Here is a 115,343-nt window from a genome sequence, read left to right as displayed (position 1 = left end):
ACTTATGAGAGTTTGGGCAAGAAGGCGATTATTCGCTTATTCAATACGATTATGATGCGAGCGGGTGTCACCTTAGTGATTACGACTGCATTTAGTATTTCCACGATGTTTTTCAATATTTCGGCCACTTATCCCTTCTTTATGGTAGCTTTTCTACAAATTGTGACCTTTGCCGGTATCTATTTCAAATTGGGGGACATTATGAGCATGTTCAATCTTCAAAGTAATGATAGTCAGTCAATGGGAAGACGGGTCATGCGGAAACCACAAATGTTAATGAACCGTAAATTGCGGCAACTCAATCGAAATGTGGGACGAACTTTGGCTTTTGGTGGTGGTGCAGCAGTCGGAAATAAGTTGGCAAAGGAACAATCAAAATCCAAATTTAAGCCATTCGGTTCTTCTCTACGAAAGAATTCACGATTACCTAACGATCAGGAGGCATCATCTGACTCGAATAAGGAAAAGTCAATCTCAAATAATAAGAAACAATCCCGAATGAACTTGGCCGGGAGAAAAGTCGGCAAGGTTCTGGATACCCAAGCCTTGGTAAAAGATAAGACCAAACAAGTAAAGGATGGAGTACGGAATACACCAACCAACTTGAAGTACAATTTCCATAAAGGAATCGAAAAGACGAAAAAAGCACCGGAAGAATTCAAGCGCGGACTGGTTCAAGAAAAAGCAAATCGAGCGGAGTTACGAGAAAAACAACGACAACGAAGAAATGCGAAAATGGACGAAAAACGCAAGATACTGAGTGAAGCAACAAATCGTCAGGGAAAAAGAAGGGCGAATGTTCAGATAGACAAAGTAACTCAGCCTCAAAAAGATAGGACGCAGAAAAAAGAAGCATCAAAGCGGATTGTGAGAGTAAATTCGAATCCTGAAATCAAAAGAAAACTCGCTAGTCAAGAAATCATTTCAAAAGGGAAAAGCCAATCATCAAGTAAGAAAAATTCTTTCCAACAAGTGAAACAGCGGTCTACTCTGTCCAAGCGAACTAATCAAAAAGTACAAAAAAGAATGAACCCTCGTCCAAAATCAAGGTCAGGTGAGAAAAAATGAATGTAAAGAAATTAAGTATCATTTCGTTAACCTTTCTGACCATCTCCTTTATGGGAATCTTGATGTGTGTGGGTTTGTTATTTGGGGAAGACAGTGAAGGAAGTAGTAGTTCTGGGACATCTTCAGGAGGAAGCAGTGTCTCAGAAGAAGTTTTGAAACACCGTGCAATGGTGGAAAAGTATGCCAAAGAATCGGATATAACAGAGTATATCCCAATTCTTTTGGCGATTATTCAAGTGGAATCTGGTGGCACAATGGAAGACGTTATGCAAAGTTCTGAGTCGGCCGGCTTACCACCGAATTCATTAAGTACCGAGGCATCCATTAAACAAGGGTGTCTCTATTTTGCGTCTTTAGTTAAGCGTTCCAAAGAGTTAGGGTGTGATCGAGATAGTATCATTCAGGCTTATAACTATGGTGGTGGGTATTTGTATCATGTCGCGAAAAACGGGAAGAAGCATAGTTTTGCTTTAGCTGAATCTTTTTCAAAGGAAAAATCGGGCGGCCAAAAAGTAGACTACCCCAACCCAATAGCGATTAAGGAAAATGGTGGGTGGCGGTATAACTATGGCAATATGTTTTATTGCTTATTAGTGAAGCAATACCTAACTACAACACAGTTTGATGATAAAACCGTCCAAGGAATTTTTGACGAGGCGTTTAAGTATGAAGGAACAGCCTATGTATTTGGTGGATCAAGTCCCGAAACGGGGTTTGATTGTAGTGGATTGACCCAATGGTGTTATGCCAAAGTTGGTTTGAAACTCCCACGGGTGGCTCAGGATCAATATGATGCCATGACCCATATTGATTTAAAGGATGCCAAACCAGGTGATTTAGTTTTCTTTCATTCAACCTATGATGCCGGTACTTATGTAACCCATGTCGGTATTTATGCAGGGGAGAATCGCATGTTTCATGCAGGAGATCCAGTGGGGTGGACGAATCTAACGGAAAACTATTGGCAGCAGCATCTTATCGGGGCCGGTCGATACAAATAAAAGAAAAGAGGAATAAAGATGAAGATAAAAATTGAACGAAATCAAAAGGAAAAGACCAAAAAAAAGAAGAAAGAACGAGTCGTATCCGTGGGCAAGCATCGAAAAATGGTGCTTGCCCTTTGGCTTTTATTGTCTTGTAGTCTTGCTTTTGGCATCTACAAAAATTTCACCGCCATTGATCAACACACGACTCATGAAAAAGTGGTTGTGAAGGAAAAGGTAGTGAATACTTCTGGCGTTGAAAGTTTTACGAAGAATTTTGCGAAAGAATATTTTTCATGGGAGAATAATAAGGAAGTAATTGAAAAGAGAATGAATACTCTTGAGCAGTACCTTACAGAAGAAGGTCTTACTTTGAGCCAAGATATGGTTCGAGTAGATATTCCTACTAGTTCTGAAGTTCAGTCAGTAAAAGTATTAGGTGTCGAAAAGGGCGCGGAAGATTTTACCGTTTCATTTTTAGTGGATCAAAAGATTACAGAAGGGAAAAAGGCACAATCGATTTCATCTGCATATAGAGTGACAATCTTTGAAGATGAAAAAGGGAATCATATAGTTACGAGTTTACCTACAATGATTGCAAAACCAGAAAAAGCGGAGTATGAAGTAAAACAAGTAGAAAGTGACTCAGAAATTGATGCCAAAACAACGGAAGAAATCACTGAATTTCTAGAGACATTTTTCAAGCTTTATCCGACCGCATCAGAAAATGAACTCGATTATTACGTAAAATCTGATGCAATGCAACCAATCAACTCTAACTTAAAATTTGTGGAAATATTTAACACTGTTTTTCAAGGAATTGGCGAAGATATTCAAGTCAATGTTGATGTGAAATACTGCGATGTTTTTTCAAAAGCAATTAATTATTTTCAATATAGATTGAAAATACAAAAATACGGAACCTGGATGATTATTGAATCAAAAAAAAGATTTATAACTAAGAGATGACTAACCTAGTTTTTTGAGTATTGTAAATTAGTCATGGGAAACCGTATCGTAAATGATGCGGTTCCTTGTAATTTATATTTCATATATCAGAATCGATATAGTTTTTTAGAAATGAAATGATGAGGTAATAATTCAGATAGTGTGGCTAATACTCATATACAAGTAATTTTGAACGAATATAGTTTTGTAAAAAAACTGTGGAAGGTATTGATTACGCTTGGATATAGGTCTTCTTGTACGTCTTTTTTCAATCGTTGAGATATTTTACTATTGAAAGTATACTGGAGTGGCAGAAAGAAACTTTTTATGAAAGTGTGGTTGGTACAATGAAAAGAGAAGTCATTTTAAGCAAATTAAAAAGGCAGATTTATGGTGGCAAGTTTCTTTTAGGTATTGCTACGGCAACTGGGATGAGTGCAGTTAACGCTAAACAAGGTGGAGCAGATTTAATACTAGCCTTAAATTCGGGCAAATTCAGACAAATGGGGAGGAGTTCACTGGGAGGTTATTTACCATTTGCTAACAGTAATGACCTAGTAAAGGAATTTTCTACAAAAGAATTGTTGCCTGTGTTGGATGATTTCCCTGTATTATTTGGAGTAAATGCAACGGATCCCTTAATAAAATCAGATGAATTGATTCGTTATATCAAAGAATACAATTTTGCAGGGGTTGTAAATTATCCGACGGTTAGTTTGATTGATGGCAAGTTTAGAGAGGCTCTAGAAGAAGAGGAAATTACCTTTTTTCAAGAGGTAGAGTTTATAGAGCTTGCCAAAAATAATGGGTTATTTACTATGGGGTTTGTAACAAATAAGAAGGAAGCTGAACAAATGGATAAGGTTGGACCAGATATTGTGTGTATACACTTAGGTCTTACTGAAGGAGGAAATTTAGGTGCAAAAAAAATGCACTCCTTTGAAAATATGCTCAGTACTATTCAAGAAATTTGTGCAAAGTTGATTGAGCGGAAATCGAAGAGCATCATCATGGTTTACGGCGGTCCAATAAATGACTTAACAGAAGTGCGCTACATTTATAATAAATTTCCTGAAATAAAGGGATATATTGGTGGATCAACCTTTGAAAGAATTAATTCAGAACAAATCCTTTCTTCTCAGATTAAATCATTCAAAGATGCTACGCACACACAACACGATAACTTAACTATCCAGATTTTAGAAGGTATTGAAAAATATTATGATTATGTTGACTTTGTAAAAAAATACATAAGTGAAAATTATTCGACAACCATTTATATTAGTGATTTAGCAGATTTTACCAATTTATCTTCAAGCTATCTAAGTGATCTTTTTAAACGAAAAGTAGGTGTAAGTTTTACTGAGTACCTAATCAAGTTTCGGCTAAATAAGGCTATTGAATTAATGAACTCAACGAACTTAAGATTGGTAGAAATTGCAAGTAGCGTCGGTTATTCTGATTACGCACAATTTAATAAGATTTTCAAAAAATATATGAAACAATCACCAAAAAAGTACAGAGAATCTAATATATAAACTATTTTATCACGATGTGAAACGTTTTCAATCGGTCCTGATATACCTATAATCAACTTGTAAGCAGTTAACTGTGACTAAATAAGGAGGTAAAAACGATTGAAAACTGTTGCTTTAGTAGGAACTTTTGATTCAAAAGGGACAGAGTACCAGTACATTAAACAGCTTTTAGAAAAACTTGATTTGAATGTATTTACCATTCATACAGGGGTATTTGAACCATTTTTTACTCCAGATGTTGATGTTTCTGAAATTGCTGCCGAGGTTCAAGAAAATATTGAGACAATCCGTAAGCGCAATGATCGAGCTTATGCCACGGATGTTTTGTCTAAAGGGTTAGAACAGTTGCTTCCTAAACTATTTAAAAAAGGGCTTTTTGATGGGGTTCTATCCTTTGGGGGAACTGGCGGGACTTCGCTTGTGGCACCTGGCATGAGAAAATTACCGATTGGTATTCCCAAAATGATTGTTTCAACAGTCGCTTCAGGAGATACTAGTGTTTATGTTGGGACCAGTGACATCATCATGATGCCTTCAATTGTAGATGTATCAGGATTAAATAAGATATCAAAACGAATTTTTGGGAATGCTGTTTCAGCGATAGCTGGATTGCTAAATTATCGTATTGAAAATGAAGTGGATGAACATCCTCTAGTGGCCGCTACTATGTTTGGTGTGACAACGCCTGCTGTAAATTTTGCTCGAGAATATCTTGAGCAAAATGGTTACGAAGTATTGGTATTTCATGCAACTGGGATTGGCGGTCAGACCATGGAATCTCTAGTTTCGGATGGGTATTTTGCAGGAGTACTTGATTTGACGACGACTGAATGGGCCGACGAGTTGGTCGGTGGAGTTTTAAAGGCAGGTGAAAATAGGTTAGAAGCTGCAGCTTTAGCAAAAGTTCCTCAAGTTGTATCTTTAGGTGCAATGGATATGGTAAATTTTGGACCATTTGATACAGTTCCAGAGAAGTTCAAAAATAGGAACTTCTATAAGCATAACCCAACAGTAACTCTGATGAGAACTTCTGTTGAAGAAAGTCGAGAATTGGGCAAAATCGTAGCAAAAAAATTGAATATGGCACAGATAGAGACAGTACTGCTTATCCCAAACGGTGGTTTTTCTTCTATTGATGTTGTAGATGGCCCATTCTATTATCCAGAAGCTGATAAAGCGCTAATTGAATCAATTAAGGAAAATCTTGACAATGACAATGTAAGAATAATTGAAAAAGAACAAGCAATAAATAATAAGGAATTTGCAGAACTTTCTGCGCAACAATTAATTAATTTAATGAATAAAGAAGGAGACATAATCAATGAATAGTCAAACACGAAAAGAAGTCATTACGAATTTTAAAGAGAAAGTTAATAAGGGAGAGATTCTTGTTGGCGTAGGCGCTGGAACAGGGATTACTGCAAAAAGTAGTGAAGCTGGCGGAGCTGATATGTTGATTGTTTACAACTCTGGTCGTTACAGAATGGCAGGGAGAGGTTCATTAGCAGGCCTTCTTTCCTATGGAGATGCAAATCAAATTGTTGTTGAGATGGGACAAGAAGTTTTGCCCGTTGTGAATGAAACGCCTGTATTGGCCGGTGTTTGCGGAACGGATCCTTTCCGAGTAATGGAGATCTATTTGAAACAGTTGAAAGAACAAGGATTTAATGGAGTTCAAAATTTTCCTACAGTTGGTTTAATCGATGGTGTATTTAGACAAAACTTGGAAGAAACTGGGATGGGGTACGATTTAGAAGTTGATATGATTAAAAAAGCACATGAATTAGACATGTTAACAACACCGTATGTCTTTGATCCTGAACAAGCCCGAAAAATGGCAGAAGCTGGAGCGGATATTCTAGTTGCACATATGGGATTAACCACTAAAGGTACAATTGGTGCCAAAACAGCATTGACCCTTGACGATTGTGTAGAAAAAATTGAAGCAATTATTGATGCCGGTAGAAAAGTGAACCCTGAAATCATGGTAATTTGCCATGGTGGCCCAATTGCTGAACCCGAAGATGCTAAATATATTATTGAAAAAACAAAGGGAATTGATGGTTTCTTTGGTGCTTCCAGTATTGAGCGCTTTGCAGCTGAAAAAGGTATCAGAGAACAAACAGCTGCATTTAAAAAGATTAAGAATTAATAGAGTTTGTTTTTTATATCAAAATCGTTAATAAAAATTTTCTTGGTTTTTCTAATTGGGACATCTAATGAAATTTGTTTCTAGCATATATTGACGATTTTGTAAGAAATCAGTATATATAACATACTAGATACTTTTTTTGAAAAATATAGTTAAGTTGTTTATAGTTTTAAGCAAAGACTAACTTCAAGAGAGAGAGAAAAGATAGTATGAGGTTTTTATGTGAACTGATGAAACAAAACTACAGTCCAGCACTCTTTTGAGTGCTGGACTTATTTTAATACTTATAAATACTGTTCTGCTTTTGTACTATGGACAGATCAAAGTCTTGTTTATTATTCACGATTTCATTGTAGACAGTGAGTATGTTCTCAAAATCTTTTGGAGTAGGATTTGAATGGATAGATACTACGGTACACTCTGGTACGAACAGTGAGGGAAGATTAGTTATCAAAAGATCGTACTTGCACATTCTCTCTCTAACTGAGGTAAGGCTAGTAGCATCAATCAAATCCACATTCACTCGCGTTTTTAAATGATATATAATATCTTCTTTCAAAAAATTACAGTGTTCGTAGCTCGTATTGAAAAAGAGTCCAGTCTTAATAGTTGGTGATTTTTGTTCCAATTGATCAGATAATGAGTCCCATGAAGTGACCACCATAAATAGTAGTCGATTAATAACGGAATCATCTACGTAAATTGGTAAATCATTATTTAAAAAATAACGATTTATGATTTCTTTGACTCTTTGTGTAAATCCTTCGTAATAATTATTGAGATTGGTAAAAAATTCTTCATTAGGATTATAAAGGATTTTTGCAGGTCCCCAAATATAAGTGGTTGCGTTGTATAGATAAAGCATAAGTTCTTCTTTATTAGAAAGGATTAGATTTTCCTTTTCAATAATTGAATTTAGTGTATTTTCTATCGCGACACGAAGATGATTAATTTTTGGATTTAAGGAGCATTTTTGTTTTAAATCTGTCATTGACCATGCATATTTGTCGTTGAAAAATATATAAAATAATCGATATATGCTCTTTGAGGTTATCTCAGTGTGATAGTGTTGAAAAAGTTTTTGAGTTAACTCTTCTGAAAAAGTAAACCCATGTTTTTGGTCATTTTGTGATTGGCTTGGAAGTAAATGACCTCTACGAATTCGTATAAAATTAATAAATAACATAGTTCTAAATTTATTTACATAAGAATAGGTTTGGCGTGCAGGAGTTTGTAAAAATGGGTAGCAATTCATAAACTCTTGCATGACCTCATCCATCAATTCAACATCTCTCTCAGTAATTACTTTTTCAATGAGTCCATATTTTTCGATTAAGTAGCAAAAATAGAACCAGCATATTTTTCTCTCATCACCGATTATGTCCATATAGGTACAGTCAATGTGAAAGTCGAAAGGAGCTAAAAGTTCATTGATTGTTCCTATCTTTCTTTTCAATGTAGAAATGCTGAGGAAAAGATGATCAGCTAAAGAGGTCAAGTTGGTATGTCTACTTAAAAAGATTTCTTCAAGTATGGAGAATCTTGCAGACTGATTGTAAAGTGCAGAAAAAATAAAAAAAGGATTTTGATCAGGCATGAGAATTAGCCGTACACCAAGTTGTTTACTACTTTCCAGTTTAGCTGGGTTGATGTATCGGTTGATATCTCCAATGCTTTTACGAACTGTGCTTTCAGAGATTTGGGTAAATTTCGAAATAGTACTTATTTTTTCCCAGTCTCTATAAATGAGAAATTTAATGATTTGATAGTGTCGTTGTAAGTTTTTTTCTAATAATGTTTCCATATGGAGCCTCCAATAGTTAGCGAACGTTAGATTAAAAATGAACTTTCTCAATAAGAAGTATTGTTCTATAGTTATCACCGTTGTTGGAAACATAGATAAGCTGACAAGCTACAATTATTATAACAACATTAGAGTAAGAAAAACAATGGAAGGTAAGGAGAATGGAAAGAAAAAAACGATTAAGAATTGTTATCCTTTTAATTTTGTTGATAGCTCTCTTAGTGGGAAGTGTGTACTACTATTTTTTAACTCATCAAACTGCTCCCAATGTAGTTGCTGGCGAAACTGATGGAAAATCAGGTGAGTTTGTTAAGGATATGAGCGAAAAAGAGTTTGAAGAGCTCCTTCAATCAAAGGCGGATAAAAGCGAAGTACGTTTGAAAATGAATTCTGATATGGTTTTTGAATCATCATCAGAGGTTGGCGAGGTCAGTATATTAAATCCGGCAAGTAATCAATATGCCATACGCGTTCAGACTACAATTGATGGAGAGAAAAAAGTTGTTTATGATTCAGGTCTCATTAAGCCAAAACAATATGTATCCCAAGGTAAATTAAGCACTACCATCAAAAAAGGTGTTTATAAAACACAAAATTTAGTCACTTATTATGAGAACGATAAGGCACAAAAAAAGGTTGGAGAAACCCTAGTAGTAGGGCAATTATCTGTGAATAACTAGAATATCTAGTTATAAATAATAGAAACAATGGAGGAACAAAAATGAAAAAAACGCAATTTGTAGCACTTTTCGGTGTAGTCGCATTTGGAGGAGCAGCATTATTAGGTCCATCAGCTGCGTTTGCCTATGAAGATGGTCAACCAGATCCGAATACCCAACCACAGGAAGTCAAAAAACAAGATTCTGCTACTATTCCGGCAGAAGGAACATTTAAAGAATTTGACCCAACAGACCCAACAGACCCGACTCAACCAGATCCAGATCCAACAGATCCAGCATGGGTTGATGTTAAAATTCCAACAAAAATCTTATTTGGTCAAACAGATGTAAGTACGGGTATTATTTCTCCACTTTATGAAATTGAAAATCTTTCCTCAAAAGGAGTTAAGATTTCTGTTAACGATTTTAAGGATAGTGGTACACCGGGAGGATCTGGGAGTCAAACGGATGCTGAAAAAATCAGTGATAAGTTGACTTTGAATTTAACCAATAAAACTGCAAGTAAAGACATCGCCTTGCACACGACAGACCCGCAAAATCCAGCTCAATTCCCGGCGGAAATTGGCACTTTGAATCCAACTGGAGACAAGCTTGAATTTAAATTAAGTGGTGGGGTAGCAACAGGGTTTAATTTTGAAAAGAATGCTTTAAATCCACAATATGATTTAGTTCTTAAGTTTGAAGTTCAATAGGAATTGATATGAAAAAATACTATGGTTTTATATTGCTATCGTTAGTAACCATTCTAACTTTTATTTGTCCAATCGAGACTTTCGCTGAGTCATCAAGTATTCAGTTTAATCATATTCCAATTGAGGGAATCATTGGCAAAGGAAACGACCAACATTCTGATGTAGTTGATGAAAACCAAAGTGATAAGATGGATAAATTACCACAATTAGGCAATGAAGGAGATAATAGTAATTTTCTCTCCTTCATTGGAGTGGTTCTTATGCTTATCGCTTTAGAGCTGAGATTTCTATTGGGAGGCGCTTATGAGAAAAAGTAGCATTTCTTTGATTATGGCTTTCGTTTGCATTATTGGGAGTTTGTCATTTCCCACATGTAGCTTTGCAAGTGATTCAGGAGCTACCGCAGCAGGAGTTGCACAAGATGCTACTGAGGCCGAGTGGAATAAACTCGATACTTTTATGACTCAGACTTTAATTCCAAGTGATGAAGGATTATCCGTAAGTTATAGTTATCCTCAAAATTTTGAAACTTATTGCACGAATTGGGAAATGAATGAGTATAACTTTACCGGTCCTGCCAAACGAGTAATAACAAAAGTCACTAGTTCAGATCCAAGCACAGTAATTCCAACGTATAATGATCATTCGATTACTTTAAAACGGGGAAAACGAAACGCCAACATAGTTCAAATTGATATTGAATATGATTTAGAATGGAATTTCCATGTTGAAGAAAAAGTGGGCGGAATTTGGTACACAGTTAATGATCGTAGTGGTAGCACTCATCAGACTGAATCATTTCTAGTAAATGTAGCACGTAGTAAATTAACCGTAATTCCCAATCAAAATAATACGATTGAACTAAATTTATTCAGTCCTAATGATAAAAATATTTTCAGTTATGTAAATATTTTAAACAATGATGGGCCAGTTGGATGGTATATGAAGAACAAGCCTGATGATAGCAAGTTAGGTAATACGAATGGAAAATTTATTTTCTCAGATAATCGAGACACTGTAGCAGTTGATATTCCCTTTACGGTTATCGATACAACCCCACCAAATGGTAAATTAATTGATCCTATTATTATTGAACTAGGATCACGAGTTGAAATTAAAGACTTTCTTGAGTATGAACCTTGGGATAATGATACAAAGCCAGTGACAGTTGACTCTATTACTGATCCAGACAATCTAGGTTTGGGGAATCATCCATTTGAAATGAGTTTAACAGATAGTTCAGGAAACATATCTTTATTAAAGTCAACAATTACTGTAAAAGATACTACACCACCGGTAGTTGTTCCAAAAGATCAAGCTATTGACTACGGGGGAATAGTGGATGCAAAAGATTTTGTTAGCTCAATCACTGATAATGATAAAAATGGGAAAATGACTGTCTTTTTTGATTTTTCGAAGCCAGTTCCAGATAATAAAAAAGTTGGTGCTCAAGATGTTTATCTAGAAGTAAGTGATCCATCTGGAAATATTACCAAAGTACAAGCAAAGTTAACTGTTAATCCTGACAATATTGCACCTACTGGGGATGGTATTTTACAAATGATTCCAGTCAACGACAGTATATCAGCCAACCCCTTTGATGTGGTAACAAATTTGCAAGATAACGATGATATTTCAAAAATAACTGCAAAGTATATAAAAATACCTGATACATCTAAAATTGGTTTGACGGATGCAAAAGTTGAATTATCCGATCAAAATGGGAATAAGGCAGAAGTGACTGTGCCTGTTTTTGTACATGATCATCATAGTATCTTTGATAATCAATATGTATTGAGTTCGCAAAATTTCACTGCCTATTCTAACCACGTTCCTGCTTCAAAAATTGAAGAATGGATTTTGCAAGAAAGCCAATCTAAAGCGTGGGAACTTTCAAGTGGAAATGAAATATCTAAGCAAATTAAAGTGATTAAGCATGATGTCAAGCCTCAGTTTGGCTCCTATACTGCTACGATCCAACTTGGCAATCTTACGAAAGATATCACGATTAATGTTTTAGATGCCAAAGATTTGATTGATGTTACTATCCCGCAAAAAGTAATCTTTGGATCAACAGATGTTCAAAACGGTAAGGTATCATCACTAAGTTACGAAGTGAAAAATAATTCAACTGCTAAGCTCAAAGTATCTTTAGCCAAAATGCAAGTGGATTCTAGTTCAACGATTGATGTCATTCGAGCTAATGATATCGAACCTAGTGGGAAAGATGAAAAAGTGAAATTAAGTTTGAGTTCATTGGAAGAATTTCAGTTTCCGATGATTGAGTTACATCCATCAGTTGCAAATCAAGAATTGGGAATTTTAAATTCTCAAGCAGTTGGTGGATTTCAAATTAAAGGAGCATATTACGGAAAATATCAAAATACAAAATGTAACATCCAAATGACCTTCAAATTTGAAGTGATTTAGTAGAGATAACTAGGGTGATCCCCTGGTTATCTCAGTACATAGATTTCATGAGTAATGAGGCGATGGGTTATGCAAAAAAGATATGGTCATCTGATTATTTTAGATGAATTAATTCAAAATGGTTATAAAAAGTATCACTGCCTTTGTGATTGTGGACAAGAAACAATTGTTTATCATTCCAATTTAGTCTCGGGTCGAACAAAAAGCTGCGGGTGTGGAAATGTTAAAAATCGGCATAGATATAAGGATTTATCTAATAAAAAATTTGGTGAACTAATTGCCCTTACTCCAACAGAAGAACGTAGCGAAGGAACCGTTGTATGGAAATGCCTATGTTCGTGTGGCAATGAAATAATGGCATCGGCAAAACGATTGCAACGAGGAGAAATCCGGAGTTGTGGATGTCTTAAGGAAAAACAGTTTCATATCGAAAAACAGGTATACGGTAACCTGACTGTCATTGAACCATTAAATAAGAAAATAGATTGGAAGACAAAATGGAAGTGTAGGTGTAGCTGTGGTCGATTATGTGAAGTAAGCTATGGCAACTTATCATCTGGTCACACAAAAAGTTGTGGTTGTTTGAAAAGAGTTGAAAGTAGAACTTGTGTAAACGGAACAATTGTCGAATGTTTGAAAACAAAATTGGCTAAAAATAATACTAGTGGTGTAAAAGGGGTTTATCGTTATAGGGGAATGTGGGTAGCCTATATTACTTTTCGTGGAAAACGATACTATCTGGGGACGTATGATGATTTAAGTGAAGCAGCGCGAGCGAGAAAAAGAGCTGAAGATAAATATTTTTTGCCATTATTAAAACAATTTTCGATTTAATGTCCACTTTCGTGTTCCCTTTTTGTTTTTAGTAGTGAAAGGGGAAGAAAGAATATGGATATTCGTGATGAAAAATGTCGAGTGTATGATCAACTGAGACTATTGATGGAGGAAAGAAGGGAGCTTTCAAAACAGTATTTTGATCTAAAAGAATACTTAATTCATTTAGAAGATAATCAAGACACGACAAATTCTGATAAAGCAATATGTCGTGAAGTGGAGCCGATGAATTTAGAAAATGAAAAGGAGCTCCAAGATTACTTTACTCAGCGAAAAGCAATCGATAACCATCATCGATCTTACAAAGATTACGGGTTTATTATTGCATCAATCTTGAAAGAGTCAGGAAAACCATTATCCGCCAAGCAAATATATCATGAGTGGACAAAATCGTATGAAATTTTTCCTGATTATCGCAATTTTGTAAATAATATTCTTCCAAAAATAAATCGAGATGAATCAATCCCTGTTGAACGTGCTATGAGAGGATATTGGCAATATAGACTTAAAACCTAATTTGTCCGTATATCTTTTTCCTTTCGAATTTTCAAAGGAAGAAGTGACAGTGATGAATCAGAATTTTGATTTTGGAAATGATGATGCACAAATTATTAGTTATATTCAAAAAACAGTTCATAATACGGCAATTAATTATTTTGCTAAAAATAGTAGACTAAAAGATATTGAATTTGTTCCTGGACAAAAGACACTAGATTATTTTATCGAGGAGCAAGCTATGTATCCACAAGAAACTGTTACGGTGGTATCTGAAAATTTTCCGCTAGATTTCTCTAATTGTGCCTTAGCCACTGAATTTCAAAAACTATCTGAAAAAGATCAATCCCTACTAATTCAAAAATATATTTTTGGATATTCAGACTATGAGATTTCTATTCAACTATCAATGACACGACAAGGTGCAACAAAAAAGCGTCAACGCATTCTAGGAAAGATTCGAAAACATCTCCTTCATTAATTTTAAAAAACTATATGATTCGTGCCCCTCCTAAAGCAGTCACTATGGAAAATGAGTGCAAAAAAACGGAGGATGCGTGAAATGAAGTCATTGGCAGAACTCGTTATTCTTGTTCAAAAGAATGATGAAGAGGCGTTTTCTCAAATTGTGAACAGCTTTAAACCATTGCTGGTTAAAGAATCTTGTCGTAATGGGAGCTTTGATGAAGATTGCTACCAAGAGTGTATGATCAGATTATATTTAGCTCTAAAAAAATTTGATATTCCAGAATAATCACTTTTAAAGATAACCGTGTAGTCAGTTTCTGTTAGCATTCCCGAAAGGTAGGTACAAAGCTTTGGACCTACCTTTCTTTGATTTTGAATGATATAAAAAAATTTAGGGAGGTTTTATTATGCTTCTGTTTTTATTAGGCTTATTTATAGGATGTATGCTGGGAGCAATTATAATGAGTTGCTTAGCCGCGGGAAAAAATGACGATGTAACTTCTGGAAGAGAGTAGATTTTACAGGGATATAAGTAAGGATGGCAGTCGCATTTTGCAGAGGTGGGAGTAAAAATGAAACGAAAATATATTGTGCTGGCTTTGTGTGTGTTATTTTTATTGGTAGTATATTCTCTTTTGACGCCCTTTTCTAAGGATGTTGTAAACATGGTGATAGTCATAATAGGAACCGTTTTGATACTTGTAACATTTTGCTATGTTGCGATCAAAAAAACAACTAAATAAGTAATGCTAGGATTTAGCATAATAAACTTTATTACATTCATTTATAGTGCTATTTAGTAGTGCTATTTAGTCGATTGATAATACTAACTTGTAAAGAATAGAATTTTAAAGTGAAAAAGAAAATTTGGAGGAAATATCTATGAAGCATAAAAGAAATAGTAAATTGAAATTCAAAAGACTTCAGCTTATATTCGTGTTATGGAAGACAAGTTTGTGTTTGTCATAATAAATTAAAAAAAGGAGTAACGAAGTCGGTTTTGCAAGGTAACGTTTCGTTTGTCCTTTTTTTATTTGTTCATTATGAAATTAAACTTTATGAATTTTAGAGGAGTATCATTCTACCTATATAATTATGATCCATCATATTTAAATATAATTCCATCGAGTTAATCTTTTCTGAAAGCGATATGAAGCGTATAATTAAGTATATATATTTTTAGAGAGGAGCAGTTTTGATGGGTTGCTTGCTTAATGGCGAAATATCGAAGTTAGCACGTTTATCTTGTGAAGAATTAGTAGAGAACATGCTTCAAGTCGATATTGATCATTCAATTCAAGAACAATTATCCTGGAAAAATTCCTTATACTTACTGATTCAACTTCTTAATGAACAAAGTTTTGGCAATTTGTGGCTAGCAGCTGAATATTCACTAACTGCAGATAGAAGAATTGACGCTATTATCTTTGGTTATTCTAGTCAGCATCAACCTACTGCAATTATTGTTGAGTTAAAACAGTGGGAAAAACTTGCTCCTAATATCGAGAAACAAAAAACGAATGTAAATGTTTGTATCGGAAATAGAAATGAGTATAGGTTACATCCGATTTACCAGACAGTGAACTATGCACGAGATTTAAAAGCCCATCATGAAATTGTTGCCAATAAAAAAATCGATTTATATGCAATTCAATATTTACATAATTTTATTGGAGACAAAAATGCCTTTTTCTCTGAAATGTATGAAGACTATCAAAAATTATCTGTCGGTTTTTTTGTTAAAGGGGAAGAGCGACTTTTAGTTAATCACCTAAAAAAACATTTCGATGTAACGATAAACGGAGAGCAAGTCGCTACAGAGTTTCTTGAGGGAAAATACATTATTGGGCAAGTTGGCTTTAACGGTTTGCGGAGTGTCCTCAATCAAAAAGATAATGCGATTATGTTGGCAGATCAAATTGAAATTTCAGCACAAATAAGCCGGTTATTTAAAAAATTCACTCAAAACCATAGAAATACGGCAATTATTATAAGAGGTGCTGCGGGCACTGGAAAAACAATTATAGGTATTCACTTACTTTTTCTTGCTCAGCAACATGGTCTTAAAATCAATGATATGGTTTTTACTTTCGCTAAAAGTAGAATGTTACGAGAAGTAGTTAAAAATGAAGCAGGTTTGATGCAACATATTCCCTATTTGAATGGTATTGCGTTGAAGGACTATTCATTAGTTGTAGTTGACGAAGCGCATAGAGATACTGATATCAATAAGACTATTAAGAGTTTGTTTAGCTACAGTAAAAGACCCAAAATTGTAGTATTTCTACAAGATGATCATCAACGGGTTTTATTAGAGGAAGTCGGGACGCTTTCAAATTATCAAAAGGCACTATATAAGTTAGGAATTGAACCAGATATTTTCGATTTAATCGTTCAAAAGAGATCAGGAAATCAGGGTGATTATGTAAATAGAATTCATAAATTACTCTTTGATTGTAAAAAAGCAACCTCAAGCAATAATACCTTTGATATTGTGTTATCACACTCTTTGAAAGTAATCGATGAGCAATTATTAAAGATGAAAGAATTAGGTGAAACTGCAAAATGGTTTGCGCCTTATGATTGGCCTTGGAAATCTAAAAATAATCTTACTATTAGGAATGATATTGAGATTCGAGATAAAGATGGAACGAAATTTCAAAAACAGTGGAACCCCATGAGGAATCAGTACGATTGGTATAAAGATACTGATGAAATATCTTTTAATCAAGTTGGATCCGTCTATACAGCACAAGGATTGGATTATGATTACACGGAATTCATTTGGTATGACGATTTACGGTGGGATAAAAGCCTCAGCAAGTGGGTTTTTGATCTTGCAAAAGTTAAAGATCAAACTTTTGTTAAGCAGGTTGAACGTTTTTTAAGTTCCCATAATTACTCTGAAGCAGCTTGTGATGAAGTTTTGGAGATTTTTTTAAACCAATACTATGTCTTGTTAACAAGAGCAAGAAAAGGGATTTTCTTGTGGTTTAATGATAAGGATACCGAAGACTATGTTATGAGTGTTATAAAAAGATAGGTGGGTTCAATTATGTCAGAGATTCAAGAATTAACCGAATTAATTAATAAATTTCGTGATGAGAGAGACTGGCGGCAATTTCATAATGAAAAGGATTTAGCTATTTCGATTTCTTTGGAAGCTAGTGAACTGTTAGAGCTATTCCAATGGAAAACAGCAGAAGAGGGAACTGAGAATCTGCTTGCCCTAAAGGATGAGTTAGCCGATGTTTTAATTTATTCTTTTATGTTGGCAGATAATTTAAATTTGGACATCGAGCAAGTAGTAAAAGAAAAATTAAACAAAAATCAGCAGAAATATCCAATCAATAAGAGTAAAGGATCAAAAACGAAATATACTAACTTCTAATTATTTGGTTTAGAGTAGAGAAAATTTGATTATATTAAGGTGGGTAACGGATGGCGAAATATGCCTATATTATGTTGGATGTGGAAGGAACGACGCTTGTTGGATTTAATCAATTACGGAAAGTACAACAAGAAAAATTAAAAAAAGGGGATATTATTTATATTTATAGAAGTACGAAGTCCAATAAAGTGTATATCGGTCAATCAAAACATTTTAAAACTAGACATGAGCAACATTATAACGGGGCTGAAGAAAAATTTAATGAAGCAAACTTTGATCAAGTTATTGTACTTTTTTCTGCGCTGTTCAATGGCTCTGCTTTAAATGATGTTGAGAATCAGCTTATCACTTATTTTTTTGCTGATAATTCTAAATCACGAAGAAATTTAGTTGAGTATGAAACCAGTGAAGTAATCAATCTTACTAAGGGGAACTACACGAATAGTTATAAAGAACGTGAGGCTATTGCTACTGAAGTGGTTCTACCTTTTTGGGAGGAGCTATATAGCAAAGGTTGGGTAAAAACACCTACTATTGGTGAACTTAGAAATCAAGCTTTGGTTAAATATAGTCCAATAAAAGAATTGACCCAACAACAAATGGATCTTATCAATGAAATACTTTCAAATCCAGAAAAAAATTTTGTAATCAATGGAGATGCAGGAACGGGAAAAACAGTTCTATTAACGCATTTGGTTGCAAAATTTTTGGATGAGCAATCTGATAAAACAATTGCTGTAGTTGTACAACCAAATTGGATTAAGACAGCTCAAGAAATTTTCAAAGTGTATGGTATGAATGGAAAAAATCTTACTGTAGCAACTTCTACTCAACTGATTAATCAGGATAAGGACTTTGATGTAGTGATTGTTGATGAGTCTCATAAGCTATCACGAAAATATGCTAAACAAATGGCTTCGTTCAATAATGTATACAAAGGTAGATTCAACTTAGATGATAATCACCTAGAGCCTTTGAAAGAGATTGGGAAGCAACTTATTCTGATGTACGACGTTTTACAAGCAATTCGACCAGCGAATATGACTCGAGAGCAGTTTAGTAGAGCTACAGAAAAATTCGAAAAGAAATATCTGACTACACAATTTCGAATTCAAGCTCCTGAAGGTAAATCGTATACTTCAGATGACTATATAAATGGTATCAAATACTTACTATATAAAGATACCGACTTATTATCAGAAACAAATTATAATCCAAATTTTAACCGGTCAGTATTTTGCGATAGGGATATCGATGCTTATTACGGATTTTTTGAAGATAACCCTTTAGCTAATTTGTTTGATTGGATAGAAGAAGATAGAAATTATCATAGTGATCATGTTAATAGAGTCTTGGGAGGATTGGTTGAACCTTGGAAACAATCAGATGGTAAGGATCCAGAGATTACCCATTGGCACGAAGGGAGTCTTCACAAACGATGGAATTCTACACAAGAAAATTGGATTAATTCGAAAGATCCCGATGCAGAGGACCAGGTCGGATCGGTTTTTGCTGTTCAAGGAATTGACTTGAATAAGGTCGGGGTATTGATTGGAAATGATTTACAAGTCGATGAGTCAGGACGTCTTTTTGGTAATCCCGATAATTTTCACAATGTAAATGGTAAATTTTCAAAGAATGATGCTAATCCGGAGAACAAAAATGAATTTACACTGTTTGTATTGAACATCTATTATATTTTGCTAACTAGGGGAATTGATGGCGTGCGAATTGGTTTTTGGAAGAATGAATCATTTAAGAAATATATGAGAGATACACTTCAAATTGAATAAGAGGATATAATACATCATTTTTAAATAAAATTAGAGTTGTTGATTAAGTGATTCAAGGTATCAGTAGGACTAAAATCAAAATGTATGACGGAGGGAAATAACATGGGAAATTTAGGTTGGTATCAATTAATGACAACTTTAGCAAAAAAAGTTGGTGGACCAAAAATTTTATTAGTACTTGTGGCTACAGGTGGTTACGCAATAATTAGAACTGTAGAAGCAGGGGGGAAGAAAGTAGTTAAATTGGTTAAAAAAAAGAGTGCATCAAAAATAGAAGAAGCCAGTTTGACAACTTTCATTTTTACAGAGACCGGAGTTGGCGATGGTGGGCTTAAATATTCCAAAGGAGAATCTTTTTTTGTAGCAGCAACTCATGATGATGTGATCTTAATTGAAAAAGAAAACGATAAAGATAATCCGTATTTTGTTAGTGGGGATTGGTTGAAAAAAGTTAGCACATATGTGTAAATGAGATAATCAAGCTTTCATAATAGAAATTATAAAGTAAATAATTATTATTTTGATCAACTACAGAACTAGTAAGTTTAGATAATTAAAATGGAGTTGGTATCTTTGAAGATAAGTGAAAAATTGAAATTAGAACGTAATCAGAGTGAATTGGATTTTGTAGATATTGATTTGGATAATGACACAGCTTTATTTTTAGATCCGTACTTTTTATCGATAAGAGAAGACAAGTGGTCAAAAAAGGCTCATAGAACATTGGAAAATTATTTTCAATTTGTTTTGAATCTTTTGGAAAAAGGAGAAGAAAATAAGGCAAAAGAATATTTTAGATTTAATGAACCTGAAGAAGTTTGTTTTGGACTGTCCAAATCGGGGACACATGGTAAAGGATTAGGAAAAGATGAATCTAGCAAACTTTTCAATTATATTATGGAAAGTAAAGCAGTAGAAGACGGTGTAATCAATACGTCAAGTGATATAAAAATATTTGTCCCAAATATTGGTCATGATAAACTATCTGATTTGACGATTAATGTTATTAGAAAACATTTAATTGAATATACAAAAGACCAAATGTACTTACATGGTATATCGTTAACCAATGCTCCGTCTGGAATTTATTGGGACACGGAATTACACTCTTGGAATAATAGTTATGAAGATATGTTAGTAATTGAGGGGAAGCCTGTAATTTTGGTTCCCAAAGCAATAGTATGTAAAATTGAGAACTATTTCTATGATTATAACGTGTATGCTAATAACCCTGTTTACTTTTACCTGAAAGAAAGAGAACTAAGAATTGGTTCAAGTCTAGTCAAGGAAAGAAAAAATGGAGAAAAATACGTTACAAAAAAAGATTTAAAAGAGGAGTATGGATTTGATAAAAAAGTTTTTTTGCAAAAGTTTACTAAGGAGCACCCAGAAATATATGACCACTTTAAAGTTCAAGCAAAAGATAAGGTTAAATCAATCGATGATTCTGAACTAATCGAAAATCATTATGATGAAGTTTACATTGGATTAATTGATAGCTTAATTAGCAAATTTAAAACTATACCTTCTGGGAAAAAAGATGCCAACGATTATCATAACCTCATTATTGGTACAATGACATTTCTGTTTTATCCAGACTTAATTAATCCAGTAAAGGAGCAGCCTCTTCACGATGGTAGAAAAAGAATTGATATCACATACGATAATGCATCCAAAGAGGGGTTCTTTTATACATTGTCGAATAATAAAAAAATTCCTTGTTCATATGTATTTATTGAATGCAAAAACTATACAGGCGAAGTATTAAATCCAGAATTTGATCAATTAAATGGACGTTTTTCTGTAAACAATGGACAATTTGGTTTCTTGGTATTTAGAAAAACTGAAAATGAAGAGGCTATAATAAAACGTTGTCAAGATTTTTATACAGATATGAGAAGTTTGATTATTCCAATTATGGATAAAGATTTTATTAAAATGTTAGAGGGAAAGAAAGTGTCTCAAACTAATGCTCCGCAACAAAATTTTCTGAATGAAATTACAAGAAAAATAATGCTTGGCTAATAAAATGGATAGCTAATAGCTTCTACTAAAGATTAAGTAACTAAGTCAGACGATCAGGTTAAAAAGAAAGAAAACAAATGAGAATTAGGAACCATGGGGGGATATCTGAAAACTTAAATAACTCTGAAGTACTTTTTTAGAAAGGGTGAATATCTGTGGAAGTGACTGTTTTAGCAATAAATGCTATGAATAATTATTATCGTATTGCTGATCAAAGGAAGAAACATAACTTGAGTATAAAAGAAAAGATTGCTTCTAAAGACCCAACACTCTTTTTCATAACTGAAGTTTCACAAGATTGTGAAGTTGAAGAGTTTGATTTGCCAGAGTATAAAATCTTTGGATTACCAGCTAGCAGAGAAAAAACATTGGGAAGTGTAGTAGGGATTAAAATAGATACTCTCAAGGATGATTGTTCTTTTGAAGACTATAGTGCAAAATGGTTTATTCATCGTGGGGTGCAAGTTGATTTTGTCCTGAAAAATGATATGTTCTTAAGTGTTCTTGGAATATATCCTGCTAGTTTTGGTTCTAATTTTTGCCCTGAAATCTTTACTAGAATGATTGATTGGATTGATTCACAAGTAAAAAAAAGAACGAATTTTATCGTAGCTGGGGATATAAATTGTGATACAGATTCTAAGGGTGTAAATTTTCCTCAGTATGATTTCACACATCTAAAAATACTTGCTAATCAATATGATGCTTGGCTTGATGGAAATGCAATTAAAAAAGGAGAATCCACAACCAACCCGTCTCAAAAAACAAGAATTGATAGAATTTTTACCAATCTGACTATTAAATATATAGAACACTCTTGGAACGAATTTGAAAGTTTAAGTGATCATGCTGTGATTTTTTCTGAATTGCAACTCAAAGATGTAGCTGACAATTAGCTTATCAGATTTTTTTTGTTATTTTTTTGAAACTCAAATAAGACAAGCCGACTTTGAAAATAAAATTCCTATCAAAAGTACGCCACGCAACTTGAATACGACCAGAAAACTAATTATGATGCTTCATTATTAATAGAGCAACTATCTCCATTTTAATACCATTGAAATATCAACTATCTTCAATCAACATCAATGAACTTAAATTTCTAAAGAAAGCAACTTTCTTTCAAAGAGAGTTGCTTTTTTGCATTCTCAATTGTCTTTATTAGTGTAAAGAAAAAATGACCTTTGAAAATTGAATACAAAAATCTATCAGTACTTTCCATTTGCGGGGAGCATTTCCTAATTACGCCATGATGAGTAATCGGAGCGATAAATAATTCAGAAAAGAATTGTCGAATTAGAGCCATAATCTGCAAATGTAATAATGATACTTCCGTAACCAAATCGGCTCGCCATCACTGGGGAGAGGTGAAAATCCTATGTGCTTTTGACATGAGCAGCTGGTAGATGAATAAATTTTTTTATAATTTGTAACTTATGTTTTTTCGTGAGGCGCTGACATAGGAAAGAGAAGGCGATAGAATGAAAACAGCCACTCGGCAAGATATTATCAAGTTGGGATTTTCGCGGTATTACGCTGACAAGATCTTCAGGGAATGCAAAGCTCTTTTGGTCACTAATGGGTATTCTTTTTATCGAAATAGCAAGATTAAAAGGATACCCGTGAGTGTCATTGAAGAGGTCTTACACATTTCTTGGGAGGATGAATACTGATGAGAAGAGTTGCAAATGTGTACAAAGACGAGAAGAGAGGAACGTGGTATTTTTCATTAACTTTGGGTTATGATCGTTTCGGAAAGAGAATTCAACCCACTAGAAGAGGATTTAAATCGCAAAAAGAAGCAAAAGATGCGATGGAGGAATTGAAAAAGAATTATTCTGATTCTCAAGAAGTTTATTTACAAGGGATTACTTTTCGTGAGTTTTATAAGAAGTATTTTTTTCCGTGGTATAAACTTGGGACGGTTGAGAAAACCTATGTAAAAACCGATAAGACTTTAAAACGTGCTTTAGCTTATTTTGGAAAAATGCAAATGGAAAAAATTCGACCGATTCATATTCAAGAGTTTCAACAATTTCTTGTTCAAGAATGTTCTGTCACGAATAAAGAAGGAAAAATACGTCCGCTTTCGAACAATTATATTAAACAGATTTTTAATAAGTTACGGATTATTTTTAAGCGTGCGGTAGTTTTGGAAGTCATTGAGGAGAATCCGGTAGACACTATTGGGAAAATCAGAACCCAGCGATCGGTTGTGGCATTTTGGACTGTTGATGAATTTAAGAAAGTATACAATTGTTCATATCGATGTGATTTCCAAGAAGAATTTTATAAACGAATGATGCGCTTTTTATTCGTGACTGGACTAAGAAGTGAAGAACTTTTTGCGCTACAATGGCCAGATATTGATTTTCGCAAAGGAACTTGTAGTGTGAGTAAGTCACTTTATATTCGAACAAGAACGGATTATGATTTCTCAGATACTAAGAATACTTCAAGTATCCGAACGATTACTCTAGACAAGCAAACGATGGAAGACTTGAGGGAATGGAAAGAGTCTCAAAAAACAATTGGGGATGACTTGGGTTTTATTTTTACCTTTGATGGTTTACCGCCATCCCCAAAGACATTTTTAGGTCGAGTAAAAAAATTAGCTGAAGTAGCTGGTGTCAAACCGATTCACTTACATGGTTTACGACATTCTCATGTGGCATTTTTGATTGAACATAATAACAATATCTATGCTGTATCAAAGCGTTTGGGGCATTCTTCTGTTAAGACAACTTTAGATAAGTATGGGCATCTTTATCCCGATACCAATCAAACTTTAGCAGATGAGTTTACCAAATTTGAAGTGTAATTTTTTTTGCGATTTACTGCTGTCAAATTACTGTCACGAGCCGTTTTTAGCCGATTTTTGAATTTTCGATGTTGATATACCGGGTTTTATAAGCTAGTTGTCGGAATCGAAGATGGATGAGGATGAACCGAAGAAATAGTAAAGGATCTAGCCATTGAGCTAGACCTTTTTTATCTGTTTTTCCCACGGTTTTCCCAGGCTCTTTGTCAAATGATGTTGGTAAAGAGAAATCTTAGAATAATTTGGGGCAGAAAGAAGAAAAACTTCTTTCTGTTCTTTTTATTTGGTTAAAATAGTTTTACCGTGTCGATTCATGATCCGTCGTTTGAAATGATAAAAATTTCGAAACCCATAAGCATTGCTTTTAATACTTTAATATGGTTGTTTAAACATTCGAGTGGTCCGTTTGAATAACTGTAGCGGAGGGCGTTTTGGATCTGCGGCAGAAACTTTTTAAATGTTCGCAAAGTTGTCGCATAAGTTTCAGGTAGCTGGCTGACTTCTCTGGATAAACAGTCCTCAAATAGTGAATGATCTCTTTTCTTTTTAAGATTGATGACATCTATTTAGAGCTACTTGAAAGAGTAGCTCTTTTTAGTTGCTTTTGATTAATCTATTTTATAAAAAATAGATTGTATTTCTATTCTGCCATTTTTGGTTAAATATAATGTTTTTATTATTAGGTAATATTTTTTATATTAGATATAACAAAAAAAAATAAAAAAACTTAATTTAATAGATTATAATTATAGTGTGCTACAAGATATTTCATGTTGTATTCGCATTACTCAGGTTAAACTATGTAGCACAAAATAAATTTTGTAGTAACTACGATCAACCTCACAAAGATCTCCTGTATTTTACTGCGATTTATTATCTATGAGACTACTCATAAGAGTAGTCTTTACATAAAAAACTAATAAAGAAGGTATCACTATGTATTATGTAGAAGTACAAACACGAGAAGTAAAAAACAAACAATATGTCAAAAGTGTAATCAATAATTATCCACTATTAGGATCATGGAAAGAGGCTGAACCATTTTCAAAAGAATGTGCATTGCAAATAAAATCAGTTTTAGAACAAGAACTAATTTGTGGAAAAGCAATAGTCAATATAGTAGAAAAATAATATTTATTAAAGTTTTAAGTAAATGATGTAATATTGTAATTAGTGGCGTTAGTTGTTTATTTTCAATTTCAATTTTTTCATCCTTTAATTAATCATTCTAAATATTTACTCCAAATTTTGTATTAAAAAGTGTATCAAGCAGTTATCCTTGTGTTACCATTGCATCCGTGTTATAGTAATTAAGTAATCTAATTTGAAACGTAATCTGAGCGATATATTCACACTATAAAAACTCCTTTTACCAAGTAATATTAATTGCAACAAAACACGTATTATATACGTATTAGGAGGAAATATATATGAATAACGGTACAGTAAAATGGTTTAACTCAGATAAAGGTTTTGGATTTATCACTGGTGAAGATGGAAATGACGTATTTGCACACTTCTCAGCTATTCAAGGCGATGGATTTAAAACATTAGATGAAGGTCAAGCTGTTTCTTATGATATTGAAGAAGGACAACGTGGTCCTCAAGCGGTAAATATCGTAAAATAATATTGAACTTTAACCATCTCAATCGAGATGGTTTTTTTATATAATGGCTCATAAGCATCCGGTCGTATCATCGAGTCTTACAAGGAAGATTGTATGTACCTAACCAAAGAAGCGTAAAGTAGGTAAGACAGCTGAATAAAGTGGATGTCGCACTTTAGAGGAAACGTCCAAGATCGTCTTCTAGACGATGAGACGATAGAGAAGCTCGAATGACTTTATGAACAGGATAAAAAAACTAAATAAGCGTATCTATTCTTCTGATACATTAACGAAAATTATTAATGATGTGATATGAAGTAAGAAAAGCGTTTGAAAATTGAAAACAGCAGTAAGGGGAGGAGACACAACAGGCATTTATTTAGAAAAAAGATAATCAACTAGTGATTATCTTTTAGAAAGTTACCAATTAATTTGATGACACTGCTTGAAAATAAGATAAGAGCAAATCCCAAAATATTTATGAAAAGGTTGAAATCAAAAAAAATAGCATTAAGTATAACAAGAATCATTCCGGTGTATACCAATATATTAGTGTTAAGTTTGCTGAGAAGTGTCATGTTTTTCCTCCCTATCACTTTAAAAAAAGTGTATCTCTTATTAAATTTATAGTCAATGCTCAGTGAGTAATGTAATTAAATAATCGATAGAAATAAGGGAATAAGAATCAAAATTGAAAGACGGATTTTATAAAAGTGCATACAGAATTGGAGGATTGGTAGCAGATCTTCCAACTAAAAATTCTAAACAACACAAGAAAGTAAAAGTTGGTGATAAGCGTCGCTGTATTCCAAGAAAAGATTTCCCTTGGATTTTCTCATTTGTTGGTGAAGTAAAAAAAATAGATGCCTATTCTGTAATGGTAAAAATCATATCTACTCATGTAGAAGACGTTCATTTAGTTAATGTTTACAGAGGAAGAACGATTGTTCCTATGGAAATAATCGGAGTGTTAAAGACCTGAAAAAAATCAAAAGTTCGTTTGATATTATAAGAGATTTATTAGGAGGGTATGATCAGTCCTCTTGCAGATATAGTGACGTAGACTAGCAAAAAAATTATAAAAAAGCACTCATCCTTTATTTGGTTGAGTGCTTTTTTTGTTCATTAAGATATCTAACTAGACCATCAAGATTCTTTTCCACCGCTTCTGCCAATAAAAGCATCGTGCCAATTTTGACATTTTTCCAATCATCGGAATTGTTCAAACGGGTTAGACTACTCGCTGTGATACCTGTTTTTTTACTCACTTGATAGTTGCTTTTGAAACCAAAATCTTTTTTGTACTGATCAAACCAATTCATATTATCACCTACTTAATTTTATAATATAGATATCTTAACCTACTCATCACTAGCGTTGCTATCGAATGAAATAAGAACAGGTTCACTATAATTTTCATAAATATTATAACAGATTGAGGAATAGTTATTCTCTTTTTCGAAAGAACTGATAGCCATTTAACGATTTCATGCTTCCCCTAATCCTTGAACTGAGCGATTACTACTATTATCACTACTCAATAAGAATAATAGACACGATTGCGCTGATATTTATATGGGGTTATGCCTACGATCTTTTTGAATACGGTTGAGAAATGGCTCTGGGTGCTAAATGATAGTTCTTCGGCAATTTGATTGATGGACTTGTTAGAAAATAATAAAAAGTACTTGGCCTTTTCAATTTTCTTCAAATGCATGAAATCTTTAAAATGCATCCCAACTTCTTTATAAAATAACCTTCCCACGTATTTTGAATCCCGATTTAAAACATCGCAGATATTTTTTAAAGAAATAGCTTCATACAGATGATTTTCTACATAGTTAAGAACACATACAGTAACAGGGCTATAGGTTTTTTTAGGAATATTGGTTGGATGAGCCAAAAAGTCATGAATGGCTTGCTTAGCTAATGTTTCAAACTTATTGATATCACGAATTTCCTGTAAATATTCATAGTACTGAAACTGTCTATTAAAAACTTTGCTTACCGGTACACCTTTTTCAACTTCCACTCGTGTAAGTAATGTAATGAGCGCACAATAAAAACATTTAAGTTGATCGCTTGTAAGGCTCTTATAGTAATATTTGATAAATAATTCAAGTGTTTTTATTGCAGCTAATTTATTGCGATCTTTTACATGAGAAAAGAGCAGCAACTCTAACTTATAGTATTCTTCAATATCGTAAAAAGTATTATAAGAGAATGTTTGTGATTGGTAAAATTCTTCTAGATTTAATTGCTTATCGTCGATTTTTTTGGTGAATGATGATTTGCTAATATAAATAGATTTGTAAGGATTTGTCTGAATTCTTGTGTGGTATCCTCGGCTTCTTTTAAACCAAAATTTACCTCAGCCATGAGTAATGGGCCACAGGTAATCTGCATATAACCTGTCTCCGATGAACTGTCACTATATAAAAAAGTTCCATAGATTTCTCGTTTTATATTATACATTTGAATAGCAGAAAGCTGATTTTCTTCTGTTTTTAGTGTTTTTTCAACCACACTGACGGGAATGCCTAGTTTTTCTGTTATGGATATTAATGAAATAAGGATTGGCGACATACTAACACCTCCATTCAAAATATAAAACACTTTCTTAATAAAAGAAACACTTTTTTGGTATATCTATTCATAATCATTGTTTATACTATGGATGATTAAAGTACTTGATCAAAAAAACATTTATTTAAACATAGTAGAATGGAGTATTGAGTAATGAAAAAATTCGAAGCGTTTTTAAACAATAATTTGTTGCCGCTTTCAGCAAAGATGCAAAACAATAATATCTTAGGAGCACTATCTGAAGGATTTATTCGAACAAGTCCAGCGACGATTGGATCTGCGTTCATTTTAATTTTGGCAAATTTCCCGATTCCTGCTTGGCTTAAATGGTTACAGGACATGAACTTAGCACCTGGTCTAGCCGCTGTTAGTAATGCCTCTATTGGTCTAATGGGTTTGTTTGCAGTTTATAATATTGCGTATGCATATGCGAATCGCTTAGGTGTCCATTCACAAAATGCAGGTCTAATTTCTCTCGCTTCATATTTTATTTTAATCCCTCAACAAGTTGTTACGCATGTCAACGATGGGGGAAAATGGGTGGAATCAACAGTCAATGCTGTGAAATTTGATTATTTAGGAGGACAAGGTATTTTCGTAGGAATGATCGTTGCAATTGGAATTACCAAATTGTATTCTATCTTGTCAAAGAAAAATTTTACGATCAAATTACCAGCATCAGTGCCACCAATGGTTTCTGATTCCTTAGCACCGACGTTTATTGTGACCACGATTTTCTTATTTGTATGTGCCATTCGGATTGCTTTTTCGTTTACTGATTTTGGAGATATCTTTACTTTTATTACAGAAATGATTAGTGCACCGTTGAATAGTTTGATGGCTAATCCAGTATCAATGATTTTTATTCAAGTATTGATTGCTTTCTTGTGGTTCTTTGGTATCCATAATGCTGTGTTATCTGGACCACTTTCAGCTGTAACCTTAACAATGATGACTGCTAATATCGATGCTTATACCAATGGCAGCACGTTGCCTTTTGCCATGGCTTCTCTCGTGTATGGTGTTTGTGGAGCTGCAGGAAATGCGCTTGGTCTGGTTATTTGTTTATTCTTCTCTAAGTCAGCTCGCTATAATGAAATGTTTAAGTTAGGTGCGTTGCCAACGATTTTTAATATTACCGAGCCGCTAAACTTTGGGATTCCGACAGTAATGAATCCAATCTTTTTCTTACCATTAGTTTTAAGCCCACTTGTTGCAGGTTTTGTTTCTTGGGGATTAATGAGTACGATTTTGCCAATTCCCTATAATCCTACGGCAGAAGCGATTCCTTGGACAACACCAGGATTTGTTAAGTTTTCATTGATTAGTAACTGGCAATTCCTGTTGATTTACATTATTATCACGGCAATTGTGGCATTGATTTGGTTCCCATTCGTTAAAGTCGCTGATATGAAAGAGCTACAGGAAGAAATGAAAAATAAATAATTGTTAGGAGTAAATCCAGTGTTAGGAATTTCCTTATATCCAGAAAAAGCTTCATTTAATGAAATGAAAAACTATTTAGCTTTAGCAAAATCGTATGGCTTTCAACGTGTATTCTTGAGCTTGCTTCAAATTGATCGGAACAATGTCAGTGAGTCCATGGAAAAATATTTAAAAATAATCAAAGAAGCAAGAGAGCAAGAATTTGAAGTAGCCATTGATTTTATCCCACCAATATTTGATCTTTTAGGAGAGTCTTATAAAGACTTAACATTTTTAGCTGATTGGGGAATTAATTGTATTCGCTTAGATGCTGGTATGACAGGGAAAGAAGAAGCTGAAATGACTAAAAATCCTTATGGTATCAAGATTGAATTAAATATGAGCAATTATTCTCATTATCTTGATCAAATTTTGGGTTATGGTCCGAATCGAAAGCAGCTTACTGGTTGCCATAATTTTTTCCCACAGCAATATACAGGGCTATCCAGAAAGCAGTTTAAGCAGTATTCAATAAAATTCTGTCAAAGTTATTTAACGACAGCAGCATTTGTTACTTCTCAGTCCGGGGAACATGGTCCTTGGCCATTACAAGAGGGGCTTTGTACCTTAGAGGAACATCGTCACCTACCAATAGGAATACAAGTGAGGGATCTTTTACAAAGTGGTCTAATAGATGATGTCCTGATTGGTACGATGTTTGCCTCAGAAGAAGAATTACGTCAAGTCAGTGAAGCTGCCAAAGATTCAATGAAAAAAATAGATATCACCTTAGTGGAAGATATTACTGCATTCGAACGACAGCTCTTATTTGACTACACGCATAACTATCGAGGAGACTCTTCGGATTATATGATTCGTTCAACTAGGCTTCGCGCTAAGATTGTAGATAAACCATTGCCTAGCAATCACCCAGTTCAGATGATCAAAAAAGGGGATATTCTCATTTTAAATGAGGCTTATGGGCAATATAAAGGTGAAGTTCAAATTGCTTTGAAAGATCGCCCTGGTGATAAAAAAATCAATCTTGTGGGGCATATTCCGGAAGATCGGTTATTTGAGATGAAAAACATACAACGCTTTGAAGATTTTAGATTTTGTGAGGTGAACAAACAGTATGACTAGCTATTACTTAGGTGTCGATATCGGGGGGACCTTTATTAAATTAGGGATAGTTGATTCTACAGGACAGATAATAAAAAAAGAAAAAATCACTAGTACAAATGATATGACACAAATTTTGACCGATTTGAAAAATTATTTAAACGAGCAACAACAGTATTTAGATATTTCTGGTGTAGGAATTAGTTTACCAGGAGTGATAAATCATGATGGAACGATGCAAACAGCAGGCTCCATAAAAAAATTGATTGGCTTGAACGTTAAAGAAATTGCTCAAGACCATTTACAACTACCAGTGGAAATCATTACTGATAGTAAAGCGGTTGCCTTAGCTGAAGGTTGGCTTGGAAATGGGGCGAACTATAGTAATTATGTCTGCGTGACTTTAGGCTCCGCTATTGGAGGGGCGATCGTGATTGATCGTAAGCTTTATTGGGGGCAAGGTGGTTTAGCTGGTGAGTTCGGTGTTTCTTTAATGGGTAGAGAAAATCAGGAATATAAACTGGATTCTACTTCATTACATGCGGGTGTTGTCGGCGGTTTATGTCGCAAATACAGCTTAGCGATTGGGAAAGAAGTGAAGGATGCCAAGTATATCTTTGATTTGGCCGCACAAAAAGATGCATTAGCTAAATAATATGTAGATGAATTTTTAGATGATGTTGCCCGACTTCTAACCAACATTAGTGTGTATATAGCACCCGAAGCTATTTTGATAGGAGGAGGGGTTAGTGGAAATTCTCAGATTATGGCGGAGATACAAGCAGCTTATACAAGAATTATTCATGAGTACCGAGTATTATCCAGCGTTCAAATGCCCCAAGTCATTCCTTGCAAATTGGCAAATGATGCCGGTGTAATTGGTTCAGTAAAACAAATCATAGATATGCAACAGATAGGTGATAATCAATGACAGCTCTTTTTGATATTAATTTTTTCCAAAACATTGAATATGAACACGACAATGAAGGTGATCGTCCCTCAAAGACAGAACCATTCAATCGGTGTGTCACAAGCTCCCGAATCTGAAACTTATAAAATTTTATATTTGCTTCATGGAATGACTGATGATCATACAATTTGGTTAAGGCGCTCTAATATCGAGCGTTATGTCTCAGATAAAAATATGATCGTAGTAATGCCAAATGTACACTTGTCATGGTATACAGATACAAAATACGGGCTGAATTACTGGAAATTCATTTCGGAAGAATTACTACAGATTTGTCATGAATTTTTCCCATATATTTCCTCAAAAAGAACTGATCATCTCGTTGCTGGACTATCAATGGGGGGATATGGCGCGATCAAACTAGCGATGAAACGTAGTGATTATTTTGCCTATGGAGCTTCATTGTCTGGCGCATTAGATGTGGTTAACGGGTTAAAGAACAATAAGCAGCAGTCTTTGACTGGGCAACCAATGTCTGACCAGGAAAAACTCTATTGGCAAGGGATTTTCGGAAATTTTGCACAAGCGGAATCAGAAAATCTTTTTACAATGTTGGAAGCGGGTCTCGGTAAAGAAGCAACGAACTATTTTGCTTGCTGTGGCTATCAAGATTTTTTATATGACCATACAAAAGCTTTTGAAAAAGAATGTCACAAGAAAAAGTACCAATTGACAACCGATTATTCTAATGGAAGTCACGAATGGGGCTATTGGGATAAACAAATTTTTAAGGTACTAGACTGGTATGAAGAAAATGAAAAGGGTGTAGAAAATGGAACATCAAAAATTAAATGACTTCCCAGAAGACTTCTTGTGGGGCTCTGCTTCAGCGGCCTATCAAGTAGAAGGTGCTTATGATGAAGATGGCAAAGGAGAATCTGTTTGGGATAAATTCGTAAAAATTCCTGGTAAAACATTTAAAGGAACAACAGGAGAAATTGCAGTTGATCACTATCACCGTTTTAAACAAGATATTGCATTAATGAAAGAACAAGGCTTGAAAACTTATCGATTTTCCGTGTCGTGGACTCGGATTTTTCCTAACGGCAGAGGAGCAATCAATCAAGCTGGTTTAGCCTTTTATCAACGTTTAGTGGATGAATTGATCGACAATGACATTGAACCTATGTTGACGTTATATCATTGGGATCTTCCTCAAGCATTACAAGAAGAGTATCAAGGATGGGAATCTCGAAAAATTATCGAAGATTTTACCAACTATGCCCAAGTATTGTTTGAAGCATTTCGTGGAAAAGTTCATTATTGGATAAGCTTGAATGAGCAGAACATATTTATTTCCCATGGGTATTTGTTAGCTGCTCATCCACCAGGAGTTAGTGATCCTAAGCGTATGTATCATGCAAATCATATGGCAAATCTTGCAAATGCAGCAGTAATCAATAAATTTCATGAATTAGAGATGCCAGGTAAGATTGGACCAAGTTTTGCTTATTCTCCAAACTATGCCATTGATAGTAATCCCCAAAACGTTCTTGCTGCAGAAAATGCGGAGGATCTACTTGCAAATTTTTGGATGGATATTTACATGCAGGGGCGTTATCCGCTAGCTGCTTTGCGCTATTTAGAAGAAAAGGGCTGGGCACCTGAAATTGAACCAGGAGATATGGCGTTGTTAGCAAGTGCCAAACCAGACTTTTTAGGGATCAATTATTATCAGTCAACAACCAATGGATTTAATTCGCTAACAGGAGTTGGTTTTGGTGAAATGAATACGACTGGTAAAAAAGGAACTTCTGGAGAAAGTGGTCTTCCAGGAGTCTACAAAAAAGTCCCAAATCCTTTTGTTGAACGAACAAATTGGGATTGGGAGATTGATCCAAGTGGGCTGAGAATTGCTTTAAGAAGAATTGCTAGTCGTTATCAAACACCCATCATCATTACTGAAAACGGGCTAGGGGAATACGATAAATTAACTGAAAATAACCAGATTCATGACAGCTATCGAATCACGTATCTCAAAAATCATATTCAAGCGATTCAAGAAGCTTTAACAGACGGGGTCGAAGTTTTAGGTTATTGTACTTGGTCATATACTGATTTACTTAGTTGGTTAAATGGCTATCAAAAGCGCTATGGATTTGTATATGTTGATCAAGATGAGTGGCAAAAAGGAAGCCTTAAGCGTTACAAAAAAGACAGTTATTTTTGGTATCAAAAGATCATTGCAAGTAATGGCAGCAATTTGGAAGGGGTATAACCATGGGCATTTTAGCTTTAGATTTTGGGGGTACATCGATCAAATACGGACTTTGGAAAGAGGAATTGATTGAACAAGGTGTGACGCCACTGCCCAAAACTTGGGAGGAAGCTTTAAAAGCAATCGAAAAAATTTTGGAACGTTATCGAAACGATGGGTATCTGATTGATGGGATAGCAACTAGTGTACCTGGAGCTGTGAGTCAAGAAGAAGACAAAATTTATGGATTAACGGCAATTGATTACATTCATCACAGAAGTTTCACTCAGGAGCTATCTGATTATTTTCAATTACCTGTTACTATGGAAAATGATGCGAATTGTGCTGCTTTGTCAGAAATATGGAAAGGGCATGCAGATGATGCTCAAAGTATTTTATATTTTGTTTTTGGTACAGGTGTAGGTGGTGCTATTATCCAAAATAGACAAATTCAGGCAGGAAAACATCAATTTGGGGGAGAATTTGGCTATATGATGCTAAATGAAGAGGGTTCATTTAGTGAATTAGCAAGTATTGTTCGTACAACTGCCTTATACAATCAACGTCAAAACCAGTCGATTGATGGGCAAGAATTGTTCGTACGTGCAACAAATGGGGATGAATTAGCAAAATATTTAATCACACAATTTTGTCGGTATAGTGCTAGAGGTATTTATAATTTGATGATCAGTTTTGACCCAGATAAAATAATTATTGGGGGAGCCATTTCCAGTAACTCATTATTTATCACGAAGATGAAAGAAGAAATAGAATGTTTACGGACGCGGACAGGAGCACAGCGAGTGGAAACTGAGATTCTACCTTCAAAATTTGGAAATAATGCCAATTTAGTTGGTGCTGTGTACAATTTTATGATCAAAAAAGCTAAGTAAAAAATCGTCTATCGTTCACAAGTAATATTTTTTCATAATCAATATATCCGAATAGAGAGATGTCAGAGCTTCTTCACTGTAAGCGAAACACGTCTTGCTATTCGGATATTTATTTTGTTTGTGTGAAACGAATAAAAGATAAGAGAGTTAGAAAATCAAAAAATGGCAGCTGGAGTAGTTCGAGTTGTTCATCTAGTCTAAAATTAATTGATCAGATTATAAATGGAATTAGAGCTAAAAGCATGTTTGAACTTTTGTTGACTATTCATAGTTTTGTTTTAGTTAATAAATCGTAGTTTTATAGAAAGAAAGAAAAAAATGGCTCTTATCTAGGGCTTTTTATTTTGGACAAAATATTATAAATAATGTTACCCGAATGGTAGATTTTTCTGATTGTCATGGGAGAATGGATTTAGTTTTGTGACTTGAAAAATGACTCGTTAATTTCATATGAATTGATCGTAAACCAGTGTATGCTATAATCCAAAACGTTAACGAACAATGTCTTTTGAATGTTAAGAAAGTTAAAAATATTTAAATTGGTGGTAATTGAATGCAAACTTTTTTGACGAAAGCCTCCCAAAAAAAAGTGAAACTAATTCACTTTTTACTTGAAGCGGACAATGGGTATACGATGGATGAGATACAGCAATATATAGGAGGATCTGTTAAATCAATTTCTCTTTATATGAAGGAATTATCAGAGCTGTTTGAACAGTTTAATGGGAAAATTGTTTTACAAAATGAGAACAATCAGCGCTTTTGTATCCAAAAGGAAGAAGACTTTCCCATATATAGTATTTATCTTCCCTATTATAAAGAATCATATAATTACCAATTAATCGATTTTATGTTCAAATATCCCGAAAAAAGAATCGAAGACTTTGCAGAAAAACAATATACGAGTACATCTACCGTTTTTAGATATGCTAAATTATTAGTTCCTTACTTTAAAAGATACAAGATCGGTTTTCACTCGTTTAAACTGGAAATAGAAGCCGAAGAGATCAATATCAGAAGTTTTTATTACTATTTTTATTGGGAATCAACACGAGATGGTCACTGGCCCTTTTTGATTGATTGTGACAGGATCATGAAGTATGTTCAATGTTTTGAAAAAACCTATGGATTTAAATTAGATGCTTTACAAACGAAAACGCTGAGTTTTTGGTTAGCGATTATACTTGAAAGAACTAAGAAGCAGATTATTTCACTAGATGAAGAGGTGAAATCAACAATCGAGAGTGATCCAAACTTTGAATTGGTCTCGATGTGGTTGAAAGAAAGCCAGTTACTATTGCCAGACAATGAACGATATTTTCTATATCGGGTAATCTATGCTTTCGGTATTGTTGAGGGAAAGGAGTGCTATGAGCAACAAGCGGTGCGTGCTCATACAAGAAGTCAAAGTTTAGCCTATCGTTTAGTTGAATTGCTCAGTTGTTCGTTAAAAGAAGTCTTTGATTACGACTTTGATCGAAGAAACCAGAACCATTTGTTTAGCTTGATTGCGTTTTATGAAAGAAGCTGTTTTTTCTGGGGGAATCCCGATGTTTTTTTCAATAAATCATATATATCTGAAGTAGAAAAGCTTGATCCTCAAATTTGCCGAATGGTTCAGAAGTTTCATGACTCTATGATACAGATAGCTCCCGCAGAGTTATTACCCCATTTAAAGAACACGCACCAGCTGTTTTTAAATTATTACTATTTGCTGGATTATTATGGACTGTTACTCAAAAGTATTCAACCAATAAAAATTTTGCTCACGGATGATCTACATCGTCCTCATCGATTATGGTTAATGAATAAAATCAAAACATTGTTTAGTAATGTTTATGCTCTTTCTTTTTTTGATTCTGAAACCAAATTTGAAGAGGTTGATTTAGTAATCTCAAATTATTTCTTGGATACGAAAGATACACCGTTACTGTTAATGAAAAACATTCCGACAGAACGTAACTGGCGAAATCTTGAAAAAATTTTATATGAGTTGCATAGAGAAAGAACTACAAACAAATAACTATTTTTTTTTAAACTTATCAACAATCAAAATTTTCAAGGGTTTATTTGTCAGAGTCTGAGACATAAAACTCACACTTTACTCTAAACGATGTTTAAGCATCAGCTCCTTGAAATAAGCCGAAGAATTCCAAAAATAGGAAAACTGTCTTTGGATTCTCCGGTTTTTTCTCAAATCTGGACATATCACGACCTTTTTTTAATCGAAAAATAGATTGAGTCAATCAGCACTTTTGGATTTGATCGTAAATGGCTTAGCTGAGAATAAGTCGAATTGGCACCTGTTTTCAATCAATTATTGCAGTATCAATAGGAAATCAAATGAGAGACGAAACGTTTTTCAAAAAAGTACTTCTAATTTTTTTCCAGATTCCGGAATTTTTTTACTGTTTTTTTCCTCATCAAGAAATGGAAGAATAGTTGTAGTCGCAATTGCAGACTAATTTTTATTAGGAGGAAGAGAATTATGAAGAAACAAGTTGTTAGTATAGCTGGACTTGCCTTATTGGCATTAGGGACATCTAGTTCCGTGGTTTGTGCAGCTGAAAATGAAGGACTAACAAGTCAAGTCACAAATAAAACAAATGTAACTTTGAAGGAAGGGTCGGGTAGTGATATTCAGCCAGTGGTACCAGATGATACCCATGATGACGATCCAAGCACAGGAGCGAAAGGCTCATTGTCTATTCCTTTCGCATCAAACATTACTTTTGGTGAACAAGAAATCCAACAAGGAGATGCGGATTATTTTGCATTGAATAAAAAGCCATTTGTCCAAGTGAATGATACTCGTGGGGGAGCGAAAGGCTGGACATTAGGTGTATCTATCTCACCATTTACTTCAACAGATAAAGATCACTCGGAGTTAACAGGCGCACAGCTATCTTTAAGCAATGGTCAAGTAGTAACGAAAAACAACTCATCCAAAGCACCTCATTTGGTAGAGTCAAAAGATCATACATTTGTTCTAAACGAAGTCAATCAAACCGTTATGTTGGCTCAACCAGGCGAAGGTGCAGGGGCTTTTGCTGCAGTATTCGAAGGAACAGATGGCAAGAACGAAAATGTGAAATTACATGTTCCCCGGGCAGGTGTGGAAGCAAAAAATTATACAGCTGAGATTACTTGGACGTTAAGCGATGCTCCAGTATAAATTTAGGCCGGGATGGGGATGGATAGTCTCCATCCTTTTTATGACAAGTTTACTGTTTGCTTGCCACCCTGCCTCAGTTTTTGCTGAAAAAACAGAAGTGAACTTTGAAGCTAAGGCTGTCTTGCCAGAGAATCAACGTTCAGAAGCAAGCTATTATGATCTTAAAGTTGAGCCTAACCAGTCCCAAGAGTTGACGATAAAGCTTAAAAATACCAGCTCTGAAAAGATAAAAGTCAAAGTAGCAGCCAATAATGCGACTACCAATAAAAATGGGGTGCTAGATTATTCACAACATGATCAAAAATTATTAGGTGGTCCTTCTTTAGAAGAACTGATTTCAGGTCCTCAAACGGTTGAACTGAATCCGAATGAAGAAAAAGATGTCGTGTTCCAATTAAAGATTCCGTCAACTGGATTTGAGGGGACGGTTCTGGGTGGTTTTTATTGCTATGAAGAAAAGAATAAGGCAGAGGACCAACCAACTGGATTTAGCTTAGCAAATAAATTTGCGTATACAATTGGTATCCAACTCCAATGTTCAGACAAAAAAATTGCTCCTGAACTAAAACTCTTGGAGGCAAAGCCAGGATTAGATAATGGTTATTTAACAGTCTATGCAAAATTGGCAAATCCACAACCAATGATTATGAGTCAATTGGATCTTCATGCTTTCATCACAAAAAAGAAACAGAAAGAAGTACTGCACGATGTTAGTAAGCTGGTTTCTTTAGCACCACGAAGTACCTTCAAATTACCGATTAGTTGGGAAAATGAACCTTTAAAAAAAGGAGAGTATACGTTAACTACCGTTTTGAAAGAAAAGTCGGGGAAAGTTTGGACGTTGAAAAAAGACTTTACGGTAAAAGGAAAAGATGAAAGTCTTAACAACAAAACGGTAAAGCTTAAAAAATCGAAGAACAATAACTACCAATACTTATATGGGGGGCTAATTGTTTGCTTACTCATTATTGGCTTGCTACTGTGGCATATTACAAAATTGCGAAGGAATAAAGGAAATTAAAGGAAGTGGCACATTGATGAAAAAACGATGGCTCAATATACTCTTACTGGTTTTCTTAGTGGTTTTCCCACGAATTGGTTTAGCTGATAGCCAGGTCAATAGTCAGGTAGGGATTCGTTTTTACGAACCAACGAGTGCGCACCAAATTGTCCCAATGGAAAAAGTTCTTAATCCAAATGAGAGAAATAGACCAGTTACTGATGGACAAGCGAAGTCTGAAGAAGCTGGAAAAATAAAAATGTATCCCAAAACAAACCAATCTAACCATCATTTATATCTCTTTATTGGTGTAGCTCTATTGACTTTAATCATCCTGTATTGGTGTAAAAAGAGGAAAAAATTTGTTCGTAAGTTTAATAAAATTTGGTTACTTCCTTTTTTGTTAGGGTTGATTGGCATATTTCCAAAAGAAGTTCGAGCAGCTGGAAGTATTACAAATCTTCCGTATTTCAGATATGCAAATACGATAGAAACTCCCGCCAATAACACATTTATGATGCATTATGGTAGTTTTACAACTGTGGAACAAGTTAAAGGTCAGTATTCTGGGAAGTGGCTGGTTGTCAATCAGGAGAATCCAGAAAGTAGTGCGTTGATCAAAAATGTTGGCTTTTTCAATGGGAAACCAGTAGATGTTAAAATAATAATGAAGAAAAAGGATGGACAAGCAGGAGGAGAGATCGGTATTGGCAATCCAAAGAGTTTTTTAGATATCGATATCTCTGGCGAAGTCTTTCTTACTTATGAATTTTTCGATCAAGCGGGGAATGCTTTTCCAATTGAAACTTCTTTTAATTATTTTGGGATCAATCGAAACAAGTATATCGGCTATAATCATATCGGTAAGGTGGCAAAATATCTTGTTGCGAATAATCCAACAGATATCAGTTACCATACGTGGAGTGATGATCATTCTTTCTGGACGTATTTTGAAAATAATTTTTCGAAACCATGGGGGCATCCTACACAAGAGTTCCAGATTATCACTAAACCAGTAACTAAAATAGAAACGGTTGTTAAAAACTTAGATAATAGGCCATCCTCTCTCATGTATGAAACAGATTTTTTGGCTAGTCCAGAGTTTCCTGCTGCTGAAGCAGTGGATAAGCGTTTTGATAAGGAACAACAAAAGGTTACTTTAAATGCGATGCAAACCATACCGAATGTGGGACATGGGAATAAAATGAAAGATTTATCTGTGGCTTTTTCATTGGATGATGTGACAGCTCACTCACAATATAAGATTAAAGATTTTAATGTAGTGAAGTTTGATGGGACGGACATTAGTGATCTTTTTGTGGGGAATCAAAAAGAGGATCACTCCTATCAACTAACGTTAAAAGACCCTAACAACGAAAATCTTTATGATACAGTTTTGAATTATCAACTTAATCTTGAGTGGATTGGGAGTAAACAAAATCCGGTAGATAAAACAAATTTGAAAGAAGACTATTTAAACATTCCTTTCACTGTTACTACACAGATTAATCACAAACAGAAAGGAACGAGTTCTGCGTATTCTTCTGTATACTACGTGGGGAAGGTCATACTGAATTACTTGGATGAAAATAACCAACAACTTTCTGATCCTAAAATCATTTCAGGAATCATAACAGATTCTTTTGATCTATCACAAGAATATCCAGAATTGAACGGATATTATCCAGTCAAGGAAATAGTGGAAAGTGATCAAGGAATCTTTACTCCAGAAGAACAGCAATTCGTTCATCATTATAAGAAAGGTTCGCCAATTGAATTTACTTTGATGCCTAAAGAAAATCCTTTACTGTTTTCTCGTTTCTCAAAAACAAGAGAGGTGACGATTCATATTTCTTATGAAGAGAAACAGAATTTATCATTTATGGCGAAATGTGGAGATGAAGTCTTAAGGTTAAAGGACTATCCAAGTTCCGAAAACGAGATCCAAGATAAAGTGAATGTTCAGCTTCCTGAAAATTGGTTGAACAAGGAAGTTGCTTTTTATATGGAAAACGTAAAAGGACAAAAATCAAAGGAAGAGAGCCGTCAGGTTTTAATTGATCACGGGGTTAAGCTTAGATTACCGGAACAGTTGACGTTTGGGGAACAACAGATTCCGGGTCAAGATCAATCGGTACAAGCAACGAATCAAAAAGAAATTCAGCTTATCGATGAAAGTGTGTTGGAGAAGAGTCATTGGCACGTTAAGTTAAAAGAAGAACGACCTTTAACTAACCAAGAGAATGACCAGTTGCATAATGCTCTTCATCTGCAGAGGAGTGGAGTGGATCAAACGATTAATGCAGAAGACCAATTGGTTTGGCAAGGAGAGGGTAGCGCGAGCTTTACTGATCATCATAAGATCCAGTTAAATTTACATCCTTTTTACAAAACTGGGGCATATCAAGGAAGCCTAATTTGGACACTAGAAGATGCGCCAGGATAAGATGGTTTTGACCAAACGATTCTTTTTTTATAGTCCCTCATAAGAAAAAGGATAAACGCAAAGGACACGAGTCAGAAAATAGTTGATTCGTGTCCTAAGCTTTGGTTATCAAGAGACTTATCAACGACTTTGTCGTTCGATTACTCCAACTAGAAGAATACAACCGAGGTTTATAAAATGATATGCGTGAACTATGAAATACGATCGAAAAATTAGTTCACTTATGTAATATAAATTTTATGTAATATATAGAATTTAGTATTAGGAAGGATGAGATGAAAAAAACTAAACAAAACTAAATGAACGCAAAATACACAAACTGTTCAAAGCGATAACAGATAGTGACTATTTAAAAGAAGGACAGTAGATACTCGCTATTTCTGAACTTGTTTTTCACCAAAAAACGACGGTTAACCATATCAATAGCTAACCGTCGTTTAACTTTTTTCCTAAAATGGCCTGATATGAATCTATAAACTAGACTGTTGCTTTAAATTTAGCCGCTTTTTCGATAGAAACTAATGGGCTAAACTGAATTTCGATGTCTCCAGTTTGATTCAGACCAAAATGAGCAGTACAATCCATTACTTTATCAGGAGCAACTGATCCCATTGTATTGTCATTTGGATAAGAAGAAGCTTTTTTATCGTCTGAGCCATAAACTTCTACATCCATTCCTACAGGAAGGTCATTTTGACCATTGTTTTTAATTGTGTAAGTAATCTTGACTACTTGAGCAGGTTGTTCATCTGCAAATTGATTTCTTTCGTCAGTAAGTTCCACACTGTTTAATGTGTACTCAGCATCGCCAACTTTTACAGTATCTCCAACTTGGTAAAAACTTTCTTGCGCTTCTTTTGAAGAAGAGCTTGATGTAGCTTCTTTAGTAGAACTTGTTTTTGTCACTTTTTCTCCGCCGTTATCACTTGCTTTATTGTCATCTGAGCCACCCAGTGCAGATCCAATTATTGCTACAAGAATGATTGCTAGTACCCAAAACCAAACTTTTTTATAAAATGGCTTTTTCTCCTTTACTACGTAATGTTTGCCATCTTCCCCTACAACACTTTTTTTAACCATTGTTTCCTCCATAATAATTATCTAATTTACTCCCGCTTAATGGCAGGTAGTGATAGTCGCCAAAATATAGATATCTTGTGTTTCATTTATTAAGACATCTATACTACCAAATATTCAGTTTTTCACAAATGAAAAGCCTCAAAAAAACACCTAACAGTTCGCATCAAATAAGAATATTCATTTTTTACTTACATATAGTAACATGATGTGTTTGATTTGGAAATATGTAATTATAAAATTTGTTATTTTTTATTATTCGAAAGATCATGTTAGGTATCGAGAAAGTAATAGAGAAGTAGGATTATCAAAAAAATGTAGGAGATGATAAGCATCTATTGATAAGTGGTTAATGTCATTTATGTGACAAATTTGAAAGATAAATAAATGGAAAAAAAGCTCAAAAAAGATAAAATAAGTTAAATTTATTGATGAGGTGAGTTTATGAAAAAGGGAATATTCGGGGTTATTGTATTAATTTTATTAGGAGTTGGAGGATTTTTCGGTTACAAATATTATAGCGAAACGTATAAAACAACTACTGCATACACTAAGATTCCAACAGAAGTGCCAGAAAAAACGAAATCAAAGAACAGCGATGGGAAAATCATTGCGGGTGAATATAGTTACCATTATGACGTGACTTTTGTAAAAGCTGATGGTAAAGCAACCAAACGAACATTTAGTGTGAGTGGAGAAGCACCACAACCATTGAAACCAGGTAGTTACGTGCAAGCTGACATCAGTGACAAAAGAACAAGTTCTCCTAGAGTAATTGCAGAAGAAAAGATTCCTAAAGAAATCAAAAATAAAGTAGACGAATTAAATTAGTTTTCAAAAAAATGAAAGAGACGATAAAAAGTCTGATTCAAAATCAACTATTAAATCTAGCCGGAGCATGTACTGGTTAGATTTTTTTGTTGGTCAGTTATTCCATGTGATGGACCATTGACGCAATTTGATGGAGAAATAGATTAGCAGGGGATTGTCCAAATACGCATTCTAGGATTCACGAATGAAATTTTGACAAAAAATCATTAATATGGTTTATTAAGAATAGAAAGATGAGGTGAATGAAATGGATAATGACCAGAGGTACTCTAAGCTTGCTAAGGATAAAACCTTTGTAACTTGGGGAATGATTCCGGTAGTCGGCTTTTTTGGACTTTTAGTGTCGTTGATGATTTTCATTTAAATATCTTCAAATAGTTAGGTGAGGCTTCTATGTAAACATAAGCTACTGCCCAAAAATGTCGAGAGACGCCAATGGGTAGAACAGGGATTGTCGATAGCAAGGCTTTTCTTAAGGTAGCTAAGTGCAAACTTTACGTTGCATAGTGCCAAAGCTCAAACGTGACGTAAGTCAAACGAAAACGGTAGCAAAAGCATCAATCAGTTCTGAAGACAGGATAAAAAAATGAAACGTTGGTAGACGTTCAACATTTATCCTGTCTTCAGAATAGATGCTGGAGCACCGTTTATTTGTTATTTTGCAGCAGGTGTTCCAAAAATTTTTTTACTAATTTTGTTTAGGTTAGTTTTTTAGGCTGTAAGATTATTTTTATTACATCGATTGAATATCGCTGGACACCTTGCATAGTTTTCTCTGTTAGAATGCCAGTAGTTACAGATTTTAAAAAGTGAAAAATAATATTCTTGTCATTAAAACAAGTGAGCTATTTCTTCTTTTTGATAATAATGAAAACAAGAATGGAATAGAAGATGGTGGAAAAAGCGAGTCCTTTAAGATAGAAATCGAATAATTGAACAGGTTGACTATAGGAATATTCTAAAATTTGGATCATAAAATAGATAGACGGAAAAGAGGAGAGAAGCATTAGTATGTCATATTTGTTCCATTTTGTATAAAGAGACAAAAAAAGAATAATACCAATAAAAGGGATCCAAAACAGTAATTTACTCATCGTAATCATATGACCCATCCTTATACAGCCTTTGCATAATTTAGATAATAGCACGTAGTATATAACCGACAAAGAGTTTTGTATTACCTTGTCCAATTTTTAATTGTATACTCATTAATGGCGGAATAAGTTAAGGAGAGAACTGAATAAAGTGAGGTAAATAGACGACAAAAAAGCACCTACCATTGAATGAATAGGTGCTTTTAAAGTGAACTAGAACTGTAATCGTTCATTTGGGGTTTTCACTCCTATGCGGATTTTTTCAATTCTTGCACTGCTTGTTCAATCGTCACTCCAGTGGCTACTCGATTTTCATTTGTTTTATCAAATACCACAAATAGATTCAAATCAGTATTTAGAGTTACACGATATTGTAAGTCTTTGTTATAGAATGTCATAATCATTCTCCTTTCTTAAATTCTTGCGAAAGGCAACGAAACGTTGATAACGAAATTCCATTTATTATTATAGCATAAAGAAGAAAACTTTGCTAATTAAGGATTGTTTAACTTTATATAGAAGATAAGATAAACAGGATAGAAATAGCCTATTCGCTTTAATTAAAAAACTATAAAAAAAGTAGAGATTTATTCTTGTGTTTCTCATTTATCTATGCTATATTAAGTAAGTAATCTATTTTGAAACGTAATTTGAGCTAACTATTTTAGTTTATGACTCCTTTTGCCTATCAATAATTTATTGCAATAAAATCGTACGTTGATACGTATTAGGAGGAAATATATATGAATAACGGTACAGTAAAATGGTTTAACGCAGACAAAGGTTTTGGATTTATCACTGCTGAAGATGGAAATGATGTTTTTGCACATTTCTCAGCTATCCAAGGTGACGGTTTCAAAACATTAGACGAAGGTCAAGCAGTGACTTTTGATATTGAAGACGGTCAACGTGGCCCTCAAGCAGTAAACATCGTAAAAGGTTAATACTGTCATAATAAAAACTACTCTTTCATTAGAGTAGTTTTTTTGTTTTTTCTTAGTAAAGAAAAATGCTGCTCTGCCGCTCAAGTGAATACTATTGAGGAAGGGATACGGGCCTCTCCCTATTCAATAGCGAAGAATCGTGATCGACGAATGAATGTGTCAGTCAGACAGTTTAAATGAATCCTAATATAATGAATATGAGAGTGAGAAAAGGTTCATACTCTCATATTCATTGCGTTTATTTGAATCAATAAATGAGGAAAATCTGATGAACTTTTAAGAATCCGTAGCTTTTATATGGATTAAATCAATTCCTTTTTGTTTAAGGTTTGTTAAACAGATCATCAGGTAGTTCTCGTCATGCTCAGGATAAATAGGTGAAGTTTGTTTTTGAGGAGAAAGATAAGTATAAGGATCACAGGCTTTCCCACGGTACTCCGGGACAGACCATTCTGGAGAAGGAAGATAATGGCGCTTTTTCATTTCAGTAAGAATAAGTTGGTGATACTGATAAAGCTTGTAAGGGGAATGTTGGAAGACATAATCAACTGTTGCATGCTTTCTTCCCCAACCATTACCTCTTAATGCACAACATTCTCTATGTTGACCTAATAATTGTTTTCTAGGAAGCAAAGGGATTAATTCTCCATGCCATAAGCGCATTTACTCACTCTCTTTCATTTAGATTAGATGGTTTAATTAACGCGGTCTGGTTTTTCTGATCGTCCGATCAAATAGTCAACAGATACATTATAAAAATCCGCAATAAAAATTAGATCGATAGCGCTCGGACATCGTTTTCCCTGCTCTAATTGTAGATAAGTTTCCAACGGGAGTGAGGTTTGTTCAGCCACTTCCTTAACGGTTAAATTCTTTTTTTTTCGGAGATAATCCAGCCGACAGCGTAGTGTATCTAATAAAATCGCTTCTTCAATACTCATAAATTCGCTCCTTTTGTCATTCAAATAAATTCATCGATCAATGCTTTCTATTTAAATAAACCAAATAAGCAATTGGTAATAACAAAGCTAGAATCAAACCAATCAGTTCTGCTACGAATAATTGATCTGGTTCAAAATACTGATAATTTAAGATTTTATATGAAAAAAAGATTGCTGGTAACGTAAAAAACGCTAAAATTAGGCGTTCCTTGTTCCAGTTGATTAAGTAACAAATAATAGGGATAAGAATTAAGGTAGGAATAAAAAAATAAGTCGACTCAATGTTATCATAGTACTAACTCCTATAGATTTCGTATTTAAATAATCATTGATTTTCAGTCGTAGGTTAACAACGAACAACCACTTATACTAAGAGGTGGAAAACACTTCGAAAAGTGATTACGACTTAAATAATCATAAGAATAAAAAAACAACCCAAATACAAGATAGCACGTTCCGAGTAACAGAACAAATAATATGCTACGTGTTTGAAAAAACAAATGATTCAAGCAATTTATATACCAAGTGATAGAGCATTTGTGGTGAAGAGGGAGGGGGAGAGCTGGAAATCGTCTGATCCAAATAGAATATTTGTTATTTAATGGAATGCTTTTGGATTTTTATTAAATAAGCTTGTTTCGGATTTTTATTCATGCTATAGTAGATATAAGTTATTTTTATATCTTAAAATTTTTACTGTACCCTTAGCTCAGTTGGTTAGAGCTGACGGCTCATAACCGTCCGGTCGTAGGTTCGAGTCCTACAGGGTACATATTAAAGCGCTCGTTTCTTTAAACAATGATTAGATAATCATTGTTTTTTTATTTTGAAAAGTTGCATGCTTTTAGAAATGACTAATAACTGACGTTTCAACTATTGTTTATTGGAGATGGGGAACCTCATTTGATATTTTTTATAAACGCTATAGGAAGTTTAGTAGTAAAAATATCCTAACCGTTACTTTCCACAAAGTGAGGGAACGATCAATACAAATTTTAAGAAATAGATAGTACGAACAAAGAAAAGCCTTTAGTAAATAACGAAATAAAACGCCCACAAAGTTAAATGTTGTGGGCGTTTTATTTTCGGTTACTTCAACTCAACATTAAAATCTTTGAGTAGTTTTAGCGCTTGATCGCCATGCTTATTTTCAGAAACAAAAGCTGTATCCACTAAAAAATCAGCTTCTGGAAATACACTTTGTAAAGCAATGGTATTCGATAAGACACAGAGATTCGTTTCTGTACCAACGACTTCAATGTGCTTTTCTTTTTCATCTTGGTCAAAAGCTTCTTGTTTAATCTCAAGTAAGCTTTCCGGTGGCATCGTGAAGTAGTATTTCTTGACGACTTTTTCATTTTCTTTAGGAGCAAGTGTAGGAATGATTTGCAAATCTTCGCCTTCTTCATCCTGCTCTTTTCGCTCGACTGGTATATCTCTGGTAAAAAGAATATATTCGTTTTTTTTACGTGCAGCTTCTAAACGTGAGTGGATTTCTTTGATTAACTTATCTGCGTGCTGAACATAATATTTACTCTCAGGATCTAGAATATGATTTTGCATATCGACGATTACTAACAATTTTGTCTCCCTCCTTAAACCTTAATAATAATTGTTGATAATATACGCTACACCAGCTTCTTCATTTGTTTTGGTTACTTCATCCGCAATATTTTTTACCTGTTTCTGTGCATTTCCCATCGCAATACTTGTTCCACTGACTTTTAGCATCGCAATATCATTTTCCTGATCACCAAAGGCAACGATCTCATGAGGATCGATTTCCAAGGTCTCAGCTAAAAAGATTAATGAGTGAGCCTTTGTTACATTTTTAGGTGTGATTTCCAAAAAATGGGGGTCTGAAAAGACGGAATCAATCCCTTCACTTTTTAAATCTTGTTGCAGTTTTTGCAATTTTGATTCATCTTTATCTGTTAATGCCAATTTTAAATAGCTGACAGATGGATCTTCTAATAACTTAGTGATTTCAGCAAATGTCTGATTTTGTAAATTGAAATGTTGGTAGTAGGGATCATCTTTCACCAAATTTGACTCATCAAAGGTTAATTGATCATCTTGAGTTTCTCGACTAGCAATAATTGATATTTTTGCCTCTTGTGCTAAGAAGAAGGCCCGTTTAAGGGTAGCAAGCTCAATTTTAGAACGTTTCAATACGTGAAGGATCTCGCCTTTCATCATCTTTGCCACGAAAGAACCATTAGATGAAATCAAATAGCCGCCGATCCCAAGTTCTTCAAATACATCTTTAGCAGAGATGCTATTTCTACCAGTCGCAATCGTGACGATCCCACCATGTCGATCAAAGTTTTGAAGTGCCTCGATGTTTTCTTTTGGTATCTTTCCATTCCGATCGAGTAAAGTACCATCTAAATCAATTGCTGCTAATTTCATATTATTCGCTCCCTTTATCTATTGCTTACTCTAAGGTTAAATGAGAATTTCCTAAAATAAAAATAAAATGCTTTGCGTTTTTGAATTTTTTCAAAAAATATTCTTAGTTTTCATTAGACATATATAGGTAGTATTCCACATCCTATAATTGAATAAATAGGCAGAAAAACGATTAAGTTAACGTTTTCAATTCGATAAAAAAGGTTTATTTTTATGAATTATTCAATGAAAATGAAGCATATCTTTTGCTTTAAAGTTTATTGAGGCATATTCTGGATACAGAAAAGGTTAGAAAAAGATTAGAAAAAGGAGTGATTTTAATGGAGATGAAACAAGGTATCGTTCCGGTAGTAACTGCTTCAGATGAAAATTACGCTCCTTACTTAAGCGTGATGATTGCCACTGTACTGGAAAACTCCACTAAAACAAGACACATTTATTTTTATGTCATTGACGATGGTATTTCTGAATATAGCAAAGAAGGACTTAGACAAACGGTTAAAAAACATTCAGACAATGCAACGATTCAATTTTTAACAGTTGATAAAGATGTCTACGAAGATTTCCTAGTAAGTGACCATATTACTACTACAGCATACTTAAGAATATCTTTACCTAAGATCTTAGCTAAATACGACTATAAAAAAGTGCTTTATTTAGATTCAGATATTTTAGTACTGGATGACATCGTTCATTTATATGATCAACCATTAAATGGTAAAACGATTGGAGCTGTCATCGATCCAGGTCAAACGAAAGCTTTGAAACGGTTAGGGATTGAATCAGATGCTTATTATTTTAATTCAGGCGTGATGGTTATCGACATTGATCGTTGGAATGAAAAAATGATCACTGAAAAAACAATCAATTATTTAAAAGAAAATGGTGATCGAATTATTTACCATGATCAAGATGCGTTAAATGCAGTTCTTTATGAAGACTGGGAGCAATTAGAACCAAAATGGAATATGCAGACTTCTTTGATCTTTGAACGTCATCCTGCTCCAGATGTTGCGTATGAAAAATTATACAAAGCAGGAAATGAATCGCCGTCGATCGTTCATTTCACAGGGCATGACAAACCATGGAATACGTTAAAAGATCATCCATATACAAATGTCTATTTAAAAAAATTAGCGCATAGCGTTTTAAAGAAAGTGGGAGAGGTAAATGAATAGAAGAAAAGAAATCGCAATCGTATCAAGTTGTAATACCAAATTTGTGCCTCATCTAGCGGCGCTGTTCGTTTCAGTATTAGAAAATAGTGATCCAAAAGTTTTTGTACGATTTTATGTCATTGATGACAACATTGATAATGAAAGCAAACAATTATTACGTTTCTCTGTTAAGAATTCTCGTATGAATACAGAGGTTGAATTCTTGAAGATCAACAAAAAATTCTTTGAAAATGTAGTAACAAGTGATCGTATTCCGGAAACTGCTTACTATCGTATTGCTATTCCTGAGTTATTTAGAGGAAAAAATGTCGAACGTCTTTTATATATGGACTGTGACATGATTACCGTAAAAGATGTTACACCATTATGGGATCTTGAATTTAACGGTGCGATCTTGGCCGCCGTAGAAGATGCTGGTTTCCACCAACGATTAGAAAAAATGGAGATCCCAGCAAAATCAACACGCTACTTTAATTCTGGATTGATGCTCATCAATGTTGAAAAATGGTTAGAACAAGACATTACTAAAAAAGTTCTAACATTCATTGAAGAAAATCCTGAAAAATTACGTTTCCACGATCAAGATGCGTTAAATGCAATTTTACATGATCGTTGGATTCCATTACATCCAAAATGGAATGCTCAAGGGTATATCATGGCAAAAGCGAAGCAACATCCAACGCCACAAGGAGAAAAGGAATACGAAGAAACACGTAAAGATCCATCGATCATCCACTTCTCTGGTCATGTTAAACCATGGAGTAAAGATTTTGAAGGGCCAACTAAAAAATACTACGATAAATATGCAAACATGACAGCTTTCCGTTGTGTCGCAAAATTTCCTAAATATCCACTTTATGCCAGAATCAATCGTAACACAGAAGTGAGCCGCTGAGGAAAAATGTCGTAACTTATATATAATCTGAAGGAGATGATGATGATGGAAATCACGATGACAAAACATGCGATGGAGGCATTGACAAAAAAAGTAGGAAAAGATTCAAAAATTGCTTTGGCATTGATTGATTCTTCAGATCCGTTTTTAAGAGATAAAGGGGCTTGTGCAAAAGGCAGTTTTTTCCAGATTATTCCTTTCTTTGTAGAATTTGAGAAATACGTCAATAAAATCGAACATCCCACTCTGGAAATCTACACATCTAAATTAGAGTAATCTTATTTAGGTAGACATTTGAATCTTGCCTATGACCACCAATTAAACAGTTTCTCTTTAGAAAATGAGATTGTTGTCTTGGATCGTAACATTAAATTAAGCAACTGTTTCTTTAGCTAACATCCTTTGTAGAAAGGGAGATTGATCATGCTGGACTATTACTTTATTGGAAAAGAGAAAGTAATAACGACAGACAAAAACAACTATAATTGGCTCGTGATCGACAGTAGTGACACTAAGGAAATCGAACAGGTGATTGAAAAGTATCGTTTACCAAAAGATATCTTTGTTGGAACTTCTCTACCAGAAGAAGTTTCAAGAATTGAAGAGCTTGTGGGGACGAATTTGAACCATCCGATTTCCTTAGTGCTACTGAATTTGTCCAACCAGGAGCAGAAAATCGAGAATCGATTAATGCCTATTTCGTTTATTTATTCGGATGAGTTATTGATTAGTTGTATCGATAAAAAAACGGACTTTTTTGATCGAGTATTAGCAAAACATGGGAATAAGATCAATTCTTTTGAAACACTTATTGCATATTCTGTCTTGAACATCTATACCCATTACGTGAAAGAACTAACAGAAATGAAAAAGAGGATTGATTCCCTCGATCAAGAAGCGCGTAAAACGACGGAAAACGAAGAACTATATAAGCAAGCGGATTTAGAACGGGACATTGTTTATATTGACCATACGTTGAGAGATCAAAAAGAGACTTTAGATACCTTATGGCAATCAGAAGATTTTGTTGAGAAATTAGCTGATGCTCGTCTACTTTATGACATCCAATTGAGACAAAGACAAACAGAAAAAATGATTTTGATCTATCGTGACTTGTTAGAAAGTATTGGGGATCTTTTTAATGGAATGATGGACAATCATTTGAATCATTTAATGAAATATCTTGATTCAGCGGCATTAGTGATCTCTGTTCCAGCATTGATTGCAGGGATTTGGGGGATGAATACTGGCGGATTACCTGGTAAAAGCTCTGGTTTAGCCTTTTTATTAGTGATTATTGGCTCATTTGTTGTCGCAGGAGCTGTAGGCTACCATCTATACCGAAAAGATTATACAAAATAAAAAAGTACCAAACGATGAGGAGGATACACATGACAGAACCAAAATTAATTGATCCACGTAAACTTTACCATACTGAGGAATTTCCTAAACAAGACCAGGATACACCAGCATTACAAAAAGAAATGCAACCAGTTCCTGACTGTGGAGAAGAATCTTATGAAGGATCAAATCAACTAGAAAATCGCCGTGTTCTGATTACTGGCGGAGACTCAGGGATCGGGCGCGCGGCAGCTATTGCTTTTGCAAGAGAAGGGGCAGATATCGGCTTGCACTTTTTCCCAGGAGAAGAAGAAGATGCCAAACAAGTAGCTTCCTATATTGAAAAAGCAGGACGAAAAGTTGTCTTACTACCATATGATCTTAGAGACGAAACAGCGCCTAAAGAAATCGTTGAAAAAGTTGTCAGTGAATTAGGTGGCTTAGATACATTAGTATTAAATGCGGGACAACAAATCTCTTGCCCGGCTATTGAAAAAATTCCATTAGAACAAGTGAAAGATACCTTCATGGTGAATATCTTAGCGATGTTTGCGATTGTTAAAGAGGCGGTTCCGCATATTCCAGCAGGAGGGGCAATTATCAACACTACTTCTGTTCAAGCGTTCAATCCAAGTGAACATCTTTTAGATTACGCTTCCACGAAAGCAGCTATTGCAAACTTTACAATTGGCTTAGCAAAACAATTAGCACCAAAAGGCATTCGTGTTAATGGAGTAGCTCCTGGTCCTATTTGGACACCACTACAGTTAGACGAAGGACAACCGGAAGATTCTATTCCTGAATTTGGACAACAAAGCTTGCTTGAACGTGCTGGCCAACCAGTAGAATTAGCTCCAGTTTACGTTTTCTTAGCTTCAAATAAAGCGAGCTACGTTACTGCACAAATTTATGGTGTAACTGGTGGGGAAGCTATCAACTTATAAAAAATGGGAGGTGCCAGGATGAATAAAGGGGCTAAAACAATTGGTGTCATTTTTTCTCTGCTACTTTTGTCTATTCTACTATTTGTCGTCTTGATCAGTGCGGTCTATCCTTTACCATTGATGCTTGAACGATTCCGTTTCTTTACAATAACGAATTACTATATGCAGCAATATATTTTTTGGGTAGCAGTCGGCTTAGCGATTCTACTAATTATTGCATTATTGATCGTCATTTTTTATCCGAAAACGATTGGAACCTTCTTATTGAAAAAAGGGGACGGCGAATTAACGTTAGACAAAAAAGCGATTGAAGGTATAGTTCGTTCACATTTACATGAAGATAAATTCATTCACTCGCCTAAGGTTAATATCAAAGCCACAAAAAATAAGATCGCAGTTACAGTTAAAGGTGAATTAAAACGGACTTCTTCATTGATCGGGAAAACAAGAATATTGATGGATGAAATCGAAAAAGAAGTGAAACAGTTACTCGGCACAGATGAGCAAGTAAAAGTGTCGGTGAAGTATACAGGTTACCAAGCACCTACCAATAAATATCAAACAAACGAACACGCTCGTGTGGAATAAGGAGGGGCACAAATGAATGAACTTTTTGCTGCTTATAAGCTTCCGATCATTTGCGGGGCAATTGGGTTGATTCTCGCCGTACTATTGATTACAGTGGGATTCTTTAAAACCTTGTTGCTGATCCTTATGGCGATCATTGGCGTGGCGGTCGGAATGTATTTAAAACAAACGAAAATTTTTGATCATAAATCTTAGGAGGAAATTCTATTATGGATAACAACAAAACAAACAACCAAAACAAACCAGTATCTGCACATCCAGATCCAACGACACCGAACAATGCAAATGGTGTTCATGATGCTAAAGATAAAACAGCACCCGTTTCAGCACATCCAGATCCGGTTGTACCCAACGTTGAAAACAAAGTGGCTCATGATAAAAAAGAAAACGAAGGACAATCAGGACAACAAGGGAAACATGAAAATTCTAGTAAACCACAAGAACATCATGGAGATCAGCCAAAACCTCCAATGCCAGGGCATACACCACCTAAGCCAGAAGCCCCAGCAAAAGATCCAAAAAACACAACGGAAAACGGTGAATCTATGAATGGTGATGTGACATATGAAGATAAGGTCATTCAAAAAATCATAGGCATCTCCTTAGAAAAAGTGGATGGATTATTAACAGCTGATGGTGGCTTCTTCTCTAACGTGGCAGAAAAATTAGTCAACACTGATAATGTAACAGCCGGTATTGACACGGAAGTTGGGAAAAAACAAGTCGCTGTTGATCTTAAGATCGTTGTTGAATACGGCAAAGACATCGAAGAAATTTACCAACAAATCAAAAAAATCATTGCCAAAGAAGTTCATGAAATGACACATCTAGATGTCATTGAAGTCAATGTCGATGTTGTCGACATTAAGACAAAAGAAGAATATGAAGCAAACAGTGAAACAGTTCAAGATAAATTGACAAATGCGGCAAAAGCCACAGGAGAATTTGCATCTGAACAAACGGAAAAAGCCAAATCAGCAATTGAGCAACAAAAAGAAAATAACCAATAATCAACTGATTCAAGCACGAATTAGCTGTTCGTTCAGTCGCTAAGTAGTTGAAAGCGAAGTAACTAAAAATTAGTTTATTTATAGAGTCAATAGAAGAGATCGAGACAAGTTTTTGTCTCGGTCTCTTCTATTTTTGGCTAAGGCTCCTTTTTTAATGGTAAGTAAAATGTTTTACATAACAAAAACAGCTTCTGTCTTTTAGTGTTTGTCCATTGTGAAAAAGTGACATTACATATTCTTGTGATTCCCATTAAACTTAAGAAGTAGGGTTTTATTGAAGTTTTTCCATAAAAATAAACGTAAAAGGGGCGAATTGGGAGAAAAGAAAAAAAACTTAAGAAACATAACGTTTTAACTTTACTAAATTGGCAGAAACAAAGGAAGAAATCAAACATAAGTATGGCTTAAAAAGGAGTCTTTCTTATGAGAAAACAGACATTACTTTTCTATTGCCATTTAAAGATATAGCCTTAAAAGGAGGAGTACATTGAAAACCAGAAAAAAGTTATTACATAGTACATTAATATTAGCGCTAGCGCTTGGACAAACCAGCGGGACAGTTGTTGAAGCTGTTTCGATGTTAAGCTCAGTTGAAAGTATTGATGTCAAGAAAATTTCAAAAATGAATGAAAAGAAAACTACGACCAAGAAAGAAGTAAAAAAAGACGAGAAACGCACGAAGGAAAAAAACACCGAGAAAGACAAAAAAGTTGCTGGTTCAACAGAAAGTAATAAAATAAAAAGTTCAATTGAAAGTTTTGCTAATCCGACATTTGAATTACCAATACCTGTTGGAGCTGACATTATAGCGGCATCTACTGACTCAGAAAAAGAAATTGGAAAAGCTGTAAATGAATTTCTTTCTAAAAAGTTGAATCTTATGATAGATAATTCGACAGATGATTTTAAAGTAGGCGATACAATTACTTATAAAATTCCTGGCGTCTTTCTAGGTGGGAATACGAATGGAGCTGAAATCATTTCTAGTGAGTTCAGTGATTTCTGGGAGAACTGGGAAAACTCTAGTAATTATAGAGTCACTCTTCTAAATATTTTAAGAGGTACATATGCCTTGTTTTATGTTACTAGTGAATCAGAAAGTGGAAATTGGCAAATGAAAATTACAACGTCTGATCAAGCTAAGGGACTTTATTATGTAGCACCTTCAGATAATAATTTATATGTTACCTTTACGCGACTAAAAGTAGCTATTCCTCAAAAAGAAGTATTCAAAGTAAGTAAGTTCCCTTATAGTAATATCAATCATGATTATGGGGTAGCTTATACTACTCGTTATGTTCCGATGACGTTTAACGTTGATTTTCCTAAAAGTAAAGGAACGCTTAAGGCAGAGGTAAAAGATGGTCCTCATGTGGTCGAAGAAAAGAGCTCTCCTAAACCAGAAGATTATGTAGAGGTGAAAGATAGCCTTGGAAAAGTGACTTATACATGGATAACAAAACCAGATACAAATAAACTAGGAAATCAAAACGTTAAGGTATTAGTGGAAGATGAAACAGGTCGGTCAAAAGAACTAACATTTACGATGACAGTTAAATCTCTGCTCACAGTAAAAAAGGAAGCAGGTGAAATCTATCAATATTCTCTTTTGCCAGATGTCAATGATTATTTTGAGGTAAGCACGGAAGGATCCTATACGCTTCAATGGTCTAATAACCCAAATACAATGACAGCAGGAATACATAAGTGGGAAGCTACAGTAAGAACCTCTGATAACCGAGAAATAACGAAATCAATAACCATGAGAGTGCTGCCACATCCTGAGTTACAACTAAAATTAAAACCGATTGAGGATCGTACCGTAACCTTGGTGGAGTCGTCTGATACGTTAGCCAATACATTTAAAAACTATATTGAAGAGGCAACACTGTTAGGGGAACCTGTAGCGATTGATAATCTTGAGTTTGTTGCGAACGAATCGTCCAAGACTGAATTTCAATCGGTTGGTACCCATGAAGTACGCATCACTGTGCAAGCGAAGCATCCTAATTCTAATGTTATGATTAAAGGATCTGGAACTACTACCGTGAACGTACTATGGGGTAATACCATCTTAATACGTTCGGTTGATGGCTATTCCGCCGGAGCTTTTGCGTTAGATGGTAGCAATTCTAATAATGCCCCAGCTACGCTATCGATTCGTCAGGGCATTGCGTCTCCTTTAAATGAAGGAGTTGGCGATATGACCGATCCATTTGGTCTTTATTATCGTTTGGAAATCTTGCGTAATGGCAATGAAATTTACAAACAAGAGGTGCCGAAACGTGCCACGTTACAAGAAATCATGAATGATTATGGAGATGCTAATAACAACACTACGGTACAAATGAATGATATTATCCAAATCACATATCCAAGCAAGACATCTAATGCTTCGGTTGTGATGATTAAGGAAAAAGAAAATGATTTTACGTATGGTACGGAGATCGCTCGTTACCGCGTGACTCCTTATGGGTTTGATCCAGCACCTGTCATGACGGCAGAAAGTGCGGAAAAAGCGTTCGTTTTAGGCGAAGACGTGAAGCAAACGAATTTGAATGAACTAGTAAAAAATGTGCGGATCAACGGTGGGGTAGCGGACAATGAATTTTATACAGTAGAACCTCTTGATGAGTTTGATACCAGCACGATCGGTAAACGAAATACGCGGGTCAAAGTCACGACAAAAGATAAACTGGCTTCTGAAATCATTGAGATTTCTTACCAAGTGAAGTGGGGAGACACTTTTGTTATTAAAGGTTTGAAAGAGGCGACAGTTGGTGCGTTTAGTTTATTGAAGAATCAAAATCAATGGCAAATCCAAGCTTCTCAAGGAGTGGACGGCACAAACTTAAATGATCCGGTGGATAATTATTTTGGGCGTGATACCTACTATTCTATCGAAGTTTTACAAGGAGCTACCAGCAAGTTCCGTTATGAAGTGGCAGGTAATCAGTCGATTCGTGAATCCATCCAGGGATTCAATAATGGGCAACCGTTGACGGTCAGTAATGGCGACGTGATCAAAGTGTATCATGCCGATCCTCTTGGGAAAAATCTTTTAATGAAAGATGAATTAGTCAAGGACTATACGATTGGTTCCAATTATGCCTATTATGAAGTCACTGACCATGGCTTGGAACCGATTTTAGCGGTTGCGGCTGATTCGATGGCTCAAGAATTTATCTTAGGTGAAGATAGTAGTAACGTTGATGGTGCGAAGTTGATCAATAGCATTACGATTAATGGAACGGCAGTGGGAAGTAATCAATATACAGTCAAACAAATGAGTGATTTTGATACTTCGGTGGCAGGATCACAAACGATCAACGTGCGTATTGATACGAAAGATGGACTCGTTTCAAAAGAAATCGAGGTTCCTTATGAAGTTAAATGGAACGATACGATTTTGATGAAAGCTCAAAATGGTCAATCAGCCGGAGCCTTTTCATTACATTCTGGGACTTCCAGTACGAATCGTGTATTAGTCTTAAACCAAGGATTAAAAACCGATCTCAATGCGCCGATTAGTACCGATTCTTCACTTTACTATTCCATTGAAATAGTGCGTGAAGGGCGATCTGTTTACTCACAAGAGATACCGGGTTATGCGACTTTAGAAGAGGTAATGGCTAATTTTGGCTCGAAACAAAAATTGAATGTCCAAGCAGGTGATATCATAAAACTATATCATCCCCAACGTTCAGACGGTAGTTCTGTCTTACTGGTAAATGAAACAGAAAAGGACTATACCTATGGTTCTCCATATGCTAATTACCGCATAACTTCTTATGGTTTTGAGCCCATGCCGGTAATTGAAGCTGTAGGACCAAATAAAGTTTTTTCTTTAATGGAAAACACTCAAAATATAGACTTGAGTCAGCTATTAGCGAATATAACGATCAATGGTGAACGGGTGGAAAGCAAAAATTATAAGATTACGCAACTTTCTAAAATGGACACCTCTACTGTTGGTAAAAGAGAAGTCAAATTAAATCTTAAGCCAGAAGATGGCTCAGCAGATATTGAACTGGATGTTCCTTATGAAGTGGCTTGGGGAAGTACTTTCTTACTTAAAGGGTTTGATGACCAGAATGTGGGCGCTTATAGTATTGTGGAACAAGACGGAGAGTGGACGATCCAAGCTGGCAAAGGGGATGATTCCACCGTTTTATTGGATCATGTGAATAGTGCCTTTGGTCGCGATACTTACTATCGAATCGAAATAGTAGGAAATCCAGAAAATCAGTCCGAAGAAAAAACAGGTGTCACTGTCGAAAATATTATGGGCTTAGATCCGACTACTCGATTATCGGAACAAATAAAATACCAGTATGATGTGACGGGCAATATGACAGTGTGGCAGGCGATCAATGGGTTTAATAATGGCCAACCATTACCGATTGAGGAAGGGGACATCGTTAAAGTTTATCATGCAGAGGCGAAGAATAATTTATTGATGCGAGATGACTTGTCGAAAAATTATACAGCGGGTTCCAACTACGCCTATTATCAAGTGGCCAGTCAAGAATTTGTTCCCATCACTGAGATGGAGGCTGAAACAGTTTCGCATGAATTTACCTTGGGCGAAGATACCAGTGACATTGATGGAATGGATTTGATTAAAAATGTCACTTTCAATGGTCAAAAATTAGAGACGACATTATATGATGTCGAACAAGTTTCTGACTTTGATACAAATACCACTGGACAGAAAATGTTAAAAGTGAAATTGTCTACCGCAGATGAGGTGACTTCTACAGAAGTGGAAGTGCCTTACGAAGTGAAGTGGGGAAGTACGATCCAACTAAAAAATCAAGATGGCGATACTGTAGGTGCCTACAGTTTGATAAAAGAAAACAAACAAATCAAACTCCAATCATTACAGGGAGAAGACGGAAGTGACTTATCGAACCGTATCACAGAATATGATGACATGGAAATTTACTATGGGATTGAAGTTTTTACAAATAACAGCAGTAAATATAAATACGAAGTTCGCGGTACGCAAACAATTGAACAATCGATTAATCGATTCAATAGTGGGGAACCATTAAAAGTTTCGGTGGGAGATCAAATTAAAGTGTATCATGCCGATCCAAGTGGGAATGTCTTGATGGCAGAAGAAGAAGAGCGAAATTACACTTATGGTTCCAATTATGCGTATTACAATGTGACTGAATATGGGTTTGAACCAACAGGAGATTTTACCGTGACACCAGCAGAAGCGAAAATAGTTATCGATACGAAACGTGTGGACCTTAAAAATCTTTTGAAAGAAGTTAAAGTCAATGGCAAAGAGCTGCCGAAAACTGCTTATACGGTTGCATTAGATCCTGAAACAGAAATCGATACTTCTTCTTTGGGGTATCGTGTTGCTAAACTAGTCGTGAAAGCTGACCGTTCCTATGGTGGTTTTTCTACTGAAACTGAAGCGGCTTATGAAGTGGTGGAAAAAGGGACGGATGGTGCTTTAGAAGATGGCACAGAAGATAGCATGACTGAAGATAAAGAGATCACAGGAACAGATTCAGAAAAAAAGAACTCAAATGGAGACAATACAAGTGGCGCAAAAAATGGTAATTTACCAAAAACCAATGAAACAAAAAATACGATTTTTACTGTATCAGGTGTTTTGATTGCTAGTTTAGCGGGAATCATCCTGTTTTGGAGAAAAAGAAAAGCAAATAAAAATTCTAAAAAATAAGATAATCAGTTATTAAAAAGCCCACGTTAGCTAGACTACAGCTGACGTGGGCTTTTTTGTCGGTCTTCAGATTGATTAGAAAGTAGTTAGCTTTCATTGGTGTCACTCAACTAAAGAAATGAGCTACTCTCTCATTTGGCTTGTATCTTGATATTCGAGGATATCACCTGGTTGGCAGTTTAAAACTTCGCAAATCTTATCGAGCGTAGAAAACCGAATCGCTTTTGCTTTACCATTTTTTAAAATAGAGATATTAGCCATCGTAAGACCTACTTTTTCACTCAGTTCGGTCACGCTCATTTTTCGCTTGGCTAACATGACATCTAAATTGATAATAATAGACATTCGACACCTCACACTGTTAAATCATAGTCATTTTTTAAATAAATGGCTTGTTTGAGTAAATCAATCAAAATGCTTGAAAGGATGTAGATAAAAAAAGGGATAAAGAGTAAGACGAAAGCGATGAGTAGGATTCCTGGACTATCGCTCATATCAGCTATTTGGTAAAATTTTGGCAAAATACCAAATGCAAGGATCGTGATACATAAAAGGCAAGATCGGATTTTACTGCTAAGCTTTAGACTCTTTTTAGTAAAAGTTTCCTTTGAAGGGAAGGTTTTGACTAAGCGGAGCAGGAAGAAATTGAGCAACAAAGTCACTAGAAGGATCAGGTAAAGAACTAGAATAAATAGTGTAGTTTGCCAGTTGCTAAATGGATTTGTAGGTTTTGTACTCAATTGAATAGTTAATAGCGTTCCCAAGAGAAGGGGAACAAAACAAAAAACAGAAACGATTAATTGGATAAAGAACAGTTTGGATTTCATAAAATGCCTCCTAAATTTTTATTAGTATAGCATGAGGTTTGTTCATTATCAATAATTATTTATCTATAAACGATAAATAAAAGGATGGACAAACGCCTTTTTCAATAAAGAAAAGGCGTTCTAACGAATCATATTATATTTTAAAGCTGTAAAACTATTACTAAAAATGGACTATTTCTCATTTAAACAATGTATTCCCTAACCACTAATACATCCTTGTAACCCTGAAGTTACGCCAGTGGGATTAAATTTCATCAAAACAAATCAAAATCTCGCATAAAATATTTATCGCAATAGATTAATTATAACATATCTTTTGCAAAAAAGATATTTAATTTAGATTACATTTGCGATAGTTTTAAATAACAGAACTTTTAAGTAGAAAAACGTATCATTATCATGTTTATACCCTCCCAAATCTAAAGTAAATATGCTAAAATCACAAATAACAACGAAGATCATGATTGGTTGGGAAAATTTATTTCTATTTTTCGTTATTAAAATTAGGTGTACAAATAACTAATTGTTTTATTTTGTTTGGTTGTGGGGAGTGGAGAAACAAAATACGCTAGTATAAATTGTTATATAAGTATGGATAAAAATTTCAGATAAAATTATTAAGTTGTTAGGGGAAGTTTAAATGAAATTAAATGAAGAAAGTTTATTTATCCTAATTTTGATTGGTCAGCTTTACACTGTTTTTATGGCTCTTGGTTATCTAAGGAATCTTTTATCAAATAAAAAGTTTCAGTTGTTTTCGTTTGTTAGTGTAATCGCTTATATTGCTTTATATCAATGGATCAATATCATAGCGACAGTTATCTTATGGGCTGGGTTATGTCTAAGTATCTATATCATTGATCGAAACATTGATATAGCGATATTTTATCCTTCGATTATTTTATTTTTCTACATATTCATTGATGGAACAGCCAAATATCTATATAAAATTTTAGGTTGGGATATCAGCGATTTTTTAACAGCTGTTTTAGGAACAGGTTGTTTGTGGATCGTTACTGTTTTTCTAAAAAAAATGGTCATACCAAAGATTATTAGGGATAAAACGACTCTAAAAATAGCGGCCATCGTTGTTTTTTTTACGATTATTGTTTATTTTATTAACATTTGTAGTGATCGTTTTTCTGTTTTAGCAAGATTCCTAGTTATCAGTAATGAATTATTTACGGTTCTTTATGGTGTAATATCTACCATAATTTATTGTGTACTACTTTTTATCAAGAAAAAAGAATTCGAAACACGAGAACAGCAAAAAGAAATGCGTCACCTGATTGAATACAGCGAACAGATCGAAAATAATTATCTTGCATTACGAAAATTTAAACACGATTATAAGAATATTTTGTTTTCAATAGAGGATTATATTCAAACAAAGGATATTGAAGGGCTGCAAAAGTATTTTTATCAAAGTATCAAAGCAACAGAAACGATTTTTGAAGAAAACAATCTCCCAATTGCTTCGATTTCAAATCTTAAAATTAGAGAGATAAAAAGCATTATTTTGAGTAAATTATACGTGGCTAGCCAAAAGGGTATCGAAGTAAACGTAATGATTCCAACACCCATTACGGATATCGCTATCTCAACAGTCACACTTGTTCGTATGCTAGGGATTATACTGGATAATGCAATTGAAGAATCAGCCTTTTTAGAAAAGGGAAAAATTGAATTGACTATTATGGAGGAAGACAAAAATTGTTTTTTTGTCTTAATGAATCAATGTCGTTCGAGTATTCCTAAATTACATGAATTGAAAAAAGTAAATTTTACTACTAAAAAAGGAAATCAAGGACTAGGTCTAACGAATCTGGACGAGCTTGTTCATTTGAATGAGAATGTTTTTTTAGAAACAAAAATTGAAAACAATCGCTTTATACAAATCATAACGATTAGTGGAATGAGGGGCTAGTAATGTTAAAAATATTTGTTTGTGATGATGAAATTGCTCATCGTAATAAGCTTACTCGGATGATTACAAATTATTTATTGATGAAAGACTATGATGTTCAATTCCAATTTGCTACGGATGATCCAATGATGATCTTGTCGTTTATTTCAAAACATAAAACAGAAGGAATCTATTTTTTGGATATTGATCTAAAAACGGATTTAAATGGGATCGAGTTAGCAAAAAAAATCAGAGATTACGACCCAACAGCAAAAATCATTTTTGTGACAACTTATACAGATTTAGTCTATTTAACTTTTTTATACAAAGTAGAAGCATTAGATTACATCGTTAAAGATAATAAGGATACCTTTCAAAAGAGAGTGACGGAATGTATTGACGTCGCAATTGAACGCTATTTGAATACAAATCTGGAAACTAGACCCCAAATTTGGATTAAGAATGGTCCAGTTGATGTAAAGTTATATGTCGATGAAATATTTTATTTTGAATCTAGTCCAACACCCCATAAATTGATCGTCTATTTAGATAACCGCAGAATTGAGTATATAGGGAAGATCAAAGAAGTAGAAAGTATGTATGAGGTATTTTGTCGTTGCCATCAATCTTACGTAGTTAATCTGATGAATGTGAAAGAGATCAATAAAAAAGAACGAGTGATCACTATGTCCAATGGAGCAAAATGTTTAGTTTCTACTCGTCATTTAAAGAAAGTAGTAAAGCAGTTCAAGAAATTAACCAGTTGTTGATTACATCTCCAGGTATTCCGCACTTTTGATCAAATAACGTTCACTTTTGATAAAACCAACTATCTTATAAAAAAACAAATATAATATAGATGAAAAGGAGCGGATCAAATGTCGGAAGAATCTATATCTTTAGAAGAAAAAGTTTCAAAAACAATTAGTAAGCGGATAGGAAGACAATTACAATTGTCAGAAATTGACTTGGCAAAAATGGAATATGGATTAGCTGTTCTTCTGGTAATTAGTTCAAAGATATTTTTTATCTAATGTTTAGCTGGGTGTCTTCATATTATTCTGCCGGTTTTGACTACTCATTTGGCATTTACACTAATGAGAAGAACAACAAAAAGTTTTCATGCAAGAGATAGTAATGTATGTACGGTCTTAAGTCTATTTTTCTTTGTCTTATTACCATATCTAGTTACTACTTTTGCTGTAGATGTCACAAGAGCCAGCTTTGTGATCTGCAGTCTCATGATTTGCTTGATCTTGTGGTTCAAAGGGATAGTGATCGCACAAAAACCGGCGAAAAGTTCTTTGCTAAATGGAAAGAGCCAGATGATAGTGGTCAGTTTGTTCCTTACTATTTTTGGTGGGATTCAATCAAATAACCGTATTCGTACCTTACTGTTGTTAGGCATGATGATCTCAACCCTTTTAATGTTTGTTCAAAAAAGAAAGGATGAAGAAAATGTTAAAAAAAATTAGCTCAAGAAAATTAAAATATATGCGAATTTTAGCAACTGTTGCTATTGCTGTTGCTACAGAAGCTATAGGTAAAGGAACAATGTGTACAGGAATTATTTATGAACCAAAAGTACCTGAAGCATTGAAACAAATCGAAAAATAAACTTGTAAATCGAAATACTAGTGGAATAAAAAGAATTTATCATACGAAATAAGTCTTAGGATCAAAAATAGTAGTTGCTATTTTGTCCCTAAGACTTATTTTTTTCGATAATTTTGTAAGAGCAAAACAAATATAAAAAAGAAAAAAGATTCCCATAATGTCGTTGTCCAACTAAATTCTTTTGAAATTCCAAAAAATAAATTCCCTGCATTAGAAACGATTAAATAAATTAAGGTAGTTATTAGAGCATAAATTATTTTCTTTACCATAATCTCACAACACCCTTTTTTTCAAAAACATGGCTAAAGCGTTCCATTTCTTCAAATGATCTTTACTTAAGTATAATTCATTTAAAAGATATTTGGAAAGAAATTTTATCTGTTTTTTTACAGATAAGAAAGAAGAAAGAGAGAAGGAAACGATCAATATTAGAAAATTATCATAGCAACTGATAGTTTTTTGTAATAATAACTGAGCATTATCTTTGCATTTTTTAATGTAGACTACTATCCTTTAAATATACCCAATAGAAAAAAGGCAACACAGTCTATTGGAGGAAAACGTTATTTATGAATGATTGTCATAGAAAGTGAAAAAAGGCTATTAGTATTAGCATGGCATGGTAGCGCTTCCTATTAAATCTTGTAAATAACATGTGTGATCACGGTCAATTAGAAGTAGGAGGTGGAGAATGAATAAAGGGTGGAAGATCGTCGGTATTCTTGCAAGTTTATTCTTGCTGACGGTGCTTTTAGGGATTGCGTTGATCAACGCACCGTATATGATGCCAGAACAGTTGGAACGTTTTCGATTTTTTGTCATAACGAACTACTACATGCAACAATATCTATTTTGGACAGCTGTCGTTTTTGCTATACTTGTGCTTATTTTGTTATTAGTTGTTCTTTTCTCTCCAAAATCCAAAGGAACGTTTGTTTTAAAACAAAAAGATGGAAAACTGACTTTAGACAAGAAAGCAATCGAAGGGCTTGTGCGATCACAATTACATGAAGAAGAATTTGTTGGTTCACCAAAAGTTCGAGTACGCTCAACAAAAAATAAAATCAATGTCCATGTAAAAGGGGATTTAAAACGAACATCCTCTTTAATTGGTAAAACAGGAGAATTGATGCGTGACATTGAACAACAAGTGGCACGAGTACTTGGTACTGAACAAAACATCGCTGTAGCTGTTACTTATAGTGGATTTGAAGATTACGACAGTAATGCACACAAGCACGCTCGAGTAGAATAGGAGGGGCCCATCATGAAAGAGATATTTTCAGCGTACAAGCTCCCTATTATCTTCGGGGGACTTGGCTTACTGTTAGCTGTTTTATGGATAACAGTTGGATTTTTTAAAACACTTCTAATATTAATCATGACTGCTATAGGTGCAGGCATTGGTTTTTATTTGAAAGAAACAAAAATATTTGATCAATTTTTTAAATCTTAGGAGGAACTGGACATGGAAAACAAAGAAATCAAAAACACAAATACAATGACATCTGAGAATAACCATATTTCACGTGGAGAATTAACTTACGAAGATAAAGTAATTCAAAAAATCATCGGTTATGCTTTGAAAGATGTTGATGGTTTATTAACATTAGATGGCGGTTTCTTCTCAAACATTGCTGAAAAATTAGTGAACACGGATAATGTCACAGCAGGAATCAATGCAGAAGTTGGTAAAAAACAAGTAGCTGTTGACTTAGATGTCGTTGTAGAATACGGAAAAGATATTGAAAATATCTATGATCAAATTAAAGACTTGATCAGCCGTGAAGTGAATGATATGACACATTTAGATGTAATTGAAGTGAATGTGAATGTAGTTGATATCAAAACACAAGAAGAATATGCAAAAGATCAAGAAACTGTCCAAAACAAAGTGACAGATGCTGCTAAATCAACTGGTCAATTTGCTTCAAAACAAACAGATAAAGCAAAAGCAGCTATGAATAAAGGAACACAAAAAGTGAAAGAAAACACTGAACCACGTGTTCAGTAATTGATTGTTAGTAAAAGAAATTAGGAGGAAATTAAAATGGGATTTATTTGGTCATTAATCGTCGGTGGTATTATCGGAGCAATTGCAGGGGCTATTACAAATAAAGGTTCTTCAATGGGAATCATTGCTAACGTAGTCGCAGGTCTAGTTGGATCAGCGATCGGACAAGCTTTACTTGGCACTTGGGGACCAAGTATCGGGGGCATGGCAATCGTTCCATCATTGATTGGTGCAATCATTCTTGTATTGGTCGTATCATTCTTTGCTCGTAAACTGTAAGAATTTGATCGGATCATTTGTTCGATCATAAATAAAATCAGAAGCTGAGACAATAATTGTCTCAGCTTTTTTTATCTACTTTAAAAAAATTCGGTCTAGTTAGTAAAGTTTATTCGTGTAAGCTGTTTAGAATAAAAATATCATTGTTATTGTGAAGTTTTACTCAAAATCCTCTTGACTTGGAGTTGACTCCAAGTAGTACAATATCTTTTGTGGTAACAATTAGTAAGACCGAAATGAGTTATTCTTTTCGGACATGTTATTGCAAAAGGAGAGAGAATAGTGAGTATAAAGACAAACATCTTAGACCAAATCAATGGTCCAACAGAGGTAAAAAAACTAACGATAGACGAAATGTCTGAATTAGCTACAGAAATGAGAGAAAAGATTTTACAAAAAAATAGTGCGATCGGAGGACATGTCGGCCCAAATTTGGGTGTCGTGGAATTAACAATTGCTTTCCACCATGTGTTTGACTCGCCCAAGGATAAAATTGTTTGGGACGTTTCCCATCAATCTTATGGACATAAGTTATTAACTGGTCGTAAAAATGGATTTGAGGAGGGAAGCTACCACGAAATTAGTGGCTATTCCAATCAACATGAAAGTGAACATGATTATTTTACTGTGGGGCATACTTCAACTTCAATCAGTTTAGCGGTCGGTCTTGCAAAAGCCCGTGATTTGAAACAGGAGAAAGGAAATATCATTGCTTTTATCGGGGATGGTTCCTTAAGTGGAGGCTTAGCTTTTGAAGGTTTGAATAATGGTGGAACAATCAATTCTAATTTGATCGTTTTAGTGAATGACAATGAAATGTCCATTGATGAGAATCAGGGAAGTTTATATCGTCATTTAGCAGAGCTTCGTGAAAGCAATGGGACAAGTAATGATAATTTATTTAAAGCGATGGGGTATGATTATCGCTACATTGCGGATGGTAATGATTTAGAAACAGTAATTGAGGTTTTCAGAGAAATTAAAGACATTGACCATCCAATCGTTTTACATGTTCACACCGAAAAAGGTCATGGCTATGAGCCAGCCGTCGAAAACAAAATGAAATATCATTGGCATGTACCGTTTGATTTAGAAACAGGCGAAGCGAAAAATGCTCCTACTAGTGAAAGTTTTAATCAAATAATTATGAACTATCTTGATGAAAAAACGAAAACAAGTGCAATGCCTATCGTGGCTGTGAATGCTGCGATTCCAGGAATGTTTGGCTTAAAGGAATTTCAAAAAAAACATCCAGAACACTACTTTGATGTGGGGATTGCAGAACAACATTCGATCACATTTGCTTCTGCTTTAGCATCTCAAGGGATTCGACCTGTGGTATTCCATTCAAGTGTGTTTTTACAACGAGCATATGATCAATTATCTCATGATTTAGCGATCAACGAAAATCCAGTAGTCATTCTAATTGGAGGAGCAAGCATCTCAGGAAGTGATCGTACCCACCAAGGGACTTTTGATATTCCTTATCTTTCAAGTATTCCTAATATTAAATATCTAGCGCCAGCTACGAAGGAAGACTTACTTTCGATGTTGGATTGGAGTTTATCACAAACCGATTCACCGGTTGCTATTAGAATCCCTGCTCATGGTGTGACATCTGGTGAAGCAATCGCAAAAGACTACGCTATTTCAAGTTACCAACGCTTGGTTGCTGGAGATAAAGTTGCAATCTTAGCACTAGGTGGCTTCCTTGAATTAGGTAAACAAGCTTTAGAAGAATTTGTGAATCAGGGGATTTCAGGCACTTTGATTAACCCTGGAACGATCACCGAACTTGATCATGAAACTTTAGAAGAATTAAAAGAAAATCACCAATTGATTATCACTTTAGAAGATGGTAGTCTTTCGGGCGGATTTGGTGAAAAAATCAGTCGTTATTATGGAGATTCAGCAATCCAAGTTCTAAACTTTGGTTCTCAAAAAGAGTTTACTGATAGTGTACCTGTTCAAACATTGTATGAACGTTATCATTTGACACCAAAACAAATCGTAGCAGATAGTCTTAGCAGTTTAAATCAATAGAAAAAAACAGAGTAAATTCGTGATATCAAACGAATTTACTCTGTTTTTTTAAGAAATCCGACTTAAATAAACTATATTTATATTATGTAAACACGGTTAGGGATAAACCGAACGAGTAATGAAATAAACATTGCTTTTATCGATAAAAATCCCATAAAATAGAAAAGTAAAGAAATAATCTATTTTTTAGGAGGTATTTTTTTGATTGATTTGCAAGAAATATTTACACAAAACCAGATTGAGTTTGAACTTTATCGCCATCGTCCGATTTATACCAATGAGGATGCGTTAGTTGTAAAAGAGGAACAAGGATTTAGCGGTACTGAGACGAAGAGCTTATATTTAAAAGATAAACAAAACAATCGCTATATTTTTTTAACCTTCACGACTAAAAGAAGCGACTTTAAAAAATTAAGCAAACTGATTGGTAAAAGAGTGTCAGTTGTTTCGGCTGAAGAAATGGAAGCGGAAACGGGACAAAAGCCAGGTGCTGTTTCACCATTTGGTTATGAATCATCTGTTCCTGTCATTATTGATGAAGAAATATTCGCTCAGGAAAAATTAGTATTTGCACCTGGTAGACCTGATCAAACCATGGTAGTCAAAGTGGCAGATTTAGATAAGATCATTCAAGTATTAGAAATAAAAACGTATGTATTACCAACAGTCGAGTGACCTGTAACCATAATGAAACAGGTTCATCTTAAGTGAAATCTTTTGTTTAACGAAGGTTTCGTGATAGAAAAACTGCGTATGAGTAAAGTCGCAGATGTGACGTTCCATACCAAAAAGCTTAGCTGATCAGAAAGTAAATCGAACATGGTTCAGACGAAAACGATGAGACGATCGTGAAAGTAAAACAAAAAAGCAAATGTCTAAGCTATAAACAAAAGTGTCATTTTGTTATAAAACATCGATCATCAGCTTTTTTATTTGGAAATTATTGTTTACCCTGTAATCAAGTTAATTGAGATAGTAGTTGATCATATCCTAATTCTCTGGCATAATCTTCGGCAGTTTTTCCTTGATTATCACGCAATTCTTTATTTGCACCATGAGCCAATAATTCTCGGACGATGTCTTGGTAGATCTTTGAGCCATCTCGCAAAGCCACAGCTTCAATCAAGGCAGTATAGCCATAATGATTTTGATGGTCAATATCAACACGACCATCGGTTAGCAAAAGTTTGACGTTGGCTAAATGTCCTTTTTCGGCAGCTGGTATCAAGGCATTACCACCAAAACGGTTAACGATCGACTGATCAGGTTCACTATTTTCAAGCATATAAGCAAGAATCTCAGTTTTTCCTTGTGCGCCAGCATATAAGTAAGGGCTATCTTGAATATGATCTTGTAAGTTGATGTTCGCACCGTGATCAACGAGGATTTTTGCAATATCGATCATATTATGGTGGACAGCAATCAATAATGGGGATTCTCCTTTTTCATTTTGTTCATCAATCATCGCAGTTGACTGGTCTAACAACGTTTGAACTAGATTTAAATCCTCGGCACTAACAGCTTGTAACAAGCGACCTGGAGCAATTGACATTGGTGTTTCCTCCTTTGATGGATGGTTGGGATTAGTTGGTAAAGGCGCAGAAGTTGTAGAATCCAAAACAATCGAATTCGTGCTAGTATTAGTACCATTTGATTGAGAGGAATGATCGGCACATCCTGCAAATACCAATAACGTAGGGAATAACCATAGGATTGAATAAGGTTTCATGAAAACGCCTCCTCCATATTATTTTAGTTGAAATAGCCATAAACAGCAAAATAAATACTTGCTAAACAATGCACAGCTCTTTATATAGAGGCAAAAACGTAATAAGCAACGCTTCCAAGACGGATTCTTGACAAAAAAAGAACAATGATAGATAGTAAAAAATAGTGTCTGACTAAATCTAGACAGGAGAACAGCTTTTGATTCTGTCAAATGAAAGTAGGGGAGTAGATGTTGACACGTTTGTCATCTCAATTAACAGAAAGAGAAAGTTATAAATTACTGATTGGTTCAATTATTCCCAGACCAGTAGCTGTTGTTTCAACATTAACTGAGAAAGGGAACTTAAACATTGCGCCATTCAGCTATTTTAATATCGTTAGTTCAAATCCACCCATCGTTTCGTTGGCTGTCCAAAGAAAAAATGAGCAGATGAAAGATACTGCTAAAAATATCTTAATAAGGAAAGAAGCAATTATCCAAGTTTTAGATGAGCAAAATGTGGTGGAGGTCAATAAAACAGCAGCAACTCTTCCGCAAGAAGAAAGTGAACTAACCTTGACTAACTTGACTACGAAAACAAATAGGAATGGTTCAATTCCACCAATCAATGAGTCAAAAATTGTTTTTGAAACGGATTTATATGACCATCTCGAAATTAAAAATGAGCAAGAAGTTACTGCCGATCTTTTTTTATTAAAAATCCATACGTATCAATTAAATGAAGAGGTATATGATCCAGTATCTGGGAAGATCAATCCCAAGAAACTCCAACCAGTTAGTCGATTAGCAGGGAATGATTATGCAACCTTAGGGAAAATCTTTACCATCCCTAGGCCAAAGTGAACCACATGACGATAAATATGTTATTTTTAGAGGATGTATAATCCTAAAAATATTATTATAATATTGACGTAATTTCATTTCTTTCATGAATGGAGAAAGAAATGAAATTTAGCTAAAACATTTTTTAGTTATAAAAAACAATAAAGTTTTTTTAGGTAAACCGAATGATTTAAAGTTTTATTTGAAATATACAAGTAAAAAGGCAGATATGAGGATTTCTGGTGCATGGATAAACTGGTATGTAAATGTTAAGATAACTTGATAATTTATTCCGAAAAGTGAAAACGAGAAAATTAAAACAGAGAAATCAATTAAGTTAGCAAGGTATTTTCATACTAAACGACTTCCTAAAAAGGGGAAATATATTAAAGATTGATTAATTTTGTTTTTTTATCAAATAAATGATTGCTAAAATAGTTAAAGAAGCTTACTATTAACTCTGTAAAAAATAAAAATAGTAATAACCTTGTTAGGTGAGGCTCCTATACAAACATATGCTATTGCTCAGAAACGTCGAAAGACGCCAATGAGTCAAACAGGAATTGTCGGATTAAGGCTTTTTCAAATAGCTAAGAGTGTTTCTTTACGTTGTATAGTGCTAAAACTCGGACGATGAGATGATGCTAGGTCAGAATTCTTGTTCGAAAAGGTTTCTGACCTTTTCTTATATTCTATAACTGATTCTATATTTAACTGCTCGTGTTCGCCTAACTTGTGTAAGAGGAGGGGGATATGCGATGTGGAAAAACAGAAAGATCGACTGGTTGATTTTAGGCCCTTATTTGGCTTTGTCAATTGTCGGTCTTTTAGAGATATATAGTGCTAGTTCCTATCGTTTATTGGTAGCAGGAAGTGATCCTAAAAGCTTATTTATTCGGCAATTTTTGTTTATTATTCTTAGTTGGGGCGTAATTGTATTGACCTATTCCATCAGATTACAAGTTCTACTGAAACCAAGAATAATAAAAGCTGGATTGATTGTATCGGGCTTATTATTAGCGATGATGAAACTCGGGATTTTTGCTGTAACAGTTAATGGTGCCCAGCGGTGGGTTTCAATCGCTGGAATCCAGTTTCAACCGTCAGAAATCGCAACCATTTTTTTGATTTTATATTTAAGTCGTTTTTTTAGAAATGACCGAAGTGTTCCTGAGAAACTTCATATACCAGTGTTGATTGTGGGCGGAATTGCCGTGCTTGTTTTGTTTCAACCTAAAATTGCGGGAGCACTGATGATTTTAGCTATTGCTGGAGCTATCTTTTGGGCTGCAGCTATTCCCATTAAAAAAGGGCTGATAATTATCGGAGCAGCGATTGCTAGCTTGATCTTAGTAGCTGGCTTAGTTTTACTACTTGAAAAGCATCATTTGTTACCTTCATTTTTTGAACACGCTTATGACCGAATCGCAATGGTTCATAATCCTTTTTTAGATGAACATGGTGCAGGATACCAGATGAGTAACTCTTACTATGCACTATACAACGGTGGCCTATTTGGTCGAGGAATGGGGAATAGTATAACTAAAAAAGGTTATCTCCCTGAATCCGAAACAGATTTTATTTTCTCAGTCATTGCTGAGGAGTTTGGGTTGATAGGCGCATTACTTGTTTTGTTTTTGCTTTTCTTATTATGTATGCGAATCTTCCAAAAGAGTACGAAACAAAAGAACCAACAGGCAACTTTGATCTTAATTGGTGTAGGGACATGGATACTCGTTCAGACAAGTATCAATATTGGAAGTATCCTTGGTTTAATTCCAATGACAGGTGTACCATTGCCATTTGTCAGCTACGGAGGAACAAGCTATTTAATCTTGTCTTTTGCTATTGGATTAGCTTTGAATATCTCGTCTCGACAAGTGAAAGAGAAAAATAAGCAGGTTGAGAGGTTACAACTCAAGAAACCTGAACTGTTAAACAAGAACAATTAAGAATCTCTCAATTGGACTATCATAATAAAAAAATGGCTATATTTCAAGTAAGAGGTTCGGTTAGAAAGAGGAATCGAAAATGAAAACATTTCAAAAAGTGATTTTAGGTCTATTGACGGCAGTCGTCATTGTCATCGGCTATTTTTCTTTTGAGTTTGTTCATGGTTATTCTTCAACGAGTCGAACAGACGATGTACCAAAAGTAGAAGCCAAAAGTGTTCCTAAGATTATCAATGTGGCGTTGATTGGCTCTGATGCCCGGTCGAAAGAAGAAAATGGACGTTCAGATTCTTTGATGATTGCTCAGTATAATCAAAAAACTAAAAAAGCAAAATTGGTTTCGATTATGCGTGATTCTTATGTAGATATACCTGGGCATGGTCAAGATAAGATCAACGCTGCTTATTCATATGGCGGGATTGATCTTTTGAACCAAACATTGAAAGAAAATTTCAAATTTGAAACACCTTACTATGCGAGTATCACCTTCCAAGATTTCATTGATTGTGTCAATGAGCTATTCCCTAACGGTGTAGATATCAATGCTGAGAAAGATTTAGACTTGGATGGTGTATACATCAAAAAAGGTGAACAAACGATGGATGGGAATACCTTATTGCAATATGCGCGTTTTAGAGAAGATGCTGAAGGAGATTTTGGACGGATCAGAAGACAACAACAAGTGATCAAAGCAATTTCTAAGCAATTAAAAGATGTGACTTCCATCCTTAAATTACCAAAAGCAATCGGTCAACTCTTGGGAAGTATTAAAACGAATTTACCTGAAAGTGTATTAATTGATTGTGGCATTGATTTCTTAAAAGATGACAAACCAATTGATACGTTATCTGTACCAGTTGAAGGTAGTTGGAATTTTAATGATTACACACCTTCTGGTAGTGTACTAGAACTTGATTTAGAAAAAAATCAATTAGCAATCAATCAGTTTTTAGACCAATAGATTTACATTTTATTTAAAGTGTAAGAAGTTAGAAACAAGCGATTGTCGTTGTGTTCTAGCTTCTTTTCTTATGGTAAAATGGATAGAAGTTAAGATAAGAAAATGTGAGCGGAGGGACAAAATGAAACGAAGTGACAATCATCGTAGGAACAAGACTGGTGTTTATCTAACAAGTGCCCTTGTTTTGGTTCTTGCGGCTGGTGGCGGGTATTTTTACTATCAAAAAACGCAAGAAGAGCAAGTGGTTTCAGCAGGAGAAAAAACGATCCAACAGTTTGCGGAACGTTTAAGTACTGGCGATTATAAAAAGGCGATGTCATACACGCAAATTGATTCACAGACTAAGAAGACAATTTCTGAAAAAGAAGCTCTTGAAAAATACCAAAATATTTACGGAGCTGTGGCCATAAAAGGCTTGGAAATCTCTAATTTAAAAGTGACGAAAAAAGATAGTGAAACCTATTCTTTTTCTTATAAAGCTAAAATGAATACAAGCTTAGGCGAATTAAAAGACCTATCATATAAAGGAACTTTGACAAATAAAAATGATCATATCAAAATCAACTGGCAGCCTAACTTGATTTTTCCTCAAATGGAAGATACGGACAAAGTAAGTCTGACTAGTGAGGAAGCTAAAAGAGGCGATATCCTTGATCGAAATGGAAAGAAATTAGCAACGACGGGCAAATTGAAACAGTTAGGGATCGTTCCTAGAAAGCTGGGAGAAAAAGAAGAGAAAACAGCAAACATCAAAGCAATTGCTGCAGCTTTTGATCTTTCAGAAGATGAAATCAATCAAGCTATCTCTCAAAGTTGGGTACAACCGGATTACTTTGTTCCTCTAAAAATCATTGATGGACAAACCCCCGAATTGCCAAGCGGAGCAGCGATCCAAGAAGTTGATGGTCGCACCTATCCGTTAGGCGAAGCAGCAGCGCAATTGATTGGTTATGTTGGTGATATCTCAGCAGAAGATATCAAAAAGAATGCTGAATTAAGTAGTAATGGTAAAATTGGTCGTTCTGGTCTGGAAATGACTTATGACAAAGAACTACGTGGCACCAATGGGGGGAAATTGAGTATTACGGATGCTGATGGGACAGAAAAAGAAGTATTGATCGATCAAGAAGTGAAAAATGGTCAGGATATCAAATTAACTCTTGATGCCGATGCTCAAAAAATCGCATTTGATAGTTTAGGTGGAAAAGCGGGTTCAACAGTAGCGACTTCGCCAAAAACGGGTGAGTTGTTAGTATTAGCGAGCTCTCCAAGTTATGATCCAAACAAAATGACAAATGGAATCTCCCAAGAAGATTATCAAGCCTATACGGAAAATAAAGATCAACCATTTATTAGTCGTTTTGCTACCGGTTACGCTCCCGGATCTACATTTAAAATGATTACTGCCGCAATCGGATTAGATAATCAAACGCTGAATCCAGACGAAGTATTGACGATCAATGGATTGAAATGGCAAAAAGACCAATCATGGGGATCGTATCAAGTTACTCGTGTCAGCGATGTGCCTCAAGTCAATCTGAGAAACGCAATGATTTATTCAGATAATATCTATATGGCTCAAGAAACCTTGAAAATGGGTGAGAAGAAATTCCGCGAAGGATTAAATAAATTCATTTTTGGGGAAGACTTAGATTTGCCGATCAGCATGAATCCCGCACAAATCTCAAATAAGGATAGTTTCAAGTCAGAAATCTTATTAGCAGATACTGGTTATGGGCAGGGAGAACTATTGATCAATCCGATCCAACAAGCAACGATGTATTCTGTTTTTGCTAATAATGGAAATCTCGTTTATCCAAAATTAGAGATGGATAAAGAAACGAAAGTTAAACAAAATGTCATTGCTTCAACAGCTGTACAGACGATTCTGCCAGATTTGAAAGATGTTGTTCAAGATACGAATGGTACCGCTCATTCTTTAGCTGCTTTAGGCATACCAATAGCGGCAAAAACTGGTACAGCGGAAATCAAAGAAAAACAAGATGAAAAAGGACAAGAAAATAGCTTCCTATTTGCTGTGAATCCTGATACAAATGGTTATCTCATGATCAGCATGTTAGAAGATAAAGCAGAAGGTGATTCTGCAACGAAACGTGCACCTGAGTTGCTCCAATACTTGAATCAAAACTATCAATAGACGAATGAATAAAACTAATCAATGACTGTAGTCACTACTTACATTTGGGCTAGGAAACCTAAATTATTTAGAATACTACAGTCACTCGATTAGTTTTTTTATATAGGGATGCTTTAGAATGATCTTTTTACTTTTGGTTTAACGATAAAAGTAGCTAAACCTAATAAAATGAATCCAATAATGAATGGCATCGTATGATGGAAAGTAGCATATAGTTGACCACAAATCATCGGACCGATCACTCTAGCTAATGCTTGGATGCTTTGTGAAGCCCCTTGGATTTTCCCTTGGTCCTCTTTGCTAGCATACGTTGAAATCAAACCATTGTAGGAAGGACTAAAAATCGCATCACCTAGCCCGAAAAAGACCATGCCGATGATAAAGCAGGGGATCGAGCCATAAAAAGCGGAAAGTATGAGGACAGAATAACCAATCATTTCACTAATAATACCCATAGTAATGATCTGGTTTTCTCGCCAAAATTTTAATAAAATCGGCATAATCAACAGTTGAGCAAAAATGTCCATAATGCCAATTAACGAGAAAGTAAAACCGATGATAATTGGCGATAGATGGAAAGTATCAATTGAAAATTGAGCAAAAATCGCTTGGAATGAACCGTTGGGTAGCCAAATCAAAAAACCTGTGATCAATAACCATTTGACTGATCGAAAAGTGAAAACCAATTGGAGTTGCTTGAAGGGATTGATTTGCTGAAGAGAAAGATTTCTTGTACGTTCACGTTTAGTCAAACTTTCAGGCATGAAAAAATAACCGTAAACCGCATTACTCAAAGACAAAAAGGAGGCAACGTATAAGGGAGTTGCTGGTCCGTACTGTGCCAAGAACCCGCCAATCAAAGGACCTGCTGCAGTTCCAATCCCAACAGTCGCGCTAATCCATCCAAAATATTTTGTTCGACTTTCAATTGGCGTCAAATCAGCAAAATAGGCAAGAATAGCTGAGATTTCGCCGCTGGTCAGCCCCTCAATTATTCTACCAAGAAAAAGTATCCATAAAGCTCCACCAAAGCCAAATAAATAGTACCCAATCGCAGAGCCAAACAAACTACTGATCAAAATAATTTTCCGACCAAATCGATCACTGAGTGCGCCTAACATAGGGGCGGCTAAAAACATGGAAAAAGCATAGATCGCACTGAGTAGTGTCACCGTGGTTGCTTGTTGCTGTGTGTTTTTTGTGTATTGCTCTACCATAAATGGGATGACCGGATTAACGATTGTTAACCCTAATCCAATCAAAAAGACCGAAGTGAAACCAAAAACGAGTGCATGTTTGTTGATTGTTGTATTCATATCAAAACTCCTTAGCTATAAAATGTTTCCTAGGAAACATTTTATATGGTATACGTTTATTGTTTCCTTGTCAACAATAAACAGAGAGATACTACGATAGAAGAATGAAATCTAACGAAGCAGAGAGCAAAAAATCAACCGTGATCTTAAGATCACGGTTGATTACACATGCACTTTATTTTTCTAGTTTTGTTCTTTTTAAATTTTCTCTAAAGCGACCGATAAAACGAAAAACAGTATCAAACTCTTCCTTAGTCATTTGTTGAAAAACGACCTCATTTTCTTTAAGAAATTCTTCATGGAGCTTTTGATGCATTTTGTTAATACGCTGACCTTCAGCTGTCAGGCGAAAGTAACGCTCTTTTTTATTTTCAGGTTTCTGATAGCTTTCAAGTAAGCCGTTAGTGATCATTTTTTTAGTTAGCTTACTAATCGCTCCACGAGTCATGTAACTAGCATTTGCTAATTTGGTTACATTTGGATTTGAAATTGATGCTACTTTTTCGATTAAGTCGATCTCATTTAAAGAATAGCCTTCGAGTACTTGTTCTAATTTTGGTTTATTACGCCAAGTGATCTCGTTAGTCAGATCGACCATCTCACTAATCAATTTAAGTCTTGAGTCCATTTTTCACCGTCCTTTTTCTCTAGTATAACGAATGTACATTATCATCACAACATTCATTGATAGATAGTAAGTTAATTTGCGTATACTTTTTTAGTGAAATATTTAAGAATCAGAGGTGAAATCAGAGTACTTAACAAAACAACGATCACTAAAGGAGAGTAGTAGTGATTTTCAATCAAGTTGCTTTGTTGTCCGATCTGTAAAATAATCAGTGCCATTTCACCCCGAGAAATCATACCAGCTCCTACCATGAGTGCACTGTTGGAAGAAAAACCAGAGAATTTTGCTCCAATATATCCGCCAATAAGTTTAGTCAGAATCGCTACGAGTGTCAAAATCAAAATAAATAGTATCTGTTCACTAAAGTTAGAAAAATCTACTTCTAAACCAACACTCACAAAAAAGACGGGGATGAATACTGCATATCCTAAAGCTTCAACATTATTGTAAACTTCATGTTTTACTTTTGTTTGACTCACTGCAATCCCAGCAAAAAATGCCCCAATTACTGAACTTAACCCAATCAGGTCTGCTAAATAAGACATTCCTAGGCAAATGACTAATGACATAATGATAATGGCTGAATTCGCATAGATTTTTTCTGCCAGAGACATTAAAAATGGAGCGATCCATTTCACTAATAAAAAGATAAATAAGAAATAGAATAGTTGTTCCAACAAGAGTAAAGGAAGGGGTAGGTTGCTCGTAGACTTACCTGTTAAAAAAGATAAACTGAAGCTTAGCACTAGAACAACCAGAATATCATCAACAACAGAGGCACCTAGAATCGTTGATCCTTCCTTCGTATTCACAACATTCAGTTCTTTTAGTACTTCGACAGAGATACTAACAGAAGTCGCAGCTAAAATAATCCCAAAAAAGATTGCTTCATTATTTGCTACTTGAAACGCCTCGCCAGTAAGCCAACCGAAAAAGACAGGGAAGAGGATTCCTAAAAGTGCTACAAACATCCCTGGTTTAAAATATTTTTTCAATAAGGATAAATCACTTTCCAAACCTGCTAAGAACATCAGCAAAATGACACCAATTTCAGAAAAATCATGAACTAAAATATTTGGATGAACCCAGCCAAGTCCTGCTTGTCCTAGTAATACACCAACTAACAATTGCCCAATAACAGCCGGAATCCCAAATCTTCTTGAAATATGCGAACCAATTGTAGTTGCAACAAGGATTAGACACAAGATACCAATAAACTCCATAAGATAGTCAAACCTTTCTTTATTCAATAGTCTCAAATATATAATAACATTAATTATTTTATTTGTGGTAAAAAGAGATTGCATAAGAAATCAGCAATCAGAGACTCGGAAAATGAAAAATTTTAAAGCAAATAAAAAGAGGGAGCAATCAGAAAGTTTACCCCTAGAAACGAAAGATATTTGGAAAAAGCAACTTCTTCCATCTTCTAGGTAAACTAATAGTCATGCAACCTCTTATTTACTTACGAATATCTCTTGTTCACTTTAAAATAGCTAATGATTTCTGAGATACCCATGAAAATTAATAGCCCACCAAATAATTGGAAGAGTATCATAACGCTTTTGAATGGATTGAATAATAAAATCAAACCACCAATCAATAAGAGAATACTATAAGCACTCCAACCTTTCGAACGGGTGTTAAGTCCAACGAATAATTGAAAGAGACTTTTTAGGATAATAACTAAACCTAAGATAACTGGTAAGAGCGAGACGATTGCTGCTGCAAAGACCCACACGATTAGTGCGAGAATAAAAAAGGCAATCCCGCTAATTAAACCAAATCCCCATGCACCCGTTTGTTTTCGGTTTTTATTTGCTTCTAAAAGATTCAAAACTCCTAATAAAACAAAATACGCTGTAATGAGGTAGCCAATAAAATGGAATACAGCTGTCGGATTGATCACAATTGCAAGTCCGGCAATGATGTAAATGGCTGACCTTAGCAATGCGTAACGCTGAAAATTCGTTCGTATCATTTCAAACATAACATAACCTCCTTTTATTCTATTGTAACGGTAAACGGTTATTCTACCAAACAAAAACCTGTTTTTTTATTTAGCTTCTTAATATTTTATCCATTTTCTTGCCTTTTGCAAGTTCATCAATTAGCTTATCTAAATAACGTATTTCCTGCATCAGTGGGTCTTTGATCGTTTCCACTCGCACACCACAAATCACCCCAGTTATCAACTGTCTGTTTGGATTCAGTTTGGGTGCTTGTTCAAAGAAGACTTGGAACGTTACTTCATTTTTCAGTTGTTTTTGTAATTCTTCTTCGGTATAACCAGTCAACCAGCGGATGATTTCATCCACTTCTGACCGAGAGTGTCCTTTTTTCTCAGCTTTTTTTACATAGAGAGGGTAGACACTTGAGAAACTCATGGTGAAAATTCGTTGATTCATGATAGCACCTCCTACGATAAGTTTTCTTTTATTATATTCGTTTGTTCAATAAATGTGTACTTATCGCAATTGTAAAAAAAGAATAAATAAAAGGCTAAGGCAAGTTGATGAATAAACTTGTCTTAACCTTTTGAGATTTGTAGCAAAGTTATTCTTTTCTCATCAAATAGTCAAATGCACCAAGGGCTGCTGTAGCTCCTGATCCCATAGCAATAATGATCTGTTTATAAGCACTATCTGTGCAATCACCAGCAGCGTAAAGTCCTGCTTCACTGGTAGCACCATGGGCATCAGTGATGATTTCTCCTCGATCATTTAACTCAAGTGTTCCAACTAACCAATCCGTATTAGGAACCAAACCAATCAGAATAAACACACCTGAAACAGTTATTGTGTGTTCTTCCTGGGTGGAACGGTCGATATAACTCAACGAATCAACCTTTGTCTGACCACTGATGTCTTTCGTCTGGGCATTTAGAATGACAGTGACATTTGTTAAAGTAGCTAGTTTATCTTGTAATACTTGGTCAGCTTTAAGTGTCGGAAGAAACTCTAAAATATATACATGTTTCGCCAACCCAGCTAAATCAATGGCAGCTTCAATCCCTGAATTTCCGCCACCAATCACTGCGATTTCTTTTCCGGCAAAGAGGGGACCATCGCAATGAGGACAATAGGCAATTCCTTTGTTTTTAAATTCTTTTTCACCAGGAACATTGATTGAACGCCAATGAGCTCCTGTTGCAACAATCGTTGTTTTTGATTTCAGCTGATTGCCGCTTTTTAAATTGATTTCAAAGAGATCTGCTCCTTTGTTTAGTGACACAACTTGTTGATTTGTCATAACATCAACAGGATAAGACCGTAAATGTTCTTCGACTTGTTTCATCAATCGTGGACCTTCTGTGTAAGGTGTACCGATTAGATTTTCGATGCCTAACGTTTCTACGACTTGACCGCCAAGTGTATCAGTTACGAGTCCAGTACGGAGGCCTTTTCTAACTGCGTAAATCGCTGCGCTGCTTGCTGCTGGACCGCCACCGATAACTAGAACGTCAAATAATTCTTTTGTATTGATTTCCTTTTGTTCAATTAGATTCGGGCCAGCTATTTTTCCTAAAATTTGTTCAATCGTCATTCGTCCACTAGCAAATTCTTTTTCGTTTAAATAAACGGTTGGCACGGCCATGATTTGTTTTTCAGTGATTTCATGCTGATACATCCCACCTTCGATCATCGTATGGGTGATCAACGGATTCAAAACCGCTAAAATATTTAACGCTTGAACAACATCAGGGCAGTTGTGACAAGTTAAACTGACATAGCTCTCAAAATGTAGAGGTTGATTAATTTCTAAAATGGATTGAATCAAAGTATCAGCTATTTTAGGTGGTCGTCCACTTACTTGTAATAAAGCAAGGAGGAAAGATGCAAACTCGTGGCCTAAAGGAATACCTGCGAAAGTGATTCCGCTAGTCTTTTGTAAAGAATTGATTTCAAAGCTAGGGGTACGTGGCAACGTCTTTTGTTCAACCGTAATTTTATCAGTCATATCTGCCACTTCGTTCACAAACTCGAATAGTTGTTGGGAATTGGCTGTGTCATCTGTACTAACTGAAAAAACAACTGGTGCTTCCATTAAATCAAGATATTGAGCTAAATTTTGTTTCGTTTCCTTATCTAACATCGGCTCATCCTCTAAATCTTTCCAACAAGATCGAAACTAGGTTTTAGTGTTTCACCACTTTCTTTCCATTTCGCTGGACAAACTTCACCAGGATGCGTACGTACGTATTGTGCGGCTTTGATTTTGTCAATCAAGGCACTTGCGTCACGTCCAATACCATCAGCATTGATTTCCATTGCTTGTACGATACCATCTGGATCTATGATAAAAGTTCCTCTTTGTGCAAGTCCACTTTCTTCATTCAATACATCAAATAGACGAGAAATGTGGTGAGAAGGGTCGCCAATCATGGCATATTCTATTTTTCCGATAGCTTCAGATGAGTCATGCCATGCTTTATGTGTAAAGTGGGTATCCGTTGAACAAGAAAAGACTTGGACGCCTAGTGATTTTAATTCATCGTATTGTTCCTGTAAATCCTCTAATTCTGTCGGACATACGAAAGTGAAATCTGCTGGATAAAAGCAAATAATACTCCAATTACCAGTAAGATTAGCATCGCTGATATCGATAAATTCTCCGTTTTTATAAGCTTGTGCGGTAAATTCTCCAACTTTTTTTCCAATCAATGACATATGAAAACCTCCAATTTATTTTGCTTTATTTATAATTAATATAATTTAATAACGGTTGCAAAGTCAAAGTTTTTTTGGTTATTTTAAGAATGTCTCGTAAAAATAGGAGGTTATTTATAGGTGCAATAGAAAAAGCCGTACATGGGAATAGTGGCTGCTTCCTTTGTTTAGTAGGATTCATCGACTATTTTTCCATGAACGGCTGCATTGGATCATTTATTAGAAAATGGTGTGCAAGATGTATAATCATTTTCTTGTTTTAATTCAAAGATATATCCAGCAATTTGAGTAATTACTTTTTTCCATTCTTGCGGTGTCACATAATTGTCCAATAAATAGATTTTTTTGATATGTGACGGCAGATGCTCTAAGGGACAGTCACTGACGATGATATCACATTCTTCCATATAATTTTTTTGGATGATGATCGACTCGGAAGAAAAGATCTGCTCGATTTTGACCATCAAATCTTTACTCACATAAAAATCCTTGGTGTAATTGATACCTATAACGATCGAATGTTGAGGTTTAAAGCGATCATACAAATGAAGTAAGTCTTCAACGATCCATTGCATATTTTCTTTGATCAATAGATCTGGCAGCTCTTTACTGATTTTTTGTCTAAAAGTGACGTAGAATTGTTTGATCTCATTTTGTAAGTTTTCAAAATTTTCTTTTCCTTCATATAAAGTATAGGTAGGTAAAGGAGTATTGGGTTGATCAGGATTCAAAAAAGTACTGAAAAGTTTATTTCGAGCAAAGTTCAAGGCATAAAGTTTTTGTTGGTTGACTGGTACTTTTAAATGAAAGTGTCGGCTAAAAGACTCCACTAGCTTTTTAGAGTAAACGATGTAAGGAACATTAGCTTCTAGTAACATTTGGTAATGTTGAAAGCTAAGCTCGTCACTTTCTAGTTTTGAAATCGCTAATCTTGCTAACAGGTTGATTAAAACCCGCTGTTCATGACAAATAGATAAATGATCGTTAAGCAAATCAAATTTTGGAGTAACCAAGTATTCAATATAGTCATATTCTTTAAACTCTCTTTGGACATTCTTCAACGATGTAACTGGAAAGTTCTCTACACAGATTTTTAATAGTAAAAATAATTTCTCTTTCATCCCTCCACTTAGGGCATCAAGTAATTCTTGTTTAAAATAAGTTGTTAGTTCATACGTAATAGATTGTGGGGTTTCCATGCCATAGGGGACAGAAGTATTTGAAAAAATATTCCAATAAACATCTAAAAAACAATACTGGATCTGTACTTCCGTTCCTGCTACGATTTTTTTTCCTTTAGCTGTAAATTTAAATGCAATCCCATACAATTTAAGGAACTGATTGACAGCTTTCATTTTGGAATAAAGATAAGAGGAGCTGTAATTTGTTGTTTGACTAATGCTAACAATTGAATGACCAGTTGGTTCTAACAGGGCTGTTAAAATTTTAAAATTTGTCGATTCTAAACAGTATTTACCAAATAATTCATAATAACATTTTGCACTATCTGTATTCTTTAAATCTAACTGGACAAATTTCTTTTGCCTGATCAAAGAAACATCTTCTAAATCAAGTGTCATAAAATCCTGTTCTAATTCTTGGAGATAAAGCAAAAAATTAGAATCAGACATCTCAAAATAATCAGCGAGGTAGTGAGTGGTAATGAAGAATGGGTGTTCTGCAAGAAAAAGAAAAATATTGAGCTTGGTAACACTTTTTTTATTTAAAAGATACTTTTTGATTGCTTCTTGTGTTTGCATGTTATTCCTCCATTTGATTTTCCATCCAGCATTTTACTAAAAAATTAGCTATTTTGAACAAAAAAACAGTAATAATATTTTAGCCGTTTGTATTATCTTATGTATTGCAAGCTAAAAGTGTTTGAAACGGGGGAGATGTAAAAATGAATCACTTAAAACTTATAATGGCTACTGTTGCTTTGACAGGCCTATCGGTAACTGCCGAAGCAACGCAACAAGTAAAGATCGAAGAGCACCACCCAATCGTTACTAAAACGAAAGAGCCTGGGTGGGCAAACGTGAATTGTATCACACTACAGGATGAATTTTCCACAACAAATTCAGGAATCATGAAATTTCCGGTGGGAAAAACGGTACCAGTCAAAGCCAGTGTCAGCTATTCAGGCGATAGACAACCAATCTCACAATCCAATGTAGTATTTGAGAATGTTGATCCAGCATTGACGATTGGGTACGATCCAACTACGCTTCAGATTAATGGACATAAGGCTAGTTTTACCTTTACTGTAACATTAAATCAACATTTAACAAAGCCAGCATTATTTACGATCAAAGTAGCTGATGGCAGTCCGACAGATAATCAGCATCTTACGCCTTATAGTCAACGTCAGACAGTTGAAGAAATGCTTAATGTTGATGAGGATAATTTTACCGAATTACCAGAAATTGAACCAACTGATCCAACACCGGAGGAAAAACCAGATCCAGTTGAACCGACTGATCCAACGCCAGAAGAAAAGCCAGATCCAGTTGAACCGACTGATCCAACGCCAGAAGAAAAGCCAGATCCAGTCGAACCGACTGATCCAACACCGGAGGAAAAACCAGATCCAGTTGAACCGACTGGTCCAACGCCAGAAGAAAAGCCAGATCCAGTCGAACCGACTGATCCAACACCGGAGGAAAAACCAGATCCAGTCGAACCGACTGATCCAACGCCAGAAGAAAAACCAGATCCAGTTGAACCGACTGATCCAACGCCAGATGAAATGAAAAAACCTCAAGTGGAAATCGAGATACCTAAGAAAGAAGAATTTCCAACTGTGGGGGAATCTTTAATTGACGTTAATACGAAAAATCAAGTAATTTTGCCAGATATGATCAAAGAAAAATCGCATCAGATGTCTTTATCAGGTAGTTTAACGCCTAAAAATGAAAACAATTATGAAATAAATAATGATAATTTCTCAGATAATGAAAAATCTCTTGGTAATGGTATAAGTGGTCAATTACCAAAAACAGCAGATAAAGCAACACCAAGTTTTATGTATCTTGGGTTTACACTTATCATTTTCTCTATTTTCGGAGTGAGGAAGTTACGAAATAGTGAAAAACAAAGTTAAAGCAAACAAATAACATTATTATTAAAAGAAGAGAATGAGGAGCACATCCTCATTCTCTTCTTTATAAAATAGAAAATTACTAGAAAAATAAGTGATGAACCATAAGTATTAAATCACTTATTTTTTATTTGTTTAAATAATGTATTTGTTCTTGATCAACCACTGGATAAGTAATCAATTCAGTGCCTTCGAGATTTTCTTTATGCATTTCAACTGCGGTGATTTGGTGATTGTTGTAAGTAGTATAGTAATAGATCCCTTTGTCCATGTTACAACAAGACGAATAGATCGTATATTCAAATTTCCCATTTCCTACATCACACAATCCTTTTTGTTGTTCCACGGATGTTAATATATGGAAAAATTGGTTCACGCTCTCCATCTCTGAATCTCCTGAGACTGATTGCCATTTTGTAAAGGAAGCTTTTACGAAACGAGAAGCAGATGATAAATCGCCTGGTAAGCCTAATCCACCCATTCCACGACTATACACATCCAACTCTAGATTTTTCGCAAAATGATTGGAAGATACAGTAGGAGAAACATGACGGTAGTTATTTAAATTAAACAATTGATAATCAAAAGGTGGATTATTTGTTAATACACCGACTGGATTATTGTAAATTTTCAAACCATCAATGGTTGATTCGATCACGAGAGCTTCATTTTGGTCAGCAAGCATCCAGTGAAGAGGAGAAAGTGGAAGTTCTTCACTAAAATTGATATTTACTAAGTTGATCTCAGCAAGTAATTTTTTTGCCTCATCGATTGTTGCGCATTTTCCTAATAACCAAGGGATAAATTCGAATGGTGAGATATTGGTTTTACCAGAGTCTTCTTCAAAGTAATGAGCATTTTCAGGGAAATTCAAACCTGCCATGCTAAGTCCTTTTTCATTTGTTGCTTCAAAATATAACGGATAATTATCAACAACTGCAGCCATACCAATTAACGCATAGTGAGAGGGTAGAGGATCCGTTCGACGAAATTTAAAAGGATAGTTTCTAGGCGTAATTGTCACTACTTGTCCATAAGAAATCTCTAAATCTAAGTTTCGTCCAAAATAATGATCTTTAGTTGCATAAACAATGGATGTACACATGATACATCTCCTCCTTTTATTAATATAAATTAATGATAATACCAATTTTAATTTTTTACCAGAAAAACTGATTTGTGATTAAAAAAACTCCTGTTATAAAAAAGATCTTTTCTAAGATGGATTTACTTTGTAAGGATTAACAAGACAAGTGTGCGGTGTTCTAGAAAATTTTAGCGGAAAATAAGCCGAAGAATGCCCTAACTAGAAGGGATTCTTCGACTTATTTCTCAGAGCTAGAGACGTCACAAAATTTTTATGACAATTAAACTGAAGTAAATTTTACAGGTTCTGATTCAAAGAAAGTCACTCTTTGAGGGGATGGTTGGGAATTTCTTTCACTTTTAATATATCTAATAAGAATGTAAAAATTGGAATACCAACAATCAAACCCCATACTCCTAAAAAGCGTTCGCTGATCAATAATACAATAAAGGTATAGAAAATCGGTAATTCTGTTTTACTAGACATCAATTTTGGATTCAAAACATAAGATTCAAGTAAATGGACGATTAAAATCGTTAATAAGATGTAAACCACATCTTTTATGCCACCTTGAGAATACGCAATAAAGGATAAGGGCACACAAGAGATAATGACACCAGCAACTGGGATCAAACTTAAAATAAAGATCATAATTGCTAAACTAAGCAACTGATGGAAACCAAAAGCAGCTAAAGCAATCGTTGTGAGGATCGTGTTTAATAAAGCAATAATGAACTGTGCCTCTAATACTAATCCAAAGGTATTGACAAATTTATCAGCAAAGTAATAAATGTCTTGGAAGAACCAAGAAAATTCGCCTTTTAAGAATAAGCGGGAAAATAGGATTGTTTTTTTCTTTTCGATCATAAAAAAGAAACTTAAGATAAAAGACATAGTAAAGGCGACAGCCATCTTACCAAAGTCTTGCAAATAGCCTAAAGCAATTGATGCACCATTTTGTAATTGTTCAAAGAAATCATTTCTTTCAATGTAATTATGGATATAAAGTAAAACCGGATCAGCGTCTTTGGGTTGATGTTCATAGAAATTGATGACTGATTTGACCATGTCAAATGTTTGGTGTACCAAGACGGGGATATAAATTGTAAATGCTAAATAGATTAGGTAAACCACAAGAGCATAAACAATAATGGTTAATACTCCGGTTGGAACCTTAATGAATCGTTGGATAATTTGCACTAAGTGAATCATTAAATACGTAAAAATAAAAGTTAGTAAAATTGTTGTAATCATGCTTCTTACAAGAAAAAGGACTACAATAATGATTAATAGAACAGTCATACGACGAATTTTTTCATTCGCCAAAAAGCGTTGGTAAACAGACAAATCAACAACCTCCAAGTAATTTAAGTCATAGCGTACATATTTGATTATAAAGCGGAAATAGGGAATTAGGAAGAAAAAAATAAAAACTGCAGACATTGATGAGCAATGTCTGCAGTTTGACTGTTTAGTTCCTAGTGTTTTTCCCGAAAATTAGTTAGCATTTTCTTGCTGAGTTTTTGCAAAAGAACAAGCTCATCCGGTTCAAGTGGAAGACTCGCGAATATTTTAGCAGGAATATCTTTTGCTTTTTCTTCTAAAGCTTTTCCATTAGAAGTCAGTGATAGAATCGTAATACGCTCGTCTTTATCTGCTCTTCTTCTTTGAAGTAGGCCTTTGTCAGCCATTTTTTTTATGACGGGCGTCAAGGTTCCAGAATCTAAACAAAGTAAGCTACCAAGTTCTTTCATTGTGACTTGTTGGTTTTCCCATAAAACAAGCATTACCAGGTATTGCGTGTAAGTTAAATCTAAAGGCTTCAGCAAAGGGTTGTACGAGCGAATGATTTCTTTAGAGGTGGCATATAAAGGAAAGCACAACTGGTTTTCTAAATATAAATCTTCCATTTTCTCCACCTCGATTCTCGTAGTTCCTTGTTAGCATAGCTGATTTTATAATAAATGTCTAGCTGTTAACAGCAGTCAATGTCACTTCAATATTACCTGCAGTTGCTTTAGAATATGGGCAAACCTTATGAGCTGCTTCCAATAATTCTTGTGTTTCTTCTAAAGAAAGACCTTCAACATGACCTTCAATTTCAACGCCTAAAACAAAACTCATTTCATTTTCAGCATACAAAGATACTTGAGCACTGATGGTAGAAGCACCAGAGATATTTTTTTGATTTTTGATCAATTCTAACGCACTATTGAAACAAGCACTGAAACCTGCTGCAAATAATTGCTCAGGATTCGTTGCATCGGCTACACGACGTCCAGGAGCCGCAATTGCAAGTTCAAATGAATGATCTGGACTATGAACTTCACCTGAACGACCACCAGTATTGATCATTTTTGTAGAATACATTTTTTTCATAAAAAACACTCCTTTAAATTTTATTTTGTACAATTAAATTGTATACAACTTAATTGAGAAAGGCAACTAATTCGTTTCAGCATGGGCATAAAAAAAACGAGCGACTACACGTTATGGCATCACTCGTTTTAGATAAATTATTTAAGCAGAATCAATTTTTAGAAGAAATACAAAAATAGTAGAGGAAGTATTTATGAATAAGCTTCTTATTACTCAATTGGATGGTAAGTGAAGCCACTACCAGTTACTTCAGCTACACTGCTGACAATCACAAAAGCAGTAGGGTCGATTTCTTCGATCAATGGTTTGACTCTTGAAAACTCCTGGTCTGTTACGACGATCAATAAAACTTCTTTAGATTTGCGGTTGTAGCCACCTTTTGCTTCTAATAAAGTTAAGCCACGACCAATTTCCGCACTTAAACGTTGGCGGATTTCTTCGATAGAAGTTTCGCTCATCACCATTATCGATTTTTTACGATTCATTCCTGTTTCAATATAAGACATTACAATCGAGGTAATGACGATCGAAAGAATGGCATATAAAAATTCTTCAAACCCAAAAATAAATAAATTAAGTGATACAACAAACGCATCTGTTACCAATAAACCAATTGAAGTATTCAAATGAAAGTACTTTTTGAAGATCAGTGGTGGAATAGTTGTTCCGCCACTTGAAGAATTATTTTTGTATAAAATAGCGACACCCAGAGCAAAGATCGCGCTACCAAAGATCACTGAAAGTAAACGATCCGACGTAACCATCATTTCAGGGACGACCGCAATAATCAGCGGAAAGACAAGACTTCCAAAAAGCACTTTGAAAAAAGGTTTTTTTCCAAGAAATACCAGAGCTAATACCAACATGATGATATTTAATACTAAAATGACCATTGCACGATCAAAACCTAAAGCCGATTCTAAGAGAATACCTAAACCACTCACACCGCCTGCTGCGATATGGTGGGGGCCTAAAAACATATTGATACCTACGCCTAAAATGGTTAAGGCAAACATTATTTTTATGTATGTCCAAATCATCGTTTTCATTTGCTTCATCCATTCACATCCATTCATTATTGTATTTTAATTTTTTAGTGCTTTTTTCATTATAACGTAATATTCACCTAAAGTTAACTACTATTTTAAAAAAATGTTAGGTTAGTCTAACATTTCAGGTCGAGAAATAGAGGAGCTATGAGTTCACTATGTTGCTATAGATAGTGAATATTAATATTTTTTATCGATTGAAATAAAAATGAAAGATGTCTTTTACTTTTCCTTATTTCGATAAAGAGCAAATAAAGATGGAAATTTAATGGATGAAAGGTTGGACATAAATGCAACGTCATGTCGATTCGTTACGAACAGTTAGTGTGCAAGAACCATTGGCAATAAGATGAGCAGGGGTTGGTTCGTTTTCTTTTTCTAAATAAATTTCAGCTGCCCAAAATTGGATAGAGCGTCCAATTTTAGTCGGACGTGCGATCACTCGTAATTGTCCATTTTGAGCGCTGTTAAGGTGGTTGACGTGTAAATCTACACCTACCGCATATTGTGGCGAGCTTAAATGTTGGTTAGCACCAATACTACAAGCGGTTTCAATCAAGATACCGTTGATTCCGCCATGAAGGAAGCCAAAAGGTTGGAGATGGATGTAAGAAATCGGTAGTAACAATTCAACCTGTTCTTTTGAGATAGACATTGTCTCAATCTGTAAATATTCGATTAAATTCATTTTTAGGTTTCATTCCTTTTTTTGTTTTTTGAATAGTATAACAGAAATTCTTAAAAAATATAAAATTACAAACGTTTTCTTTGGCTTTTGTGTATAATAAGAATGTTCAACTTAGAGGAGGAATAAAATGAGAGAATGGCAAACAATTAAAGACTATGAAGAAATACTTTTTGAAAAACATGGTAAAATAGCAAAAATAACAATTAATCGACCTCAAGTACACAATGCATTCACTCCAAAGACAGTGTTTGAAATGATTGAAGCTTTTACTATTTGTCGAGAGCGGCAAGATATTGGTGTGATTATTTTAACCGGAGCAGGAGATCAAGCATTTTGTTCTGGTGGAGATCAAAAAGTTCGAGGAAATGGCGGGTATGTAGGTGATGATCAAATCCCTCGCTTGAATGTGCTAGATCTCCAACGCTTGATTCGGGTCATTCCAAAGCCTGTGATTGCAATGGTTAAAGGTTGGTCGATCGGTGGAGGCAATGTCTTACAACTTGTTTGTGACATTACAATTGCCGCTGAAAATGCGAAATTTGGACAAACAGGTCCGAATGTAGGAAGTTTTGACGGCGGTTATGGATCAGGCTATCTAGCTCGAGTGATCGGTCATAAAAAAGCAAAAGAAGTCTGGTTTATGACGAAACAGTATTCCGCAACAGAAGCTTTAGCAATGAATTGGATCAACACAGTGGTACCTTTAGCCGAAATTGAAGACGTAACGATAGAGTGGGCAGAAGAAATGTTGAAGAAAAGTCCTTTAGCATTAAGAATGATCAAGGCTGCAATGAACGCAGATACAGACGGACTCGCGGGAATCCAACAATTAGCAGGGGATGCCACTTTACTGTACTACACAATGGCTGAAGCTCAAGAAGGACGAGATGCATTCAAAGAAAAGAGAGAGCCTGACTTTGACCAATTTCCTAAATTTCCCTAAACAAAAACCAAATAGTTGGTTGCAACGACAAGCATTAAAACAGCCAGATCAGTCAGCCTTTTATACGAAAGATGTTTGTCTAACGTTTAGTGAATTGAATCACTATGTACAGCAACTTGCTTATTATTTCAAACGTTTTATAAGCAATCAACAAAAAACTATTAAAAGAGTAGCCATTTTGAGCGACAATCAGACAATGATGTATCAGTCGATCTTAGCTCTATGGGAATTAGGAATGGAGATCCAATTTCTAAATACAAGGTTAACCAGTGAAGAACTAGCTTATCAGTTAAAAGATGCCAATACACGACTATTGATCACTGAACATCCTGAACATTTTTCCTTTGAAAATGTAACCATCATTTCTTTCCCGAAAAAAAGGAACTAATCGGGAGAATTAATGAACCACCAATTGATTTCGGCTATCAATTGGAGCAAATAGCCTCGATCATGTATACATCTGGGACTACTGGAAAGCCAAAAGGAGTACCTCAAACTTTTTCAAACCATCAAGCAAGTAGCCTAGCTACACAAAAAAGTATGGCTATCGAGTCTGGCGAGAATTGGCTTTGTTGCGTCCCGTTGTACCATATCAGTGGTTTATCGATTCTTTTACGTTCCCTTGTTTTAGGAATTAGCGTTCATTTATGTGAAAAATTTCACCCATCAGAAGTCAACCAACTGATTTTAAGCGAAAAAACCGCTTATTTGTCGTTAGTCACGAAAATGTTAAAAGATCTGTTGCCGTTTGTACCAGAAGACGGTTATCCTTCTTCTTTGAAGCAAGTTTTATTAGGTGGCGGTCCGATTGAATCTACCTTACTTGAAGACTGTTGCCAGTTGAAGCTACCCGTTATGTTATCTTATGGCATGACAGAAACATGTTCCCAAGTTGTCGCAGGTAAAATCAATATGCATTCAAAGTTTAAAGACACGGTTGGTCGTCCGCTAATGGGTGTGCAAATTAAAATCGATGGGACAGATCAAGCGAATGAATCTGGAGAAATTCTTTTGAAAGGTCCGTCGATCGTTAAAGGATATCTCAACGGACGAGATCGACATTCGTGGACGAAAGAGGGCTGGTTTTGTACTGGTGATTGGGGCTATTTAACAGATACTGGTGAACTAAAAATTCTTAGTCGAATGAGTGAGCGAATCATCTCTGGCGGAGAAAATATTTACCCTGCTGAGATTGAAGCAATTTTTTTAAAAAGTCAGAAAATTACAGAGGCTATTGTTATTGGTAGAGCCGACCCTAACTGGGGGCAACGCCCAGTAGCTTATTTGAAATTAATAGATAAGGTCAGCGTTAATGAAATTTGCAATCTCATGGAGCCACTTGCTTCCTACAAACACCCTGACGAAATTTTTGTCATCCATGATCTACCAAAAACAGCCTCAGGAAAACCATTAAAACGACTTTTTTTAACAGAAGAAAGAGTGAACTATATTGACTACCAACTTATTTAATCTAAATCTACAGGAAGTACCTGAAGCTGACTATGTATGTTATAGCTTTAAGATTCCTTATGAACCGTTAGCAAATCTCTTTGCAAAAGCGAGTGAATTTAAAGGCACACGTTTCTTTTGGCAAACGCCAGACAAAAATGTCGGTTTCTTGGGGTTTGGGCGTAATCTTTTAAAGAAGCGTGGAAACTGGTCCGCCGAAGACCTGATAAATGCTAAACAAGAGTTTTTTAAAAAACTTTCGTTTCTGGTTCCTGAAAAAGAGACTCCGATTCTTTTTGGAGGATTACCTTTTGATGCTGAAAACAAAAAACAAGCGCCTATTTGGGGAGAATTGGCAGAGGGCTGTTTTATTCTACCCGAACTATTAATCAAGCAAAATCATCAGCAACTAACCGTTGTAATAATCGCAAGGAATCATTTTAAAACTTTAAAAAAACTCGATGAGTTTATTAAAGAAAAAATGAGACTCATTAATGAAATGAAAGAGCGATGTGTCCCAGATTTTTCGCCAAGTCAAATATTAAAAGAAACTGAAGTAGCTGTTCCTCATTTCTTAAAAGCTGTTGAAGAGACGATCGAAGTCACAGCAAATAAAAAATCAGCACTTAAAAAAGTGGTTTTAGCAAGACAGATGCAATTAGTTGGCAAAGAATTTTCTGTTGAAAAAATCTTACTTCATCTGATTAGTCAACAACCAAACACCTATCTCTTTGTTTTAGAAGCAAAAGGTCAAGCGTTTATTGGCGCAACACCTGAACGTTTGCTTCAGGCGACTGATACCCATTTCTTGACCGCTAGCATTGCTGGCTCTATCGCTAGAAGTTCAAACGAAAGAGAAGACGTTACATTGGGAGAAAAACTTTTAAAAGACTCTAAAAATATTGGAGAACACCAATTAGTCGTCGAACGTTTAACAGAACAGATGCACTCATTTATTAAGGGGAAACTAACAGTATCAGAAAAAAGTCTTTTAAAAAACCGAGACATTCAACATCTTTGTTTGACGTTGAAAGGGAGCCGTCAGGACGGTTTCTCATTTTTAGAAGTCATACGACAACTACATCCTTCACCAGCTTTAGGCGGTGTGCCTAAACAGGCAGCCATTGATTGGATAGCGGAAAAAGAACCTATTGGGCGAGGGTTATACGGTGGTCCAATTGGCTGGTGTAGTTTAACTGAGGATGTTGGTGAATTTGCAGTTGGTATTCGTTCTGGAGTAGTGAGTGATACTGAGGTCCAGTTGTATGCTGGCTGTGGAATTGTGCCAGATTCAACGCCTGAAGCGGAATACTTAGAAACTGCTCTAAAATTTCAACCGATGATTCGAGGTGTAAAAGAATGACGAACACAAAAGAGCTGACTGCTTATTTATTAGCATTTATCCATGGATTGAAAGAAAGTGGATTAAAAGAAATGGTCATTAGCCCAGGATCACGCTCGACACCACTGGCCTTATTGGCTTATCGTGACCCGGAAATCAATTGCTATATCAATGTGGACGAGCGTTCGGCTGCTTTTTTTGCGCTTGGTTTAGCAAAAGCACAAAAGGAACCTGTTGGTCTGATTTGCACATCAGGAACTGCTGCAGCAAATTATTATCCAGCCATTTGTGAAGCTGAGGCGTCAAATGTTCCACTCGTTGTGTTGACCGCTGACCGTCCACCAGAGGCGCAAGGCGTAGGAGCACCACAAACGATGGATCAGCAACATTTGTATGGAAGCCATGTCAAAAAGTATATCGGAATGGCTTTGCCAGAAGAAGGAGAATCTTTTGAAAGATATGCGTTTTTTCAGGGTTGGGAGAGTGCGGCTGCTGCAATAAAAATTCCTAAAGGACCTGTACATGTGAATCTACCTTTTCGAGAACCTTTACTGCCGGATTTATCACAATCATTTACACGTCATTATTCAAGAAAAGGGGAAACGATCAATAAAGTAACTTCCTTTTCGTTACCAGAACTTGATTCTTGGTTGACCAAAAAAGGGTTGATTATTGTTGGAAAAGAATTGACCACACAACAGGCAACGAAAATGATTGAACTAGCTGAAATCGTAGGATGGCCTATTCTTGGTGATCCACTTACAAATTTAGGAAATTGCGGGAAAGAAAGCGACAATTATATTTCTCATGTTGATTTGATCTTTGCCGATCAACGCTTAGAAACACCCGAAATCGTTTGGCAGTTTGGTAACTTGCCATTGGCCAAAAACCTCATGCTTTATTTAAAGCAGTCAAAAGACCTGACTTATGTCATCATTGATGAAAGCGAATCTTGGAAAGACTGGTTACATCAAAGTAATTATGTTTTACCAATTGATCCACTGACGTTTTGTAGCATGGTTAAGAACATGAGCGATGAAGCATTTCATACTCATGCAGATAGAAACTGGTTATCCTATTGGCAAGAAAGAGCAAAGCTTGCCCGACAAACGATAGAAACAACCTTACCCTTAGAGGCCTATAACGAAAGCAATGCCAGTAAGCGTCTTTTTCAATTGTTAAAGTTTGACGAAACACTCTTCTTGTCCAATAGTAATGCTATTCGTTTTATTGATCGCTACGCTGGTTTTTCAAAACAACGATTTTCAGTCTATGGGAATCGGGGAGTAAATGGTATTGACGGGATTATTTCAACAGCTGCAGGTATTTGTGCGGCTAAGAAACAGCAAACGTTTTTGTTGATTGGTGACTTAGCTTTGTTTCATGATATGAATGGATTACAAATAATCAAAGAACTTGAGCTGCCGGTGACTGTGATCGTTTTGAATAATAACGGGGGAGGTATCTTTTCTTTCCTTCCTCAAAGGGAACTAGACAACTCCTTTTTTGATCCTTTGTTTTCAACACCCTTACATCTAGACTTGGAGAAAGTGGCAGATCTGTACTGCGGCGCTTATAAAAAGCCCAAATCGCTGACTGAATTTGAACAAATAGTTTGTGAAAGTCGAGAAAGAATTGACAGTAAAGACAATAGAGAAGAGAAAGAAAATTCAACTTGGACGTTGATTGAAGTCGTTGGCGAACAAAAAGCACCAGCAGAGCTTTGGCAACACATGATTGAGGGATACGGTAATCGAAATGAGTGAGGGAAAAATAAAAATTAATGGTGTTAATTATGCTTATCGTTGGTTACAGCGAACATCTCCAATGAGACCTACTATCATTTGTTTACACGGATTTACCGGAACTTCCATGAGCTTTTCTTTGCCTTTTCAAGATTTAAATGTTTTAGCAATCGATTTGATCGGGCATGGTAAGACGGATGTTTATGTTCATCCTTATCGCTATAAGCTTCCATTACTTGTTCAAGATTTAGCACAATTGGTTTTGCAATTAAAGATCGATGCCTTTTATTTGTTGGGGTATTCCATGGGGGCCCGTACCGCGTTAACTTGGCTGATTGAACAACCAAAAGGAATTTTAGGCATCATTATGGAAAGTGGTACACCAGGCATCAGTTCTGTAAGCGAAAGACTCATACGTCAAAAAAAAGATCTTCTATTAGCGCAAAAGATCATGACTGAACCATTGTCTGGTTTTGTGGATTATTGGGAATCGATTCCATTATTTGAAAGTCAAAAAGAACTACCTGATTCGACAAGAAGAAAGATTCGCCAAGGAAGACTTATGCAACAACCAATTGGTTTGGCGCTTAGTTTGATGTACATGGGAGCTGGGCAACAGACGAATTACTGGCCATCGCTTAGAAATATCCAAAGACCGATCCTTTATTTAGCAGGAGAATATGATGATAAGTTTCAAAAAATCGGAAAAAAATTGGTTGAAGAAAATAGTCTGTTTTCCATGGCGTTGGTTCCCAAAAGTGGACACTGTATTCATCTAGAACAGCCAACGAAATTTGTTTCCCTAGTAAATCAATGGATAATGGAGAAAGAAAAAAGTGATACAAATTAGAAAAATCGAGCAATTACAACTTAAATTACCTTTGACTACCCCTTTTGAAACGAGTTATGGAATTCTAACTGAAAAAGCGTTTGATTTATTGATAATCGAAGATGAATTAGGCAATCAAGGAGTAGGAGAGTTGGTTTCTTTCCAACAAGCGGACTATATTGAAGAAACGATCGACATGAGTCGCTTGATCATCAAAAATGAATTGATTCCTTTACTTAGTATGTCTCCAATCAAAGAGCCTTTCGAAGTTCAGCGACGATTGACGAAAGTGCAAGGGAATTTTATGGCAAAAGCAGCCATGGAAACTGCTATTTGGGATTTATATGCCAGAAGAAAGAATGTCAGTTTCCGAGAAATTTTCAAAAGTATGAAAACAGAATTAGCAGTTGGGATTAGTTTAGGTATACACACAGATTCTGCAAAATTGTTAAAACAAGCTCGAATGTATGTTTCTCAAGGCTATACGCGGTTGAAGTTAAAAATCAAACCAGGTTACGATATCGAACCATTAACCTTATTACGAAAGGAATTTCCTCACTTGCTTTTGATGGCAGATGCCAATTCTGCTTATACATTAAAGGATCTACCGATATTGTTAGAATTGGATCGATTAAACCTAGCGATGATTGAACAGCCTTTTAATCAACGGGATTTTATCGAGCATGCGTATTTACAGAAACAATTAAAAACACCAATTTGTTTAGATGAGAATATTCGTACACTAAATGATGTTAAAACCGCTCATACCTTGGGAAGTTGTCGTGGGATTAATCTAAAAATCCCCAGAGTGGGTGGGATCGCTGAGGCATTATCCATCGTAACATTTTGTCGTGAACATAACTTGACGGTGTGGCTAGGTGGAATGTTTGAATCAGGAGTAGGACGTTGCTTAAATATACAATTTGCCAGCCAAAATGATTTTACTTTCCCTGGCGATATATCGGCATCAGATCGCTATTACTACGATGATATCATCAAAAATAAAGCTTGCCTCACTGATGGGAAACTTGCAGTTCCCTTAGGAAAAGGCAATGGGGCAGTCCTTGATCAAGAAAAAATCGAACGTTATTGCTACAAAAAGGAACTCCTTTTTTCTTAATAATAAACGTTTGACAAATAATATAATCACTGTGGTCGTCGTAGAGAGATACACCAAGTAATCATAAAGAATCCAAAAGCAGCTCTTTCTCTTTTGGATTCTTTCTTTTTGTTGAACTTTTTTTATATGAATCAGCAAGTAGCGAGTATAAAATTACGCTTTCTACAATACCGATAATTTAGCTAATGTCGCCATTGACCTAACTTCTCCTTTTGATGAGATAATCATGGGAAACAGAATTCTGTTACCGATAACATAAATGAAAGCGTTGTCTTTTGTTGTTCACTCTTTTATAGTGAACACGTAATCTTAAATATGAAGGAGGAAATACATGAACACCGCAGCAATTTATCATCGACCGGAAAGTGAATATGCTTTTTTATATACACCTGATACTTTCAGAATTCGTTTACGTACCTGTAAAGACGATGTAAAAAAAGTTTATCTTATTAGTGGCGATCCTTATACGATTGATTCACAAAAATGGTATCTGGAAGAAATACCAATGAAAAAAAGTCTGAGTACTTTAGTTCATGATTACTGGGAAGTGGAACAAACAAGCTCGACTAGAAGGTTACAATATGGGTTTCATATCGTAGGGATTGATGGCACAGAATGTTTTTACGGGGATCAAGGGATTTTTGCATATGAACTAGCAAACTTAGCAGAAGCAAATTACTATTTCCGGATACCCTATTTTCATGAAATTGATCATTTCAAAGTGCCGCAATGGGCAAAAGAAACGATTTGGTACCAAATATTTCCTGAACGATTTGCGAATGGCGACTCAACTAACGATCCAGCTCATACGCTACCATGGGGAAGTAAAGCACCTGACCGAGATGATTTTTTTGGCGGTGATTTACAGGGTGTGATTGATCACCTCGATTACTTAGTTGATTTGGGAATCAACGGTATTTATTTTTGCCCGATTTTCCAAGCTATGTCTAATCATAAATACGATACGATCGACTATTTGAAAGTTGATCCAGCCTTTGGTGACGAACGCTTGTTAAAAGAATTAATCGAAAAAGCGCATAAAAAGGGCATCCGCATCATGTTAGATGCTGTTTTCAATCATATTGGTAGTGACTCGCCCCAATGGCAAGATGTGATCAAAAATGGCGAAAAATCAATTTATAAAGATTGGTTCCATATTCATTCTTTTCCTGTGGATGCTTATCAAATGACGGATTTACCCGAAACAGCAGCAAATTTATCTTATGATACGTTTGCTTTTACACCTTTCATGCCTAAACTCAACACAGCAAATCCTGAGGTTCAATCGTACTTACTAGATATTGCTGCTTATTGGGTGAAAGAATTTGATATTGATGGGTGGCGTTTAGATGTCGCTAATGAAGTCGATCATCATTTCTGGAAATTGTTCCATGAAAAAGTCACTGCAATCAAACCAGATATTTATATTTTAGGCGAAATCTGGCATTCATCCCAAGCTTGGTTACAAGGAGATGAGTTCCATGCTGTAATGAACTATGCGTTTACAGACTCAATCAAAGACTATTTTGTCAAACGAAAAATCACTGCTTCACAAATGGCAAGTGGCATGAACCATCAGCAGATGCTGTACCAAGATCAAGTAAACGAAGGAACATTTAACTTATTAGATTCCCACGATACTGCGAGAATCCTAACCTTGTGTAATGGAAATAAAGAGTTGATGAAAGCTGTACTTACTTTCATGTTTTTACAAAAAGGCGCACCTTGTATTTATTACGGAACGGAAATCGGATTGACTGGAGAAGATGATCCTGATTGTCGTAAATGTATGATCTGGGAGAAAGAGCAACAAGATACGGAATTATACGGTTTTATTAAAGAATTGATTTATCTTCGGAAACGATTATCTGAAATTTTAATCACAGGTACGATTTGCTGGGAGCTAATTGATGATAGTCAAGACGTGATTCATTTTTCTCGTGAATTGAACGGCCAAAAGATCCATGCTATTTTTAATCAATCTTCTACAGGTTATTTGGTTGATCAGAAAAATGAAATTATCTTAAGCCAAAATAGTGAATTATTAAATGATGGGAAAGCTGAAATTCAACAATTCGGATTCATTTTGATGTGTGAATAACTTGTTACCGGTAACATGCAGAAAGCGTTTGCAAACTGTCGTTTTATAACAGTATACTCTTTATACAAACAACATTTATGGAAGTGGAGGAACAAAAAGTGAAGAAAAACTATGTTAAAAAATTAGGGTTGGGTTTATTGTCACTTGGTATTTTAGGTGGATTAGCAGCTTGTGGTAATGGAAAAGCTGATACAGCTAGCGGTGGAAATGATGAAAAAACATTAACTGTATCGGTAGATTCTGGTTATAAAGATTACATCAATGAGATCAAGGGTGATTTTGAAAAAGAGAATGATGTCAAAATCAAGCTAGTTGAAAAAGATATGTTCGATCAATTAGAAGCGCTTTCTTTGGATGGACCTGCCGGTAAAGGACCAGATGTGATGATGGCAGCCTATGATCGAATTGGTGCGTTAGGACAACAAGGCCATTTAGCGGAAGTCAAATTAGGGAATGAAGCCGACTATGATGAAACAGATAAAGCACAAGTGACCTATGACGGAAAAATTTACGGCGAACCAGCGGTGATCGAAACATTAGTCTTGTACTACAACAAGGATCTAGTAGATGAAGCACCAACCACTTTCAAAGAATTAGAAAATCTAGCCAAAGACAAACGCTTTGCCTTTGAATCAGAAGCAGGAAAAAATACTGGATTCTTAGCAAAATGGACTGATTTCTATTATTCTTATGGTTTACTAGCAGGCTATGGCGGGTATGTTTTTGGTGACAACGGAACTAATCCATCAGATATTGGTCTAAATAATGCAGGATCAATCGAAGGAATCACTTATGCTACAAACTGGTTCCAAAATGTTTGGCCAAAAGGGATGCAAGATATCAAGAGTGCAGGCGATTTCGTTAGCCAACAATTCATGTCTAACAAAGCAGCAGCAATCATTGATGGTCCTTGGCAAGCACAAACTTATAAAGACAACAAAATCAATTATGGGGTAGCAAAAATTCCAACATTGAACAACGGCGAATCTTATCAACCGTTTGGTGGAGGAAAAGGTTGGGTAGCAAGTAACTATTCTAAAAACAAAGAATTATCACAAAAATGGTTAGACTATGTGACAAACACAAAAAATCAAGAAAAATTCTTTGAAATGGTCAATGAGATTCCAGCCAATCAAGCAGCACGTGAAACAGCTAAATCAAAAAATGATGAATTGACAACTGCGGTGATTGATCAGTATGAAACTGCGCAAGCAATGCCAAATATTCCAGAAATGGCTGAAGTTTGGACTGGTGCTGAAAACTTAATGTTTGATGCAGCTTCAGGTTCTAAATCGCCAAAAGAATCTGCTAATCAAGCAGTGAAAACCATAAAAGAAGCGATTGAGCAAAAGTATTAAAAGTAACAAAGCGATCTCTATTCACGATCAAATGGATATTTTTACTAGATCTGGTGATAGTAGACCACTAAATCTCATTTGGTCAACCAAATCATAAAATAAGTCATGGATCAATAGGTGAAACAGTTGAACGGTGTATTTTCTTTAACTGTTTCACATTGATTCGTGTGAATAACATCCACGAGCAGAGTTTTTTATAGCAACTGAGTGAGGACTACAAATGAATGGAAAATGGTTTTTGATAGCAATTATTGATGACTTTCATGGATAGCTACTATTTATAGTTACCATGTATAACTGCTATGAATAGTTACTTATAGATGGCTATTATGGATAGCCGACTGATTCATTTCCTTGCGCAAAGAATAAAATAGTAGTACTGGGGGTATCGTTATGCAAGACGAACAAAATAATATCAATGTAAGAAAAATTACACTTATGTCTCTCATACCTGGCTTAGGGCAATTTGCTAATGGTCAAGCGTTCAAAGGAATCGTATTTCTAGGTATTTTCGTAGCATTTATTCTACAACTGATAGTTGGTGGCTTCCACTCCTTGATTGGCTTAGTCACACTGGGAACGGTTCCGATGGAGGATCACTCCTTATTTATTTTGATTCAAGGAACGCTGCAACTAATCATTACGGTTATTTTTTTTATTTTCTATGGACTGAATCTGTTAGATGCCAAACGTGTCGCAGTTTTACGCAAAGAAGGTAAGAAAATCAACCGAACGATGAAGGAAGTTATACATAATATTGGTGATGAGGGTTTTCCTTATTTGCTTACACTTCCAGCCTATCTTTTGATGATTTTTACGATTATTTTTCCAGTTCTAGTCACATTATTTACAGCATTTACCAACTATGATTTCAAACATATCCCACCTGCTAGTTTGATTGATTGGATCGGAGTAAAAAACTTTTTTAGTATCTTCTTCTTAAGTTCTTACCGTAATACCTTTTTCTCTGTGTTTTCTTGGACTGTTATTTGGACACTATGTGCAACGACACTTCAAATCACATTAGGTATTTTTACAGCCGTTATTGCTCACCAAAAATTTATTAAATTTAGACGTTTTTTTGGTATTATTTTCCTTTTACCATGGGCGGTACCAGCATTTATAACAATTATGAGTTTCTCTAATATCTTCAATGATAGTGTGGGGGCGATCAACACCCAAGTGATTCCTTTTATCAATCATCTGCCATTCGTAGACATTAGCGCGATTTCATGGAAAACAGATCCATTTTGGACGAAAGTTGCGATCATTATGGTTCAAGGGTGGTTAGGATTCCCTTATATCTATGTCATGGTAACAGGTATTTTACAATCCATTTCTGAAGATTTATATGAAGCAGCAAAAATCGATGGTGCAAATGCTTGGAAACGTTTCTCTAATATCACGTTACCGGCTATTTTTCTAGTAGCAGCGCCAACGTTTATTACTCAGTATACTGGTAATTTCAACAATTTCTCGATGATTTATTTATTTAACAACGGTGGTCCTGGAAGTGTAGGAGGGGGCGCAGGTTCAACAGACATCTTGATTTCTTGGATCTATAAACTAACGACGGGAACCTCGCCACAATACTCCATGGCTTCAGCCATTACACTAATTATTTCTGCAATTGTCATTTGTGTTTCTTTACTTGTGTTTAAAAAGACTAATGCATTTAATATGGAGGACTAAGCGATGAAACAATTTAATTCAAGTGCTAAATTCCAACGAAGATTGTCACAATTCTTGACCTATGTTTTTTTGATTCTTTTGTCGATCATCATTATCTATCCATTGTTGATTACAGCCAGTACAGCATTTAAATCAGGTAATATCGCTGCTTTTAGTCTGGATTTATCCAGTGACTGGACACTAGAAAATTTTAGACGGCTATTCTCAGAAACGTTATATGGTACTTGGTATAAAAATACCTTGATTATTTCCATTTTAACAATGGTTATCCAAGTGACTGTTGTAACATTGGCTGGTTACACTTATAGTCGTTACCGTTTCATTGGGCGCAAATCAAGCTTGATGTTTTTCCTGATGATTCAAATGGTTCCAACGATGGCTGCATTGACCGCTTTTTACGTCATGGCTTTTCTACTTAACGCCTTAGATCGATACTGGTTCTTAACAATGATCTATATTGGTGGGGGAATTCCGATGAATACTTGGCTAATGAAAGGTTATTTTGATACTGTTCCACTTGATTTAGATGAATCTGCTAAATTAGATGGAGCTGGTCATTTCCGGATTTTTCTACAAATCGTTTTACCGTTAGTTAAACCAATGATTGCCGTTCAAGCATTATGGGCCTTTATGGGACCGTTTGGAGACTTCATGCTCGCTAAATTTTTACTACGCACACCAGAAAATCAAACAGTGGCAGTTGGTTTGCAAACATTCATTTCTGATGTGACAAATCAACGGGTTTCATTATTTGCCGCAGGAGCGATCCTCATTGCATTACCGATTTGTTTATTGTTCTTCTTTTTACAAAAAAACTTTGTCACTGGTTTGACTTCTGGTGGCACAAAAGGTTAGGAGCAGGTGTTGATGCAAACATTTCCTTTGAATTACTTTTCTCATTTAAATAGTCCTAGACGTCTATTTGCTGGTAGAAGACAGTTGTCATGGCCTAAATTGAGTCTGATCTTTCTTTTCTTGGTCGCGTTGATGGTTATGCCGATTACCATGTATTATACCAATCAGGTAAAAGCAATCCCTATGGAGCAATTTTTGACAGTTCACCAACTAATTGATCAAGATGGAGTAAATAAATTTTCAGAATCACCCATGGAGAATGGGCAAATAAATCACTCACCAATAACGATTTATCAGAATAACGAAATACTGATTGGGTCAGGATTGACGAAAGAACAAAAAAACGAAAAAAACGCCTTTATTGATTTCGCAAAAAATCATTGGACAATCCAGCAAAAAGAACAGGGGCGTATAAGAACCTATCAAATGAATTACCAAGCGTCTTTCAATCCCGAATCAGTCCGAACGCCACAAGAGTTTCAAGCATTTTTAGAACAGGAATTTTACGCCAGTAATCGTCCAATGATTATTTTATCTTATAGTATGAGTTTAGGAATCATCTTATTTATAATGACTAGCTTCATTTTATTTGGTGCTTCTTTCTTTTTATGGCTAACTAGAAAGAGTCGTTTTTCTTCCATCCAAACATTCAAAGAAAGTGCCAATTTAATGTTGAATGTGATTGGAGTTGGCTCCATTATTGCCACGATTGTTGGATTCTTTTATTTTGATTTTGTTTTGATGTTAGGTATTCAATCAACTGTTTCAGTTCTTTTATTGCTATGGATTTTTGCTAAAACTGGCTTTAAAGATGAAGTCAAGGCCTAAGATCATCAACTAATTATGAGAAAATAAATGTGAAAATAATGAAAATTTGATAGGTAACAAAGATTTTTTTCTGAAAAATACCCTTCTGAGTTGATTCTTTTAATTTTTAGTATTAACGTTAAATAGTAGCAATTCTAAGGAGGAAAATCATGTTAGAAAAAACAGTATATAATCAATTATTTTCACGTTCTTTCTCACTTCCAGTCGAAGTTACTTACTGGGATGGTACGACAAAACGCTATGGAGATACTGACAATCCTCCCCAAATCAAAATTAAGATCCATGAAGAAATACCAATGAAAGAAATCACAAATAACGCCTCTCTAGCTCTAGGTGAAGCTTACATGGATCATCGTATTGAGATTGAGGGAAGTATTCAAGCGTTGATCAACGATGCTTACCAACAAGCAAACAGCTTTTTAAGAGGGAGCGACTATTTAAAATGGCTTCCTAAAAAGCAAAAACACACAAAAAAACAAAATCAAGCAGATATTCATGCACATTATGATCTAGGAAATGATTTTTATGAAATGTGGCTAGATCCAACATTAACCTATTCTTGTGCTTATTTTGAGACACCTGAAGATACATTGGAACAAGCCCAAATCAATAAAGTCCACCACATCTTAGATAAACTTTTTATCAAGGATAATGATACGTTATTAGATATCGGTTGTGGTTGGGGAACCTTGATGTTTACAGCTATCAAAGAATACAATGTAAAAGCAACTGGTATTACCTTGAGTGAAGAACAATATAACCATATTACTAATCGGATCAAAGAAGAACATCTGGAAGATAAATGTCGGGTCTTATTAATGGATTATCGTGATCTAAAAGATGAAACGTTTGATCATATTACAAGTGTCGGGATGTTTGAACATGTGGGAGCAGACAACTTAAAAGAGTATTTTGGTGTCATACAAAAATTACTAGCTCCTAAAGGAACAGCGTTGATTCACGGTATTACTCGTCAGCAAGGTGGGGCAGTTAATGCTTGGATCAACAAATATATTTTCCCGGGTGGATACATTCCAGGATTAGCAGAAATCGTAACAGATATTACGGATAATGATTTACAGTTAATTGATTTAGAAAGTTTGCGCCGGGACTATCAGCTTACTTTAGAACATTGGACAAATAATTTCCATAAAGTACAAGACAAGGTAACAGAAACTATGGGCGATTCCTTTTATCGAATGTGGGATCTTTACCTTCAAGCTTGTGCAGCATCTTTTGAATCAAGTAACATTGATGTTATCCAATACTTACTTGTTCAACCAAGTAATAATGATCTTCCAATGCATCGTGCATAAGGGGAGAAACCTAATAAAAAATATTAATTAAGATTCGCATGAAAAGAGGCTTTGAAAGAAGCAACTCCTCCCTTATTATTGAGGAGTTGCTTCTTGAACGCCGTGAATCAGAGGTCGTAAAAACATCGGGTAGCTCTGATGACAATAAGAAAGAATTTTTTGAAACAGCTTCTCATGTTTTGAAAAATTCAGGCTTATTTCAAGGAGCTGATGTTTGAACACCGTTTATTCGTTTTTAGAGATACTAGAAGAGACTGAGACAACTTTTGTCCCAGTCCCTTTTTTATTGTGAAAATGTCTATTGCTCTCTAACATATTTTTTTGATTTTTTATTAGCTAAAAAATGAGATGATTATCGAGCTGATTTTGCCAATAGAATAGAACAGATATTGAAAGAGCAACCTTGCTAAACTGTATTTTTTGATGAATGAAAATGAAAAAATTATGATAATCAAAATTGCATAGACTATAAGTGTCGTTCAATAAAGTGAAAAAAGATTTTCCATCAGTTCTCACTCTATGTATATAATCATTAAGTACATGTTGTTATTTTTTATCTATATTTAAATAAAAAACAGTACATATATTTTCGTTGTTATAAAAGCGTTTATAGAACTATAAATAACAATTATTTATAAATAAATCGTTCATCAAACCTCCATATTGTGATATTATAAACATGAGCTGTGGGTGGCTAGTTTACTCAAGTTCAAGTAAAACGAGGGAGGTGAAAAGAGTGGAAAAAATTCTTATACCATTAAAACAACATGTAGGCGATTCATCAAAGAGTATGGTAAAAATAGGCGAATATGTGCAACGTGGACAAAAAATTGCTAAACCAGATGGATTAGGAGCAAACATTCATTCTAGCTTTTCAGGCGTTGTATCAGAAGTAACCAACGATCAGATTGTGCTAAAGATTGATGAAAAGCAAAATTTTTCAAGTTATCTTCCTATTCCAGAAACATCCTCTTATATTCAAGCAATCAAAGAAGCCGGAATTGTCGGAGCTGGTGGAGCTGGGTTTCCGACAGATATAAAATTATCTTGTGAAATACCAGAAGGCATCTTTATCGCAAATGGTGCAGAATGTGAAGCTTTATTACTTCACAATGTAAAGCAAATGAAAAGTCAAATCAAACAATTGATTCGTGGAATAAAGTATTGCATGAGCATTACGAAAGCACCCAAAGGAATCATTGCCGTTAAAAGAAAACATCGAGAGTTAGTCATACAATTGTTAAAGTTTACCAACAATGAACCGACAATAGATGTTTACCAATTACCTGACATCTATCCTGCAGGCGATGAACGTGTAGTGATTCGTGAAGTGTTGAACATCACTTTAGACCCTGGTCAACTGCCAATCGAAATCGGAGCAGTAGTGGATAATGTTGAAATAATTAAACGCATTGTCGAAGCGATTGAACAGCGAAAACCATTTATTGATAAAGATCTTACGGTATCTGGTCGTGTAAAACAAAAGAAAACAGTCTTTAAAGATGTCCCAATTGGAACACCTGTCAAGCAATTAATTGATCAAGTTGGAGGTTTTATTGAGCCCCATGGAGAAATTGTGATCGGTGGACCAATGACTGGTCATAGCGGCACGGAAGAAACCCCCATTACGAAAACCAGCGGAGGGGTATTGTTGCTATGCCATTTCCTCAAGAACATCGAAAAATAGGACTATTACTTTGTGAATGCGGCGGTTCAGAAGAAAGAATGACTGAAATAGCTGAAAACATGGGTGCTGAAGTTGTTGCTACACAACGCTGTAAGCGAATGGTAAAAGTGAATGGAAGATATAGATGTACCTTGCCAGGTATATGTCCAGGACAAGCACAAACAGTCTTTGCTTTGAAAAAAGCAGGTGCTGAAGTTGTGATGACTGGAACTTGTTCTGATTGAACGAACACCGTTATTGGTGTAGCTCCTAGGTTAGGAGTTCCGGTTTATCATCATACAGATCATGTACTTCGGGCAGATGGGCACAGACTATATCGTAAATTACCTACAACGAAATAAATTTAAATTTTAGGAGGATTTAACGAATGTCTATTACGGCTGAAACTGCTCAAGAACATGCAAAAGATCTAGCTGTACTCTGTTGTCGTGCGGAAGCAGGCACAGTGATTACGCCAGAAAATCTAGAGGACCCCGCAATTTTTCTTGATCTGGAAGAATCAGGGTTACTTGAATTTTCTGAAGATGTGTTAACAATTGAACAAGTACTTGGTACAACATTAAAAGAAACAACGGATGCGTTGATTCCATTGACAAAAGAATTACTGGAAGGTGTATCTGAAGGAATGAAAGAAGTTCATTTAAATGAAAAAAAAGAAGTTGAGACTTCTGAAACAATTGCGACGCCAACTCAAACTGCTTCATCTTCTGTAACAAGTGGTCAGACTATTAAAATTCATATTGCTGAAGGAAAAGGAATTGATTTAGAGCTTCCTTTAATGATGGCTACTCAGTTAACCGAAACGGTAAATCCTGAACCGGAATCAATAATTCCTGAGCAAGTAACGCCAGTAATACCAGCACCGGTTTTGGAAAACTCAAATCAGGTGAAAGAAAAAGTGATTCGTTCTGTACGACATGATCATCTAAAAATTGATCAGGTGATTTTTGGGGAAGAAACAAAAATCGAAGGAACAACTTTAATTTTACGAAAAATGACAGAAATTTGTGCTGAAGCAGTTGAACTGGAACAGCTCGTTGAAGATATGACTTTAGAAATCATTACACCAGATAAATACACTGAATATAGTGAAACGATTATGGACGTTCAGCCAATTGCCGCAAAAGTTGAAGGCGATCTTGGGCATGGAATTACCCGAGTACTGGATGGTGTCGTCATGGTTGTTACAGGGACGGATGCTAATGGAGTTCAAATCGGTGAATTTGGTTCTTCTGAAGGAGAATTAGATCGTAACATTATGTGGGGACGACCTGGAGCACCAGATAAAGGAGAAATCTTTATTAAAAACCAAGTGACAATCAAAGAACACGCGAATATGGAACGTCCGGGTCCGCTAGCCGCTCACAAAGCTTCTGATTACATCACTCAAGAAATTCGTGAAGCCCTCAAAAAAGCGGATGAATCATTGGTGATACATTCAGAAGAAATTATACAGAAACGTCGAATTGGCAATAAGAAAGTTTTGATCATCAAAGAAATAATGGGGCAAGGTGCGATGCATGATAATTTGATTATGCCCATCGAGCCAGTTGGAACATTTGGCGCAAAACCAAATGTTGACCTTGGCAATTTGCCAATCCTATTGGCACCAACAGAAGTATTAGATGGAGGAATCCATGCGTTGACTTGTATTGGACCGGCTTCGAAAGAAACTTCACGCCATTATTGGCGGGAACCGCTTGTTAAAGAAGCAATGGCAGATGAAGAAATTGATTTAGTCGGTGTTATGTTCGTCGGCTCTCCACAAGCGAATACTGAAAAATATTATGTTTCAAAACGTTTAGGAATGACTGTCGAAGCCATGGACATTGATGGTGCCATTGTAACCACTGAAGGTTTCGGAAATAATCATATTGATTTCGCTTCTCACATGGAAGAAATTGGAAAACGTGGAATCAAAGTGGTTGGCGACTCTTATAGTGCTGTTCAAGGAGCCTTAGTTGTTGGTAATTCTGAAATGGGCGCAATGGTTGATAATAATAAATCAAAACAAGGGATTGAAAATGAAATTTTATCAAATAATACCTTGTGTAGAGAAGACGCCATTCGTGATTTAGCTATGTTAAAAACGTTAATGGGTGGAGGAACAATTAAACCAGCTGAACGTAAATGGAATCCGAATGTCAAACAAAACAACATTGAGATTATCGAAAAAACAACAGGAAGAAAAATAGACCTGGAAGAAAATGAGTAATCTTTGCCGAAAAGTAAAAAACGTCAAGAAATTTATGAAAAAGAATAAAATAAGGTGCAAAATGGATAGAATCGAAAAATTAAAGTATGTCTCTACTGAACAAATGTTTGAAGGGATACTTGTTGAAGTTCGAGATGCGAGCGTAACTATTGATATCAAAGGACGACTAGGTCAATTAAAAATTCCGCGGCGCATGATTATTTCAGAGTACGATTTAAAAATAGGACAAGAAGTTGGATTTTTGATGAGTTATCCAGAGGTTTTGGAAGAAGCAGCCAATACTCATTACGTGGAAGCAATCACAGAACATGAACGTCGCCGTTTAAAAAATCAACAGAAGAAAATAAAAATGAGAGAGGAAAATGAGTAGATGAGTTTAACAGTATTCGAAGGATTACAGTCAGAAATTTTTGTACCAATCACACCCAAATCCGTCTTTACGCCCGTTAAAAAAGAGCTGAAAGAGATGCGGATTGCTTTAGCAACGACAGCTGGTGTCCACTTAAAAAGTGATACACGTTTTAATTTGGCAGGAGACACAACGTATCGTGAGATTCCAGATGGAGTACCAAGTGAAGATTTAATGGTCTCACATGGTGGATATGACAACGCAGACGTTAATCGGGATGTCAATGCAATGTTTCCGATTGACCGATTACATGAATTAGTAAAAGACGGCTTTATTAAAGAAGCTGCCCCTGTACATTATGGCTTTATGGGAGGCGGCGGTGACCAAGATGCCTTTAATGAACAGACGGGACCAGAAATCGCACAAAAACTCGTAGAAGAAGAAGTTGACGCAGTTGTTTTAACTGCTGGTTGAGGGACCTGTCATAGAACTGCCGTGATCGTGCAGAGAGCAATTGAGGAAGCAGGGATTCCTACTATTTTAATCGCCGCATTACCACCAGTAGTACGGCAAAATGGTTCACCTAGAGCCGTAGCACCACGTGTGCCGATGGGCGCTAATGCCGGAGAACCACATAATATTGACATGCAAACGGGTATTTTAAAAGATACTTTAGAAAGCCTAGTTTCAATTGAAACACCAGGGAAAATTGTGCCATTACCTTATGAATATATCGCTCATGTGTAAAGAGGGATCAGCATGCAAGGAGAAACATTAAAAATGAAAGTTTTCCATATGGAAAAAGTTTCCATAGGAAATCAATTTAAGCTTGATCACAATCAACTACAGATAAAAACTGAATTTGATTGTCTGTGTGAGGATGTCAAATCCTTGACGATCCGATTGTTAGAGCCAGATCAGTTAGACCTAAAAACAAATACTATCATGGATATTTTACCAATTTCTGCTAAAGTATTAGGCGTTTTGGGGACGGGTATCACCCATACATTAACGGGAGTGTCGGTCATAATGACCGGCACAATCGATGAGGGTGAACAGCTCCATGAGTTTGGTTCTTCTGATGGTGTATTGCGTGATCATTTATTTTTAAATCGACCGGGCACACCTAACGCAGAGGATTACATTATTTTGATTGACTTACTTGTCAAGAAAGGAACACCTTTCGATCGTGAGTTATGTTTAAAATTATTTCGGATAGTTGACAATTATCTGGAGGAAATCCGAGAACAATTAAAGTTGCTAGATGGTAAGGAAGCAACGGAAACACATATCTATGAAGAAAAAAGAAATCCGGGAAAGCCAAAAGTGACGTTGGTCAAGCAGGTAGCTGGCCAAGATGCGATGTACGATATGTTATTATTTCCAGATGAACCTAGTGGGTTTAAGGGTGGTCATTCGATTATCGATATGAATAATATGCCCATCTTTTTATCTGCCAATGAGTATCGTGATGGTGCCATTCGTTCAATGGTCTAATTGTTAGAAAAGGGGATTTTTATGGGAATAGGACCATCAACTAAAGAAACTTCGATGCACCTTTTTAAAGATTCTTTACTGGATGTTTTAAGCAAAGATCCTGACATTGATTTCCAAGGTGTTATTATTATTGGCACGCCTCAAAGTAATGAAATGAAACATCTAGTCGGACAACGAACAGCTACTTGGCTAGAAGCGATGGCTACAGATGGCGTTGTTTTATCAACAGATGGTTGGGGAAATTCAGACATCGATTTTGCCAATACCCTAGAAGAAATAGGTCGTCGTGGCATCAGTGTTATTGGGCTCAAATTTATTGGGAAACAAGCCAAGTTTGTCGTAGAAAATGATTATACAAAATATGTGCTGGATTTTAATAAATCACAAGCAGGGATTGAAACGGAAGTGGTTGGAGAAAATACGATCACTTTCTATGATGCAGTTAAAGCGCTCGCTTTTATAAAACTAAAGATGCGTAAAGATAATCAAAAATTGAAGTAACGTGGAGGTTAGTATGAAAGTATCAAAAATGATATCAGTAGTAGATACCCATACAGCTGGTGAAGCCGCTCGGTTAATTGTAGGAGGCTGAAAATGATGATTAATTGGCTTGAGCCTATTTGCTTTTGATCGACTTGATGATAAACTAGAAAAAATGATTCATCAAAGGAGAGAATGACTTGACCTTAGAAACGACTTTTTTTAATCATACTTTTGCTAACCCTTTTATGAATGCCTCCGGTGTTCATTGCATGACAACGACAGAACTAGTTGAATTGGAACAATCCAATGCTGGCGCTTTTATCACAAAGAGTTGTACACTGAATGAACGTGCTGGAAATCCAGAACCTCGTTATTTCGATGTACCTCTTGGAAGTATTAATTCCATGGGATTACCTAATCGTGGATTTGATTATTACTTAGATTATGCATTGAACTATGAAAAACAGCAGACACAACCGCTCTTTTTCTCTATTGCAGGCATGAGTGCAGCAGAAAATTTGGAAATGTTGACATTGATTGAAAAGAGTGACTTTCAAGGAATCACTGAATTGAATCTTTCTTGTCCCAATGTTCCTGGCAAACCACAGTTAGCCTATGATTTTGAGGCGACGGAAGATTTATTGCAACAAGTTTTTGCCCGTTTCACCAAACCATTAGGAATCAAATTGCCCCCATATTTTGATTTGGCGCATTTTGATCAAATGGCTGAAATTTTGAATCAATTTCCTTTAACTTATGTAAATTCTATTAATAGTATCGGCAATGGTTTGTATATCGATCCTCAAAAAGAAGCAGTCGTGATCAAACCTAAAGAGGGTTTCGGTGGACTTGGTGGAGAATATGTGAAACCAACCGCTTTAGCGAATGTCCGTGCTTTTTATACTCGCTTGAAACCAGAGATCAAAATTATTGGTACTGGAGGCATTCGAAATGGACAGGATGCTTTTGAACATTTATTATGTGGAGCAACTATGCTACAAATCGGTACCGAACTTCACAAAGAAGGACCGAAAATTTTTGATCGCATCACGAAAGAACTCGAACAGATCATGACAGAAAAAGGGTATCGAACCATCGATGAATTTAGAGGGAAACTAAAAACGATCTAATCGTTAACGATTCTCTAAGTGATAAAATAAAAGACAACAATAAAAAATAAGCCAAAGAATCCAAACATAGTTTCTCTTATTTTGGAAATCTTTGGCTTATTTTTATGCGATCCGGTGGTTTTAGAATAATAACTGGTGGTTAGCTTTTAGTCTATTCGTTGGTTTGCCATGATTAGTACCTTAGCTATTAGGATTCAATAGGTGTATATAATTACTGATAATAGCACCACCGTTTCTAACATGAAGCGTAATCATTCTTTTTGTTTGTTGAATAGAAATATGAGAAAATTACACAAAGGTATGACAAATAAAAGGAGGGATTTACTTGAAAGATGGCATGGAGATCGTGAAGGGTCTAAAGAAGAAGCAGTTCAGTTACAAGGAATTAGTCAAAGAGGTTAGCCAAAAAGTAGCAAAATTAAATCCAGAATTAAACGCGTTCGTTACTTTTGAAACAGATCAACCAATTAAAGATGAGGCATCAATTCTAAAGGATGAACAGCCTTTAAGCGGCTTACCGTTCCCGTTGAAAATGTTAGGACAGGAAAAGCAAGGCTGGTTAGCTACATCAGGCTCAAAGCTTTTTCAAACTCATCGCTCATCTAGAAATTCAAATTTTGTTTCGCAAGTTGAAAAAATTGGTCTTATCCCACTGGGGCAGACGAATGCACCAG

Annotated in this window: 108 protein-coding genes, 1 tRNA gene, 5 pseudogenes and 2 riboswitches (2 of these 116 only partly in view); of the genes and pseudogenes, 86 read left to right on the top strand and 28 right to left on the bottom strand. The window is 35.3% G+C overall.

Annotation, left to right across the window (positions count from 1 at the left end; translation table 11 throughout):
- From IGL30_RS06860 to IGL30_RS06835, 6 genes are all read left to right on the top strand, one after another.
- Nucleotides 1-1,068, top strand: the 3' portion of a protein-coding gene (locus IGL30_RS06860) for a CD3337/EF1877 family mobilome membrane protein (RefSeq protein ID WP_086269176.1). It extends 1,056 nt beyond the left edge of the window; the window shows 1,068 of its 2,124 coding nt (coding positions 1,057-2,124); its start codon lies off the left edge, out of view; the stop codon is at nt 1,066-1,068.
- Nucleotides 1,065-2,069 carry a lysozyme family protein gene (locus tag IGL30_RS06855; protein WP_002390852.1) on the top strand — a complete coding sequence of 335 codons (1,005 nt, stop codon included), beginning with the start codon at nt 1,065-1,067 and terminating at the stop codon, nt 2,067-2,069. The genes IGL30_RS06860 and IGL30_RS06855 overlap by 4 nt, the downstream gene beginning before the upstream one ends.
- A gap of 18 nt (nt 2,070-2,087) precedes the next feature.
- A complete protein-coding gene (locus IGL30_RS06850; RefSeq protein ID WP_086269177.1) occupies nt 2,088-3,020 on the top strand; it encodes a conjugal transfer protein in 933 nt (310 codons plus the stop codon).
- Nucleotides 3,021-3,346: 326 nt separating this feature from the next.
- Nucleotides 3,347-4,537 carry a phosphoenolpyruvate hydrolase family protein gene (locus IGL30_RS06845; protein ID WP_016171830.1) on the top strand — a complete coding sequence of 397 codons (1,191 nt, stop codon included), beginning with the start codon at nt 3,347-3,349 and terminating at the stop codon, nt 4,535-4,537.
- A 99-nt stretch (nt 4,538-4,636) separates the two neighbouring features.
- Nucleotides 4,637-5,866, top strand: coding sequence for a Tm-1-like ATP-binding domain-containing protein (locus IGL30_RS06840; protein WP_002390848.1), 1,230 nt, complete (start codon nt 4,637-4,639; stop codon nt 5,864-5,866).
- Nucleotides 5,859-6,689, top strand: coding sequence for a phosphoenolpyruvate hydrolase family protein (locus IGL30_RS06835; RefSeq protein WP_002390847.1), 831 nt, complete (start codon nt 5,859-5,861; stop codon nt 6,687-6,689). The genes IGL30_RS06840 and IGL30_RS06835 overlap by 8 nt, the downstream gene beginning before the upstream one ends.
- A 277-nt stretch (nt 6,690-6,966) precedes the next feature.
- Here IGL30_RS06835 and IGL30_RS06830 read toward each other — a convergent pair whose 3' ends face one another.
- Nucleotides 6,967-8,493, bottom strand: coding sequence for a helix-turn-helix domain-containing protein (locus tag IGL30_RS06830; protein WP_002390845.1), 1,527 nt, complete (start codon nt 8,491-8,493; stop codon nt 6,967-6,969).
- A gap of 161 nt (nt 8,494-8,654) precedes the next feature.
- On the opposite strand from IGL30_RS06830, the gene IGL30_RS06825 reads away from it, so the two are divergent.
- From IGL30_RS06825 to IGL30_RS06750, 16 genes are all read left to right on the top strand, one after another.
- Entirely contained in the window at nt 8,655-9,173 is a 519-nt protein-coding gene (locus IGL30_RS06825) for a hypothetical protein (RefSeq protein ID WP_430618113.1), read from the top strand.
- 41 nt (nt 9,174-9,214) lie between these two features.
- Nucleotides 9,215-9,865: a hypothetical protein gene (locus tag IGL30_RS06820; protein ID WP_002390843.1), complete on the top strand. Its 651-nt coding sequence runs from the start codon at nt 9,215-9,217 to the stop codon at nt 9,863-9,865.
- A gap of 8 nt (nt 9,866-9,873) precedes the next feature.
- Nucleotides 9,874-10,182, top strand: coding sequence for a hypothetical protein (locus IGL30_RS06815; RefSeq protein WP_002390842.1), 309 nt, complete (start codon nt 9,874-9,876; stop codon nt 10,180-10,182).
- On the top strand, nt 10,169-12,295 hold the full coding sequence (locus IGL30_RS06810) for a hypothetical protein (protein ID WP_002390840.1): 2,127 nt from the start codon (nt 10,169-10,171) through the stop codon (nt 12,293-12,295). The genes IGL30_RS06815 and IGL30_RS06810 overlap by 14 nt, the downstream gene beginning before the upstream one ends.
- A gap of 69 nt (nt 12,296-12,364) precedes the next feature.
- Complete coding sequence (locus IGL30_RS06805; protein ID WP_002390838.1) at nt 12,365-13,129, top strand: AP2 domain-containing protein; 765 nt, start codon at nt 12,365-12,367, stop codon at nt 13,127-13,129.
- 54 nt (nt 13,130-13,183) lie between these two features.
- Nucleotides 13,184-13,645 carry a hypothetical protein gene (locus IGL30_RS06800; RefSeq protein ID WP_002390837.1) on the top strand — a complete coding sequence of 154 codons (462 nt, stop codon included), beginning with the start codon at nt 13,184-13,186 and terminating at the stop codon, nt 13,643-13,645.
- A gap of 52 nt (nt 13,646-13,697) precedes the next feature.
- Nucleotides 13,698-14,105 carry a sigma-70 family RNA polymerase sigma factor gene (locus IGL30_RS06795; protein WP_002390836.1) on the top strand — a complete coding sequence of 136 codons (408 nt, stop codon included), beginning with the start codon at nt 13,698-13,700 and terminating at the stop codon, nt 14,103-14,105.
- Nucleotides 14,106-14,186: 81 nt separating this feature from the next.
- The gene (locus tag IGL30_RS06790) at nt 14,187-14,378 is read left to right on the top strand and encodes a helix-turn-helix domain-containing protein (protein ID WP_002390835.1); all 192 of its coding nucleotides are present in this window, start codon (nt 14,187-14,189) and stop codon (nt 14,376-14,378) included.
- 912 nt (nt 14,379-15,290) lie between these two features.
- Nucleotides 15,291-17,135, top strand: a complete 1,845-nt coding sequence (locus IGL30_RS06785) for a DNA/RNA helicase domain-containing protein (protein WP_430618110.1) — start codon at nt 15,291-15,293, stop codon at nt 17,133-17,135.
- Between the two features lie 12 nt (nt 17,136-17,147).
- Nucleotides 17,148-17,483: a nucleotide pyrophosphohydrolase gene (locus IGL30_RS06780; protein WP_002390833.1), complete on the top strand. Its 336-nt coding sequence runs from the start codon at nt 17,148-17,150 to the stop codon at nt 17,481-17,483.
- A gap of 50 nt (nt 17,484-17,533) precedes the next feature.
- Nucleotides 17,534-19,276: a DUF2075 domain-containing protein gene (locus tag IGL30_RS06775; RefSeq protein WP_002390832.1), complete on the top strand. Its 1,743-nt coding sequence runs from the start codon at nt 17,534-17,536 to the stop codon at nt 19,274-19,276.
- 102 nt (nt 19,277-19,378) lie between these two features.
- On the top strand, nt 19,379-19,744 hold the full coding sequence (locus IGL30_RS06770; RefSeq protein ID WP_002390831.1) for a hypothetical protein: 366 nt from the start codon (nt 19,379-19,381) through the stop codon (nt 19,742-19,744).
- A gap of 105 nt (nt 19,745-19,849) precedes the next feature.
- Complete coding sequence (locus IGL30_RS06765; protein ID WP_002390829.1) at nt 19,850-21,301, top strand: hypothetical protein; 1,452 nt, start codon at nt 19,850-19,852, stop codon at nt 21,299-21,301.
- Between the two features lie 155 nt (nt 21,302-21,456).
- A complete protein-coding gene (locus IGL30_RS06760) occupies nt 21,457-22,197 on the top strand; it encodes an endonuclease/exonuclease/phosphatase family protein (RefSeq protein ID WP_002390828.1) in 741 nt (246 codons plus the stop codon).
- A 585-nt stretch (nt 22,198-22,782) separates the two neighbouring features.
- Nucleotides 22,783-22,974 (top strand): DUF3173 domain-containing protein, encoded by a 192-nt coding sequence (locus tag IGL30_RS06755; RefSeq protein WP_016171849.1) that lies wholly within the window; start codon nt 22,783-22,785, stop codon nt 22,972-22,974.
- Entirely contained in the window at nt 22,974-24,122 is a 1,149-nt protein-coding gene (locus IGL30_RS06750) for a site-specific integrase (protein WP_002390827.1), read from the top strand. Before IGL30_RS06755 ends, IGL30_RS06750 begins: the two co-directional genes overlap by 1 nt.
- Before the next feature lie 279 nt (nt 24,123-24,401).
- Here the strand turns inward: IGL30_RS06750 and IGL30_RS06745 are convergent.
- Nucleotides 24,402-24,685, bottom strand: a pseudogene (locus tag IGL30_RS06745) (transposase); the annotation flags it as partial.
- 373 nt (nt 24,686-25,058) lie between these two features.
- Here IGL30_RS06745 and IGL30_RS06740 point away from each other — a divergent pair.
- From IGL30_RS06740 to IGL30_RS06730, 3 genes are all read left to right on the top strand, one after another.
- The gene (locus IGL30_RS06740; protein ID WP_123874744.1) at nt 25,059-25,253 is read left to right on the top strand and encodes a hypothetical protein; all 195 of its coding nucleotides are present in this window, start codon (nt 25,059-25,061) and stop codon (nt 25,251-25,253) included.
- Nucleotides 25,254-25,552: 299 nt separating this feature from the next.
- Entirely contained in the window at nt 25,553-25,750 is a 198-nt protein-coding gene (locus IGL30_RS06735; RefSeq protein WP_010718754.1) for a cold-shock protein, read from the top strand.
- Nucleotides 25,751-26,420: 670 nt separating this feature from the next.
- Nucleotides 26,421-26,711: a hypothetical protein gene (locus IGL30_RS06730; protein ID WP_123874746.1), complete on the top strand. Its 291-nt coding sequence runs from the start codon at nt 26,421-26,423 to the stop codon at nt 26,709-26,711.
- 115 nt (nt 26,712-26,826) lie between these two features.
- Here IGL30_RS06730 and IGL30_RS06725 read toward each other — a convergent pair whose 3' ends face one another.
- The 3 genes from IGL30_RS06725 to IGL30_RS06715 form a co-directional block, all read right to left on the bottom strand.
- Nucleotides 26,827-27,051, bottom strand: coding sequence for an XRE family transcriptional regulator (locus IGL30_RS06725; RefSeq protein ID WP_088745746.1), 225 nt, complete (start codon nt 27,049-27,051; stop codon nt 26,827-26,829).
- A 215-nt stretch (nt 27,052-27,266) separates the two neighbouring features.
- On the bottom strand, nt 27,267-27,761 hold the full coding sequence (locus IGL30_RS06720; RefSeq protein ID WP_185068135.1) for a helix-turn-helix domain-containing protein: 495 nt from the start codon (nt 27,759-27,761) through the stop codon (nt 27,267-27,269).
- 221 nt (nt 27,762-27,982) lie between these two features.
- Entirely contained in the window at nt 27,983-28,315 is a 333-nt protein-coding gene (locus IGL30_RS06715) for a hypothetical protein (RefSeq protein ID WP_014834623.1), read from the bottom strand.
- Nucleotides 28,316-28,468: 153 nt separating this feature from the next.
- Here IGL30_RS06715 and IGL30_RS06710 point away from each other — a divergent pair, with 153 nt between their 5' ends.
- From IGL30_RS06710 to IGL30_RS06660, 11 genes and pseudogenes are all read left to right on the top strand, one after another.
- The gene (locus IGL30_RS06710) at nt 28,469-29,761 is read left to right on the top strand and encodes a PTS sugar transporter subunit IIC (RefSeq protein WP_088745744.1); all 1,293 of its coding nucleotides are present in this window, start codon (nt 28,469-28,471) and stop codon (nt 29,759-29,761) included.
- Nucleotides 29,762-29,779: 18 nt separating this feature from the next.
- On the top strand, nt 29,780-30,883 hold the full coding sequence (locus IGL30_RS06705; RefSeq protein ID WP_088745743.1) for a DUF871 domain-containing protein: 1,104 nt from the start codon (nt 29,780-29,782) through the stop codon (nt 30,881-30,883).
- Nucleotides 30,876-31,517, top strand: coding sequence for an ROK family protein (locus tag IGL30_RS06700; RefSeq protein ID WP_123906391.1), 642 nt, complete (start codon nt 30,876-30,878; stop codon nt 31,515-31,517). The genes IGL30_RS06705 and IGL30_RS06700 overlap by 8 nt, the downstream gene beginning before the upstream one ends.
- Before the next feature lie 15 nt (nt 31,518-31,532).
- Nucleotides 31,533-31,793, top strand: a pseudogene (locus tag IGL30_RS06695) (ROK family protein); the annotation flags it as partial.
- 39 nt (nt 31,794-31,832) lie between these two features.
- Nucleotides 31,833-32,627, top strand: coding sequence for an alpha/beta hydrolase (locus tag IGL30_RS06690; protein ID WP_249509704.1), 795 nt, complete (start codon nt 31,833-31,835; stop codon nt 32,625-32,627).
- The gene (locus IGL30_RS06685) at nt 32,605-34,050 is read left to right on the top strand and encodes a glycoside hydrolase family 1 protein (RefSeq protein WP_123874747.1); all 1,446 of its coding nucleotides are present in this window, start codon (nt 32,605-32,607) and stop codon (nt 34,048-34,050) included. Before IGL30_RS06690 ends, IGL30_RS06685 begins: the two co-directional genes overlap by 23 nt.
- A 2-nt stretch (nt 34,051-34,052) precedes the next feature.
- Nucleotides 34,053-34,922, top strand: a complete 870-nt coding sequence (locus IGL30_RS06680) for an ROK family protein (protein WP_123874748.1) — start codon at nt 34,053-34,055, stop codon at nt 34,920-34,922.
- Nucleotides 34,923-35,475: 553 nt separating this feature from the next.
- Nucleotides 35,476-36,945 carry a helix-turn-helix domain-containing protein gene (locus IGL30_RS06675; RefSeq protein ID WP_088745740.1) on the top strand — a complete coding sequence of 490 codons (1,470 nt, stop codon included), beginning with the start codon at nt 35,476-35,478 and terminating at the stop codon, nt 36,943-36,945.
- Nucleotides 36,946-37,410: 465 nt separating this feature from the next.
- A complete protein-coding gene (locus IGL30_RS06670; protein WP_088745739.1) occupies nt 37,411-38,097 on the top strand; it encodes a WxL domain-containing protein in 687 nt (228 codons plus the stop codon).
- 40 nt (nt 38,098-38,137) lie between these two features.
- Nucleotides 38,138-39,118 (top strand): DUF916 and DUF3324 domain-containing protein, encoded by a 981-nt coding sequence (locus IGL30_RS06665; RefSeq protein WP_249509705.1) that lies wholly within the window; start codon nt 38,138-38,140, stop codon nt 39,116-39,118.
- A gap of 16 nt (nt 39,119-39,134) precedes the next feature.
- Nucleotides 39,135-41,543, top strand: a complete 2,409-nt coding sequence (locus IGL30_RS06660; RefSeq protein ID WP_123874749.1) for a MucBP domain-containing protein — start codon at nt 39,135-39,137, stop codon at nt 41,541-41,543.
- A 477-nt stretch (nt 41,544-42,020) separates the two neighbouring features.
- On the opposite strand, the gene IGL30_RS06655 is transcribed toward IGL30_RS06660, so the two are convergent.
- Nucleotides 42,021-42,623 carry a DUF4352 domain-containing protein gene (locus IGL30_RS06655; protein ID WP_088745736.1) on the bottom strand — a complete coding sequence of 201 codons (603 nt, stop codon included), beginning with the start codon at nt 42,621-42,623 and terminating at the stop codon, nt 42,021-42,023.
- Between the two features lie 441 nt (nt 42,624-43,064).
- Here IGL30_RS06655 and IGL30_RS06650 point away from each other — a divergent pair, with 441 nt between their 5' ends.
- Nucleotides 43,065-43,451: a DUF1093 domain-containing protein gene (locus IGL30_RS06650; RefSeq protein WP_010719069.1), complete on the top strand. Its 387-nt coding sequence runs from the start codon at nt 43,065-43,067 to the stop codon at nt 43,449-43,451.
- Between the two features lie 367 nt (nt 43,452-43,818).
- Nucleotides 43,819-43,987: riboswitch (M-box (ykoK) riboswitch) on the top strand.
- Nucleotides 43,988-44,793: 806 nt separating this feature from the next.
- On the opposite strand, the gene IGL30_RS06645 is transcribed toward IGL30_RS06650, so the two are convergent.
- Nucleotides 44,794-44,943: a hypothetical protein gene (locus IGL30_RS06645; RefSeq protein WP_010719071.1), complete on the bottom strand. Its 150-nt coding sequence runs from the start codon at nt 44,941-44,943 to the stop codon at nt 44,794-44,796.
- Between the two features lie 345 nt (nt 44,944-45,288).
- On the opposite strand from IGL30_RS06645, the gene IGL30_RS06640 reads away from it, so the two are divergent.
- Complete coding sequence (locus tag IGL30_RS06640; protein WP_010719072.1) at nt 45,289-45,489, top strand: cold-shock protein; 201 nt, start codon at nt 45,289-45,291, stop codon at nt 45,487-45,489.
- 276 nt (nt 45,490-45,765) lie between these two features.
- On the opposite strand, the gene IGL30_RS06635 is transcribed toward IGL30_RS06640, so the two are convergent.
- Nucleotides 45,766-46,152 carry a TIGR02328 family protein gene (locus IGL30_RS06635; RefSeq protein WP_088745735.1) on the bottom strand — a complete coding sequence of 129 codons (387 nt, stop codon included), beginning with the start codon at nt 46,150-46,152 and terminating at the stop codon, nt 45,766-45,768.
- Nucleotides 46,153-46,184: 32 nt separating this feature from the next.
- A complete protein-coding gene (locus IGL30_RS06630) occupies nt 46,185-46,430 on the bottom strand; it encodes a helix-turn-helix domain-containing protein (RefSeq protein ID WP_010719074.1) in 246 nt (81 codons plus the stop codon).
- Nucleotides 46,431-47,128: 698 nt separating this feature from the next.
- Here IGL30_RS06630 and IGL30_RS06625 point away from each other — a divergent pair.
- Nucleotides 47,129-47,202: transfer RNA gene (locus IGL30_RS06625), tRNA-Ile, on the top strand.
- Between the two features lie 317 nt (nt 47,203-47,519).
- Here IGL30_RS06625 and IGL30_RS06620 read toward each other — a convergent pair.
- Nucleotides 47,520-48,011 carry an isochorismatase family protein gene (locus tag IGL30_RS06620; RefSeq protein ID WP_088745734.1) on the bottom strand — a complete coding sequence of 164 codons (492 nt, stop codon included), beginning with the start codon at nt 48,009-48,011 and terminating at the stop codon, nt 47,520-47,522.
- Between the two features lie 21 nt (nt 48,012-48,032).
- On the bottom strand, nt 48,033-48,842 hold the full coding sequence (locus tag IGL30_RS06615) for a Cof-type HAD-IIB family hydrolase (RefSeq protein WP_010737655.1): 810 nt from the start codon (nt 48,840-48,842) through the stop codon (nt 48,033-48,035).
- A 320-nt stretch (nt 48,843-49,162) separates the two neighbouring features.
- Here IGL30_RS06615 and IGL30_RS06610 point away from each other — a divergent pair, with 320 nt between their 5' ends.
- The 9 genes and pseudogenes from IGL30_RS06610 (at nt 49,163) to IGL30_RS06570 (ending at nt 60,505) form a co-directional block, all read left to right on the top strand.
- The gene (locus IGL30_RS06610) at nt 49,163-50,020 is read left to right on the top strand and encodes a glycosyltransferase family 8 protein (protein WP_088745733.1); all 858 of its coding nucleotides are present in this window, start codon (nt 49,163-49,165) and stop codon (nt 50,018-50,020) included.
- The gene (locus IGL30_RS06605; protein WP_010719079.1) at nt 50,013-50,915 is read left to right on the top strand and encodes a glycosyltransferase family 8 protein; all 903 of its coding nucleotides are present in this window, start codon (nt 50,013-50,015) and stop codon (nt 50,913-50,915) included. Before IGL30_RS06610 ends, IGL30_RS06605 begins: the two co-directional genes overlap by 8 nt.
- 45 nt (nt 50,916-50,960) lie before the next feature.
- Nucleotides 50,961-51,311 (top strand): annotated as a pseudogene (locus IGL30_RS06600) (iron-sulfur cluster biosynthesis family protein).
- A 27-nt stretch (nt 51,312-51,338) separates the two neighbouring features.
- Nucleotides 51,339-52,277 (top strand): magnesium transporter CorA family protein, encoded by a 939-nt coding sequence (locus IGL30_RS06595; protein WP_088745837.1) that lies wholly within the window; start codon nt 51,339-51,341, stop codon nt 52,275-52,277.
- A 29-nt stretch (nt 52,278-52,306) separates the two neighbouring features.
- A complete protein-coding gene (locus IGL30_RS06590) occupies nt 52,307-53,200 on the top strand; it encodes an SDR family oxidoreductase (protein WP_123874750.1) in 894 nt (297 codons plus the stop codon).
- Nucleotides 53,201-53,218: 18 nt separating this feature from the next.
- Nucleotides 53,219-53,788, top strand: a complete 570-nt coding sequence (gene amaP, locus IGL30_RS06585; protein ID WP_430618099.1) for an alkaline shock response membrane anchor protein AmaP — start codon at nt 53,219-53,221, stop codon at nt 53,786-53,788.
- 12 nt (nt 53,789-53,800) lie between these two features.
- The gene (locus tag IGL30_RS06580) at nt 53,801-53,983 is read left to right on the top strand and encodes a DUF2273 domain-containing protein (protein ID WP_010719084.1); all 183 of its coding nucleotides are present in this window, start codon (nt 53,801-53,803) and stop codon (nt 53,981-53,983) included.
- Between the two features lie 14 nt (nt 53,984-53,997).
- On the top strand, nt 53,998-54,798 hold the full coding sequence (locus tag IGL30_RS06575; RefSeq protein WP_034698113.1) for an Asp23/Gls24 family envelope stress response protein: 801 nt from the start codon (nt 53,998-54,000) through the stop codon (nt 54,796-54,798).
- Nucleotides 54,799-55,285: 487 nt separating this feature from the next.
- Nucleotides 55,286-60,505, top strand: coding sequence for an LPXTG cell wall anchor domain-containing protein (locus IGL30_RS06570; protein ID WP_123874751.1), 5,220 nt, complete (start codon nt 55,286-55,288; stop codon nt 60,503-60,505).
- 123 nt (nt 60,506-60,628) lie between these two features.
- Here the strand turns inward: IGL30_RS06570 and IGL30_RS06565 are convergent, their stop codons facing one another.
- The gene (locus tag IGL30_RS06565) at nt 60,629-60,850 is read right to left on the bottom strand and encodes a helix-turn-helix domain-containing protein (RefSeq protein WP_010719089.1); all 222 of its coding nucleotides are present in this window, start codon (nt 60,848-60,850) and stop codon (nt 60,629-60,631) included.
- A gap of 8 nt (nt 60,851-60,858) precedes the next feature.
- Nucleotides 60,859-61,332: a DUF2975 domain-containing protein gene (locus IGL30_RS06560; protein WP_081127544.1), complete on the bottom strand. Its 474-nt coding sequence runs from the start codon at nt 61,330-61,332 to the stop codon at nt 60,859-60,861.
- 640 nt (nt 61,333-61,972) lie between these two features.
- Here IGL30_RS06560 and IGL30_RS06555 point away from each other — a divergent pair.
- From IGL30_RS06555 to IGL30_RS06505, 11 genes and pseudogenes are all read left to right on the top strand, one after another.
- Complete coding sequence (locus IGL30_RS06555; protein WP_123874752.1) at nt 61,973-63,259, top strand: sensor histidine kinase; 1,287 nt, start codon at nt 61,973-61,975, stop codon at nt 63,257-63,259.
- Nucleotides 63,260-63,261: 2 nt separating this feature from the next.
- Nucleotides 63,262-64,008 (top strand): LytR/AlgR family response regulator transcription factor, encoded by a 747-nt coding sequence (locus IGL30_RS06550; protein WP_123874753.1) that lies wholly within the window; start codon nt 63,262-63,264, stop codon nt 64,006-64,008.
- A gap of 108 nt (nt 64,009-64,116) precedes the next feature.
- Nucleotides 64,117-64,272, top strand: coding sequence for a hypothetical protein (locus tag IGL30_RS06545; RefSeq protein WP_260221638.1), 156 nt, complete (start codon nt 64,117-64,119; stop codon nt 64,270-64,272).
- A gap of 15 nt (nt 64,273-64,287) precedes the next feature.
- A pseudogene (locus tag IGL30_RS06540) lies at nt 64,288-64,713 on the top strand (accessory gene regulator B family protein); the annotation flags it as partial.
- Nucleotides 64,697-64,855, top strand: coding sequence for a cyclic lactone autoinducer peptide (locus tag IGL30_RS06535; protein ID WP_081127549.1), 159 nt, complete (start codon nt 64,697-64,699; stop codon nt 64,853-64,855). The pseudogene IGL30_RS06540 and the gene IGL30_RS06535, both read left to right, overlap by 17 nt.
- 691 nt (nt 64,856-65,546) lie before the next feature.
- Nucleotides 65,547-66,110: an alkaline shock response membrane anchor protein AmaP gene (gene amaP, locus IGL30_RS06530; RefSeq protein ID WP_123874754.1), complete on the top strand. Its 564-nt coding sequence runs from the start codon at nt 65,547-65,549 to the stop codon at nt 66,108-66,110.
- 12 nt (nt 66,111-66,122) lie between these two features.
- Nucleotides 66,123-66,311, top strand: a complete 189-nt coding sequence (locus IGL30_RS06525) for a DUF2273 domain-containing protein (RefSeq protein WP_010719095.1) — start codon at nt 66,123-66,125, stop codon at nt 66,309-66,311.
- A 12-nt stretch (nt 66,312-66,323) separates the two neighbouring features.
- The gene (locus tag IGL30_RS06520) at nt 66,324-66,869 is read left to right on the top strand and encodes an Asp23/Gls24 family envelope stress response protein (protein WP_123874755.1); all 546 of its coding nucleotides are present in this window, start codon (nt 66,324-66,326) and stop codon (nt 66,867-66,869) included.
- A gap of 36 nt (nt 66,870-66,905) precedes the next feature.
- Nucleotides 66,906-67,148, top strand: coding sequence for a GlsB/YeaQ/YmgE family stress response membrane protein (locus IGL30_RS06515; RefSeq protein ID WP_010719097.1), 243 nt, complete (start codon nt 66,906-66,908; stop codon nt 67,146-67,148).
- A gap of 282 nt (nt 67,149-67,430) precedes the next feature.
- Nucleotides 67,431-69,191 (top strand): 1-deoxy-D-xylulose-5-phosphate synthase, encoded by a 1,761-nt coding sequence (locus IGL30_RS06510; protein ID WP_088775293.1) that lies wholly within the window; start codon nt 67,431-67,433, stop codon nt 69,189-69,191.
- 201 nt (nt 69,192-69,392) lie between these two features.
- Nucleotides 69,393-69,866, top strand: coding sequence for a YbaK/EbsC family protein (locus IGL30_RS06505; protein ID WP_088745327.1), 474 nt, complete (start codon nt 69,393-69,395; stop codon nt 69,864-69,866).
- Nucleotides 69,867-70,149: 283 nt separating this feature from the next.
- On the opposite strand, the gene IGL30_RS06500 is transcribed toward IGL30_RS06505, so the two are convergent.
- On the bottom strand, nt 70,150-70,920 hold the full coding sequence (locus IGL30_RS06500) for an ankyrin repeat domain-containing protein (protein WP_088745328.1): 771 nt from the start codon (nt 70,918-70,920) through the stop codon (nt 70,150-70,152).
- A gap of 228 nt (nt 70,921-71,148) precedes the next feature.
- Here IGL30_RS06500 and IGL30_RS06495 point away from each other — a divergent pair, with 228 nt between their 5' ends.
- The 4 genes from IGL30_RS06495 (at nt 71,149) to IGL30_RS06480 (ending at nt 76,813) form a co-directional block, all read left to right on the top strand.
- A complete protein-coding gene (locus tag IGL30_RS06495; RefSeq protein ID WP_088745329.1) occupies nt 71,149-71,763 on the top strand; it encodes a flavin reductase family protein in 615 nt (204 codons plus the stop codon).
- Between the two features lie 458 nt (nt 71,764-72,221).
- Nucleotides 72,222-72,387, top strand: a riboswitch (M-box (ykoK) riboswitch).
- A 113-nt stretch (nt 72,388-72,500) separates the two neighbouring features.
- Entirely contained in the window at nt 72,501-73,694 is a 1,194-nt protein-coding gene (locus IGL30_RS06490) for an FtsW/RodA/SpoVE family cell cycle protein (RefSeq protein WP_034698076.1), read from the top strand.
- Between the two features lie 79 nt (nt 73,695-73,773).
- On the top strand, nt 73,774-74,655 hold the full coding sequence (locus tag IGL30_RS06485; RefSeq protein WP_053766844.1) for an LCP family protein: 882 nt from the start codon (nt 73,774-73,776) through the stop codon (nt 74,653-74,655).
- 121 nt (nt 74,656-74,776) lie between these two features.
- Nucleotides 74,777-76,813, top strand: a complete 2,037-nt coding sequence (locus IGL30_RS06480) for a penicillin-binding transpeptidase domain-containing protein (protein WP_123874756.1) — start codon at nt 74,777-74,779, stop codon at nt 76,811-76,813.
- Between the two features lie 113 nt (nt 76,814-76,926).
- On the opposite strand, the gene IGL30_RS06475 is transcribed toward IGL30_RS06480, so the two are convergent.
- The 8 genes from IGL30_RS06475 to IGL30_RS06440 all read right to left on the bottom strand — a co-directional run bounded on the left by IGL30_RS06475 (nt 76,927) and on the right by IGL30_RS06440 (nt 85,187).
- Nucleotides 76,927-78,129, bottom strand: a complete 1,203-nt coding sequence (locus IGL30_RS06475) for an MFS transporter (protein WP_123874757.1) — start codon at nt 78,127-78,129, stop codon at nt 76,927-76,929.
- 175 nt (nt 78,130-78,304) lie between these two features.
- Nucleotides 78,305-78,757 carry a MarR family transcriptional regulator gene (locus tag IGL30_RS06470; protein ID WP_088775291.1) on the bottom strand — a complete coding sequence of 151 codons (453 nt, stop codon included), beginning with the start codon at nt 78,755-78,757 and terminating at the stop codon, nt 78,305-78,307.
- A 71-nt stretch (nt 78,758-78,828) separates the two neighbouring features.
- Complete coding sequence (locus IGL30_RS06465; RefSeq protein ID WP_010719107.1) at nt 78,829-79,980, bottom strand: cation:proton antiporter; 1,152 nt, start codon at nt 79,978-79,980, stop codon at nt 78,829-78,831.
- 242 nt (nt 79,981-80,222) lie between these two features.
- Nucleotides 80,223-80,747: a DUF308 domain-containing protein gene (locus IGL30_RS06460; protein WP_010737629.1), complete on the bottom strand. Its 525-nt coding sequence runs from the start codon at nt 80,745-80,747 to the stop codon at nt 80,223-80,225.
- A gap of 70 nt (nt 80,748-80,817) precedes the next feature.
- Nucleotides 80,818-81,165, bottom strand: a complete 348-nt coding sequence (locus IGL30_RS06455) for a DUF2200 domain-containing protein (protein WP_010737628.1) — start codon at nt 81,163-81,165, stop codon at nt 80,818-80,820.
- Nucleotides 81,166-81,313: 148 nt separating this feature from the next.
- Nucleotides 81,314-82,852, bottom strand: a complete 1,539-nt coding sequence (ahpF, locus tag IGL30_RS06450; RefSeq protein ID WP_088745331.1) for an alkyl hydroperoxide reductase subunit F — start codon at nt 82,850-82,852, stop codon at nt 81,314-81,316.
- Nucleotides 82,853-82,863: 11 nt separating this feature from the next.
- On the bottom strand, nt 82,864-83,427 hold the full coding sequence (ahpC, locus tag IGL30_RS06445) for an alkyl hydroperoxide reductase subunit C (RefSeq protein ID WP_010737626.1): 564 nt from the start codon (nt 83,425-83,427) through the stop codon (nt 82,864-82,866).
- Between the two features lie 212 nt (nt 83,428-83,639).
- Nucleotides 83,640-85,187, bottom strand: a complete 1,548-nt coding sequence (locus IGL30_RS06440) for a helix-turn-helix domain-containing protein (RefSeq protein ID WP_088745332.1) — start codon at nt 85,185-85,187, stop codon at nt 83,640-83,642.
- Nucleotides 85,188-85,330: 143 nt separating this feature from the next.
- Between IGL30_RS06440 and IGL30_RS06435 the strand changes: the two genes are divergently transcribed.
- Nucleotides 85,331-86,530 (top strand): LPXTG cell wall anchor domain-containing protein, encoded by a 1,200-nt coding sequence (locus IGL30_RS06435; protein ID WP_240210623.1) that lies wholly within the window; start codon nt 85,331-85,333, stop codon nt 86,528-86,530.
- 124 nt (nt 86,531-86,654) lie between these two features.
- On the opposite strand, the gene bsh is transcribed toward IGL30_RS06435, so the two are convergent.
- The 6 genes from bsh to IGL30_RS06405 all read right to left on the bottom strand — a co-directional run bounded on the left by bsh (nt 86,655) and on the right by IGL30_RS06405 (nt 91,730).
- Nucleotides 86,655-87,632 carry a choloylglycine hydrolase gene (gene bsh / locus IGL30_RS06430; RefSeq protein WP_088745334.1) on the bottom strand — a complete coding sequence of 326 codons (978 nt, stop codon included), beginning with the start codon at nt 87,630-87,632 and terminating at the stop codon, nt 86,655-86,657.
- 303 nt (nt 87,633-87,935) lie between these two features.
- Nucleotides 87,936-88,961, bottom strand: a complete 1,026-nt coding sequence (locus tag IGL30_RS06425) for an AI-2E family transporter (protein WP_010737621.1) — start codon at nt 88,959-88,961, stop codon at nt 87,936-87,938.
- Between the two features lie 131 nt (nt 88,962-89,092).
- Nucleotides 89,093-89,524, bottom strand: a complete 432-nt coding sequence (locus IGL30_RS06420; RefSeq protein WP_088745335.1) for a MarR family winged helix-turn-helix transcriptional regulator — start codon at nt 89,522-89,524, stop codon at nt 89,093-89,095.
- 58 nt (nt 89,525-89,582) lie between these two features.
- The gene (locus IGL30_RS06415) at nt 89,583-89,993 is read right to left on the bottom strand and encodes an organic hydroperoxide resistance protein (protein WP_010719118.1); all 411 of its coding nucleotides are present in this window, start codon (nt 89,991-89,993) and stop codon (nt 89,583-89,585) included.
- Nucleotides 89,994-90,202: 209 nt separating this feature from the next.
- Nucleotides 90,203-91,051, bottom strand: a complete 849-nt coding sequence (locus IGL30_RS06410) for a YitT family protein (protein WP_010719119.1) — start codon at nt 91,049-91,051, stop codon at nt 90,203-90,205.
- 289 nt (nt 91,052-91,340) lie between these two features.
- Entirely contained in the window at nt 91,341-91,730 is a 390-nt protein-coding gene (locus IGL30_RS06405; protein ID WP_123874760.1) for a PaaI family thioesterase, read from the bottom strand.
- Nucleotides 91,731-91,857: 127 nt separating this feature from the next.
- Here IGL30_RS06405 and menB point away from each other — a divergent pair, with 127 nt between their 5' ends.
- The 22 genes and pseudogenes from menB to IGL30_RS06295 form a co-directional block, all read left to right on the top strand.
- Nucleotides 91,858-92,673, top strand: coding sequence for a 1,4-dihydroxy-2-naphthoyl-CoA synthase (gene menB, locus IGL30_RS06400; RefSeq protein WP_010719121.1), 816 nt, complete (start codon nt 91,858-91,860; stop codon nt 92,671-92,673).
- Entirely contained in the window at nt 92,648-93,061 is a 414-nt protein-coding gene (locus IGL30_RS06395; RefSeq protein WP_430618095.1) for an AMP-binding protein, read from the top strand. Before menB ends, IGL30_RS06395 begins: the two co-directional genes overlap by 26 nt.
- 62 nt (nt 93,062-93,123) lie before the next feature.
- A complete protein-coding gene (gene menE / locus IGL30_RS06390) occupies nt 93,124-94,143 on the top strand; it encodes an o-succinylbenzoate--CoA ligase (RefSeq protein WP_430618094.1) in 1,020 nt (339 codons plus the stop codon).
- Nucleotides 94,124-95,485, top strand: coding sequence for an isochorismate synthase (locus IGL30_RS06385; RefSeq protein ID WP_123874762.1), 1,362 nt, complete (start codon nt 94,124-94,126; stop codon nt 95,483-95,485). The genes menE and IGL30_RS06385 overlap by 20 nt, the downstream gene beginning before the upstream one ends.
- On the top strand, nt 95,482-97,230 hold the full coding sequence (menD, locus tag IGL30_RS06380) for a 2-succinyl-5-enolpyruvyl-6-hydroxy-3-cyclohexene-1-carboxylic-acid synthase (protein ID WP_088745337.1): 1,749 nt from the start codon (nt 95,482-95,484) through the stop codon (nt 97,228-97,230). Before IGL30_RS06385 ends, menD begins: the two co-directional genes overlap by 4 nt.
- The gene (gene menH / locus IGL30_RS06375) at nt 97,202-98,059 is read left to right on the top strand and encodes a 2-succinyl-6-hydroxy-2,4-cyclohexadiene-1-carboxylate synthase (protein ID WP_409541768.1); all 858 of its coding nucleotides are present in this window, start codon (nt 97,202-97,204) and stop codon (nt 98,057-98,059) included. The genes menD and menH overlap by 29 nt, the downstream gene beginning before the upstream one ends.
- Complete coding sequence (menC, locus tag IGL30_RS06370; protein ID WP_249509768.1) at nt 98,049-99,158, top strand: o-succinylbenzoate synthase; 1,110 nt, start codon at nt 98,049-98,051, stop codon at nt 99,156-99,158. Before menH ends, menC begins: the two co-directional genes overlap by 11 nt.
- Nucleotides 99,159-99,489: 331 nt before the next feature.
- Entirely contained in the window at nt 99,490-101,259 is a 1,770-nt protein-coding gene (locus IGL30_RS06365) for a glycoside hydrolase family 13 protein (RefSeq protein WP_123874763.1), read from the top strand.
- A gap of 98 nt (nt 101,260-101,357) precedes the next feature.
- A complete protein-coding gene (locus tag IGL30_RS06360; protein WP_221179810.1) occupies nt 101,358-102,617 on the top strand; it encodes an extracellular solute-binding protein in 1,260 nt (419 codons plus the stop codon).
- A gap of 393 nt (nt 102,618-103,010) precedes the next feature.
- Complete coding sequence (locus tag IGL30_RS06355) at nt 103,011-104,309, top strand: carbohydrate ABC transporter permease (RefSeq protein WP_010719129.1); 1,299 nt, start codon at nt 103,011-103,013, stop codon at nt 104,307-104,309.
- Between the two features lie 3 nt (nt 104,310-104,312).
- Complete coding sequence (locus tag IGL30_RS06350; RefSeq protein WP_088775316.1) at nt 104,313-105,164, top strand: sugar ABC transporter permease; 852 nt, start codon at nt 104,313-104,315, stop codon at nt 105,162-105,164.
- Between the two features lie 12 nt (nt 105,165-105,176).
- Nucleotides 105,177-105,992, top strand: coding sequence for a maltodextrose utilization protein MalA (locus IGL30_RS06345; RefSeq protein ID WP_123874765.1), 816 nt, complete (start codon nt 105,177-105,179; stop codon nt 105,990-105,992).
- Nucleotides 105,993-106,141: 149 nt separating this feature from the next.
- Nucleotides 106,142-107,308, top strand: a complete 1,167-nt coding sequence (locus IGL30_RS06340; protein WP_010719132.1) for a class I SAM-dependent methyltransferase — start codon at nt 106,142-106,144, stop codon at nt 107,306-107,308.
- Nucleotides 107,309-107,346: 38 nt separating this feature from the next.
- Nucleotides 107,347-107,526: a hypothetical protein gene (locus IGL30_RS06335; RefSeq protein WP_063627136.1), complete on the top strand. Its 180-nt coding sequence runs from the start codon at nt 107,347-107,349 to the stop codon at nt 107,524-107,526.
- A gap of 518 nt (nt 107,527-108,044) precedes the next feature.
- Nucleotides 108,045-109,336 (top strand): annotated as a pseudogene (gene prdC / locus IGL30_RS06330) (proline reductase-associated electron transfer protein PrdC).
- 26 nt (nt 109,337-109,362) lie between these two features.
- The gene (gene prdA, locus IGL30_RS06325) at nt 109,363-111,210 is read left to right on the top strand and encodes a D-proline reductase (dithiol) proprotein PrdA (protein ID WP_240210629.1); all 1,848 of its coding nucleotides are present in this window, start codon (nt 109,363-109,365) and stop codon (nt 111,208-111,210) included.
- Between the two features lie 61 nt (nt 111,211-111,271).
- Nucleotides 111,272-111,580 (top strand): CBO2463/CBO2479 domain-containing protein, encoded by a 309-nt coding sequence (locus tag IGL30_RS06320; RefSeq protein ID WP_010719135.1) that lies wholly within the window; start codon nt 111,272-111,274, stop codon nt 111,578-111,580.
- Nucleotides 111,581-112,306, top strand: coding sequence for a D-proline reductase (dithiol) protein PrdB (gene prdB / locus IGL30_RS06315; protein WP_317751618.1), 726 nt, complete (start codon nt 111,581-111,583; stop codon nt 112,304-112,306).
- Nucleotides 112,307-112,318: 12 nt separating this feature from the next.
- Nucleotides 112,319-113,056 carry a proline reductase cluster protein PrdD gene (prdD, locus tag IGL30_RS06310; protein WP_123874768.1) on the top strand — a complete coding sequence of 246 codons (738 nt, stop codon included), beginning with the start codon at nt 112,319-112,321 and terminating at the stop codon, nt 113,054-113,056.
- A 21-nt stretch (nt 113,057-113,077) separates the two neighbouring features.
- On the top strand, nt 113,078-113,557 hold the full coding sequence (locus tag IGL30_RS06305) for a glycine/sarcosine/betaine reductase component B subunit (protein WP_430618570.1): 480 nt from the start codon (nt 113,078-113,080) through the stop codon (nt 113,555-113,557).
- Nucleotides 113,558-113,736: 179 nt separating this feature from the next.
- Nucleotides 113,737-114,669: a dihydroorotate oxidase gene (locus IGL30_RS06300; RefSeq protein WP_034697978.1), complete on the top strand. Its 933-nt coding sequence runs from the start codon at nt 113,737-113,739 to the stop codon at nt 114,667-114,669.
- A 325-nt stretch (nt 114,670-114,994) separates the two neighbouring features.
- On the top strand, nt 114,995-115,343 hold the start of the coding sequence (locus IGL30_RS06295; RefSeq protein WP_123874769.1) for an amidase. It continues 1,103 nt past the right edge of the window; 349 of the gene's 1,452 nt are visible here — the first part of the coding sequence; it begins with the start codon at nt 114,995-114,997; its stop codon lies off the right edge, out of view.

This window comes from Enterococcus sp. DIV1089c (genome assembly GCF_050530965.1).
Taxonomy (GTDB): domain Bacteria; phylum Bacillota; class Bacilli; order Lactobacillales; family Enterococcaceae; genus Enterococcus_B; species Enterococcus_B hirae.
This window is presented reverse-complemented; position numbering and strand designations above follow the sequence as displayed.

Bases quoted from the DNA above. Each gene is read 5' to 3' on its own strand.
- IGL30_RS06550 (WP_123874753.1), top strand. From the start codon at position 63,262: ATGTTAAAAATATTTGTTTGTGATGATGAAATTGCTCATCGTAATAAG.
- IGL30_RS06320 (WP_010719135.1), top strand. From the start codon at position 111,272: ATGGATAGAATCGAAAAATTAAAGTATGTCTCTACTGAACAAATGTTT.
- IGL30_RS06645 (WP_010719071.1), bottom strand. From the start codon at position 44,943: ATGACATTCTATAACAAAGACTTACAATATCGTGTAACTCTAAATACT.
- menD (WP_088745337.1), top strand. From the start codon at position 95,482: ATGACGAACACAAAAGAGCTGACTGCTTATTTATTAGCATTTATCCAT.
- IGL30_RS06845 (WP_016171830.1), top strand. From the start codon at position 3,347: ATGAAAAGAGAAGTCATTTTAAGCAAATTAAAAAGGCAGATTTATGGT.
- IGL30_RS06500 (WP_088745328.1), bottom strand. From the start codon at position 70,920: ATGAAACCTTATTCAATCCTATGGTTATTCCCTACGTTATTGGTATTT.
- IGL30_RS06605 (WP_010719079.1), top strand. From the start codon at position 50,013: ATGAATAGAAGAAAAGAAATCGCAATCGTATCAAGTTGTAATACCAAA.
- IGL30_RS06850 (WP_086269177.1), top strand. From the start codon at position 2,088: ATGAAGATAAAAATTGAACGAAATCAAAAGGAAAAGACCAAAAAAAAG.
- IGL30_RS06815 (WP_002390842.1), top strand. From the start codon at position 9,874: ATGAAAAAATACTATGGTTTTATATTGCTATCGTTAGTAACCATTCTA.
- IGL30_RS06650 (WP_010719069.1), top strand. From the start codon at position 43,065: ATGAAAAAGGGAATATTCGGGGTTATTGTATTAATTTTATTAGGAGTT.
- amaP (WP_123874754.1), top strand. From the start codon at position 65,547: ATGAATAAAGGGTGGAAGATCGTCGGTATTCTTGCAAGTTTATTCTTG.
- IGL30_RS06640 (WP_010719072.1), top strand. From the start codon at position 45,289: ATGAATAACGGTACAGTAAAATGGTTTAACGCAGACAAAGGTTTTGGA.
- IGL30_RS06775 (WP_002390832.1), top strand. From the start codon at position 17,534: ATGGCGAAATATGCCTATATTATGTTGGATGTGGAAGGAACGACGCTT.
- IGL30_RS06480 (WP_123874756.1), top strand. From the start codon at position 74,777: ATGAAACGAAGTGACAATCATCGTAGGAACAAGACTGGTGTTTATCTA.
- amaP (WP_430618099.1), top strand. From the start codon at position 53,219: ATGAATAAAGGGGCTAAAACAATTGGTGTCATTTTTTCTCTGCTACTT.
- IGL30_RS06630 (WP_010719074.1), bottom strand. From the start codon at position 46,430: ATGAGTATTGAAGAAGCGATTTTATTAGATACACTACGCTGTCGGCTG.
- IGL30_RS06790 (WP_002390835.1), top strand. From the start codon at position 14,187: ATGAAGTCATTGGCAGAACTCGTTATTCTTGTTCAAAAGAATGATGAA.
- IGL30_RS06415 (WP_010719118.1), bottom strand. From the start codon at position 89,993: ATGAAAAAAATGTATTCTACAAAAATGATCAATACTGGTGGTCGTTCA.
- IGL30_RS06810 (WP_002390840.1), top strand. From the start codon at position 10,169: ATGAGAAAAAGTAGCATTTCTTTGATTATGGCTTTCGTTTGCATTATT.
- IGL30_RS06355 (WP_010719129.1), top strand. From the start codon at position 103,011: ATGCAAGACGAACAAAATAATATCAATGTAAGAAAAATTACACTTATG.
- IGL30_RS06525 (WP_010719095.1), top strand. From the start codon at position 66,123: ATGAAAGAGATATTTTCAGCGTACAAGCTCCCTATTATCTTCGGGGGA.
- IGL30_RS06405 (WP_123874760.1), bottom strand. From the start codon at position 91,730: ATGAATTTAATCGAATATTTACAGATTGAGACAATGTCTATCTCAAAA.
- IGL30_RS06610 (WP_088745733.1), top strand. From the start codon at position 49,163: ATGGAGATGAAACAAGGTATCGTTCCGGTAGTAACTGCTTCAGATGAA.
- IGL30_RS06740 (WP_123874744.1), top strand. From the start codon at position 25,059: ATGTATTATGTAGAAGTACAAACACGAGAAGTAAAAAACAAACAATAT.
- IGL30_RS06665 (WP_249509705.1), top strand. From the start codon at position 38,138: ATGACAAGTTTACTGTTTGCTTGCCACCCTGCCTCAGTTTTTGCTGAA.
- IGL30_RS06580 (WP_010719084.1), top strand. From the start codon at position 53,801: ATGAATGAACTTTTTGCTGCTTATAAGCTTCCGATCATTTGCGGGGCA.
- IGL30_RS06350 (WP_088775316.1), top strand. From the start codon at position 104,313: ATGAAACAATTTAATTCAAGTGCTAAATTCCAACGAAGATTGTCACAA.
- IGL30_RS06560 (WP_081127544.1), bottom strand. From the start codon at position 61,332: ATGAAATCCAAACTGTTCTTTATCCAATTAATCGTTTCTGTTTTTTGT.
- IGL30_RS06565 (WP_010719089.1), bottom strand. From the start codon at position 60,850: ATGTCTATTATTATCAATTTAGATGTCATGTTAGCCAAGCGAAAAATG.
- IGL30_RS06470 (WP_088775291.1), bottom strand. From the start codon at position 78,757: ATGGACTCAAGACTTAAATTGATTAGTGAGATGGTCGATCTGACTAAC.
- prdA (WP_240210629.1), top strand. From the start codon at position 109,363: ATGTCTATTACGGCTGAAACTGCTCAAGAACATGCAAAAGATCTAGCT.
- IGL30_RS06435 (WP_240210623.1), top strand. From the start codon at position 85,331: ATGAATCACTTAAAACTTATAATGGCTACTGTTGCTTTGACAGGCCTA.
- IGL30_RS06515 (WP_010719097.1), top strand. From the start codon at position 66,906: ATGGGATTTATTTGGTCATTAATCGTCGGTGGTATTATCGGAGCAATT.
- ahpC (WP_010737626.1), bottom strand. From the start codon at position 83,427: ATGTCATTGATTGGAAAAAAAGTTGGAGAATTTACCGCACAAGCTTAT.
- IGL30_RS06305 (WP_430618570.1), top strand. From the start codon at position 113,078: ATGGGAATAGGACCATCAACTAAAGAAACTTCGATGCACCTTTTTAAA.
- IGL30_RS06690 (WP_249509704.1), top strand. From the start codon at position 31,833: ATGAACACGACAATGAAGGTGATCGTCCCTCAAAGACAGAACCATTCA.
- bsh (WP_088745334.1), bottom strand. From the start codon at position 87,632: ATGTGTACATCCATTGTTTATGCAACTAAAGATCATTATTTTGGACGA.
- IGL30_RS06455 (WP_010737628.1), bottom strand. From the start codon at position 81,165: ATGAATCAACGAATTTTCACCATGAGTTTCTCAAGTGTCTACCCTCTC.
- IGL30_RS06820 (WP_002390843.1), top strand. From the start codon at position 9,215: ATGAAAAAAACGCAATTTGTAGCACTTTTCGGTGTAGTCGCATTTGGA.
- IGL30_RS06750 (WP_002390827.1), top strand. From the start codon at position 22,974: ATGAGAAGAGTTGCAAATGTGTACAAAGACGAGAAGAGAGGAACGTGG.
- IGL30_RS06725 (WP_088745746.1), bottom strand. From the start codon at position 27,051: ATGAATTGGTTTGATCAGTACAAAAAAGATTTTGGTTTCAAAAGCAAC.
- IGL30_RS06475 (WP_123874757.1), bottom strand. From the start codon at position 78,129: ATGAATACAACAATCAACAAACATGCACTCGTTTTTGGTTTCACTTCG.
- IGL30_RS06680 (WP_123874748.1), top strand. From the start codon at position 34,053: ATGGGCATTTTAGCTTTAGATTTTGGGGGTACATCGATCAAATACGGA.
- IGL30_RS06805 (WP_002390838.1), top strand. From the start codon at position 12,365: ATGCAAAAAAGATATGGTCATCTGATTATTTTAGATGAATTAATTCAA.
- IGL30_RS06495 (WP_088745329.1), top strand. From the start codon at position 71,149: ATGTTGACACGTTTGTCATCTCAATTAACAGAAAGAGAAAGTTATAAA.
- IGL30_RS06615 (WP_010737655.1), bottom strand. From the start codon at position 48,842: ATGAAATTAGCAGCAATTGATTTAGATGGTACTTTACTCGATCGGAAT.
- IGL30_RS06825 (WP_430618113.1), top strand. From the start codon at position 8,655: ATGGAAAGAAAAAAACGATTAAGAATTGTTATCCTTTTAATTTTGTTG.
- IGL30_RS06700 (WP_123906391.1), top strand. From the start codon at position 30,876: ATGACTAGCTATTACTTAGGTGTCGATATCGGGGGGACCTTTATTAAA.
- IGL30_RS06780 (WP_002390833.1), top strand. From the start codon at position 17,148: ATGTCAGAGATTCAAGAATTAACCGAATTAATTAATAAATTTCGTGAT.
- menB (WP_010719121.1), top strand. From the start codon at position 91,858: ATGAGAGAATGGCAAACAATTAAAGACTATGAAGAAATACTTTTTGAA.
- IGL30_RS06655 (WP_088745736.1), bottom strand. From the start codon at position 42,623: ATGGTTAAAAAAAGTGTTGTAGGGGAAGATGGCAAACATTACGTAGTA.
- menE (WP_430618094.1), top strand. From the start codon at position 93,124: ATGTATACATCTGGGACTACTGGAAAGCCAAAAGGAGTACCTCAAACT.
- IGL30_RS06555 (WP_123874752.1), top strand. From the start codon at position 61,973: ATGAAATTAAATGAAGAAAGTTTATTTATCCTAATTTTGATTGGTCAG.
- IGL30_RS06715 (WP_014834623.1), bottom strand. From the start codon at position 28,315: ATGTCGCCAATCCTTATTTCATTAATATCCATAACAGAAAAACTAGGC.
- IGL30_RS06770 (WP_002390831.1), top strand. From the start codon at position 19,379: ATGGGAAATTTAGGTTGGTATCAATTAATGACAACTTTAGCAAAAAAA.
- IGL30_RS06575 (WP_034698113.1), top strand. From the start codon at position 53,998: ATGGATAACAACAAAACAAACAACCAAAACAAACCAGTATCTGCACAT.
- IGL30_RS06535 (WP_081127549.1), top strand. From the start codon at position 64,697: ATGTTAAAAAAAATTAGCTCAAGAAAATTAAAATATATGCGAATTTTA.
- IGL30_RS06660 (WP_123874749.1), top strand. From the start codon at position 39,135: ATGAAAAAACGATGGCTCAATATACTCTTACTGGTTTTCTTAGTGGTT.
- IGL30_RS06420 (WP_088745335.1), bottom strand. From the start codon at position 89,524: ATGGAAGATTTATATTTAGAAAACCAGTTGTGCTTTCCTTTATATGCC.
- IGL30_RS06685 (WP_123874747.1), top strand. From the start codon at position 32,605: ATGGAACATCAAAAATTAAATGACTTCCCAGAAGACTTCTTGTGGGGC.
- IGL30_RS06485 (WP_053766844.1), top strand. From the start codon at position 73,774: ATGAAAACATTTCAAAAAGTGATTTTAGGTCTATTGACGGCAGTCGTC.
- IGL30_RS06635 (WP_088745735.1), bottom strand. From the start codon at position 46,152: ATGCGCTTATGGCATGGAGAATTAATCCCTTTGCTTCCTAGAAAACAA.
- IGL30_RS06835 (WP_002390847.1), top strand. From the start codon at position 5,859: ATGAATAGTCAAACACGAAAAGAAGTCATTACGAATTTTAAAGAGAAA.
- IGL30_RS06710 (WP_088745744.1), top strand. From the start codon at position 28,469: ATGAAAAAATTCGAAGCGTTTTTAAACAATAATTTGTTGCCGCTTTCA.
- IGL30_RS06800 (WP_002390837.1), top strand. From the start codon at position 13,184: ATGGATATTCGTGATGAAAAATGTCGAGTGTATGATCAACTGAGACTA.
- ahpF (WP_088745331.1), bottom strand. From the start codon at position 82,852: ATGTTAGATAAGGAAACGAAACAAAATTTAGCTCAATATCTTGATTTA.
- IGL30_RS06545 (WP_260221638.1), top strand. From the start codon at position 64,117: ATGTCGGAAGAATCTATATCTTTAGAAGAAAAAGTTTCAAAAACAATT.
- IGL30_RS06410 (WP_010719119.1), bottom strand. From the start codon at position 91,051: ATGAAGCAAATGAAAACGATGATTTGGACATACATAAAAATAATGTTT.
- IGL30_RS06490 (WP_034698076.1), top strand. From the start codon at position 72,501: ATGTGGAAAAACAGAAAGATCGACTGGTTGATTTTAGGCCCTTATTTG.
- IGL30_RS06440 (WP_088745332.1), bottom strand. From the start codon at position 85,187: ATGCAAACACAAGAAGCAATCAAAAAGTATCTTTTAAATAAAAAAAGT.
- IGL30_RS06365 (WP_123874763.1), top strand. From the start codon at position 99,490: ATGAACACCGCAGCAATTTATCATCGACCGGAAAGTGAATATGCTTTT.
- IGL30_RS06675 (WP_088745740.1), top strand. From the start codon at position 35,476: ATGCAAACTTTTTTGACGAAAGCCTCCCAAAAAAAAGTGAAACTAATT.
- IGL30_RS06520 (WP_123874755.1), top strand. From the start codon at position 66,324: ATGGAAAACAAAGAAATCAAAAACACAAATACAATGACATCTGAGAAT.
- IGL30_RS06465 (WP_010719107.1), bottom strand. From the start codon at position 79,980: ATGGAGTTTATTGGTATCTTGTGTCTAATCCTTGTTGCAACTACAATT.
- IGL30_RS06855 (WP_002390852.1), top strand. From the start codon at position 1,065: ATGAATGTAAAGAAATTAAGTATCATTTCGTTAACCTTTCTGACCATC.
- prdD (WP_123874768.1), top strand. From the start codon at position 112,319: ATGCAAGGAGAAACATTAAAAATGAAAGTTTTCCATATGGAAAAAGTT.
- IGL30_RS06785 (WP_430618110.1), top strand. From the start codon at position 15,291: ATGGGTTGCTTGCTTAATGGCGAAATATCGAAGTTAGCACGTTTATCT.
- IGL30_RS06340 (WP_010719132.1), top strand. From the start codon at position 106,142: ATGTTAGAAAAAACAGTATATAATCAATTATTTTCACGTTCTTTCTCA.
- IGL30_RS06735 (WP_010718754.1), top strand. From the start codon at position 25,553: ATGAATAACGGTACAGTAAAATGGTTTAACTCAGATAAAGGTTTTGGA.
- IGL30_RS06795 (WP_002390836.1), top strand. From the start codon at position 13,698: ATGAATCAGAATTTTGATTTTGGAAATGATGATGCACAAATTATTAGT.
- IGL30_RS06595 (WP_088745837.1), top strand. From the start codon at position 51,339: ATGCTGGACTATTACTTTATTGGAAAAGAGAAAGTAATAACGACAGAC.
- IGL30_RS06830 (WP_002390845.1), bottom strand. From the start codon at position 8,493: ATGGAAACATTATTAGAAAAAAACTTACAACGACACTATCAAATCATT.
- IGL30_RS06590 (WP_123874750.1), top strand. From the start codon at position 52,307: ATGACAGAACCAAAATTAATTGATCCACGTAAACTTTACCATACTGAG.
- IGL30_RS06335 (WP_063627136.1), top strand. From the start codon at position 107,347: ATGAAAAGAGGCTTTGAAAGAAGCAACTCCTCCCTTATTATTGAGGAG.
- IGL30_RS06460 (WP_010737629.1), bottom strand. From the start codon at position 80,747: ATGTTTGAAATGATACGAACGAATTTTCAGCGTTACGCATTGCTAAGG.
- IGL30_RS06670 (WP_088745739.1), top strand. From the start codon at position 37,411: ATGAAGAAACAAGTTGTTAGTATAGCTGGACTTGCCTTATTGGCATTA.
- IGL30_RS06755 (WP_016171849.1), top strand. From the start codon at position 22,783: ATGAAAACAGCCACTCGGCAAGATATTATCAAGTTGGGATTTTCGCGG.
- IGL30_RS06345 (WP_123874765.1), top strand. From the start codon at position 105,177: ATGCAAACATTTCCTTTGAATTACTTTTCTCATTTAAATAGTCCTAGA.